Below are 114,344 nucleotides of genomic sequence, written 5' to 3'. Positions count from 1 at the left end.
GGTCGAGCACCGTCTCCCGGCCGCGGGGCAGCGGCGCCAGGTCCGCTCCCCACCGGCCGACCTCCTCGATCACGTCCGCCGCCCGCGCCACGAGGCGGGCGCCGGGCTCCTCCCGCAGCGCGAGGTGGCATCCGGTCGAGGTCGCCGCCGTGACCGGTCCGGGGACCGCCATCGCGACCCGGCCCAGCGCCGCCGCCCGGCGGAGGGTGGCGAGCGCGCCGCTGCGCGGGGACGCCTCCACCACCACGGTCCCGGCGGCGAGCGCCGCGATCACCCGGTTGCGTACTAAAAAGCGGTGTCTGTGGGGTGCGGCGCCCGGCGGCCACTCGCTGACCAGAAGGCCGGTGGCGAGGATCCGCTCGAACAGGGACGCGTTGCCTGAAGGGTAGGGCCGGTCCACCCCGCAGGCCAGCACGGCGACCGTGGCGCCACCGGCGGTGAGTGCGCCGCGGTGGGCTGCCGCGTCGATGCCGAACGCCCCGCCCGAGACGACCGTCCAGCCCCGTTCGGCGAGCCCGTACCCGAGGTCGGTGGCGACGTGGCTCCCGTACGGCGAGCAGGCGCGCGCGCCCACGACGGCGACGCCCGCGCCGCCCAGCAGCGTCCGCGGGGCCTCGCCGCGCACCCACAGCAGCAGCGGCGGGCGGGTGTTGCCGTCCCGCGCCGTCGACTCCAGGTGCCGCAGGTCGTCCAGGGCCGCGGGCCACGCGTCGTCACCGGGGGTCAGGACGTCCGCGCCCAGGCGCGCCGCGCCGGCGAGCGCCGCGTCGGCCACCCGGTCCGGGTCGGCGGCGCGCAGCCGGGCCGCGACGGATTCGCGCAGCCGGGGTTCGGGCAGGTCGCCCGCCCGCGCGAAATCGAGGACCGCGGTGGCGCTGTACCGCTCGACGAGGGAGTGGATGATCCGGTGGCCGGGCTCGACCAGCCAACTGAGCACGATCCGCGCCCGCAGATCGGCGGCGGGGTCGCCACCGGCCGCCGGTGCCGGCCGGCCTGCCGGCTGGGTCCCCGACGCCACGGAACACCGCGTCGGGGGTGTATCGGGGCGAGGGGCGCGGGTCATGTCAGGGCTCCAGTTCGGAGGGCGAGGGCCTCGGCGATGTCGTCGGCGGCGGGCCGGTCGCGCCCGTCGAGGTCGGCCACGGTCCAGGCGAGGCGCAGCGCCCGGTCGTATCCGCGCGCGGTGAGCACCCCGCGGTCGAGGCGGTCGCGTAGCTGGCGGGTGTCGGCCGGGCGCAGCGCGTACGGCGGGTGCCGCAGCACGGCGCCGCTGACCTCGGCATTGGTGGCGCAGCCCAGCGGCGCCCACCGGCGCGCGGCGACCGCGCGGGCCGCGGCCACCCGGGCGGCCACCGCCGCCGACCCTTCGCTCCCGGCGGAAGCGGTGAGGTCGGCCGCCCGGACCGGCAGCAGCGCGAGCTGGATGTCGATCCGGTCGCGCAGCGCACCCGAGAGCCGGCCGGTGTAACGGCGCTTGGCGATCGAGGTGCACGGGCACAGCCCGTCGGCGGCGACCTGGGCGCACGGGCACGGGTTGGCGGCCACCACGAGCTGTACGCGGGCCGGGTAGTCGGTGCCGCCGCCGGCCCGGCGGACGCGGATCCGGCCCGTCTCCAGCGGCTGGCGCAGGGCCTCCAGCGCCCGCCCGGAGAACTCCGGCGCCTCGTCCAGGAACAGCACGCCGCGGTGGGCCAGCGACAGCGCGCCGGGCCGCGCCATGCCGCTGCCGCCGCCGACGAGCGCGGGCAGCGTGCTGGTGTGGTGCGGCGCCTGGAAGGGCGGGTGCCGGACGAGTGCGCCCTCGCCGAGCACCCCGGCCAGGGAGTGCAGGGCGGTGACCTCCAGCGCGGCGGCGTCGTCCAGGGGCGGCAGGACCGTCGGCAGGCGCTCGGCGAGCATCGTCTTGCCGGCACCCGGCGGCCCGAGCAGCGCCAGGTGGTGCCCGCCCGCCGCGGCGACCTCCAGCGCGCGCCGGCCCAACTCCTGCCCGGCCACCTCGGCCAGGTCGAGGCGGTGCGGCGCCGGGGCGGGCGCCGGTACGGCGGTCCGGGCGAGCGGGCGGGTGCCCCGCAGGTGGCCGACCACCGCCGCCAGGTCGTCGGCCGGGTGGATCGCCAGGCCGGGGACGAGGGTGGCCTCGCCGGCGTTGCCGCTCGGCACGACGACCTCGGTGACGCCGGTCGCGGCGAGCGCGACGGCCATCGGCAGGACGCCGCGGACGGGCCGGACCCGGCCGTCGAGCCCCAGTTCGCCGATGAGGGCCCGGGTGGCCAGCGCCGCGGCGGGTACGGCGCCCCCGGCGGCCAGGACCGCGCAGGCCACGGGCAGGTCGAAGCCGGAGCCGTGCTTGGGCTGCGCGGCGGGCAGCAGGTTGACGGTGAGGCGGCGGTCCGGCCACGGAAGGCGGGAGTTGGTGATGGCGGCGCGGATGCGGTCGCCGGCCTCGTGGAGTGCCGCGTCCGGCAGCCCGGACATGCGCATGGTCGGCAGGCCGTTGGCGATGTCCGCCTCGATCTCCACCGGGCACCCGGCGACACCGACCACTCCGGCGCCCAGGGCGCGCGCGTACCCCACCTCAGAACGCCCCGGGCCGGTGGTCGATCCGCGCGGTGCCGTCGCCGGCGACGGTGATCGCCACGACATCGAAGCGGACCACGGGAGGGCGCAGCGCCGTCGCCGCCAGCCAGCGGGCGCCGAGCCGGCGGAGCCGGGCGGCCTTGCGGGGGTCCACGGCGGCCGCGGGGGTGCCGTAGCCGGTACCGCGGCGGGTCTTCACCTCGACGAAGGCCACCGCCGGGCCGTCCCGGGCGACCAGGTCGATCTCGCCCGCGGGACAGCGCCAGTTCCGGTCGAGGATGGTCATGCCGGCACGGGTCAGGTACGCGGCCGCCATGGCCTCGCCGGTGGCGCCCAGCGCCCGGGTGCTCGCCTTCGTCATGCCGGGAACCCTCGCGGCGGGTGAACCCGCCGGGCAACCGGACGGGCGGCGCTCCTGTGGACAGGCCGGGCGTTGTGGACGGGGCGCCGGTGGCCCGTCGAATCTGGTAGGTGCCGGTGGGGGAGGGCGCCCGGTCGGGGGTCGGCCCCGGCGTGACGCACCGGCGGCGGCGCGTACACTGGCCTACTGGCGACCGTCCATGGATGGTCGCCCGTCGGAGCGGCGTTCCGCCGCGTCACCGGCCGGGCACGGCCTGCCGGAGTCGTACGAATCGACCGTCCCGACGCAATTCGCGCGCCTTCCCCGTTGCTCGGCGACGGTGGCGGCGGCCTCCCTGGTCCGCGCACGCGCGGCCCGCGACGGCTGACGACCAGGCGCCAGGGCGGGGCCGACCGGTCCCGTACAACCAGGGATTCGAGGAGTTACCCCATGGCCGTCGTGACCATGCGTCAGCTACTGGAGAGCGGTGTGCACTTCGGGCACCAGACCCGGCGCTGGAACCCGAAGATGAAGCGCTTCATCTTCACGGAGCGTAATGGCATCTACATCATCGACCTGCGCCAGACGTTGGAGTACATCGAGAAGGCGTACGCGTTCATCCGCAACACCGTCGCCGACGGCGGGACCATCCTGTTCGTCGGTACGAAGAAGCAGGCGCAGGAGGCGATCGCCGAGCAGGCCGCGCGCGTCGGCATGCCCTACGTCAACCACCGCTGGCTCGGCGGGATGCTCACCAACTTCCAGACGGTCTACAAGCGGCTCCAGCGGATGAAGGAGCTGGAGGCCCTCGGCGACCTCTCCGGCACCGCCGCCGGCTACACCAAGAAGGAGACGCTCCAGCTCTCCCGCGAGAAGATCAAGCTGAGCCGCACGCTCGGCGGCCTGCGGGACATGCAGCGCACCCCCTCCGCCGTGTGGGTCGTCGACACGAAGAAGGAGCACATCGCCGTCGACGAGGCGCGGAAGCTGAACATCCCGGTCATCGCGGTACTCGACACCAACTGCGACCCCGACGAGGTCGACTTCCCGATCCCGGGCAACGACGACGCGATCCGCTCCGCCGAGCTGCTGACCAGGGTCGTCGCCGCCGCCGTGGCCGACGGTCTGATCGCGCGCTCCGGCAAGGGCGGCCGCGGCGGCCAGGAGAAGCCCGAGGCCGGCGCCGAGGAGCCGCTGCCCGAGTGGGAGCGCGACCTGCTGGAGAAGACCGCCGAGGCCGCCGCGACGGAGGCCCCCGCCGCGACGGAGGCCCCCGCCGCGACGGAGGCCCCCGCCGCGACGGAGGCCCCCGCCGCGACCGAGGCGCCCGCCGCCGCGGTCGCCGAGCCGGCCACGGCCAGCGCCAGCGCCGAATGAGTGTCGCCGGTGGGCGGCGCGGGTCGCCGCCCACCGGTCACCACCGACCTGACCCAGAAGTCTGACAAACCTGAGAAGAGAGTCATGGCTAACTTCACCGCCGCGGACGTCAAGAAGCTCCGCGAGCTGACCGGCGCCGGGATGATGGACTGCAAGAAGGCGCTGGACGAGGCCGCGGGCGACGTCGAGAAGGCCGTCGAGATCCTGCGGATCAAGGGTGCCAAGGACGTCGGCAAGCGGGCCGGCCGCACCGCGGCGAACGGCCTGGTCGCCCACTCGGGCGGCGCGCTGCTCGAACTGAACTGCGAGACCGACTTCGTCGCGAAGAACGACGAGTTCATCGCGCTCGCCGACCGCCTCGTCGCCCAGGGCGTCGAGAGCAAGGCCACCGACGCGGAGAGCCTGCTCGCCGCGCCGTTCGAGGGCGGTACCGTCGCCGACGCCGTGCAGGCGCTCTCGGCGAAGATCGGCGAGAAGCTGGTGGTGAACCGGTTCGGCCGGCTCGACGGCACGGTCGCCGTGTACATGCACCGCAAGAGCCAGGACCTGCCGCCGACCGTCGGCGTGCTGGTGGAGTACGCCGGCAGGACCGACGAGGCCGGTGACGCCGACGCCCGCGCGACGGCGATGCAGATCGCCGCGATGCGCCCGCGGTACCTGCGGCGCGAGGACGTCCCGGCCGAGGTCGTCGAGTCGGAGCGGCGGATCGCCGAGCAGACCGCCCGCGAGGAGGGCAAGCCCGAGGCCGCGCTCTCGAAGATCGTCGAGGGTCGCACCAACTCCTTCTTCAAGGACTTCGTCCTGCTGGAGCAGGCGTCGGTCGCCGACCAGAAGAAGTCGGTGAAGCAGGTGCTGGCCGACGCCGGCATCGAGGTCACCAACTTCCTGCGCTTCGAGGTCGGCCAGGCCTGACCCGGTCCTCGGGTCACACGTTCGAGGTGGGGCGGGGGTCGCGGGTGTACCGGATGGGCGCCGCGGCCCTCTCGTCACATATGGTCCTCCGGGGCGCCCCGGCGCCGCGCGGCGGGCCGACGGCGCGGGGTAGACAGGAAAGGCAGGTCAGATGGCGGTGACGGCGGAGGAGACGGCCCCCGCGGCGAGGCGGGTGGCGCAGCGGCGCAGCCCCGCGCGCCGCGTGGTCCTGAAGTTGTCCGGCGAGGTGTTCGGCGGCGGCCGGGTGGGTGTGGACCCCGACGTCGCGCAGGCCATCGCCCGCCAGATCGCCCTCGTGGCCCGCACCGGCATCCAGGTGTCGGCGGTGATCGGCGGCGGCAACTTCTTCCGCGGCGCCGAACTCCAGAAGCGCGGCATGGACCGCGCCCGCGCCGACTACATGGGGATGCTCGGCACCGTCATGAACTGCCTGGCCCTCCAGGACTTCCTGGAGAAGGAGGGCATCGAGACGCGGGTCCAGTCGGCGATCCACATGGCGCAGGTCGCCGAGCCGTACATCCCGCGGCGGGCGATCCGGCACCTGGAGAAGGGCCGCGTGGTGATCTTCGGTGCCGGCGCCGGGATGCCGTACTTCTCCACCGACACCGTCGCCGCCCAGCGCGCTCTGGAGATCCACGCCGACATCGTGCTGATGAGCAAGAACGGCGTCGACGGCGTGTACACCGCCGACCCCAGGACCGACCCGACGGCCCGTAAGCTCGACGCCGTCACCTTCGGTGAGGCCCTGCGGCGGGAACTGCGGGTCGCGGACGCCGCCGCGTTCAGTCTCTGCATGGACAACGGCCTGCCCATGCTGGTCTTCGGCGCCGAGGGCGAGGACACTATCGTCCGCGCCCTGCGTGGCGAGCAGATCGGCACCCTGATCACCGCGGCCTGAGGCCACGGACCCGCGCATCCCCCGACTGGTAGAAGGAGGCGAGACGAGCTGTGATCGACGAGACGCTGCTCGAAGCCGAGGAGAAGATGGACCGCGCCGTGGACTTCGCCAAGGAGGACTTCGCCTCGGTCCGCACCGGCCGTGCCACGCCTGCCATGTTCTCCAAGATCATGATTGACTACTACGGCGCCCCCACCCCGCTGCCGCAGATGGCCTCGGTGGGCATCCCCGAGCCGCGGATGGTGCTCATCAAGCCGTACGACGCCAGTCAGCTCGCGGCGATGGAGCGCGCGATCCGCGACTCCGACCTCGGCGTGAACCCGAACAACGAGGGCAGCCAGCTCCGGATCAACCTCCCTCCGATGACGGAGGAGCGGCGCCGCGAGATGACCAAGGTCGTCAAGCACAAGGGCGAGGACGCCAAGGTCTCCGTCCGCAACATCCGCCGCAAGGCCAAGGAGGAGCTCGACCGGATCGTCAAGGACGGCGAGGCGGGCGAGGACGACGGCCGGCGGGCGGAGAAGGAGCTGGACGACCTGACCCAGCGGTACGTCGCCACCATCGACGAGCTGATCAAGCACAAGGAAGCCGAACTGCTAGAGGTGTGACCTGATGTTCGCCGACCCCACCGACCCCGGCGGCGGCTCCGCGGTCGGGGGTCGGCGTTCCCGCCGCCGGGCCCGGCACGCCGCCGCCGAGCCGGACGACGTCCGACCCGCGGACGACTGGCCGGATCCGCTGCCGGATGCCGGCCGGGCCGAGCCGGCGTGGCCGGCGGACGCCGCGAGCGCCATCGACGCGGACCCGCCGACGGGGTACCCGCGCCGGCACCGCCGCGCCGCCGAACCGGACCCGTGGGCCGACGGTGACGCCGCCCCCCTCGACGTGGCTCAGGCGCCGGGCGCGGAGTCAGCCCGGGACGCGGAGTCGGCCTCAGACACCGAGTCGGGCTCAGACACGCGGCGGTCCGCGCGCACGGAGCCCGCCGCAGGCGCGCGGTCCGCGCCAGATGGTCAGCCGGCGCCCGAGGTCGACCGGGCGGGCGGCCGGCAGCGGCGCCCGGGCCGTGGGTCCGGCCGCAACCTGCCCGCGGCGATCGGCGTCGGCCTGCTGCTCGGCGCGCTGGTACTCGGCTCGCTCAGCCACCCGCTCCCCTTCGCCCTGGTCGTGGCGGCGGCGGCCGCCGCCGGGGTGTGGGAGATGGTCCGGGCGCTGGGCGTCGCCGGGCTGCGGCCGCCGCTGGTGCCGCTGCTGCTCGGGGCGGCGGTCATCCCGGTCCTGGGCTTCCTCGCCGGCTCCGACGGCCTGGCCGGCGGGCTGCTGGTCACCGTGCTCGCGGCGATGATCTGGCGGCTCGGCGACGGGCCGGAGGGGTACGAGAAGGATGTCGCCGCCGCGGCGCTCGTCGCCGTCTACGTACCGTTCCTGCTCGGCTTCGCCGCGCCGCTGGCCCACGCGCAGGACGGGATGCACCGGGTGCTGCTGACGCTGGCCGTGGTGGTCCTGTCCGACACCGGCGGCTACGCGGTGGGCGTCCGGTTCGGGCGGCGGCGGATGGCGCCGACGGTGAGCCCGAAGAAGTCCTGGGAGGGCTTCGGGGGCTCGCTGCTGGCCGCCGGTCTGGGCGGGGCGCTGCTGGCCTGGGCGCTGCTGGACCTGGCGCTGTGGCGGGGGTTCGTCTTCGGGGTGCTCATCGCGGTCGTCGCCGTGTTCGGCGACCTGGCCGAGTCGATGATCAAGCGCGATCTCAAGGTCAAGGACATGAGCAACCTGCTGCCCGGCCACGGCGGGCTGATGGACCGCCTGGACTCGATCATTTTCGCGGTGCCGACCGCGTACCTGCTGCTGACCGTCCTCGCGCCGGTCGCCGGCTGACCGCCCGGCCCGGGACGGCCGCCGCCTGCCGCGCCGCGGCGGACGTGCGAGACTGGTGAGACCATGACTGCGCAACCTCTGTCCGCGACAACCGTGCCTGCGACAACCCTGTCCGCAACAACCCTGTCCGCGGCGGGTCTGTCCGCGACAACCCTGTCCGCGACGGGCCTGTCGGGATCGGCCCGTACGTCCGACCCTGCGCGCGAGTCCGGCTCGTGTGGTTCCGCGGACGGCCGGGGCGTCGTCGTGCCCGGCCAGCCCACCGGCGCGGCCGCCGACGGCGCGGGAGTCGCCCCGCAGGCCCCCGAGACCCCGCACGCCCCCGAAGCCCCGGAGACCCCGGAGGTTCGGCGGGCCCTGCCGGTCGTCGACTTCGGCGCCGGCCGGCGCGGGCGGGCGGCCCTGCCGCCGGTCCACCTCGCGGACCTGGACCTGCCCGGCCGCCGCGAGGCCGTGGCCGCCCGCGGCCTGCCCGGGTTCCGGGCGAACCAGCTCTCCCAGCACTACTTCGCGCGGTACGTCCGGGATGTCGCCGAGATGACCGACCTGCCGCCCGCACTCCGTGCCGACCCCGCCGCCGCGCTGCTCCCGCCGCTGCTGACCGCGCTGCGGGAGCAGGTCTGCGACGGCGGCGCCACGCGCAAGACCGTGTGGCGGCTGCACGACGGGGCGCTGGTCGAGAGCGTGCTCATGGGGTACGCGGACCGGGTCACCGCCTGCGTGTCCAGCCAGGCCGGCTGCGGCATGGCCTGTCCGTTCTGCGCGACCGGCCAGGCGGGGCTGACCCGCAACCTGTCCGTTGCGGAGATCGTTGACCAGGTCGTCCACCTGGCCGCCGTGGCGGCGAGCGGGGCGGTGTCGGGCGCGCCCGCCCGGCTGTCCCGCGTGGTGTTCATGGGGATGGGTGAGCCGCTGGCCAACTACGCCCGCCTGGTCCAGGTGCTGCGCCGGCTGACGGCCCCGGCGCCCGAGGGCCTCGGGCTGTCCCAGCGGCACCTGACGGTGTCCACCGTCGGACTGGTGCCGGCGATGCGGAAACTGGCGCAGGAGGGCCTGGCGGTGACGCTCGCGGTCTCGCTGCACGCCCCGGACGACGCACTGCGCAACGAGCTGGTCCCGGTGAACCAGCGCTGGGCGGTCGCCGAGGTCCTCGACGCAGCCTGGGACTTTGCCGCCCAAACCGGCCGCCGGGTCTCCATCGAGTACGCAATGATCAAGGATGTGAACGATCAGCCGTGGCGCGCGGACCTGCTCGGCGCGCTCCTGGCCGGCCGGCTCGCCCACGTCAACCTGATCCCGCTCAACCCCACCCCGGGGAGCCGGTGGGACGCCAGTGCCCCGCACGTCGAGCGGGAGTTCGTCCGCCGGCTGCGGGCGGCCGGTGTGTCCACCACCGTCCGCGACACCCGCGGCCGGGAGATCGACGGCGCCTGCGGCCAGCTGGCCGCCGCTGAGACCACCGGTCGTGAACGAAAGGCGGCACAGTGACCAGTCAGGGGCAGCGGTTCCGCCGGCGGGCACTCCGCCGGGGGTACAAGGTCGACGAGGTCGACGGCTTCCTCGACCGCGTCGAGGCGACCCTCTCCGGCGCGGAGTCCGACGCCCCGGTGTCCGCCCAGGAGGTCCACGACGTGGTCTTCCGGGTCCGGTTCGGCGGGTACGACGAGTGGCAGGTCGACCTGCACCTGGACCGCGTCGAGCGGCAGCTCGCCGAGCGCGAGGAGTCCGGCGGGCGCGTGGTCTCCCGCGACACCGACCTCGGCCGGCCGGCCGGCCGCGGCGAGCCCCGGCGGGACCCGGAGCGGGCGGCCGCCGCCGCGCGCCCGGGGGAGGGCAACCGCGAGGCGTACGCCGGCCGCTACGACGGTCCGCCCGGCGCCGGCCGGGAGCCGGGCGCCTTCGCCGGGCGCGGCGGCGAGGACCGGGGGTACGGCGACCGCGACGAGCCCGGGTACCCGCCCAACCAGACGTTCCCCGGCCGGGGTCTCGGACGGCACGGCAAGGCCGAGATGACCAACGAGATGCACCGCCTGCCCGAGCGCGAGGACCCCCGCTACGGGGAGCCGCCGCCCGGCGCCCCGTACGGCGGCCCGGCCCGCCCGGAGCCCGCCGGCCCGCCGGTCGGGTACCGCGACCGGGAGCAGACCGGCCCGCCGCCGGGCTACGGCGACCGCGCGCCGGCCGGCCCGCCGCCCGGCTACGGAGACCGGGGCCGGGAACCGGCCGGCCCACCCCCGGGCTACGTCGAGCGCGACCGCGACCGCGGCCCCGCCGGACCGCCCGCGGGGTACGGCGACCGCGGTCCCGCGGGACCGCCGCCGGGGTACGGCGACCGGGACGCACCGCCGTCGCGCTACGGCGAGCGCCAGCCCGCCGGCCCGGGGCCCTACGGCGGCGGCGACCCGTCCGGCTACCCCGAGCGCCCGCCCGCCGGCCCGCCGCCGGGCTACGCCGAGCGCGACCCCGCCGGCCCGGGCCTGGGCCGGCCGCCCCGCGCCGAACCCGGTTACGGCCAGGACCCCCAGGAGCCCGGCGGCTACGGCCGCGGGCGCCCGGAACCCGGCTACCCCCCGCCGGGCGGCGGGTACGGCGGCCGTCCCGAGCCCGGCTACGGCGGTCCGGGGCCGGGCGGTCCGGGGCCGGGCGGCGGATTCGGCGGTGCCCCCTCGGCCGGCCCGCCGGGCGGGGGACTGCCCCCGGCCGCGCAGCGGGTCGACGCGCTGCGCCGGGGGTTCCAGCCGCGGCGGTTCGGCAGCGGGTACGACCCGGCCGAGGTGGACCGGCTGTTCGAGGGCATCATCTCGGCCCTGGCCGGCCGGGGGCCGATGCCGGCCAGCCCCGGGGAGCTGGAGCGCGCGCGGTTCGGCCTGGTGCCCGGCGGCTACTTCGAGGCGGAGGTCGAGTCGGCGCTGCGCGAGGTCGGCGACATCCTGCGCCGCTTCTGACCGGCCCGCCGGGCGCTGCCGGGCCGCACCCGGCACCCGCCCCACGGGGCGGGTGCCGCCGGGGTGCGCGTCGGCGGTCGGCGTGTGTCAGTCGCGCAGGCCGGCGCGGTGCATCGCGGCGTCGACGACGACGGCGAGGACCATCAGGCCGGCGATGACGTACGAGACGTAGTTCTCGACCCGGCCCTCGTGGTTGCCGAAGGCCGCCATGAGCACGATGATCGCCGCGGAGACGACGGCGCCGATCCGCAGCCACTTGCGGTTGGTCGGCTTGTGCTGGTCCGGTGCGGTCACGGGAGCGTTGCCAGCCACGGGCGTCCGGCCCTTCCACTCGTGCGCCGTCCCCGCTGCCGCCGGGCGGCGGGGCGCCGGGCGGGTGGGGCGCCTGGGGCGCGTACGTTCGGTCGCCGCCAAGTCTTCCATGCCCGTGCGGGGGACACGCCGGCAGTCCGGATCCGCCGCCCCGGCCGGCCGTGCCGGCGCCGCGGCCGGGTGGGATAGTCGTGCGGAGTACCCGCCACGGCCGAGGGAGAACAGACGGTGCGGATCACCGGAACCGGGCACGCCAGTCTGCGCATCGACACCCCCGCGGGGAGCATCCTGACCGACCCGTGGGTGAATCCCGCGTACTTCGCCTCGTGGTTCCCGTTCCCGGACAACGCGCAGCTCGACTGGGAAACCCTGGGCCAGGTCGACTACCTGTACGTCTCGCACCTGCACCGGGACCACTTCGACGCCGCGCACCTGCGCCGGTACGTCAGCAAGAAGGCCACGGTGCTGCTGCCGCAGTACCCGACCAGCCAGCTTGAGGACGAGCTGCGCGAGCTGGGCTTCACCCGGTTCCTGCGCACGGTCTCCGACGAGGTGCACGAGCTGGACGGCGGCCTGAAGGTCATGATCCAGGCGTTGATCAGCCCCACCGACGGGCCGATCGGCGACTCGTCGCTGTGGGTCGAGTACGACGGCGTCCGGGTCCTGAACCAGAACGACGCCCGCCCGACCGACCTGGTCCGGTTCGCCGAGCTGGGGCACGTGCACGCCCACCTGCTCCAGTTCTCGGGCGCGATCTGGTACCCGATGGTCTACGAGCTGCCGCAGGCGGCGAAGACGGCGTTCGGCAAGCAGAAGAAGGACCGGCAGTACGACCGGACCTGGCGGTACATCGACGACCTGAAGGCGTCGTGGGTGTTCCCGATCGCCGGCCCGCCCTGCTTCCTCGACGACGACCTGTGGCACCTCAACGACATCCACGGCGACGAGGGCAACATCTTCCCCGACCAGGCGGACTTCGTCCGGGAGTACGCCAAGGTCGGCGGCGACAACGCCGTGGTGCTGCTGCCCGGCACGGTCACCGAGCTGACCGCCGACACCTGCGGGACGACGCAGCCGGTGCCCTCCGTCGAGGGGTTCTTCGCCGACAAGAAGGCCGTGCTGGAGGAGATGCGCGACCGCAAGCGGCCGGTCATCGAGGCGGAGAAGGCGTCCTGGCGGCACCCCGAGATCGACGTCCTGGCGGCGCTCCGCAAGCGGATCGAGCCGCTGCTGGAGGAGTCGATCTACATGGCGAAGGGCGTGGGCGGCCCGGTCCGGTTCGACCTCACCGACGAGGCCGGCGAGGTGGTCGAGTCGATCGCCGTGGATTTCCCCGCCAAGGTGGTCCGGCCGGCGCAGCCGGGGGAGAAGGTGCGGTACCGGTTCAGGACGGGCCGGTCGCTCGTCGAGCACCTGATCCACGTCGACGAGGGGGACTGGGTCAACTCGCTGTTCCTCTCCGCCCGGTTCTCGGCGGCCCGGATCGGCCAGTACAACGAGTTCGTCTACTCCTTCTTCAAGTGTCTGTCCGAGGAGCGGCTCCAGTACGCCGAGGGCTGGTACGACGAGCACGAGCGCAGCACCGACGCGGAGGACATCACCCTCGACGGCTGGCGGGTGCAGCGCCGCTGCCCCCACCTGAAGGCCGACCTCACCCGCTTCGGCGTGGTCGACGGCGACGTGCTGACCTGTCAGCTACACGGGTGGCGGTTCGACCTGACCTCCGGCCGGTGCCTGACCAGCGTCGGCCACCGCATCCGGGCGGACCGCCAGGCGTAGCCCCGGGCCGCGGCGGGTGTCGCGGCGGCGCGCGGTCGCGCGCCTGATTAGCTGTGCGGTACCGCCGCGCGCTGCGGCTCGGTTTTCGATCGTGGGGGTGTCATGTTCGCCTGGTGGGGGCGCGTCGTGGTCCGGCTGCGGTGGCTGGTCCTGCTGGCCGGGCTCGGGGTGGCGGTGCTGGGCGGCACCTGGGGTGCGGGCCTGTTCGACCACCTGACCAGCGGCGGCTTCTTCGTCGCCGACAGCGAGGCCAACCGGGCGCGGGAGCGGATCACGGCCACGTTCGGCGACCAGGGCAGCGACCTCGTGGTCCTGTACCGCGACCCCGCGGCCACGGTGGACGCGCCGCCGTTCCGCCAGGGCGTCGCCGCCGCGGCCGCGCGGCTGCGCGCGCACCCGGACGTGCGGGAGGTCCGCAGCGCCGTCGAGGCGCCGCCGGGGAGCCCGGCCGCGGCCGCGGCGGCGCGCCTGGTCTCCCGGGACGGACACGCCACCATCGTCGTGGCGCAGCTCCGCGGTCCGGGGGAGGACGCGAAGCTGGCCGCGTACGCGCGGGTCCGGGCGCTCGCGGACGTGCCGGGGCTCCGGACGGACGTCGGCGGCCTGGTCGGCTTCCAGTACCAGACCAAGGAGCGCTCCACCCAGGACCTGACCCGCGCCGAGCTGTTCTCGGCGCCGGTACTGCTGGTCATGCTCCTGCTGATCTTCCGTGGGCTCGTGGCGGCGACCACCCCGCTGATCATCGGCACCCTGGCCGTGCTGGGCTCGTTCGCCATGGTGCGGGTGCTCGCCACCTTCACCGACGTGTCGATCTTTGCGATCAACGTGATCACGCTGCTCGGGCTCGGCATGGCGGTCGACTACGCCCTGTTCGTGGTCAGCCGGTTCCGCGACGAACTCGCCGCCGGCCGGGACGTGCCCGCCGCCGTGGCCCGCACCGTGGCCACCGCCGGCCGGACCGTGATGGTCTCCGGGCTCACGATCGCGCTGGCGCTGGCCAGCCTGTTGATCTTCCCGCAGTTCTTCCTCCGCTCGATGGGGCTGGGCGGGATGTCGGCGGTGCTGATCGCCATGTTCGGCGCCCTGACGGTCCTGCCCGCCCTGCTCGCCGTGCTCGGCCACCGGGTGAACGCCCTGCGCCTGCCGCTGGGCCGCCGCCGGGCCGCCCCGGCCGCGCCGGGCCTGGCCACGACCGGCGCCTGGGCCCGGATCGCCAGCAGCGTCATGCGCCGGCCGGTCTGGTACGCCGTCGGCGTCTCCGCGGTCCTGCTGGCGCTGGCCGCGCCGACGCTGCGGATGACCTGGGGCGGGTTCGACGAGCGGATCCTGCCGGTCGGCACCGAGGCCCGCACGGTCAGCGACACGCTGCGCCGCGACTTCCCCGACGGCGGCTCGGACAAGATCCAGGTGGTGCTGACCGGCGTGCCGCCGGCCGGGGCCGCGGCGACGGCCACGCGCCTCGCGGCGCTGCCCCCGGCCACCGACGCGCAGGTGGTGGCGGCCCGGGACGGCACGACGCTGGTCGCGGTCAGCTACCCCGGGGAGGCGACGGACCGGGACACCCAGCGGCTCGTCCGCGACCTGCGCGACCTGCCCCCGCCGGCCGGGGGGACCATGCTGGTCGGCGGCCGGACCGCCAACGACGTCGACGTCCTGGACGCCCTGCGGGAGCGACTGCCCTGGATGGCGGTGCTGATGGCCGCCGCGACGTACGTGCTGCTGTTCCTGGCGTTCGGCTCGCTGCTGCTGCCGCTCAAGGCGGTGCTGATGAACCTGATCTCCATCGGCGCCTCGTACGGCGTCATGGTGTGGGGCTTCCAGGACGGCCACCTGTCCGGCCTGCTCGACTTCACCTCGACCGGCTTCCTGGACCCGACGAACCTGATCATCATGCTCGCCGTGCTGTTCGGCCTGGCCACCGACTACGAGGTCTTCCTGCTCTCGCGCGTGCGCGAGGAGTGGGACGCCACCGGCGACAACACCCTGGCCGTGGCCCGCGGCGTCCAGCACACGGGCAAGATCATTACGGCGGCGGCGCTGCTGCTGATCCTCGTGGTGGGCGGCTTCGCGGCCGGCAGCATCACGATGATCAAAATGGTCGGGGTCGGCATGATCGTCGCGATCGTGCTGGACGCCACGCTGGTGCGGATGCTCCTGGTGCCGGCCACGATGCGGCTGCTCGGCCGCGGCAACTGGTGGGCTCCCGGCCCGCTGGCCCGCTTCTACGCCCGGTACGGCATCCGCGAGTCCTGAGCGGGTGCCGCCGGCTCCGCCCGCCTGCCGGGCGCCGACCGCGCGAGGCGCCGGGGTGCCGCCGGGAGCGATCGGCGAGAATGGCGCGGTGACACAGGATGCGCCGCGCCGGATCGTGCTGCTCGGGTCGACCGGCTCCATCGGCACCCAGGCCCTCGACATCGTCCGCCGCCACCCCGACCGGTTCCGCGTGGTCGCGCTCGGCGCCGGCGGCGGCAACGTCGGCGCGCTCGCCGCCCAGGCCCTGGAGCTGGGCGTCGAGGTGGTGGGCGTCGCCCGGGCCAGCGCCGCCCAGGACCTCCAGCTCGCCTTCTACGCCGAGGCCGCGCGCCGGGGGTACGCAACGGGTGCGTTCGCCGTACCGAAGATCGTCGCCGGGCCGGCGGCGATGACCGAGCTGGCCGGCTGGCCCGCCGACCTGGTGCTCAACGGCGTGGTCGGCTCCCTCGGCCTGGCGCCGACCCTGGCCGCCCTGCGCGCGGGTGCCACGCTGGCGCTGGCCAACAAGGAGTCGCTGGTGGCGGGCGGCCCGCTCGTGCGGGCGGCCCTGCGCCGGCCCGACCAGATCGTGCCGGTGGACTCCGAGCACAGCGCGCTGGCCCAGTGCCTGCGCGGCGGGCGGGCCGCCGAGGTCCGCCGGCTGGTGCTCACCGCCAGCGGGGGGCCGTTCCGGGGCCGCGGCCGGGCCGCGCTCGCGGACGTGACGGTGGCGCAGGCCCTGGCCCACCCCACCTGGGACATGGGACCGGTCGTCACGCTCAACAGCGCCACCCTGGTGAACAAGTCGCTGGAGGTCATCGAGGCGCACGAGCTGTTCGGCACCCCGTACGACGACATCGCGGTCGTGGTCCACCCGCAGTCGGTGGTGCACTCCATGGTCGAGTTCGCCGACGGGTCGACGCTGGCCCAGGCCAGCCCGCCGGACATGCGGCTGCCCATCGCGCTGGCCCTGGGCTGGCCGGACCGGGTGCCCGACGCCGCCGCGGCGGTGGACTGGACGGCCGCCCACACCTGGGAGTTCGCCCCGCTGGACGACGCCGCCTTCCCGGCGGTGCGGCTGGCGATGGCGGCCGGGCGGGAGGGCCGCTGCCGGCCGGCGATCTACAACGCCGCCAACGAGGAGTGCGTCGCCGCCTTCACGGCCGGACGGCTACCGTTCCTCGGCATCGTGGACACCATCGAGCGAACCCTCAGCCAGGCGCCCGACCTTGCCGAACCGAGTACCGTGGGCGATGTCCTCGCCGCCGAGGCCTGGGCCCGGAACCGGGCCAACGAGATCATCGCCGGCAAATGAGATCATCGACGCGATCGGTCCCGCCGGGTAGGTAGAGGGAGCTATGAAAGAGATCCTGGGCATTCTCGCCTTCGCGCTCCTCATCCTGGTGTCGGTGAGCCTGCACGAAGCCGGACACATGGCCACGGCGAAGATGTTCGGGATGAAGGTGACGCGGTTCTTCGTCGGCTTCGGCCCCACCCTGTGGTCGTTCCGCCGGGGCGAGACCGAGTACGGCGTCAAGGGCATCCCGCTCGGCGGCTTCGTCAAGATCGTCGGAATGACCGCCCAGGACGACGACGTCGAGCCGGGCGACGAGCGCCGCGCGATGTGGCGGTACCCGGTCTGGAAGCGGACGGTCGTCATGTCCGCGGGGTCGGCGGTGCACTTCCTGCTCGCCCTGGTGGCGACCTGGGCGATGGCGATGACCCTCGGCCTGCCCAACCGCGACCTGCCCGACGACCCGGCCGCGCTGCCGGCGTACGTGAAGATCTCCGAGTGCGTCGTGGTCGCCCACGACCCGGCCCGCTCCTGCCAGCCGGGCGACCCGGCCAGCCCGGCCGGCGCCGCCGGCCTGCGCGACAACGACCGGATCACCGCGATCGACGGCCGCCCGGTCGGCACCTTCGGCGACCTGCTCACCACCACCCGGACCGTCCCGCCGGGGCCGGTCACGATCTCGTTCGAGCGCGACGGGCAGCCGCGGACCGCGCGTGTGGACCTGGCCGCGGTCCAGCGCCCGCCGGCCGGGGACCCCGCGGGCGCCCCCCGCACCGTGTCGGCGATGGGGGTCGGCCTGACGCTGCCGCCGGGCACGAAGACCATGATCACGTACGGGCCGGGCGCCGCGGTCGGCGCGACGGGCGACTTCACCGGGTTCCTGGCGGGCAAGACCGTCGAGGCGATGAAGCGGTTCCCGGAGAAGATCCCGGCGCTGTGGACGTCCCTGACCGGCGGCGAGCGCGACGTGGACACCCCGATCAGCGTGGTCGGCGCCAGCCGGCTCGGCGGCGAGGCCGTGGCCCACGACGCGTGGGAGATGTTCCTGTTCCTGTTCATCTCGCTGAACTTCTTCGTCGGCCTGTTCAACCTGCTGCCGCTGCTCCCGCTGGACGGCGGGCACATCGCGATTAGCTGGTACGAGAAGCTGCGCAGCGTGGTGTACGCCCGGATCGGGCGACGGGACCCGGGGCGGGTCGACTACGCCAAGCTCATGCCCTTGACCTACGGTGTCATTCTGATCTTCGGGGCGTTCACGCTGCTGACCGTGGCGGCGGACATCGTCAACCCGATCACCATGTTCCGTTGAGGCACCAGTGAAGGTGGTTCCCCCCGTGAGCGCCGTCAACCTCGGCATCCCCCCTGTCCCGCCGCCGGCCCTGGCCCCCCGGCGGGCGACCCGGAAGATCATGGTCGGCCCGGTGGCGGTCGGCGGCGGCGCGCCGGTGAGCGTCCAGTCGATGACGACGACCCTGACCGCCGACATCAACGCCACCCTCCAGCAGATCGCCGCGTTGGCCACCGCCGGCTGCCAGATCGTCCGGGTGGCGGTGCCCTCGGCCGACGACGTGGAGGCGCTGCCGGCGATCGCCCGCAAGTCGCCGATCCCGGTGATCGCCGACATCCACTTCCAGCCGCGGTACGTGTTCGCGGCGATCGACGCCGGCTGCGCCGCCGTCCGGGTGAACCCGGGCAACATCAAGAAGTTCGACGACAAGGTCGGCGAGATCGCCCGGGCCGCCGCGGCCGCCGGTACCCCGATCCGCATCGGCGTCAACGCGGGCTCGCTGGACAGGCGCCTGCTGGACAAGTACGGCAAGCCCACCGCCGAGGCACTGGTCGAGTCGGCGCTGTGGGAGTGCTCGCTGTTCGAGGAGCACGGCTTCCACGACATCAAGATCTCGGTCAAGCACAACGACCCGGTCGTGATGATCCGCGCGTACCGGCAGCTCGCCGAGCAGTGCGACTACCCGCTGCACCTGGGCGTCACCGAGGCCGGGCCGGCGTTCCAGGGCACGGTGAAGTCCGCGGTGGCCTTCGGGGCGCTGCTGGCCGAGGGTATCGGCGACACCATCCGGGTCTCCCTGTCGGCGCCGCCGGTCGAGGAGGTCAAGGTCGGCCAGGCGATCCTGGAGTCGCTGGGCCTGCGCGAGCGGGGTCTGGAGATCGTCTCCTGCCCCTCCTGCGGGCGCGCCCAGGTCGACGTCTACACCCTTGCCGAGCAGGTGACGGCGGCCCTGGACGGCTTCCCGGTGCCGCTGCGGGTCGCCGTCATGGGCTGCGTCGTCAACGGCCCCGGCGAGGCCCGCGAGGCCGACCTCGGCGTGGCCTCCGGCAACGGCAAGGGCCAGATCTTCGTCAAGGGCGAGGTGATCAAGACGGTCCCCGAGTCGCAGATCGTGGAGACGCTGGTCGAGGAGGCGCTGCGGCTGGCCGACAGCATGGGCGCCGACCTGCCCGCCGACCTGCGCGACCTGGTGCCCGGCCCGCGGGTCACGGTCCACTGACCACGGGCGCGGCCGGCCGGTCCGCGGCGATCCGGGCGACTCCGGCCGACCGGCGCGATCTGTCGGACCAGGCGCATCCCCCGCCGGCCTCTGGCAGGCTGGACGGATGCTGACGGTACCGGTGCGCTCCCTCGGCGCGGGCGACCGCGCCGAGGCGTACGCGGTACTCGACCGGGACCCCCTCGGCGGCGCCCAGGTCGCCGAGCGGCTGACCCAGCGCGGCTGGCACCGCTGGCGCGCCGAGGGCCGCCTGCTCGGCTACGGCGGCCCGCGGCCCGAGGCGCTGTGCTGGGTCGGGTCCCACCTGATCCCCGTCTGCGCCGACGCCGCGGCGGTCGGCGCCTTCGGGGAGCTGCTGTCGGTACAGCCGCGCACCTGCGCCTCGGTCGTCGGCCGGGCGGACGCCGTCCTGGGCCTGTGGGAGCACCTGGCGCCCGCCTGGGGGCCGGCCCGCGAGGTCCGCGCCGACCAGCCGCTGCTGCTGCTGGACGGGCCGCCGGCCGTGGCGCCCGACCCGGAGGTCCGGCTGGTCCGCCGGGACGAGGCCGCCGTGCTGTTCCCGGCGGCGGTGGCCATGTACGAGGAGGAGATCGGTATGTCGCCGCTGGCCGACGACGGCGGCGCCGGCTACCGCTCCCGGCTGCTGGAGCTGATCCGCGCGCGGCGGGCGTACGCCCGGGTCGTCGACGGCGAGGTCGTCTTCAAGGCCGAACTGGCCGTCGTGACCGCCCGGACGGCGCAGATCCAGGGGGTCTGGGTGGCCCCGCCCTGGCGGGGCAAGGGCCTGGCCGCCCCGGCGATGGCCGCGGTCGTCGCCGACGCGCTGCACCGGGTCGCGCCCACCGTGAGCCTGTACGTCAACGGGTACAACACGGTCGCGCGGCGGGCGTACGAACGCTGCGGCTTCCGCACCGTGGGTACCTTCGCGACCGTCCTCTTCTGAGGGACGACCGTCCGGGGCGGCCGCTGCGCAGGCGCGCGGCCGCTCGTTACGTCCTGGGGCGATTGTGCGCGGTAGCGCGAAATCGGGTCCGCCGACCGGCCTGCGCCCGCGTCGCCGGCACACTGTCGGGACTGACGGCCGGCAACACCGACGAAGGCTCACACATGGCGATCCACCCGCACGCCGCGACCGATGCTCCACGGTCGGTCCGCGCCCGCAGGCCGGGCGACCCCGACGCGCTGCCGTCGGTCCCGTCGGGCCGCCCCGGCAGGTCGATCCGCCGTCCGCGGGGCGGGCGCCCGTGCCCGGGGTGATCAGCCGCCCGGCCCCGCGCGTGCGCGCCCGGACCCCGGTCGCCGCGACGGCCGCCCGCAGCGTGGACACCACCGTCCGCTTCGAGTCCTTCGGCGCGGTGGCCTACGTCGGCCGCCGCGACGACTTCTTCGCCCTGGACCGCGCGCACGCCGACCTGCTGCGCCGGCTGGCCGTCGGCGCCCGCCCGGTCCGCGCCGCCGAGGCGGCCCGGGTGCGGGCGCTGGCCGCGCTCGGGATCTGCGTCACGGACCCGCCGACGCCGCCGCGGCCGAACCAGGGCCGCTCGGTCCTCGGCCGGCTCGGCGAGCTGCCGCCGCTGACCCGGCCGCTGCTGGTCAACTGCTTCAGCACGGCCCACTGCCCGCTGCGCTGCGTCTACTGCCACGCCGACGACCTGATGATCCCGTACCGGGACACCGAGCGCGCCCGCGAGGTCGACGCCGTGGACCGCACCGCCACGCTGATCCCGGCCCTGGTCGCGGTCGTCACCGGCGGCGACCCGATCGTCGCGCCGGTCCGGGCGGCGCAGCTCATCGACCGGCTCAGCCGGCACAAGCGGGTGGTGCTGGACACCTCGGGGGCGGGGGACGTCGACCCGCTGCTGCCCGCCCTGCGCCGGGCGGGCGCGCACGTGCGGGTGTCGGTGGACAGCGCCGACCGCCGGGTGCACGACCGCGCGCGCCCGATCAACACCCGCTACCTGCCGCGCGGTACCAGCGCGTTCGACGCCGCCCACGCCACGCTGCGGCGGCTCGCCGAGGCGGACGTGCCGTGCAGCGTGCAGACGGTGGTCGGGCGGCACAACGAGGACGGCGACGCGCTGCGCCGGCTCCGCGACGACCTGCTGGACCGCGGCGTGCGGTACTGGGTGCTGCACGCCGCGGTCCCCGCCGGCAAGGCCGAGCGCCGGCCCGCCGTGCTGCCCGGGCCGGACGTCCTCGACCGGCTGCGCGAGCTGGTCGCCGAGTGTGTCGCCGCCGGCCTGCCGCTGGACATCCGGGTGACCGGTACCCACTCCGCCCCGCGGTCGGTCCTGCTGATCGACTCCCGCGGCCAGCTCTGCGTGCAGCGGGCCGACGGGCCGGGCAAGCAGGTGGTCTGGACCCCGGACCAGCGCCCCGACCCCGCCCGGATGCGCCAGCGGCTCGACGCCTGCGTCGACTGGCCGGGTCACGCCAGCCGCTACCTCAACGGCCCGCTCACCCCCGTGCCGGCGGGCTGACCGGTCTGGGCGCGCCCGGCCGGCCGGGTCAGGGGCAGGGGGTGGGCTCGCCGGGGCGCCGGTGCTGGAGCAGGCAGATGGCGTTGTCGGCCTGGCCCCTGGCCAGCCAGCGGTGGAACGCGAACCGGGCGTCATTGTCCTCGCCGGCCCGGTCCACCCGGATGTGCTCCAGGTACCAGCCGGGCTTCTTGCCGCGGTCGTCGTGCCGGATCCGCACCGTCAGCAGCCGGCCGAGCCGCACCGGCGTCCTGACCCGGAACCGGTCGGTCTGCCCGCGCTCGAAGTCGTCGTGGCCCTCGTTGTCGAGCCGGATCTCGGCGCTGCGGTCGTCGTCGCCGTAGAGGGTCAGGAACACGCCGGCACTGGTCCCGGCGTTCTCCCGGTCGCCCGTCCGGACGGTGACGTCGTAGGTGTAGGTGGGGCCGGCGAGCGCCGGCGCGGCCCCTCCGGCGAGGACGGCGGTGCCGGTGAGGACGGCGGTGCCGGCGGCGGCCAGCGCCGACCGGAGCGTGGTGTTCATCTGTCTCCCCTGGGGGTGTGTCGACCCGGCCGCGGGCAGCGGCCGTGCGGTCCACCCTCGTCGCCGGGGCGCGCACCGAACATCGGGGAAATCCCCACCCCGTGCCACCGGGCGGGGTCGTCGGCGGGAGGCGGTGCCGGTCCGGTCAGTCCCGGGTGTCGTGGGCGTGCCGGGTGGCGGCGTGCCGGATCTGGCCCAGGAGCCGCTCATGCCGGGCGTACCGCAGTAGCTGCGCCGGGCTGCGCCCGACGGTCTCGGTGGACACCTCGCGCAGCCACGCCTTCGCGTCGGTCGGGCGGTTGACGGCCGCGAAGATGTCGATCACCTCGACGGCGGTCTGCAGGCGCGCCAGCGCCTCCTTGCTGGCGGCGACCGCCGGCCCCGACTCGATCCAGCCGGACAGCTCGGCCGTGCCCGCCGCGCCGCTGACGTACGTCGCCAGCGGGGTGCCCAGCCACTCGCTGGTCTCGGCCAGCGCGGTGCCCAGGTCGTCGATGACCTCCACCGCGTGGTCGAACGCGACCGCCGAGGCGTGACCGTCGGTGACCGCCTCCTCGCCGGGGATGGGGTGCCGGCTGGTGTCGGGCTCGCGCACCCCGATGCCGTCCGGCGCGGCGCCGGGGAACGCCGGAACTTCCGCGCTGATCGTCATTGTCCGAGGTTAACCCCGCCGACCCCCGCAGCGGAACCCCTGTCGTCAGGGTCGCGCCGGCCCGTCGCCGGGCGAGGCGGGCAGGTACAGGCGCGAGACCCGCTCGGCCACGGTCCGTAGTGCCGCGGGGTCCTCGCGCACCGCCTCGCGCACCGACGCCCAGCAGTCCAGCCGGTGCTGCCCGATCGTCGGGGTCTGGTGGGCCGTCAGGTACAGCGGCAGCAGCACGGCGTGCTGGACCAGCCAGTGCAGGTACCCGCCGTGGGCGTCCCAGTCCGGCAGCGCGTGCGCCCGGGTGAGGTGGTCGGCCAGTTCGTCCGGTTCGGTCCAGCGCAGCATCAGCGAGTCGTTGCTGAGGCTCTCCGCCCGGGGATTGCACAACTGGTGCAGGTCGTAGTCGAACACCTCCCGCCACAACTGCCAGAACGGCCGCTCGTCCTGGCCACTGAGCGTGATCACCGCATGGCTCGGCCGGTCCAGGAGCAGGTGGTTCAGGTGCGCCCACACGGTCAGCGGGGTGAGCAGCCGGCGCGCGTTGGTGGCCAGCAGCGCCTGCACGACCGCCGGGCCGGCGTCGATCAGCCGCTCGACGGGGACGTCGGGCAGCACCTTGGTGGCGACCAGCACGCTGTACAGGGACGGGTTGCGCTCGCCGTACGCCTCCTGCGCCACCGCCCACGGCCGGACCGGGCGCAGCAGGGCGCTCGGGTCGGCGACGACGTCGTGCCGCTCCACGAAGTCCTGCAGCGACACGATCTGCGGGGGCGCCGCGTCGGGCACCAGGGCGAACCAGCGGCGCAGGTCGGCGGTGAACCGGTGGGTGTACCGGTAACGCTGGGTGACGCCGAAGTCGTCCAGGCACACCGTCACCGGCACCCCGCGCGCCGACAGCGCGGCGGCGGCGAGCGCCTGCACGGCGTGGATCAGCGACGCGCTCTCCCGCAGCCGGATCGGCCAGTACAGCAGCCCCGGCGCGACCGGCGGCGTGTCCGGCGGCTGGTGGAACTCCCAGCCGAAGCGGCGGTCCAACTGCTCCAGCAGGTCCCGGGCGCCGGCCGGCGGGGTGTTGGTCGGCTCGGAGACCAGCTCCCGCTCCCAGCCGCGCTGCCGGTACCGGCGCCGCGTCCGCGGGATCCGCGGCTGGGCCGGCACCCCGAGCCGGTCGGCGAGCGCGGGGAACAGCAGGTCGGCGGCGACGTCGCCGAACACCAGCGGGCTGCGGTGGTCGGTCAGCGCGGCGGTCAGCCGGTCGCGCTGCGCCTGCGCGAGCGCCGGGTCGGCCTCGTGCAGCGCCCACACCACGGTGGCCCGGTGGCTGACCTGGCGCAGCGCGCGCAGGAACGCGTCGTCCGCGCCGCCGTACCCGACCACGCAGACCGTGTCGCCGCGCAGCAGCCGGGCCAGCGCCGCCGAGTGGCCGGCGCCCGCCCCCCGCAGCCGGTGCGGGTCGTGCAGCATCCCGCGCCGCTCGGCCGGGCGGACGGGGCGCCAGTACCCGTGCAGGTGGAAGATCCGCACGGCGTCCGCGGCCAGCAGCGGCGTGGGCGCCGTCCCCTCCTCGGTCAGGGTCAGCGGGCTGGCCCGGCCGCCGGCCCGGCGGATGGCGATCTCCACCAGCGGGTCGAAGTTCGTGGTCAGCAGCCGGTTGCCGAACTGCGCGGGCCGCCGGGCGAGCAGCCGGCCGAGCGCGGCGACGCCGTCCGGGATCCGCCAGGCGTCCAGGTCGGCTTCCAGGCGCTCGCCGATGCGGTTGTCCAGCCGCTGCCAGACGCCGTGGGTGGCCAGGGCGGAGTGCGCGCGCACGCTGGGCTGGTAGGCGTGCAGGACGGCCTCCTGCGCCACCACGTCGAACTCGCTGCCGGCGATCCAGCTCGCGAAGGCCTGGTGGTACGCCCGGTACACCGCACCCGGGGCGTCGCCGGCCGCGCGGGCCTGGGCCAGCGCGCCGGTCAGCTCCTCCAGGTCGTCGCGGCCCTCGGCGTAGTCGTCGGCGAGGGCGAGCATGTCGGCGACGCCGGGGACGGCGGGCACGCTGATTCCCGCGCCCACGAGCAGCGTCAGGTGCTCGCCGCGCCGGACGGCGTGGGCGAGGTGGTCCACCAGCGCGTACGAGCCGGCTCCGGTCGGTGGGGTGCTCATGGGCTACGTCTGCAACTCGTGCCAGAGTTCGCCGGGCCGGGGGGAGAACGGGGCGTCGGGCGCCTCCTCGACGACGTGCAGCAGGCCCGACTCCAAGTCGGACTCCAGCTCGCCGGGTCCCCAGCCGAGGTAGCCGGCGCACAGCCGCAGGTCCCCGATGTAGCTGTCCATATCGCTGGGGTCGGCGGACAGCGCCAGCGTGCCGAGCCGCCCGGCGACCGGCGTGAACCGCGTCGGCGCGGCGGCGTCGGGCCGTAGCTGGGCCAGTGCCAGGTACCCGGGGGTGTGCACCGGGCCGCCGTCGAAGACGACCGGGGGGTCGCTGAGCAGGTGCTCCCAGTGGCCGGCCACGGCGGCGGCCGGCTGGGCGGTGGGCTGGTTGAGGCGGACGGCGACCGCGCCGCACTCGGGGTCGTAGCGCAGGATCAGCAGAACCGCCTCGCGCAGGTCCGGCCCGGTCACGTGGGGGGCGGCGACGAGCACCCGGCCGGCCAGGTCGTGGCTGTGCAGGGCGGCGTTGCGGACCAGCGGGATGTCGTCGCCGGAGTTGCGCGCGCGGACCTCCGGCCGGGGGTACCCGGCGTTGAGCAGCCGGTCGCGCAGTGTCTCCCAGATCGTCTTGACGTCCAGCAGCCGCGGTCCGCCGGGCAGCCCGGCGCGCAGCAGCCCGACGAGCGCGCCGGTGAACGCGGTGAACGGCTCGCCCGCCGGTGCCCGCGCCGCCTCGGTGGCGGCCGCGGCCACGAGCAGGCAGCTCTTGTCGATCCGGGCCTTGTCGGCGAGCATCGCCGACCCGGTGTGCGGCGCGGACATCTCGGCCCGGCCGGCGTAGCAGCAGTCCAGGATCACCACGCGGCGGTCGGCCGCGCTGCGGCGCACGTTGCGCCGGACCCAGTCGTAGGGCACCGCCGTGGCGTGCATCGCGGTCGGGACCGTGTCGCGCAGCGCCAGGAACAGGTCCCGACTGTCCACGTCGACCAGCCCGTGCCCGGCGAAGTACACCAGCAGCAGGCCGCCCGGCCGCACGGCCCCGGCGGCCTCGGACAGGGCGATGTCGACCTCGCGCGGGGTCACCGGGTCGAGCAGCAGCCGGCAGTTGTCGGCGGGCAGGCCCCACAGCAGCGGGTCGCGCAGCGCCCCGCCCACGCCGTCGAGGTTGCCGGCGACCGCGGGCAGGGCGGGGAGGTGGTCGTAGCGGGCGGTGCCGATGAGCACCGCCCGCGACGCGCTCGGATCGGCGAGCCGGGCCATCGGGTCAGGTGCCGCCCAGCTCGCGCACGGCGGCGGCGAGCGTGGCGGGGTCGTCGGACTCGACCGTCACGCTGGCGCCGTCGGGCCGCACCGCGGTGAGCCGGACCGTCGGCCGGACCGGCCGCGACTGCCGCCACTGGGCGACGGAGACCAGCAGCGCGCCGAGCGCGATGGCGTTGCCGACGGCGAACTGGAGGACGTCGGTGGTCGCGGACATGCTGCCGGGGGCGGGCGCCGCGGGCACCGGCGACGCCTCCGGCGGGACGCCGGGGTCGGCGGCGATCCAGTGGGCCAGGTCGAGGGCGGCGTCGATGCCGCCGTCGGTATGTACGTGGATGTCCATCCGGCGGTCCTCCCCGCGCTGGCCGGGTGCGGTGAGCGACTTTATCCGAGACTGCGCCCCGATGTCACCAGTGTCGGGTTCCCCTCGTAACGACGACATGACACGACGTGAGGCCCCGGCGCGACCGCGGCCCGCCCGCCGGCGCCGCGACGCTACGCTGGCGGGATGAGCGACCGCGCCCCGATCACCCCCGGCACCCAGACGCCGCCGCGCCCCGTACCCGGGCACATCGCCCGGCCCGAGTACGTCGGCCGGCCCGGGCCGCGGCGCTGGACCGGCTCCCACGTGCAGACGGCGGAGACCATCGAGAAGATGCGGGTGGCCGGCCGGGTCGCGGCGCAGGCCGTGCAGCTCGCCGGTGAGCACTGCAAGCCCGGCGTCACCACCGACGAGGTCGACCGGGTCGTGCACGAGTTCCTCTGCGATCACGGTGCCTACCCGTCGACCCTGGGCTACAAGGGTTTCCCGAAGTCCTGCTGCACCTCGCTCAACGAGGTCATCTGCCACGGCATCCCGGACTCCACGGTGATCCGCGACGGCGACATCGTCAACGTGGACGTCACCGCGTTCCTGCACGGCGTGCACGGCGACACCGACGCCACGTTCTGCGTCGGCGACGTGGCGGAGGAGGCCGCGCTGCTCGTCGCGCGCACCCGCGAGGCGATGATGCGCGGCATCCGCGCGGTCGCCCCGGGCCGGCAGCTCAACGCCGTCGGCCGGGTCATCTCGGCGTACGCGCGGCGGTTCGGCTACGGCGTCGTCCGGGACTTCACCGGCCACGGCATCGGCGAGGCGTTCCACAGTGGCCTGTACGTGCCCCACTACGACAACCCCCAGCTCGACGTCGTGATGGAGCCGGGGATGACCTTCACGATCGAGCCGATGATCACACTGGGCACCCACGAGTACGAGCTGTGGGACGACGGCTGGACGGTCGTCACCGCCGACCGCCGGTGGACCGCGCAGTTCGAGCACACCGTCGTCGTGACCGACGACGGCCACGAGATCCTGACCCTCCCGTAGGGATGCCCGGCCCCCTGCCCGCGGCCGCCCACCGGGACCACCACGCCGACGTCAGCGGCGGCTGGCTGCGCGCCGCGACCTTCGGCGCCATGGACGGCCTCGTGACGAACATCGCCCTCATCGCGGGCGTCGGCGGCGGCGGGGTCGCCGACCGCACCCTCGTCCTCACCGGCGTGGCCGGCCTGGTGGCCGGCGCCGTCTCCATGGGACTCGGCGAGTTCACCAGCGTCCGGGCGCAGAACGAGCAGATCGCCGCCGAGGTGGCCAAGGAGCGCCGCGAGCTGGAGCGGTTCCCCGACGCCGAGGCCGCCGAGATCGCGGGAGTCTGGATCGCCCGCGGCCTGCCCGCCGCGCTGGCCCACCAGGTCGCCGACGTCCTGAAGCGGAACCCCGCCGAGGCCCTGCGCGTGCACGTGCGGGAGGAGCTGGGCGTGGACCCCGACGCGCGGCCGAGCCCGTGGACGGCGGCGACATCCTCGTTCGCCTGCTTCTCGGTGGGCGCGCTGGTGCCGCTGCTGCCGTACCTGGTCGGGCTGCCGCACCTGTGGCTCGCACTCGCGGTCGGCGGTCTGGGTCTGTTCGCCGCCGGGGCGCTCGTCGCGCGGTTCACGGGGCGGTCGCCCTGGGGCTCCGGCGTGCGCCAGCTCGTCCTCGGGGCGGCGGCGGCCGGCGCGACGTACGCGATCGGGGCGTGGATCGGCGTCGGCGCCGCCTGAGCGGCCCGGCTCAGCCCGCCGGGCGACCCGGGAAGACGACCGTGGACGGCGCCTGGCCGCTGTACCGGCGCCAGCGGGCCGCCCACAGCGCCGACTCCGTCAGCCCCGTCAGCGCGAGCTGGCGGGCCGGCCCCTCCGTCACGCCGAGGGCGGCCCGCCACAGGCCGGCCGTGCGCTCCTCGACGTGGACGGCGAGGCGGCGGGCCGCGGCGGCGTCGGCCACGGCGAACGGCAGCGCGTACGCCGGCCGGGCGGCCGGCGGGTTGCCGCCGTCGGAGTCCAGGCGCAGCAGCAGGGCGTCGCGGCGGTCCCGGTGGGCGGCCTCCGCGCGCCGGGCGACCGCCGCCTGCGCCGCCGGCAGGCGGACCCCGAGCGCGCCGTACGCGTAGATGGCGGCGTGCTCGCCGGCCAGCGTCTCGGCGAGCCGCTGCTGGGGCAGGGGCGCCGTCACGGCAGGACCTCCAGGTGCGTGGCGCGGGCCGCGGCGATCTCGCCCAGCAGCGTCGCCCGGACCCCGTCGGCGCTCAGGCACGCCGCCGCGGCCGCCCGCTGGGCCGCCTGCTCGGCCCGCCGCAGCGCGGCGACGCCCGGCGCGGCCGCGCCGGCGTCCGGCGCGGGCGTCCCGGCGCCGGCCCCGATCGCCGCCCGCAGCGCGGCGGCGTGGGCGGTGTGGGCGGCGTGCACGGGCTCCAGGCGCGCGGCGAGGGCCGGCTGGGCCGCCATGGTCCGGCCGTACGCCGCGACCAGCGCGTCGGTCTCCGCCAGCAGCGGGGCGAGCGGGTGCGGCGGCGCCGGGTCGTCGCGGAACAGGCCGCAGCCGCCCACCCCGGCCAGGGCGGCCAGGCCCACCGCCCCGAGGACCGCCCGCCGCGGGGTGGCGCGCGGCGCCGTGGCCCGCGGCGCGCCGGTACGCGCCGGCGCCGCGGGTGGCAGCGCCGCGCAGCGCAGCGGCCCGGCGGGCAGCGGCTCCGCGGGTGGCAGCGTCGCGGGTGGCAGCGTCGCGGGTGGCAGCGTCGCGTGTGGTGAGCTGGCGCGCGGCGCCGCGGCGGCGGCACCGCGGGCGGGGAGGGCGGAGGCCGGCCGGGCGGCCGCCGGGGCGGTGCCGGGCGCGGCGGCGTGGTGGCGAGACATCGCTCTCCAGTGAACACCATCGGCCCCGCCGCACCGTGCCCGCGCCACCCCGGTGTGTGATGTCGGCGGAGTCCCGCTGGCTTGCCGTCCGCCGCTGGGGCGCGCGCGTTAGGCTCTGCGTGGCCGTCGGGGATGCCCCGGGGGCCGCGTCTCGCGTCGCCAGGCACGGGCGCGGATGCGGGTCGGGGCGGCGTCGGTGGACCGACGGGGCGGACAGTGCCGACGCCCGGCGAAGGGGAGTGCAGTCGTGATGTCACGCGGTCGGGCCGGCGGACGCCCCGCCGAGTCGCGCTCGGGTCGCTCGGGGGCGGCGCCCGGCCGGGCGGCCGGCGTCCGCGGCGAGGCGGCGGCGCGGGTACGCACCCAGCACGGCGGCGGCTCCGAGGCCACCCGGCGTGACCGGGTCCGCGCCGTGGTCGAACCGGTCGTCGTCGCCGCCGGCTGCGACCTGGAGGACCTGACGCTGTCCCGGGCCGGCCGCCGCAGCGTGCTGCGGGTGGTCGTCGACGCCGACGGCGGCGTCTCGCTCGACGACGTCGCCGAGGTGTCCCGGGCGGTCTCCCAGGCCCTGGACGCCGCCGAGGAGGCGGGCAGCCCGCTGTTCGACGGCGAGTACAGCCTGGAGGTGGGCTCGCCCGGCACCGACCGGCCGCTGCGCCTGCCCCGCCACTGGCGGCGCAGCGTCGGCCGGCTGGTGAAGGTGACCCGGCGCACCGACGACGGCGACACCGCGCTGACCGGCCGGGTGGTGGCCGCCGACGACGCGGCGGTCGTCCTGGACGTCGACGGGGAGCACCAGAGCTGTGCGTACGACCACCTGGGCCCGGGCCGGGTCCAGGTGGAGTTCCAGCGGATGGACGAGATCGCCGACGAGGACCTCGACCAGATCGCCGCCGACGAGGATGAGGAAGGTGACCTGAGGTGAACATCGACCTCGCGGCGCTGCGGGCGCTGGAGCGGGAGCGGGAGATCCCGTTCGAGACCATCCTCGGCGCGATCGAGACGGCGCTGCTGACCGCGTACCGGCACACCGAGGGCGCCCAGCCGCACGCCCGCATCGACATCGACCGCAAGACCGGCGCCGCCAGCGTGCTGGCCCAGGAGACGGACGCCGAGGGCGCCGTGGTGCGGGAGTACGACGACACCCCGCACGACTTCGGCCGGATCGCCGCCATGACCGCCAAGCAGGTGATCCTGCAGCGGCTGCGGGAGGCCACCGACGACGCCCACTTCGGCGAGTACGTCGGCCGCGACGGCGACCTGGTGACCGGGGTCGTCCAGGCGCACGAGGCGCGACTGGAGAAGGGCATCGTCTCGATCGACCTCGGCAAGCTGGAGGCGGTACTGCCCCAGGCTGAGCAGGTGCCGGGCGAGAAGTACCCGCACGGCCAGCGCATCCGCGCCGTCGTCGTCCACGTGACCCGCGGCTTCCGCGGCCCCCAGGTCACCGTGTCGCGGTCGCACCCGAGCCTGGTCAGGAAGCTGTTCGCGCTGGAGGTGCCCGAGATCGCCGACGGGACGGTGGAGATCGCCGCCATCGCCCGCGAGGCGGGGCACCGCACCAAGATCGCCGTGCGCTCGACGGTGTCCGGCGTCAACGCCAAGGGCGCCTGCATCGGGCCGATGGGGCAGCGGGTCCGCGCCGTGATGAGCGAGCTGCACGGCGAGAAGATCGACATCATCGACTGGTCGGACGACGCCGCCCAGTTCGTCGGTAACTCGCTGTCACCGGCCAAGGCGCTCAAGGTCGAGGTGGTGGACGCCGGTGCCCGGACGGCGCGGGTGACCGTCCCGGACTACCAGCTCTCGCTGGCGATCGGCCGGGAGGGGCAGAACGCGCGGCTCGCGGCCCGCCTGACGGGCTGGCGGATCGACATCCGCTCGGACGCCCCGCCGGCCGAGCCCGCCCCGGCCGAGGGCGCGGCGGGCGGCGACCGGGGTGCCGACCCGCACGCGCTCGCCGACGCAGAGTGAGGGACGGGCCGGGAGCGGACCGGCCGACACGATCACGGGGCGCGCGGGGTAGACTCCCACTGACGCGTGGCGCGCCGTCCGACGGCCTGCCATCTCGTGACGGCCCCTCTGACGGTTCGCCATCCTCTGGCCCGTCAGCCTCCGGTTCGCCCGTCCGCTCGACGGCGGGGCCCACCGGGGCGACGGAGAAGCCTGTCAGGATGTGTGTGGGGTGTCGGGAACGCGCCCCCGCGTCGCAACTCGTACGTGTCGTCGTCCGCGATACGGTCCCGGGCTGGTCCGTCCAGCCCGACCCGCGGCGGCGACTGTCGGGCCGAGGTGCGCACCTGCACCCCGACCCGGCCTGTCTCGCGCTGGCGGAGCGGCGCCGCGCCTTCGGGCGCGCGTTCCGCAGACCTGGGGTCCCCGACACCAGTCCGCTCGCCGAGCACCTCCGGGCGGTCAGCGCGCCGCCCGGAACCACAGACGGTGGCGGCCTTCACGGCGCACCTGAGACCAGCAAGGTAGGACGACCGACATGAGCACACGATGAAGTCGCTCAGATGACCAGGCTTCAAGTGCACGATTGAGGTCGCTGCGGGCTGTCCGCACGACCTCGCACAGTGAGGAGTGCAGTGGCAGGCAAGGCCCGCGTACACGAGCTCGCCAAAGAGCTCGGGGTCGAGAGTAAGACCGTTCTCGCCAAGCTCAAGGAGATGGGCGAGTTCGTCAAATCCGCATCCAGCACCGTCGAGGCCCCCGTTGCCCGACGGCTGCGCAACGCGTTCGTAGCCGGTTCGTCGCCCGCGACCCCCGCCCCGGCGGCCCCCGCGGCTCCCGTGGCTCCGGCGGCCGGGGCGGCTGCGTCCGCCGCCGCCCCGGCGGCGCCCGCGGCGCCGCAGGTGTCCGCGAGGCCGGCGCCCCCGCGTCCCGGCCCGAAGGCCGCGGCTCCCCGGCCCGGCCCCAAGGCCCCGGTGCCGGGTCCGCCCGCGCCGAAGGTCGTGACCCCGGCCCCGGCGGCGGCGAAGAGCGCGCACGACATCGAGGTCGAGGCCGCTGAGCAGCGCGCCGCGGCCCTCAAGAAGGAGCAGGAGGCGGCCGTCCGCGCCGCCAAGCAGCGGCAGGCCGAGGGCCGGCCCGGCGGGGAGTCCGGCGGTGCGGCGGGGACGTCGCCGCGGCCGGGCCCCGGCTCGATGCCGCCCCGGCCCGGCTCGCCGGCCGCCATGCCGCGGCCGAGTGGCCCGGGTGCGCCCGGCCAGCCGGGTGCCGGCGGCGGCGCCGGCCCGCGACCGGGTCCCGGCGGACGTCCGCCGGCCCGCAGCGGCGGCAACAACCCGTTCGGCATCACGCCGGGCAGCCCGCGGGCGGGCGGGGCACCGCCCCGTCCCGGCGGCGGCGCGCCCGGAATGCCCCCGCGGCCCAGCCCGGCCTCCATGCCGCCGCGGCCGAGCCCGGCGTCCATGCCGGCGCGGCAGCCGGGTCGGCCCGGCGGCGGCCCGGCCGGCGGCCGGGGTGGTCCCGGCGGCGGTCGCGGCGGTCCCGGTGGCGGCGGCGGTGGCTTCCGCGGCGGTCCCGGTGGCGGCGCCGGTGGTGCCGGTGGCGGCTACCGCGGCGGTCCGGGCGGCGGCGCCGGCGGCGGCGGTGGCTACCGCGGCGGTCCCGGCGGCGGTGGCGGCGGTGCGCCGGGTGCCGGCGGCGGCTTCCGCGGCGGTCCCGGTGGCGGCGGCCGGCCCGGTGGTGGCGGCCGCGGCCGCGGTGGCGGCGCCGCGGGTGCCTTCGGGCGTCCCGGCGGCAAGCCGGCGCGCGGGCGCAAGTCGAAGAAGCAGCGCAGACAGGAGTTCGACAACCTGTCGGCCCCGACGATGAGCTCGGGCGCCCCGCGCGGTCAGGGTCAGACGATCCGGCTGTCGCGCGGTGCCTCGCTGTCGGACTTCGCCGACAAGATCAACGCGAACCCGGGCTCGCTCGTCCAGGAGATGTTCAACCTGGGCGAGATGGTCACGGCGACGCAGTCGTGCTCGGATGACACGCTGCTGCTGATCGGCGAGCACCTCGGTTTCGACGTGCAGATCGTCAGCCCCGAGGACGAGGACCGCGAGCTGCTCGCGCAGTTCAACATCGACCTCGACGCCGCGGTGGCCGAGGACCGGCTGGTCAGCCGGGCGCCGGTGGTGACCGTCATGGGTCACGTCGACCACGGTAAGACCAAGCTGCTCGACGCGATCCGCAAGGCCGACGTCGTCGCGGGTGAGGCCGGTGGCATCACCCAGCACATCGGCGCGTACCAGGTGCACGTCATGCACGACGAGGTGGACCGGGCGATCACCCTGATCGACACCCCGGGTCACGAGGCGTTCACCGCCATGCGTGCCCGCGGCGCCCAGGTCACCGACATCGTGATCCTGGTCGTGGCGGCCGACGACGGCGTGATGCCGCAGACCATCGAGGCGCTCAACCACGCCCGGGCCGCCGAGGTTCCGATCGTGGTCGCGGTGAACAAGGTGGACAAGCCGGATGCCAACCCGGACAAGGTGCGCCAGCAGCTCACCGAGTACGGGCTGGTGGCCGAGGAGTACGGCGGCGACACCATGTTCGTCAACGTCGCGGCCAAGCCCGGCACCGGCATCGACGAGCTGCTCAACGCGGTACTCCTGACCGCCGACGCGTCGCTGGAGCTGACCGCTCCGATCGACGGCCCGGCGCAGGGCGTGGCCATCGAGGCGCACCTGGACAAGGGCCGCGGCGCCGTCGCGACCGTCCTGGTGCAGAAGGGCACGCTGAAGGCGGGCGACTCGATCGTCGCCGGTGGCGCGCACGGCCGCGTCCGGGCGATGCTCGACGACAACGGCCAGGCCGTCACCGAGGCGGGCCCGTCCCGGCCGGTGCTGGTCCTGGGTCTCACCTCGGTGCCGAGCGCGGGCGACACGTTCCTCGCGGCCTCGGACGACCGCACGGTGCGGCAGATCGCGGAGCAGCGGCAGGCGCGGCGGCGGGCGGCGAGCTTCGCCAACTCCCGCGGCCGGGCGACGCTGGAGAACTTCATGGATCAGATCAAGGAGGGCGAGAAGAGCTCGCTCACCCTGATCCTGAAGGGCGACGTCTCCGGTTCGGTCGAGGCCCTGGAGGACGCGCTGTTCAAGCTCGACATCCCGGAAGAGGTTCAGCTCAAGATCCTCGACCGCGGCGTCGGCGCGATCACCGAGAGCAACGTCATGCTGGCGTCGGCCTCGGACGCGATCATCGTGGGCTACAACGTCCGGGCGCAGGGCAAGGGCATCGAGACCCTGGCCGAGCGCGAGGGTGTGGAGATCCGGTACTACACGGTCATCTACCAGGCCCTGGAGGAGATCGAGGCGGCCCTGAAGGGTCTGCTCAAGCCGGAGTTCGAGCAGGTCGAGCTGGGCTCGGCGGAGGTCCGCGAGGTCTTCCGTTCGTCCAAGATCGGCAACATCGCCGGCTGTATGGTCCGCTCGGGGATCCTGCGCCGCAACGCCAAGGCCCGGCTCGTCCGGGACGGCGTCGTGGTGGCGGACAACCTCACGCTGTCCAGCCTCAAGCGGTTCAAGGACGACGCCACCGAGGTCCGCGAGGGCTTCGAGTGTGGTCTGACGCTGAGCAACTACAACAACATCCAGGTCGGCGACACCATCGAGACCTTCGAGATGCGGGAGAAGCCCCGCGCCTGACCCGGATGTGACGACGTACGAGGGCGGGTGCCGACCGGCACCCGCCCTCGGCGCGTCTGCCGTAGCGTGGGCCACCATGTACACGGCTACGGCGGAGTTCGACGTCCTGCTGCCCGACGACGCGCGGTCGCTGAAGGGCAAGCGCGGGTACGTGCGGCCGATCATCGCCGCCCTGCGCCGCTTCGAGGTGGCCGCCGCCGAGGTGGGGGAGCTGGACCTGTACGGGCGCGCGCGGATCGGGGTCGCCGCCGTGGCGGCCGGTCCGGGCCAGGTCACCCACGTGCTCGACACGTGCGAGCGGGCCGTCGCCGGGCGCCCGGAGATCACGCTGCTGTCGGTCCGGCGGCGGCTGTACGGCGCCGACGACTGACCGCCCGCGGCCCGGCCGGGACCGGGGTGTCGCCACGCAGCGCGCCGGCCGCCGCCGCCGGCCGCCGGGTAGGGTCGACGTAGCGGGAACCCCGGCCCGTGGGCCACTCCCGCCGGTAGGGCGTCCGTCCGCGCGGCACTGCACCCGCGGGTCCGGCGCCAGCGAGACGGAGACGGGCGTCAGCGAGAGTGGAGGTGGTCGCGGATGAGCGACCAGGCCAAGGTACGGCGGCACGCGGAGCGGGTGAAGGAGCTGGTGGCCTCGGTGGTCCGCACGCAGATCAAGGACCCGCGGCTGGGGATGCTGACGATCACCGACGCCCGGTTGACCGCCGACCTGCGCGAGGCCACCGTCTTCTACACGGTCCTCGGCGACAGCGCCGCCCAGGCCGGCACCGCCGCCGCGCTGGACAGCGCCAAGGGCATGGTCCGCAGTACCGTGGGCAAGGCGCTGGGCCTGCGCCACTCGCCGACGATCGCCTTCGTGCTGGACGAGGTGCACGACCACGTCCAGCACATCGACGAGCTGCTGGAGGCGGCCCGGGAGGCCGACGCCGAGGTCCAGCGCCGGGCGGCGGGGGCGCGCTTCGCGGGCGACACCCAGCCGTACCGACTAGAGTCCGATGTGGACTCCGACGACGGCGCGGACGCCGGGCCCGGCGCCGCCGACGCGGCGGAGAGCATGGAGGGTCGACGGTGACCGAGGACGAGGTGGCCCCGGCGTCCGGGATCGCGGCCCCGCGGTGGCGGGCGGCGGTGGATGCGGTCCGCGCGCTGCCGCCCGACGCCGCCGTCCTCCTGGTCTGCCACGTCAATCCGGACGGCGACGCGCTCGGCAGCATGCTCGGCGTCGGACTGGCGCTGCGGGCCGCCGGCTTCACCCGGCTCCAGGCGACCTTCCCGGGCCCGTCGACGCTGCCGGTCCCGTTCCGGCAGATTCCCGGTCTGGAGCTGCTCGTCGATGAGGACGACGCCGTCGCCGCGCCCGACCTGCTGATGTGCTTCGACGCCGCCAGCCCGGCCCGGCTGGGCAGGCTGGCCGGCCGGCTGGAGACCGCCGGGGTGTCGGTGGTGCTGGACCACCACGCGTCCAACGGCGGCTTCGGCACGCTGCCGCTGATCGACCCGCACGCCGCGGCCACCTCGGTGGTGGCGGCGGAGCTGCTGCGCCGGCTCGACTACCCGCTGGACGCCCGCATCGCCGAGTGCCTCTACATCGCGCTCGTGACCGACACCGGCTCGTTCAAGTTCGACCTCACCACGCCGGCCGTGCACGAGCTGGCGGCGCGGCTGCTGCGCACCGGGCTGCGGCCGGGGGAGATCTCGCAGCGGGTTCTGGACTCGCGGCCCTTCGGCGCGGTGCGGCTGTTCGGCGACGCGCTCAGCCGGGCGGAGCTGGAGCCGGCGGCGGCCGGCGGCGCCGGCCTGGTCTGGGCGTACGTCACGCTCGCCGACCTGGCCACCCACCGGCAGGAGCCGTACGTCATGGAGGCGCTGATCGACTCGGTCCGCGGCGCCGCGGAGGCCGATGTCGCCTGCGTCCTCAAGCAGCTCGGCGAGCGGGAGTGGTCGGTGTCCCTGCGCAGCAAGGGCGCGCGCGACGTCGCCGCGGTCGCGGTCGCGCTCGGCGGTGGCGGGCACCGCCTGGCCGCGGGCTTCACCGGACGCGGCACCCGGGACGAGGTGCTGGCGCGCCTGCGGGAGTCCCTCGCCACCGCCTCCTGAGCCGGCCGGCCACCGCCCTGCTGACCCTGCCGGCCGCGGTCTCCTGACCTAGCCGGCCGCGGCGACCGACGCCGCGATCCGTCAGGCCCGCGCGGAGCGCGGGCCTGTGGGTGCGGTAACGGGTCTCAGGGGTAGTCAAACCTTACGGCCCGGTGGGATATTGGCGCGGTGAGCGCCGCCGCCGGTCCGCCGGCCACCCCGTCTCCCGGCCTCGGCCGGCTCGTCCGGCTGGCGCTGCCGACCCTGGTGATCCTCGCCGCCGAGCCGCTGTACGTCCTGGTCGACAGCGCCGTCGTCGGCCACCTCGGCCGGGACGCCCTCGCGGCGCTGGCCCTGGGCGGCAGCGTGCTGACCGTGGCCGCCTGGTTCGGCACCATCCTGGCCTACGGGACCACCAGCCGGTCCGCCCGGCGGTTCGGCGCGGGGGACCGCGCCGGCGCCGTCGCCGAGGGGGTGCAGGCGACCTGGCTGGCGCTGGGCCTGGGGGTGGCGCTGGCCGTCGGCGCGATCTGGGCCGCCGGCCCGCTGGCCGCCGCGCTCGGCGGCGGCGACCCGGCCGTGGTCGAGGGCGCCGCGGACTGGCTGCGGATCGCCGCCTGGGGCGCGCCGGGAATCCTGCTGACGATGGCCGGCAACGGCTGGCTGCGCGGCGTGCAGGACACCCGGCGGCCGCTGCGGTACGCGCTGGGGGCCAACGCGCTGTCGGCGGCGGCGTGCCCGCTGCTGGTGTACCCGGCGGGGCTCGGGCTCGTCGGGTCGGCGTGGGCCAATGTCGGGGCGCAGAGCCTCGGCGGGCTGCTGTTCCTGCGCGCGCTGCTGGCCGAGCGGGTACCGCTGCGCCCACGGCCCGGCCTGCTGGCCGGCCAGCTCCGGCTGGGGCGGGACCTGCTCGTGCGCGGCGCGGCGATGCAGGGGTCGTTCCTGTGCGCCACGGCCGTCGTCGCCCGGTTCGGGTCGGCGCCGCTGGCCGCCCACCAGATCGCCATCCAGCTCTGGATGTTCTGCGCCTTCGTCCTGGACGCGGTGGCGATCGCCGCGCAGGCCCTGGTCGGCGAGGCGGTCGGCGCCGGCCGGCCGGGCGACGCCCGGGGCCTGGCCCGCCGCAGCGCGCTGCTGGGCCTCGGCACCGGCACCGCCGCCGCGGTCGTCCTCGCGGCGGTCGCCACGGTACTGCCCCGCGTGTTCACCCCCGACCCCGCGGTCTGGGCCGCGGCGCGCGAGGCGTGGCCCTGGTTCGTGGGGATGCAGCCGCTGGCCGGGGTCGTGTTCGCCCTGGACGGCGTGCTGATCGGCGCCGGGGACGCCGGCTACCTGCGGACCGTCACCGTGGTCAGCGGGGTCGGCGTGTTCGTCCCGGCCAGCCTCGCGGCGGCGTACGCCGACCTGGGGCTGGGCGGCGTGTGGGCGGGCCTGACCCTGTTCGTCGTCGCCCGGCTCGCCCTGCTCCTGCTGCGCGTCCGGCGCCCGGACTGGCCGCCGCCGCCCGAACCCCCGGACCGGCCTGCGCGGCGCCGCGGGGGCAGTGGCAGGCTGTCCCGGTGAGTGGGGACGGATTGGTCATCGTGGACAAGCCGGCGGGCTGGACGTCGCACGACGTCGTCGGCCGGATGCGCCGCCTGGCGCGCACGCGCAAGGTCGGCCACGGCGGCACCCTCGACCCGATGGCCACCGGGGTCCTCGTCGTCGCGGTCGGCCGCGCCACCCGGCTGCTGACGTACGTCGTCGGCGCCGACAAGTCCTACGCCGGGACGATCCGGCTCGGCGAGGCCACCGTCACCGACGACGCCGAGGGCGAAACCACCGCGCGGGCGGACGCCTCGGCGGTCACCGACGCCGGGATCGCGGCCGGCCTGGCCGCCCTGACCGGCGAGATCGACCAGGTGCCGAGCGCCGTCAGCGCGATCAAGGTGGACGGGGTGCGGGCGTACAAGCGGGTGCGCGAGGGCGAGGAGGTGGCGCTCGCCCCGCGCCGGGTCACCGTGCGCCGCCTGGCGGTCGACGCGGTGCGCCGGCCCGGCGCCGGGGTGGTGGACATCGACGTCGACGTGATCTGCTCCTCCGGCACGTACATCCGGGCCATCGCCCGGGACCTCGGCGCGGCCCTGGGCGTGGGCGGACACCTGACGGCGCTGCGGCGGACCGCCGTCGGCGGCTTCACGCTCGCCGAGGCGGCGACGCTGGAGGCACTCGCCGCCTCGGCCGGGGACGCGCCGGTGACCGGTACGCCGATGGCGGCCGCGGCGCGGCGCTTCCTGCCGGCCCGCGAGGTGACGGCGCAGGAGGCCCGGGTGCTGTCGCACGGCGGCCCGCTGGAGCCGGCCGAGGTGCCGGTCGACGGGCCGTACGCCGCCATCGGGCCGGACGGCGCGCTGCTCGCGGTCCTGCGCGACCGGCAGGGTCGCGCCCGCCCGGAGGTCGTGTTCGCGGCGGCGTAGCCCGGTGACGGCGGGGCGGCGGCCCGCCCGGTTCGTCGGCGCCGGTCACCCCGCCGGGCCGGTGACCCCCGGGAGGGTCAGCCCGCGGGGCGCTCGGCCCGGCGGCGCAGGTGGGTGGCGAGAATCTCCACGAGGTCGGCGGCCACGTACGGCTTGTCCAGGAAGCCGTCGCAGCCGGCCGCCATCGCCGCGGCCCGCTCGGCGGGCAGCACGCTGGCGGTCAGCGCCACCACCTCCGGCCGGGTGGCCTGGTCCTGGTCGGCCAGCTCCGTGGCCAGCGTCAGGCCGTTGCCGTCCGGCAGGTTGAGGTCCAGCAGGACCACGTCCGGCGGCGTCGAGACGAGGGCGGCGCGCGCCGTCGCCAGGGTCGCGACCTCCACCAGCTCGACGTCCCGGACATCCGGGTCGGCCGCGCGGGCGAGGCTCGCGCGGACGAGGACGCGGTTCAGTTCCTCGTCCTCGACCAGCAGGACCTGATGGGCGGTCATGATGCTCCTCCGGTGCTGTCGTGCGGTACGGCGAGCCGCTGCGGCACGCCGTCCGGTGCGTCGTCGGCGGCGCCGCCGACGAGGCCGGACGAGCGGCCCTGCCGGTCCGCGGCGTCGTGGTCCCGGCGGCGGGGCCGCAGGGCCGAGGCGTCGTTGAGCGGCCAGGCGGGGTTCGGGTGCGGTCGGGGGACGTGCCGGGCGAGCGCGGCGAGCAGTTCGCCTTGCTCCACCGGCTTGACAAAGTACTCGGCCGCCCCCATGGCCACGCCAGTGCGTCGCTCGTCCAGGACGGTCACCACCAGGACGGGCACGGTCGCCAGCCCCGGGTCGTTCTTGAACTGGCGCAGCACCTCCCAGCCGTTCATGCCGGGCAGTTGCAGGTCCAGCAGGACGGCGTGCGGGGCCTCGGCCCGGGCCATCTGCAGACCGGCCTCGCCGGTGCTGGCGAGCTGGATGTCGTAGCCGGCGGCGCTCAGGTACGTCCGCATCAGCTCCGCGGCCCGCAGGTCGTCCTCGATCAGCAGCACCCGGCCCAGGGCCGCGTCGCCGCGCCGGGCCGGCTCGGCCCGCTCCGCCGCCGTGGGCACCGCGGCCGGCAGGTACAGCGTGAACTGGCTGCCCCGGCCCGGCGCCGAGCGCATCCGGATGTCCCCGCCGTGCGCCTGGGCCAGCCGGCGGGTCAGCGCCAGGCCCAGGCCCGTCCCGGCCTGGCGCTGGGCGGCGTCGCCGACCTGCTGGAACTCCTCGAACACCTTGTGGTGGTCGGCCGGCTCGATGCCGACCCCGGTGTCGGTGACGCTGACGGTCACCTGGGGGCCGTCCGCGCCGCCGGTGAGGGTGATGTCCCCGCCCTCGGGCGTGAACTTGATGGCGTTGGACAGCAGGTTCTCCAGCATCTGCCGGTACCGGACCGGGTCCACGTGCGCCGTGAGCGCGGGCAGGTCGTTGCGCGCGCGCAGGTGCTTGGTGTCGATCAGCGGCCGCAGGGCGGTCAGCAGGTCGGCGGCGGCGGTGTCCAGCCGCAGCGGGACCGGCTGCAGGTCCAGGCGGCCGGCCTCGACCTTGGTCAGGTCGAGCACGTCGTTGATCAGTCCCAGCAGGTGCCGGCCGCTGGAGTGGATGTGGTCGACCCAGTCGGCCGGGACCAGCCGGTGGTCGCCCTGGGCCTGCTCGCCGCGCATCAGGTCCGAGAAGCCGATGATCGCGTTCAGCGGGGTGCGCAGCTCGTGGCTCATGCTGGCCAGGAAGTTCGACTTGGCCTGGCTGGCCACCGTCAGCGCCTGGACCGAGTCGGCGAGTTCGTCGGCGAGCCGGCCCCGTTCGGCGATGACCTCGCCGCGCTCGGCCAGGATGCCGGCCTGGCCGCCGAGGTCGGCGAGCATCCGCAGGTCGTCCTCCGCGAACAGGCCCCGGTGGGCGTCGAACACCAGCAGGGCGCCGGCCGTGGTGGGCGGGACCGTGAGCCGCACCGCGGTCAGGTACCGCCCGTGCAGCACCTGCCGGTAGTGCGCCGCGACGGGGTTCCCGGCGTCGCCGGCCAGGGGGGCCGGCCGGCTGGCGGCGAGCAGCCGTTCGAGGTCGGCGGGGGAGCCGGCGGGCGGCGCCATGGTGAAGCCGGCCGTCGCCGGCTGGACCAGCGTCCCGTCGGGACCGTGCAGGAGTACGGCGACCGCGTCGGAGCCGGCGACCTCGCGGACCGTGCGGGCGTACCGGTGCCAGATGCGGGCGCTGGTGTCGGTGGCCGGGGCGTTGAGGATGCGCTCGCCGATCGTGTACGCCGCCGCGGCCGACCACTGGCGGCGCAGCCAGGCCGGCGGGAAGAAGGCCAGCAGGTACCCGAGGGCGGCGAGCAGGCCGATCACCCGGGCGACCGTGGCCAGGCTCGGGGCGGCCACGCTGGCCCCGAGCGTCCCGCCGGCCGCCGCGAACAGCGCGGTCGCCACGGCGGTGATCAGCAGCCGGACAGCGCTGGCGCCGGTGCGCCGGCGGGCCTCGGCGAACAGGTACCCGGCGGCGATCCCCTCGGTGACCATGAACACCACGATGAAGCCGAGGGCCAGCCCCCAGGCCAGCGGTCGGGGCGCCGCCACCGCGGGTACCGCGGCGACGAGGTACGCGGCGATGGTCGTCCGGGTCAGCCACTGCGGGACGTGGTGCAGCCGGTGGGCCAGGCGCAGGGTCAGGTACGGCTGGAGCAGCAGCAGGCCCAGGGCGGCGGCCCACAGGGCCCGGTGCACGGGCTGGCCGAGGACCTGCACGAGGTCCAGGACGAACAGCGCGGCGGCCGCGGCGAACATGATCGTCACGTCGCGCTGCATGGGGTCGCGGCTGCGCAGGTAGCCCCACAGGGCGCGCAGGAAGACGACCGCGAGACACAGCTCGGCGATCATCGTCAACGGCTGGTTACTGTCCATCACCTTCCCCACGCAAACTGTAACCAGATCGCGTGACACGCGTACCGGCACTGTCGGATGATGGGCAACGTCCCGCGCGGCGGCCGCGGGCGCGCCGCCCAGGTCGGTGATCTGGGGCGGGAGGGGTGGCGGTGGACACGGCGGACGAGGCACAGCGACTGCGCACGGAGGTCGGGCGGCTCGCCCACGACCTGGCCAACGCCCTGGGGATCGTGCAGAACTACGTCGCGTTCCTCGCCGACGACCTGCCCGAGGACCCCGGCCACCCGGCCCGGGCGGACCTGCCGCCGCTGGAGACCGCGACGGCGCGCGCCGTCGCCCTCGTGCAGGACCTCCAGGAGGTCGCCACCGCCGGCACCTGACCCGGTCGGCGGGCCCCGCGCGGCCGCCGGCCCGTTTCCGGCGCGCCGCGGGGTGCGCGCCGGCCGGCCGCCCGCCGCCGCCTAGGCTCGCGGGATGCAGCGGTGGCGTGGACTCGGGGCGGTGCCGGCGGGCTGGGGCCGGTCGGTGGTCAGCATCGGCGTGTTCGACGGCGTGCACCGCGGGCACCAGGCGACGATCGGGCACGCTGTGGCCCAGGCCCGCGCCCGCGGGCTGCGCAGCGTCGTGGTGACCTTCGACCCGCACCCCGCCGAGGTCGTCCGGCCGGGCGCCCACCCGGCCGTGCTGACCGGCCCGGCCCGCAAGGCCGAACTGGTCGCGGGGCTGGGCGTCGACGCCCTCTGGGTGCTGCCGTTCACCCGCGAGTTCTCCCGGCTGCCCGCCGAGGAGTTCGCCCACGACATCCTCGTCGAGCGCCTGCACGCCGCCCTCGTCGTCGTGGGGCACAACTTCCGGTTCGGGTACCGGGCCCAGGGCGACGTGCCGCTGCTGGACCGGCTCGGCCGGACCTTCGGCTTCGCGGTCGACGGCGCGCCGCTGGTCGGCGGGGAGGCGGCCGAGGTCTTCTCCTCGACGTACATCCGCAGCGGCGTGGCGGCCGGCGAGGTCGCGGCCGCGGCGGCCGCGCTGGGCCGGCCGCACCGGATCGAGGGCGTCGTGGTCCGCGGCGACCAGCGCGGCCGGCAGCTCGGGTACCCCACCGCCAACCTGCTCTGCCCGCCGTTCACGGCGCTGCCGGCCGACGGGGTGTACGCCGCGTGGCTGGTCCGGCCCGACGGCGCGCCGGTGGCCCCGGACGGGCCGCCGCGGCTGCGGGCGGCGGTGTCGATCGGGACCAACCCGACGTTCCGGGGCGACGAGCGCCGGGTGGAGGCGTACGCGCTGGACTTCGCGGGCGACCTGTACGGGGAGCGGCTGGGCCTGGACTTCGTCGCCCGGCTGCGCGGGCAGCGCCGGTACGACCGGGTGGAGGACCTGGTGGCGCAGATCGACGCCGACGTGTCCGAGACCCGGGCGGCGCTGCGCCCGTGACCGGCGGCGTCCGCCGCGGCGGCCGGTACCCGGCCTGGTAGGGTGACCGCAGTGGCGGGTACTCCGTCACTGTGTCCGGCGATGTCACTGTGTCCGGCGATCCATCTGCGCTCCGGTGACCCGCCTGCGGCGGGTCCGGCCCGGTCCGGCGGAGCGGGTGCGCGCCGCACCAGCGGGACGAGTGCCGCCACGCGGCCCCCGCAGCGCCGCCGCCGGACACGGCTCCGCCACCTGCACGACGCCGCGGGAGCGGAGCGTCCACCACCCTTACCGAGAACAGGGAGAACATGGCGCTCGACCAGGCAGCCAAGGCCAAGATCCGCGAGGACTACGCCACCGTCGACGGCGACACCGGTTCGCCGGAGGTACAGGTCGCGGTCCTCACCAAGCGGATCGCCGACCTCACCGAGCACCTGAAGGTGCACAAGCACGACCACCACAGCCGGCGTGGTCTGCTCCTGCTGGTGGGCCGTCGGCGCCGCCTCCTGAACTACATCCAGAAGAAGGACATCAGCCGCTACCGGTCGCTCATCGAGCGCCTCGGCCTGCGACGCTGACGTGACGGGGTCCGGCGCCCGCGTCGGACCCCGCTCCACCACCACGGGGTGATGCGGACCAGAGCGATGGCGACCGGCCGACGCACCGGTCCTCGGTAGTGGCCCCCGGCGAGTCGACGCACAGGGTCGGCGCCCGCCGGGAGCTTCGATCGAAGACCGGCCGCGCGTGCGGTCTCCCCTCGGTTCGTGGCCCCACGACCGAAACGGAGTACACCGTTATATGACCGAGCACAACGCACTCGGCACCCAGCACAGCAAGGCGATCATCGACAACGGCAGCTTCGGCACCCGTGAGATCGTCTTCTCCACCGGCAGGCTGGCCCGGCAGGCCGCCGGGTCGGTGACCGCCCAGCTCGCCGACACCGTCGTGTTGGCGGCGACGTCCGCGGGCAAGACGCCCAAGGACCACTTCGACTTCTTCCCGCTGACGGTCGACGTCGAGGAGCGGATGTACGCGGCCGGCCGGATCCCCGGCTCGTTCTTCCGTCGCGAGGGCCGGCCGAGCGAGGACGCCGTCCTCACCTGCCGCCTGATCGACCGGCCGCTGCGCCCCAGCTTCGTCAAGGGGCTGCGCAACGAGGTCCAGGTCGTCTGCACCGTCCTGGCGCTCGACCCGGCGCACCCGTACGACGTCGTGGCGATGAACGCCGCCTCGCTGTCGACGAAGATCTCCGGCCTGCCGTTCTCGGGCCCGATCGGCTCGACCCGGATGGCCCACGTCGACGGCCAGTGGGTCGCGTTCCCGACCCAGGAGGAGCTGGGCCGCGCCACCTTCGACATGATCGTCGCGGGCCGCGCGCTCGACGACGGCGACGTCGCGATCATGATGGTCGAGGCGGAGTCGACCGAGCACACCCTCACGCTCGTCGCCGGTGGCGCCACCGCGCCGACCGAGGAGATCGTGGCCGGCGGCCTGGAGGCCGCGAAGGTGGCCATCCGCGAGCTGTGCCGGGCGCAGAGCGAGCTGGCGGCCGTGTCCGCGAAGCCGATCGCCGAGTTCCCCGTCTTCCTCGACTACCAGCCCGACGCCTACGAGGCCGTCGCCGGCCTGGTGCAGGGCGAGACCGCCGAGGCCCTCAGGATCGCCGGCAAGGCGGACCGCGAGGAGGCCCTGGACCGGATCAAGGCCAAGGTGCTCGACCAGCTCGCCCCCCGGTTCGAGGGGCGCGAGAAGGAGCTGTCGGCGGCGTTCCGGTCGCTGACCAAGTCCGAGGTGCGGGCCCGCGTCCTGCGCGAGCAGATCCGCATCGACGGCCGCGGCACCACCGACATCCGGGCGCTGACCGCCGAGGTGCAGATCCTGCCCCGGGTGCACGGCTCGGCGCTGTTCGAGCGCGGCGAGACCCAGATCATGGGCGTCACCACGCTGAACATGCTCCGCATGGAGCAGCAGCTCGACACGCTGTCGCCGGACAAGCACAAGCGCTACATGCACAACTACAACTTCCCGCCGTACTCGGTCGGCGAGACCGGCCGGGTCGGCGCGCCGAAGCGCCGCGAGATCGGCCACGGCGCGCTGGCGGAGCGGGCGATCGTGCCCGTGCTGCCGACGCGCGAGGAGTTCCCGTACGCGATCCGCCAGGTCTCCGAGGCGCTGAGCTCCAACGGCTCGACCTCGATGGGCTCGGTCTGCGCGTCCACGATGTCGCTGCTGAGTGCCGGCGTGCCGCTGAAGGCGCCGGTCGCGGGCATCGCGATGGGCCTGATCTCGGACGAGGTCGACGGCAAGACCCGGTACGTGACGCTGACCGACATCCTCGGTGCCGAGGACGCGTTCGGCGACATGGACTTCAAGGTCGCCGGTACGCCGGACTTCATCACGGCCCTCCAGCTCGACACCAAGCTCGACGGCATCCCCTCGGACGTCCTGGCCGGCGCGCTGGCCCAGGCGTACGAGGCGCGCCAGACGATCCTCGGCGTCATGCAGCGGGCGATCGAGTCCCCGGCCACCATGAGCGAGTACGCGCCGCGGGTCACCAGCGTGAAGATCCCGGTCGACAAGATCGGGATGGTCATCGGCCCGAAGGGCCAGACCATCAACGCGATCCAGGACGAGACCGGCGCCGAGATCTCCATCGAGGACGACGGCACGATCTACGTCGGCGCGACCAACGGCCCCAGCGCCGAGGCCGCGGTCGAGCGGATCAACGCGATCGCCAACCCGACCCTGCCGAAGGTGGGCGACAAGTTCCTGGGCACGGTCGTCAAGACGGCCGCGTTCGGTGCCTTCGTCTCGCTGCTGCCCGGCCGCGACGGCCTGCTGCACATCTCCAAGGTGGGCGACGGCAAGCGGGTCGACCGCGTCGAGGACTTCCTCAACGTGGGCGACAAGGTCGAGGTCCAGATCGCGGACATCGACGCCCGCGGCAAGGTCTACCTGGACAAGGTCCGCGCCGACGGCGAGGTGGCCCCGGCCGCCGAGTCCGGCGGCGACCGTCGCGGCGGTGGCGGCGACCGCCCGCGCCGCGAGGGCGGGGACCGCGGCCCGCGCCGCGACGGCGGCGACCGCGCCCCGCGCGCTGAGGGCGGCGACCGTGCCCCGCGCGCCGAGGGCGGCGACCGGGACCGCGCCCCCCGCGGCGACGGCGAGGACCGCGCTCCGCGCGCCGAGGACCGCGCTCCGCGCGCCGAGGGCGAGGGTGAGGGCGGCGAGCCGCGCCGTCGTCGGCAGCGTCGGGACTGACCTGCGTCCATGACAATCTCTCGTCACGAGGTTCCTGTCCGGGCCGGCCGCCGCGAGGCGCCGGCCCGGGCCGGTTCCGGGACCAGCCACGCGCACGCGGGCGGCGCCGCCGTCCTGGACGGGACGGTACGCCGCACCGTCCTGCCGCAGGGCCTGCGGATCGTCACCGAGGCCATCCCCGCCATGCGCAGCGCCTGCTTCGGCGTCTGGGTGGCCGCCGGCTCCCGGGACGAGGCGCCCGCGGACTCGGGCGTCTCGCACTTCCTGGAGCACCTGCTGTTCAAGGGCACCCGCACGCGGACCGCCCTGGAGATCTCCGCGCAGATTGAGGCCGTGGGCGGGGAGACCAACGCCTTCACCGCCAAGGAGTACACCTGCTTCTACGCGCGGGTCCTGGACGCGGACCTGCCGATGGCCATCGAGGTCATGTGCGACCTGGTCGCCGACTCGCTGCTCACCGCCGAGGACGTCGAGACCGAGCGGGGCGTGATCCTGGAGGAGATCGCCATGCACGACGACGAGCCCGGCGACGAGGTGCACGACCTGCTGGTGGGGGCGCTGTACGACGGGCACCCGCTGGGCCGGCTCATCTCGGGCACCGAGGAGAGCATCACGGCGATGACCCGCGGGCAGATCCTCGACTTCTACGCCCGCCACTACACGGCGCCGCAGATCGTCATCGCCGCCGCCGGGAGCCTGGACCACGACCGCGTCGTCGCCCAGGTGAGCGCCGCGCTGGCCGGTACCCCGCTGGGGGACGGCGCGGCTCCCGCGGCGCCGGCCGGACACCGCCCGCCCACGCCGGTCGTGGCCACCGCGGCGTCGTCGGTCGTGGTGCAGCGCAAGGACACCGAGCAGGCCCACCTCGTCCTCGGCGTGCCGGGAATCGGGCGGCTGGACGACCGGCGGTTCGCCCTCGGGGTGCTCAACAACGTGCTCGGCGGCGGGATGTCCAGCCGGCTGTTCCAGGAGATCCGGGAGCGGCGCGGCCTGGCGTACTCGGTGTACTCGTACGCGAGCCAGTTCGCCGACACCGGCTACTTCGCCGTCTACGCCGGCTGCGCGCCGGGCCGGGCCGCCGAGGTCCGGGCGCTGATCGCCGCGGAGCTGGACCGGGTCCGCGCCGAGGGGATCACCGACGACGAGCTGACCCGCGGCAAGGGGATGCTCAAGGGCACGCTGGTGCTGGGCCTGGAGGACACCGGATCGCGGATGACCCGGCTGGCCAAGGGTGAACTACTGTACGACGAACAACTGTCGGTGGACGACCTCCTGGCCAGGGTGGACACCGTGACCTCCGCCCAGGTCACGGCGGTCGCGGGCGAGCTGCTGCGGCAGCCGGCGTCCCTGGCCGTGGTGGGTCCGTTCGCCGACGGGGACTTCGCGCCCCGGCCGTGACACCGCGCGGCCGGTACACAGAATGAGGTGGGACATGGCGGAGCGGACGAACCCGATCGCGGTCGGGGTCATCGGTGCGCAGGGCAAGATGGGCGCCCAGGTCTGCAAGGCGGTGGACGGCGCCCCCGACATGGAGCTGGTGGCCATGGTCGACACCGGCGACGGGCTGTTCAGCGCCGCGGACGCGGGCGCCGAGGTCGTCGTCGACTTCACCAACCCCGACGTGGTCATGGACAACGTCCACTGGTGCGTCGAGCAGGGCATGAACGTCGTCGTCGGGACCAGCGGCTTCACCCCGCAGCGCATCGAGCGGGTCCGCGGCTGGCTGGCGCACCGGCCGCAGCAGGGCGTCGTCATCGCCCCGAACTTCGCCGTCGGCGCGGTCCTGATGATGGAGTTCGCCGCCCGCGCGGCCCGGTACTTCGAGTCGGTCGAGATCGTCGAGCAGCACCACCCGGCGAAGTTGGACGCCCCCAGCGGTACCGCCCTGGCGACCGCCGCGGCCATCTCCGCCGCCCGCGCGGACGCCGGACTCGGCGACGTGCCGGACGCGACGAAGGAGGAGCTGGACGGGGCGCGCGGCGCGAGTGTCGAGGGTGTCCGGGTGCACTCGGTCCGCGCCCGCGGCCTGGTCGCCCACCAGGAGGTCATCTTCGGCGCGCTCGGCGAGACCCTCACGCTGCGGCACGACTCCTACGACCGGGTGTCCTTCATGCCGGGCGTGCTGCTGTCGATCCGCCAGGTCCTCGCCCGGCCCGGTCTGACCGTCGGCCTGAACGACCTGCTCGTCTGAGGGCCGCCGCGCCGCCGACCCGCGCACCGGCGGCCCGGACCGGGCCGCCGGCCGCGCCGCGCTCCCGGCGCCGGCCGCGCGCCGCGGATCGGGCCGTGCTCAGGCGGCGGTCAGGTCGGTGTGCAGGCGGAGCTGGTTGACCAGCAGGTCGTCGACGTCGAGCGCGCGGGCCGCGCCGTCCGGCTCCCACCCCGCGCCCCGCAGGAACGACCGGGTGGCCGGGTCCTGTTCGTACGCCCACGCGACGGCCCGACCGAAGCCGTCCGCCCGCCACAGGTCCACGGCCGCGGCCAGCAGGCGGCTGCCGTGGCCGCGCCGGCCCCACCGGGGCTCGACCAGCAGGTCGGTCACCGCGGCGGCGTCCGCCGGCAGCGCGGGCTCGTCCGGGGCCAGCGCCTGCGCGTCGGCCGGTCCGGCCGCGACGAAGCCGACCACGGTGGACTCCCCGGCCTGCTCGACCGCGACCAGCACGCGGTGCCGGGCGCTGGGCGGTGCGGTGATCGCCGCCGTCCACGCCGCGGCGAGCCGGTCGGCGTCCAGGTCGGCGAGCACGTGCCGCGGCAGCATCCGCGCGTAGGCCACCCGCCAGGTGGTGAGCTGGATCCGCGCGATCTCGGCCGCCTCGGCGGGCCGCGCGGGGCGGACGTAACCCTGGGACATGGCGCCAGCGTACGGCGCGGACCGCCCGGTGGCGGCGGCAGGTTAGGATCGCGCCCATGCCCCGGTCCCACCCGATCGGCTGGATCGTGGCCGGCGCCGTCGCCCCGCTGTACGCGGCGATTTCGCTGCTGCGGCACGCCCAGCTCCAGAGCACCGGCTTCGACCTCGGGATCTTCACCCAGGCGGTCCGGGGGTACGCGGAGCTGCGCGCCCCGGTCGCCGAGCTGAAGGGTCCCGGGTACCACCTGCTCGGCGACCACTTCCACCCCGTCCTGGCCGTCCTGGCCCCGTTCTACCGGCTGTTCCCCGATCCGCGGACCCTGCTGGTCGCCCAGGCGCTGCTGCTGGCGCTCTCGGTGGTACCGGTGACGCGGTGGGCCGTCGACCGGCTCGGGGCCGGCCCCGGGGCCGCGGTCGGCGCGGCGTACGGGCTGTCGTTCGGGCTCCAGCAGGCGGTCCGGTTCGACTTCCACGAGATCGCGTTCGCGGTGCCGCTGATCGCGGCGAGCGTGACGGCGCTGGCCCGGCGGCGGTGGCGGGCGGCGGCGTGGTGGGCGCTGCCGCTGCTGCTGGTAAAGGAGGACCAGGCCCTGATCGTGCTGGGGATCGGCGCGTACATCTGCTGGAAGGGCAGCCGCCGGCTCGGCGCGGCCGTGATGGCGGCGGCGGTGCTGGCCGGCGCCGTGATCGTGCTGCTGGTCATCCCGGCCTTCAACGCCGCGGGCGGGTACGACTACCTCGGCTCGGCCGCCGCGTCCGGCGACCCGGTGACGCGGCTGCTCGCGCCGGTGGCCAAGTGGAAGCTCGTCGGGCTGCTGCTGGCCGTCACCGGGCTGCTGGCGCTGCGCTCGCCGCTGACGCTGCTGGTGGTGCTGCCGCTGGCCGCCCGGTTCTGGGCGGACCGGTGGACGTACTGGGAGCGGGGCTTCCACTACAACGCGGTACTGATGCCGATCCTGTTCGCCGCGGCCGTCGACGGCGCCGACCGGCTGCGCGCCGACCGGTGGTGCCGTGCGCTGCGCGACCGCCTGCCCCCGCTCCGGCTGCCCGGCCGGGACCTCCGCGTGCCGGGCGGCACCGCGGTGGCCGCGCTGCTGGTGGCGGTCGCCCTGCTGGTGGGCGTCGGGCAGCCCGCCGCCGCGCTGCTGCACGCCCGGGCGTGGCGCGTCCCGCCCGAGGTCGCGGCCGCCCGGGCGGTGCTGGCCCAGGTGCCCGACGGCGCCGTGGTGGCCGCCGACAACAACCTGTCGCCGCAGCTCGTGGCGCGCTGCCGGGTGTTCGCCTTCCCGCAGGCGCAGGTCGACCGCGGGCTGCGCACGCCGTGGGTGGCCACCCGTGACGCCCCCGGCCGGTGGAACGGCACCCCCGAGGAGTACCGGCGGCTCGTCGCCGCCCTGCCCGCCGAGGGGTACGCGCAGGTCGCCCAGGGCGGCGGCGTGCGGCTGTTCGTGGCCCGCGGCACCCCCGGCGCCCCGCCGGCCGGCGCCGACAGTAGCCTCGGTGCCCGATGAGCAGTACGCAGGCCGGCCGCTGGACCGGCGCACTGACCCGCCTCTCGCGGCGCCCCGTCGCCTCCGTCGTCACCCTGGCGGCGGTCCTCGCCGTATTCCTCGCGCTGACCCTGTGGTGGCACGACTGGTTCGACCTCACCGTGTACCGCGGCGCCATGCGCTACTGGCTGGTCGAGGACGGCGAGCTGTACGACTTCCTGACGCCGCGCAGCAAGTACGGCTTCACGTACCCGCCCTTCGGCGCCTACGTCATGGCGCCGATGGCGTTCCTGCCGTTCCCGGTCGTCGTCGTGGTCTCGGTGCTGGCGTCCCTCGGCGCGCTGGTCGCCGTCCTGTACTGGCTGACCGGCACCCTGGCCGCCCGCGCCGGCCGTCCGCTGTGGTGGGTGCTCACCGTCGTGGCGCTGCTGGCCCTGGCCCTGGAGCCCGTCCGCGAGACGATCACGTTCGGCCAGGTCAACCTGCTGCTGCTCGCCGTCGTCGCCGCCGACCTGCTCCTGCTCGTGGGCCGGGACAGCCGCTGGGCGGGCCTGGGGATCGGCCTGGCCACCGCGGTGAAGCTGACCCCGGGGGTGTTCCTGATCTACCTGCTCGCCACCCGGCGGTGGCGGGCGGCCGGGACGGCCGTCTTCGCGGCGGGCCTGGCCACGCTGGTCCCGGGGGTGCTGACCCCGGACACCGCCCGCGGCTTCTGGACCGACGCGATCTGGAACACCGACCGCGTCGGCACCCTCAGCTACGCCTCGAACCAGAGCCTGGAGGGCGTGGTCGCCCGGCTGAACCCGGCGCACCCCAGCGGCGCGCTGTGGGCGCTGCTGGTGCTGGCCGTGGTCGGCATCTGGCTCTGGCGGATCACCCGGCCGGGCTGCGACGCGGCCGCCGGCCTCGCGCTGACCGGCGTCGTCGGCTGCCTCATCAGCCCCGTCACCTGGGTCCACCACCTGGTCTGGCTGCTGCCGGCGCTGGTGCTGTGCGCCGGGCACGCGCTGGCGCTGCCCACCGGGGACCCCCGGCGCCGCCGCTGGCTGGTCGGGGTGGGTCTGGCGTACGCCGTCCTGTGCAGCCGGCTGGTGTGGGCCTGGGAGCGGGACTTCGGCGGGGTCGACGGGTTCCTCGGCGGCAACGCGTACGTCTGGGTCAGCCTCGCGCTGCTGGTCTGCGTGCCGTCGCGCACGGTGTGGCGGTCGCCCACGGCGCCCGCGGCACCGGCGGCCGCGCGGCCGGTGGGGGACGTCGTACCGGCCCGCTAGCCTGCGGCCATGACCACCGTCCGGGACAGCCTCTCGCTCGCCCAGGCGCGGCGGGTCGCGCTCGCCGCCCAGGGGTTCGCCGACCGGCCACCCGCCGGCGAGCCCGACATCCGGCACCTGCGCCGCGTCCTCGGGCGCGTCGCCCTGCTCCAGATCGACTCGGTCAACGTCCTGCAGCGCGCCCACTACCTGCCGATGTTCAGCCGCCTCGGCGCCTACCCGACCGCCCTGCTGGACCGGGCGGCCTACCGGCGCCCGGCGGAGCTGTTCGAGTACTGGGGCCACGAGGCGTCCCTCGTCCCGGTCGGCCTCCAGCCGGCGCTGCGCTGGCGGATGGCCGCCGCCCACACCCACGCGTGGGGCGGGATGCGCCAGGTGGCCCGGGACTCGCCGGAGCTGGTCGACTGGGTCCGCCAGGAGGTCTACGACCGGGGCCCGCTGACCGCCGCCGAGATCGAGCACGACGTCCCGCGGGCCAGCGGCAACTGGGGGTGGAACTGGTCGGCGGTGAAGCGGGCGCTGGAGTGGCTTTTCTGGTCCGGGGAGGTCTGCGCCGCCGACCGGACCCCGGGCTTCGCCCGCCGGTACGCCGCGCCGCACCGGGTGCTGCCGGCGGCGGTCCTGGCGGCGCCGACGCCGGAGCCCGCGGCGGCCCACCGCACGCTGGTCGAGGTCGCCGCCCGGGCGCTGGGCGTCGCGGCGGCGCGGGAGCTGCGCGACTACTTCCGCCAGCCGCCGCTGCCCGCTCGGGCGGCGATCGCCGCGCTGGTCGAGGAGGGCGTCCTGACGCCGGTGGCGGTGCAGGGCTGGCGGCAGCCGGCCTACCTGCACCGCGACGCGCGGCTGCCGCGGTCGGTGCGGGCCGGGGCGCTGCTGAGCCCGTTCGACCCGCTGGTCTGGGAGCGGGACCGGGCGGCCCGGCTGTTCGACTTCCGGTACCGCATCGAGATCTACGTGCCGGCGGCCAAGCGGGTGCACGGGTACTACGTGCTGCCGTTCCTGCACCGCGAGCGCCTGGTCGCCCGGGTGGACCTGAAGGCGGACCGGCGGGCCGCCGTGCTGCGGGTGCCGGCGGCCTGGCGGGAGCCCGACGCGGCGCCGGGGCCGACGGCGGAGGCACTGGCCGCGCACCTGTACCGGCTGGCGGAGTGGCTGGGGCTGGGCACGGTGCTGGCCCCGGAGGGCGGGGACCTCGCGGCGCCGCTGGCCGCCGCGCTGCGGGTGTACCGTGGTGGCGATGCCTGAGCAGGTCGCCCGCCCGGGGCCGCCGCCCGGCTTTCCCTGCCGCCCAGCGATGGAGTGCCGCCCCGCGATGGAGTCCGGTCCGGCGATGGAGTCCCACCCGGCGTTGAGGTCCCCCACGATGAGGGATCCCCGGCCGGCGGTGGGCCCCGTGTCGTACCCCGGCCCGTACGCCGCGCCCGCGGGGCAGCCGGCGCACCTGACCGACGTGGCCGCCGGCCACTACGCCCACCCCGCGCCCGTCGGCGGCCGGTTCGACCGCTGGCTGGACCGGTGGCGGGCGCGGATCCCGCGGTGGACGGCGCCGCTGGCCGTCCTGTCCTGCCTCGCCGCCGCCGCCGGCTACGTGCTCGCCGCCGACCCGACCGACGGCCGCGCCGACGCCGTGCCGAGCTGCCTGCTCAAGTACACGACCGGCCTCGACTGCCCCGGCTGCGGCGGCACCCGGGCGTTCTTCTACCTCCTGCACGGCCAGCTCGGCCCGGCGGCCCGGCACCACCTGCTGTTCGTGCTGGCGGCGCCGCTGCTGGTCTACGTGTACGCCGCCTGGGCGCTGCGCCTGACCACCGGGCGGCAGTTGCCGCGGGTCCGGTTCGCCCCGTGGGGGGTCAGCGTGCTGCTCGGCGTCGCCCTGGTGTTCTCGGTGGCCCGGAATCTGCCGTGGGCGCCGTTCACCTGGCTGTACGTCTGATCTTTCGGGGTTCGTCACCCGTTGGCGCGGCCGCCCGCCCCGGCGGCTGCCCGCCCCGCACGCTAGGGTCGCGGGCGACGGAAGGAGCGGCGCGTGCCCGAAGATCCCCCCTCGCCGAAGGTCGTCCCCCCGCAGGTGCGGCTGATCGCGTGGACCCAGTTCGAGGCCCCCGCGGAGGTGCCCTGGTCCACGGACGCCGACGGCGGCCAGGCGCTGGCCGAGTTCGCCGGCCGCGCCTGCTACCAGTCCTGGACGAAGCCGAACCCGGCCACGGCCACCAACGCCGGCTACCTCCGGCACATCCTGGAGGTCGGGCACCTGTCGGTGCTGGAGCACGGCACGGTGAGCTTCTACTTCACCGGCGTCTCCCGCTCGTTCACCCACGAGCTGATCCGGCACCGGCACTTCTCGTACTCCCAGCTCTCCCAGCGGTACGTGCCCGAGCGGGACGCGGCGATGGTCGAGCCCGCCGCCATCGCCGAGGACCCGGAACTGCACGCCGCGTTCCTGGCCGCCGCCGAGGCGAGCGTGGCCGCGTACAACGCGCTGCTGGCCGGCCTGGAGGCGAAGTTCGCCGACGTGGCCAACCCGACGCTGCGCCGCAAGCAGGCCCGGCAGGCCGCCCGCGCGATCCTGCCCAACGCCACCGAGACCCGCATCGTGGTGACCGGCAACTACCGCGCGTGGCGGCACTTCGTCGCCATGCGGGCTACGGAGCACGCCGACGTGGAGATCCGCGAGCTGGCCGTGGAGTGCCTGCGGCAGCTCCAGAAGGTCGCCCCGGCGGTCTTCGGCGACTTCGCCATCTCGACGCTGGCCGACGGGTCGGAGATCGCCGCCAGCCCGTACGCCTGGGAGTCCTGACCGCTCTCGCGCCCGTCGATCGGCCGGCCGGGCGGAAACGACCGCTGCGCGGCGTTCCCGCCCTGGCCGGCCGGCCCACGGCGCCCGCGACGGACGGCGTGTTTCCCCCGTCGCTGGCGGGGCGATAAGTTAGCCACCATGACGCATGCGCAGCAGGGCCCCGGCGGTGGCCGCTCGGAGCCATCCGCCCGACCGACGCCGTTCGGTCGCCTGATCACCGCGATGGTCACGCCGATGACCGACGATCGAGAGGTCGACCTCGACGGCGTGTCCCGCCTGGCCGGCTACCTGGTCGACGAGCAGGGCCACGACGCGCTGGTGGTCAACGGCACGACCGGCGAGTCGCCGACCACGACCGACGCGGAGAAGTCCGCGATCATCCGGGCGGTGGCCGAGGCCGTCGGCGACCGGGCGCGGATCCTGGCCGGGGTGGGCACCCCGAGCACCGCCCACACCGTCGCGCTGGCCCGCGAGGCCGCCGCGGCCGGCGCCCACGGCCTGCTCGTGGTCACCCCCTACTACAACAAGCCGCCGCAGGCCGGCCTGGTGGCGCACTTCGCGGCCGTCGCCGACGCCACCGAGCTGCCGATCATGGTGTACGACATCCCGCACCGCAGCGGCGTGCCGCTGGAGACCGAGAGCCTGGTGCGGATCGCCGCCCACGAGCGGATCGTCGCGGTCAAGGACGCCAAGGGCGACCTGCTCGCCAGCGCCTGGGTGATGCGGCGCACCGACCTGGCCTACTACTCCGGCGAGGACGCGCTGACCCTGCCGCTGCTGAGCATCGGCGCCGTCGGGGTGGTCGGCACCTCGACGCACCTGTGCGGCCCCCAGACCAGGGAGCTGATCGCGGCGTACGTCGCCGGCGACGCCGGCCTGGCCGCGCGCCTGCACCACCAGCTCCTGCCGCTGCACACCGGCATCTTCCGCACCCAGGGGCCGATCCTGGTCAAGGCGGGCCTGCGCGGGCTCGGCCTGCCCGCCGGGCCGGTCCGGCCGCCGCTGGTCGAGGCCACGGCGGAGCAGTACGCCACGCTCGTCGCCGACTGCGTCGCGGCGGGCGTGAAGCTGCCCGAGGAGGCCGCGTGACGGAGCCGCACCGCGACCTCGCCGCCCCGCCGCCGCTGCCCGAGGGCGGCCTGCGGATCATCCCGCTCGGCGGCCTGGGCGCGATCGGGCGCAACATGACCGTCTTCGAGTACGACGGCCGGCTGCTGGTGGTCGACTGCGGCGTGCTGTTCCCCGACGTGGACCAGCCCGGCGTCGACCTGATCCTGCCGGACTTCGCCCCGATCCTGGACCGGCTCGACGACGTGCAGGCGATCGTCCTCACGCACGGCCACGAGGATCACATCGGCGCGGTGCCCTACCTGCTCGCGCACAAGCCGGACATCCCGCTGGTCGGCTCGCAGTTCACGCTGGCGCTGGTGGAGGCCAAGCTGGCGGAGCGGCGGATGCAGCCGTACACCCTGACGGTCACCGAGGGCCAGCGGGAGCAGCTCGGGCCGTTCGGCTGCGAGTTCTTCGCCGTCAACCACTCCATCCCCGACGCGATGGCCGTCGCCATCCGCACCCCGGCCGGCCTCGTGCTGCACACGGGCGACTTCAAGATGGACCAGGTGCCGCTGGACGGCCGGCTGACCGACCTCGCCGGCTTCGCCCGCCTGGGCGCCGAGGGCGTCGACCTGCTGCTGTCGGACTCCACCAACGCCGAGGTGCCGGGGTTCGTCACGCCCGAGCGCGAGATCGGCCCCGTCCTGGACTCGATCTTCGCCAAGGCCACCGGCCGGATCATCGTGGCCTCGTTCGCCTCGCACGTGCACCGGGTCCAGCAGGTGTTCGACGCCGCCGCGGCGCACGGCCGCAAGGTCGCGCTGATCGGCCGGTCGATGGTCCGCAACATGGGCATCGCCCGCGACCTGGGCCGGCTGACCATCCCGCCGGGCCTGGTGGTCGGGATCGACGAGGTGAAGAACCTGCCGCCGGAGCGGGTCGTGCTCATGTCCACCGGTTCGCAGGGCGAGCCGATGAGCGCCCTGGGCCGGATGGCCAACGGCGACCACCGGCACGTGACGCTGGAGCCGCACGACACGGTGGTGCTGGCCAGCTCGCTGGTTCCCGGCAACGAGACCGCCGTGTACCGGGTGATCAACCTGCTCTCCCGCGGCGGCGCGACGGTCATCCACAAGGACGTCGCGCGGGTGCACGTGTCGGGCCACGCGCCGGCCGGCGAACTGCGGTACCTGCTCAACATCGTCCGGCCGAGCAACCTCATGCCGGTGCACGGCGAGTGGCGGCACCTGCGGGCGCACGGGCGCCTGGGGGTGGAGACCGGGATCGACCCGGACAGCGTGGTGCTGTGCGAGGACGGCGACGTGGTGGACCTGGTCGACGGGCACGCCCGCCAGGTCGGGCACGTGCGCAGCCGGTACGTCTACGTCGACGGCCTGGCCGTCGGCGACGTCAGCGAGTCGCTGCTGACCGAGCGCAAGATCCTCGGCGACGGCGGGTTCATCGCCACGACCGTCGTGATCGACTCGGTGAACGGCAAGGTCGTCGGCGGCCCGACGATCTCCGCGAAGGGCTTCTCCGAGGACCCGGCGGCCTTCGACCCGGTGCTGCCGCTGATCACCGAGGCGCTGGACCGGGCCGCCGCCGACGGCGTGACCGACCCGCACCAGTTGCAGCAGGTGGTCCGCCGCCTGGTGGGCCGGTGGGTGAACGAGAAGTACCGCCGCCGGCCGATGATCGTCCCGACGGTCCTGGAGGTCTGAGCCGCCCGGCGGGACGGGCCGCCCGGCCGGCACGCGCCGGCCGGGCGGCCCGTCCTCGTCCCGGATCCGGGCCTGGCGGTGCTCCAGATCCGGGTCCGGCGGCGCCTCAGGTCCGGGCCTGGCGGTGGCGCGTCGCCGTCGCCCGCAGGTCGGGCAGGTACCGGTCGAGGGCGTACGCGCCCGGCCCGATGGCGGCGATCAGCAGGAAGATCCAGCAGTACAGGGCCGCCGTCTCCCCGCGGTTCTGCATGGGCAGCAGCGCCGCCGGCTGGTGGACGACGAAGTAGGCGTACGCCATCGTGCCGGAGGCGAGGATCGCCGCGGGCCGGGTGAACAGGCCGACCAGCACCAGCAGGCCGGTGACCAGCTCGATCAGTCCGGCCCACCAGCCCGGCCAGTGCCCGAGCTGCGCGGTCTTGCTGCCGAACAGGCCGAACAGCTTCGCCGCGCCGTGGAACGCGAACAGCAGGCCGATGACGACGCGGAACAGCGAGTGGATGACGTCGGTCAGGCGGGAGTGCGCCATGTGGATCTCTCCTCGGTCCAGGGTGGGGGGCGCCGCCGGGGGCGCCCGCCCCCGGCCAGCGATCGATCCCGGGCGGGCAGCATATCGTCAAACATCTATCCTCGACGGTCGTCGCGAATGCCCGAAGTCGCACGGGTCGCGGCGTGTCGCGCGGCCGCGCACCGGCGCGGCGTCCGACGCGGGGTTGCCGGCCACGGGTTACCGTGTGGGCATGGCGGGTCGTACCACCTCGACTGGCCGCGGTCGGAGCACGGCATCGACGCGCGGCACCAAGGCGCGCGCCGCCAAGCCGGTCCGGCAGCGCGCCCGCCCGGCCCCGGCGCGCGCGACGGCCGCCCGGCGGCAGGGCTCCGGCGGCATGGGCCGGGCCGTCGGCGGGCTCTGGTCGGGTGCCGCCCGCGGGGTCGGCCAGCTCATCCGCGGCGGCGCCCGCGACGACGGGCGCGGCCTGGCGCCCGAGCACCGCCGCGACGGCGCCGGCCTGCTGCTGCTGGGCCTGGCCATCCTCACCGGACTGGCGGTGTGGTTCGACGCCGCCGGGCCGGTCGGCCGCACGATCAACGACGCGGTGCGCCTGTTCCTCGGCGTCATCGCCGCGGCGCTGCCGCTGCTGTTCGCGTACGGCGCCGTGCGGGTCCTGCGCGAGCCCGCCGAGACCGAGCCGCGCGGCCGGGGCGCGGTCGGCTGGTTCTCGCTGATCGCCGCCACGGCGGCCCTGCTGCACCTGGGCCGGGACGCCCGTACCCCGCCCGAGCTGGACGCCGCGGGCGGCCTGCTCGGCTGGGGGGTCGGCGACGCCCTGCGCGCCGCGGTCACCGCCTGGGCCGCCGTGCCGCTGCTGGTCCTGCTGTTCCTGTTCGGGCTGCTGGTGGTGACGGCGACGCCGGTGAACAAGGTGCCGGCCCGGCTCGGCGGCCTGCGCGACTGGGCGCTGGGCCGCGACGGCGCCTACGCCATCGACGACGAGGCGGAGGTCGGGGAGGAGCCCGACCGCCGTCCGGCCCGCCGCCGGCCCCCGCGCGCGACGCTGCCGCCCGCGGCGCCGGTCGGGGACGACGTCGAGGAGCCGATCGTGCACGACACGGTCGCCGTGCCCCGCGGCAAGCGGCAGGCCCGCCCCGTGCCGGCGAGCCGCCCGGCCGCCCCGCCGCCGGCCCACTCGCCCGCGCCCACCCAGATGGAGCAGCTCACCATCTCGACCGCGGCGGGCGACTACCGGCTGCCGCCGCCGCACCTGCTGGGCAGGGGCGCGCCGGCCAAGTCCCGGAGCAAGGCCAACGACGAGGTGATCGCCGCCCTGCGCGGGGTGTTCGACCAGTTCGACGTGGACGCCGACGTGACCGGCTTCACCCGCGGCCCGACCGTCACCCGGTACGAGGTGGAGGTCGGCCACGGGGTCAAGGTGGAGCGGATCACCCAGCTCTCCCGCAACATCGCCTATGCGGTGAAGTCGCCGGACGTGCGGATCCTGTCGCCGATCCCCGGCAAGAGCGCCGTCGGCGTGGAGATCCCCAACACCGACCGGGAGGACGTGTCGCTCGGCGACGTCCTGCGGGCCCAGGCGACCGGCGACCCGCACCCGATGGTGGTCGGCCTCGGCAAGGACATCGAGGGCGGCTACATCGCCGCGAACCTCGCGAAGATGCCGCACATCCTCATCGCCGGGGCGACCGGCGCCGGCAAGTCCTCCTGCCTGAACTCGCTGCTCGTCTCGGTCCTGTCCCGGGCCACGCCGGACCAGGTGCGGCTGCTGCTGATCGACCCCAAGCGGGTCGAGATGACCGCGTACGAGGGCATCCCGCACCTGGTCACGCCGATCGTCACCAACCCCAAGAAGGCGGCCGACGCCCTCGACTGGGTCGTCCGCGAGATGGACATGCGGTACGACGACCTCGCGGCGGCCGGCGTCCGGCACGTCGACGACTACAACCGCAAGGTGCTGGCGGGCGAGGTGGTGCCCCCGCCGGGCAGCGAGCGGGAGATCCGCCCGTACCCGTACCTGTTGGTGATCGTGGACGAGCTCGCCGACCTGATGATGGTGGCCCCGCGCGACGTGGAGGACGCCGTCGTCCGCATCACCCAGCTCGCCCGCGCCGCGGGCATCCACCTCGTCCTGGCCACCCAGCGCCCCTCGGTGGACGTGGTGACCGGCCTGATCAAGGCGAACGTACCGTCCCGGCTGGCCTTCGCGACCTCGTCGCTGGCCGACTCCCGGGTCATCCTCGACCAGCCGGGCGCCGAGAAGCTGATCGGCCGCGGCGACGGCCTGTTCCTGCCGATGGGCGCCTCCAAGCCGCAGCGCATCCAGGGTGCGTGGGTCTCGGAGAAGGAGATCGACGCCGTCGTCGGGCACTGCAAGCGGCAGCGCGAGGCGCAGTTCGAGGCGAAGGTGTTCGCGGCGGCCGACGGCGGCCGGAAGAAGGTCGACGAGGAGATCGGCGACGACCTGGAGCTGCTGGTACAGGCGATCGAGCTGGTGGTGACGTCGCAGTTCGGCTCGACGTCGATGCTCCAGCGCAAGCTGCGGGTCGGCTTCGCCAAGGCGGGGCGGCTGATGGACCTGATGGAGTCCCGGGGGATCGTCGGACCCTCGGAGGGCTCGAAGGCGCGCGACGTCCTCGTCAAACCGGACGAGTTGGAATCAGCGCTCGCCGAGGTACAAGTGGCGAATTCCTGACTGGCGCCAACTCGGGGTCCGCTCTGGTGGGATCGCAGTGGATTCATTAGGATCTATATTGACGGTTGCGCAGTCCTGGCCGGTCCCCGCCGGTCGTCTTCGGTCTGCCGCAGCACCGCCATGCCGTCCCACCCCTGCACCGGAGTCGGCTCCACCCCCATAGTCCCTTATGGCTGCCGGCTCCCTTCAGTCAAAGGAAGTGACGACTTGTCCCGTCGACTCCTGGCCAGCGCCGCCACCCTCGCCGCTGTTGCCTCGGCATTCACCATCGCCCCCGCGTCCGCGCAGCCGGCGGCGCCCGGCACCGTCCTGTCCGGGTACGACGCCGCGCTGACCCGCGACCTGGGCCTGGACGCGGCGGGGGCGTCCGCCCGCTGGGCCGCGCAGGAGCGGGCCAGTGAACTGGGCCGGACCATCGGCGCCCGGCTCGGCGAGCGCTTCGGCGGCGCCTGGATCGACGGCGACGTGCTCCGCGTCGCCGTCACCGACCCGCGTGCCCTGGGCACGGCGCGGTCCGCGGGCGCCGAGTCGCACGTCGTCGCGCGCAGCGCGGCCGCGCTGGACCGCATGATGAGCCGCCTGAACGGCGCGGCGCCCCCGGCCGCCGTGACCGGCTGGCACGTCGACCTGCCGACCAACCAGCTCGTCGTGACCACCACCGACGAGGCCGCCGGCCGCGCCTTCGCCGCCTCGGCGGCGGGCGTGGACCCCGCGGCGGTGCGGGTCGAGCTGACCACCGAGATGCCGCGGACCCTGGCCTCCGTGGTCGGCGGCAACGCCTACCACATGGGCAGCGGCGGCCGCTGCTCCGTCGGCTTCCCGGTCGACCGGGGCTTCGCGACGGCCGGCCACTGCGGCACCCGCGGCACCTCCACCACCGGCCCGACCGGCCGCTTCGACGGCTCCAGCTTCCCGGGCAACGACTACGCCTGGGTCACCGTCACCGGAGGCGACCGGCCGGTGGGCGCGGTCAACAACTACAAGGGCGGCACCGTGCCCGTCGCCGGGGCGAGCCCGGCCTCGACCGGCGCGACGGTGTGCCGGTCCGGGTCGACCACCGGCTGGCACTGCGGCCGGATCCACTCGTTCAACGCGACCGTGAGCTACAAGGAGGGTTCGGTCACCGGCCTCATCAAGACCGACGTGTGCGCCGAGCCCGGCGACTCCGGCGGCTCGCTGATCGCCGGCTCCCAGGCCCAGGGCGTGACCTCCGGCGGCTCCGGCAACTGCCGCTCCGGCGGGACCACCTACTTCCAGCCCATCGGCGAGATCCTGCAGGCCGGGCGCCTGCGACTGCTGACCGGCGGCCGGATCGGCTGAGTCCCGCGCGTACACGGGCCGCGTCGGTCGCCGGGTTTCCGGCGGCCGGCGCGGTTTCGTCTGTCGGGGTGGCTCCTCTGCCGGGCGCCGGAGCCCCTCCGCGCGGGCGCCCCGGACTCAGCGGACCGGTCGGAAGTCCTGCGCGCACACGGCGTGCCGGAGACGGGCGGGGCTACCGGTACCCTCGGAGGGTGCACGTACCGACTTCCCCAGACCACCCCGCGGGAGCGCACCGACGGGTCGCGCTGCTCACTCTCGGCTGTGCCCGTAATGAGGTGGATTCCGAGGAGTTGGCGGCGCGCCTGCACGCCGACGGGTGGCAGCTCAGCGAGGGCGCCGACGGCGCGGACGTCGTCGTCGTCAACACCTGCGGCTTCGTCGAGAAGGCCAAGCAGGACTCGATCGAGACCCTGCTCGCCGCGGCCGAGGGCGGCGCCCGGGTCGTCGCCGCCGGCTGCATGGCCGAGCGGTACGGCCGCGAACTCGCCCAGAGCCTCCCCGAGGCCGCCGCGGTCCTCAGCTTCGACGACTACCCCGACATCGCCGACCGGCTGCGCGGGGTGCTGGCCGGCGAGACCCACGCCGCGCACGTACCCCGGGACCGGCGCGCGCTGCTGCCGCTGACCCCCGTGGACCGCCGCGACCACGCCGTCGCGCTGCCCGGCCACGGCGACCGGCCGACGGTCGACGCCGCGACCCCCGCCCACCTGCGGCCGATCCTGCGCCACCGGCTCGACGGCGGGCCGGTGGCGTCGCTGAAGCTGGCCTCCGGCTGCGACCGGCGGTGCGCGTTCTGCGCGATCCCGTCGTTCCGCGGCGCCTTCGTCTCCCGGACGCCCGACGAACTGCTGGCCGAGGCGCACTGGCTGGCCGGCACCGGGGTCCGCGAGCTGGTCCTGGTCAGCGAGAATTCGACCTCCTACGGCAAGGACCTCGGCGACCCCCGGGCCCTGGAGAAGCTGCTGCCGCAGCTCGCGGCAATCGAGGGCATCGTCCGGGTGCGCGCCTCGTACCTCCAGCCCGCCGAGACCCGCCCCGGCCTGGTCGAGGCGATCGCCACCACGCCGGGCGTCGCCGCGTACTTCGACCTGTCGTTCCAGCACTCGGCCGAGCCGGTGCTGCGGCGGATGCGCCGCTTCGGCTCGACGGACCGCTTCCTGGAGCTGCTGGCCGGCGTCCGCGAGCTGGCGCCGGAGGCGGGGGCGCGGAGCAACTTCATCGTCGGCTTCCCCGGCGAGACCCGGGCCGATGTGGCCGAGCTGACCCGCTTCCTCACCCACGCGCGGCTCGACGCAATCGGCGTCTTCGACTACAGCGACGAGGACGGCACCGAGGCCGCCGGCCTGGACGGCAAGCTGAGCGCGGCGACGGTGCGGCGGCGGTACGGCAGGCTGCTGGGCCTGGCCGAGGAGCTGTGCGCGCAGCGGGCCGAGGAGCGGGTCGGCGGCACGGTCGAGGTCCTGGTGGACACCGTCGGCGGCGAGGTCGAGGGGCGGGCGGCGCACCAGGCGCCGGAGGTCGACGGCTCGACCACGCTGGTCGCCGGGGACGGCGGGGTCGACCTCGCGGCCCTGCGCCCGGGCGACCTGGTCCGCGCGACCGTGACCGGCAGCTACGGCGTGGACCTGGTGGCCGTCCCCGCGGAGATGGTGTCCGCGGCGGTGCGGCCGTGAGCGCCGGCACCTCGGTCGGCTCCGCGGACCAGGTGCCGCTGCGCAACCCCGCGAACGCGTTGACGGTCCTGCGGCTCGGGCTCGTCCCGGTGTTCGTCGCGCTGGTCGTCGCCTCCGACTTCACCGCCCCCGGTTGGCGGATGGCCGCCTGCGCCACGTTCGCCGCGGCCTCGTTCACCGACGTGGCCGACGGCTGGATCGCCCGCCGGTACGGGCTGGTCACCTCGTTCGGGAAGGTGGCCGACCCGATCGCGGACAAGGCGCTGACCGGCGCGGCGCTGGTGCTGCTGTCGGCGTACGGGGCGCTGCCGTGGTGGGCGACCGTCCTGATCCTCGTCCGCGAGTGGGGGGTGACCCTGCTGCGGTTCTGGGTGATCCGGCTCGGCGTCATCCCCGCCAGCCGCGGCGGCAAGGTCAAGACCGCGCTCCAGATCGTGGCGATCACCTGGTACCTGTGGCCGGTGCCGGACGCCGCGGCCTGGGTGGGGCCGTGGCTGATGGGCGCGGCCGTCGTGGCGACGGTGGCGACGGGCCTGGACTACGTGGTGCGCGTCGTGCGGCTGCGGACGGGCCGGTGAGCCCCGCCGGTGCCGCCGCCGTGGCGGCGCTGCGCGCGGCGGGCGCGACCGTGGCGGTCGCGGAGTCGCTGACGGGCGGCCGGCTCGCCGACGCGTTCGTCTCGGTGCCGGGGGCCAGCGCCGTCTTCCGCGGCGGGCTGGTGGCCTACGCCACGGACCTCAAGACCGGCCTGCTCGACGTACCCGCGGGCCTGCTCGCCGACCGGGGGCCGGTGGACCCGGACGTCGCCCGGGCGATGGCCGCGGGCGCCCGGGCGCGCTGCGCCGCCGACTGGGCGGTGGCCACGACGGGCGTGGCGGGACCGCTCGCACAGGGCGACCGGCCCGTCGGGCTGGTCCACATCGCCGTCGCGGGACCCGACGGCGCGACCCATCGGACGTGCCGGTTCGAGGGCGACCGGGACGCAATCCGAAACGCCGCGGTTGATGCCGCTTTAGTGCTTTTTCTGTCCCGGCTCTCCGCGCCCGCCGCGTGACACCCCGCCCCGCCACGCGCCAGGAAGGGTGTCGATGCGCACCCCAGGCGGTACGGTTGACCCCTGCCCGGTCGGCGGACCGGGCCTGCGCTTCACCCGGGAGGTGCGCATGGTCCTGCTGCGACGCGTGATCGGGGACGCCCTGCGCTCCCGCCGCCAGGAGCAGCAGCGCACCCTGCGCGAGGTGTCCACCGCGGCGAACGTCAGCCTCGGCTACCTGTCCGAGATCGAGCGTGGCCAGAAGGAGGCGTCCAGCGAGCTGCTGGCGTCCATCTGCGACGCCCTCGGCGCCCAGCTCTCCGAGGTCCTGCGCGAGGTGTCCGACACGGTGGCGCTCGCCGAGCGGATGCAGGGGGTGCTCGTGCCCGTGGGCGCCGATGCGCCGGCCGCCCGGCCCGCCCGCCGGACCAGAGTCACCGACGGCCAGGTGTCGGTCGCGGTCCGCCAGGAGACGCCGCTGAAGGCGACCCTGCGCACCACCCGCAACGTGCGGTCGACCCGGCCCGGCCGCGAGGTCGTCCGCGCCGCCTGATCAGCTCCCCGCCGGCGGCTGGCAGCGGGGACACCAGTAACTGACCCGGTCGCCGTGTGCGCCCTGCCGGACCGGCGTACCGCAGCGGTGGCAGGGCCGGCCGCGGCGGCCGTACACGAAGGTCAGCTCGTCCGGGCGGCGCGACCCCGTGGTGCTGCGCCGCCGGTCCCGGTTCGCCAGCAGCAGCCGGCGGGCGTCCGCGACGAGGGCGGGCAGGTCGGGTACCGCGGTCAGTGGCGCGTCCGGCGGCACCCCGTGCAGGAACAGCAGCTCCGCCGCGTACACGTTGCCGATCCCGGCCAGGTTGCGCTGGTCCCGCAGCGCGTCCACGGCCAGCGCCCCCGGCGCCGCCCGCAGCCGGCGCAGCGCCTCGGCCGCGTCGAAGTCGACGGCCAGCAGGTCGGGGCCGAGGTGGCCGACGAGGGTGTCCTCCCGCGCCGTCGGCACCAGCGCCACGTCGTGCAGGTGGTACCCGACCGCGACCGCGGACGCCCCGTGCAGCACGACGCGGATCTGGTGCGCCGGTCCGCCGGTCCACCGCTGGCCGGGCCGGTAGAGCCGCCAGGCGCCGTCCATCCGCAGGTGGGAGTGGAGGCTGTAGCCACCCTCGGTGCCCTCGGCTCCCGTGCCCTCCGCGCTCTCGGCCGCCGGTGGGTGCAGGCGCAGCAGCAGGTGCTTGCCGCGGCTGACCGCCCCGGCGACCCGCCAGCCGGCGAGGCGGTCGGTGGCGAGCTGCGGCACCCGGAAGTCCGCGCGCGCCAGCGGCCGCCCGGCCAGCGCCTCGTCCAGGCGCCGGGCGGTCTGCCACACGGTGTCGCCTTCGGGCATCCCGCCAGTGTGCCCCACCGGCCCCGGACCCGCCCGGCGTCGCCGCGGCCCGGCCGCGCCGCGGCCCCCGTGCCGGCGGTCAGTACCGGTGCGTCCGGCGGGACCGCGGGGATGTCAGAGGCCGGCCGGGTCTCAGGCGCGCAGGCGCAGGCCGCGGGGGGTGACCCGGAAGCCGGCCGCGGTCAGCGCCGTGGCCAGGGCGGTGCTGTGGATGGTGGCGCCGTCGGCCCGCTCCACCGACAGGGCGCCCAGCGCGCCGGAGCGCACGGCGTCGGCGAGGGCGGCGGCGGCCGCGGCGAGCAGGTCCGGCTCGGCGGAGAAGGACAGCAGCGTGCGCCCGCCGCGCTCGACGTACAGCGCCAGCACACCGTCCACGCAGACCACGAGCGCCCCGGCCTTGCGGCCGGCCCGGTGACCCGATCGCCCACCCCCGCCGTCGGTACCGTCGGCGGACTCGACGGCGCGCTCGGGCCAGGGCAGCGCCGCGCCGTACGGGTTGGCCGGGTCCGTCGCGGCCAGCACCCGCGCGGCGCCCCGGGCGGGCCGGTCGGCGCGCAGCCGGTCGACCGCCCCCGGCAGCGCGAACTGCGCCGCCCCCAGACCCTCCACGAAGTACCCCCGCCGCGCCGCGCCGCGCTCCTCCAGCGCCGCCAGCACCGGGTACACCGCGCCGAACCCGCCCGGCCCGCCCTCGGCCACCACGGCGCCCCGGGTGACGACGCCGTACCGCTCCAGCAGCGCGTCGGCGTAGGCGGCCGCGCGCCGGGTCGGGTCGGTCTCGCGCGGCGGGGTGCGGGACCAGCGCCCGGACATCGAGGGCGGCCCGGCCCGGCTGGGCAGCGCCACCCGGCCGGGCCGCCGGTACCGGCTCCGGCCCGGCGCGGGACGGGCGCGGTGGGCGCCGCCGGCACCGAGGGCGGCGCGCAGCGGGGCCAGGGTGTCGTTGGTGAGGTGGCCGGCCCAGACCAGGTCCCAGACGGCCGCGGCCAGCGCCGCGTCGTCGGCGGCCAGCCCGGCCCGCGCCACCCGGTCGGCGAGGTCGCGGAAGAACAGGGCGCCGTCGAGGGCGTCCAGGACCGCGTCGTGCAGCGGCGTGCGCGCCAGGGTGTCGTCCGGCGGCGGCAGCAGCGTGGCGGCGGTGTCGGCGTAGGCCAGGGCGATCCGGCCGTCGCCCCCGGCCAGCGCCCCCGCGCCGACCCAGAGCACCTCGCCGCCCGCGGTGAGGGTGTCGAGGTGGCCGGGGGAGTAGTCGGGCACGCGGGCGGGCAGGACCAGCCGCTCCAGCGCCGACGCCGGTACCGCCAGGCCCTGGAGCTGCTCGACGGCGGCCGCCACCGCCTCGACGCCGCGCCCCCGGCCGAGCTGCTGCCACGCGGGCAGGAACGTCGCCAGCGCGCGCGGCGGTACCGGCTCGATCTCCTTGCGCAGCGCGGCCAGGCTGCGGCGGCGCAGCATCCGCAGCACTTCGGCGTCGCACCACTCGGCGCCGCCCGCGTCGCTGAACTCGCCGGCCACCACCCGCCCGCGGGCGGCCAGCAGGCGCAGCCCGTGCTCGACGACCGAGACGCCGAGGCCGAAGCGCGCGGCCGCCGCGGCGGCCGCGAACGGCCCGTGGGTGCGCGCGTACCGCGCCAGCAGGTCGCCCAGGGGGTCGGCCACCGGCTCCAGGTAGGCCTGCGGCACCCCGACCGGCAGCGCCGCGCCGAGCGCGTCGCGGACCCGGGCGGCGTCCTCGACGGCCAGCCAGCGGTCCTCGCCCGCGATCCGCACCCGCAGCGCGCGGCGGGCCGCGTGCAGCGCCGCGACCCACTCCGGCGGCGCGCCCCGGGCCGCCAGTTCGGCGTCGGTGAGGTCGCCGAGGACCCGCAGCAGCTCGGCGACGTCCTCCGGGCCGCGGGGGCGGCGGCTCTCGTGCAGCCAGGCGACCTCGGCACCCGCCGCGGCGACCACCGCCGGGTCGAGCAGCTCGCGCAGCTCCACCCGACCGAGCAGCTCGCCGAGCAGGGTGGAGTCCAGGGCCAGGGCGGCGGCGCGCCGCTCGGCCAGGGGCGCGTCGCCCTCGTAGACGAAGGCGCCGAGGTACCCGAACAGCAGCGACCGGGCGAACGGCGACGGCTTCGGCGTCTCCACCTCGACCAGCCGCGTCCCGCGCCCGCCGAGCCGGCGCATGAGGCCGACCAGCTCCGGCAGGTCGAACGAGTCCTGGAGGCACTCGCGGGCCGCCTCCAGGGTGACGGGGAACTCGGGGTACTCCCGGGCGACCTCCAGCAGTTGGGCGGCGCGCTGGCGCAGTTGCCACAGCGGCTGGCGGCGGCGCGGGTCGCGGCGGGGCAGCAGCAGGGCGCGGGCGGCGCACTCCCGGAACCGGGCCGCGAACATCGCCGAAGCGCCCACCGCCTCGTGGACGACGGCCTCGATCTCGTCGGGGTCGAACACGACCAGGTCGGCGCCCGGGGGCTCGTCGGTGGTGTCGGGCAGGCGGACCACGATGCCGTCGTCGGCGGGCAGCACCTGCGCGTCCACCCCGTACCGCTCCCGCAGGCGCGCGCCGACCGCCAGCGCCCAGGGCGCGTTGACCTTGGCGCCGAGGACGCAGTGGACGGCCAGCCGCCAGTCGCCCAGCTCGTCCCGGAACCGCTCGACCACGACCGTCCGGTCGTCGGGCAGGTGCCGGACGGCCGCGCGCTGGTCCCGCAGGTAGGCCAGGAGGTTGTCGGCGGCCCAGGCGTCGAGACCCGCGGCGCGCAGGGAGTCCGCCGCCTCGGTGTCCGACGCGCGGGACAGGGCCCGGATCCGGGCGCCGATCGCCGTGCCCAGCTCGACGGGCCGGCCCGGGCTGTCGCCCTTCCAGAAGGGCATCCGCGCGGCCTGGCCGGGCGCGGGCGAGACCAGGACCCGGTCGGGCGTGATGTCCTCGATCCGCCACGAGGAGGAGCCGAGCAGGAAGACGTCCCCGACGCGGGACTCGTAGACCATCTCCTCGTCCAGCTCGCCGACCCGGGCGGCCCGCTCGGCGCCGGCCAGGAACACGCCGAACAGTCCCCGGTCGGGGATCGTGCCGCCGGAGGTGACGGCCAGCCGCTGCGCCCCCGGCCGGCCGGTCACCCGGTCGGTGGCGCGGTCCCAGACCAGGCGCGGCCGCAGCTCGGCGAAGGCCGTCGAGGGGTACCGGCCGGCGAGCATGTCCAGGACGGCGTGCAGCGCCGAGTCGGGCAGGGCGGCGTACGGGGCGGCCCGGCGGACCAGCGCGGCCAGGTCGTCGACGGACCACTCGTCCAGCGCGACCATCGCCACGATCTGCTGGGCGAGGACGTCCAGCGGGTTGCGGGGGTACCGCAGCTCCTCGATCCGGCCGGCGACCATCCGGTCGGCGACCACCGCGCACGAGACCAGGTCGCCCCGGTGCTTGGGGAAGACCACGCCGCGCGAGACCGCGCCCACCTGGTGGCCGGCGCGGCCGACCCGCTGCAGGCCGGCGGCGACGCTCGGCGGCGCCTCGATCTGGACCACCAGGTCGACCGCGCCCATGTCGATGCCCAGCTCCAGGCTGGACGTGGCGACGACCGCCGGCAGGAGGCCGGCCTTGAGGGACTCCTCGATCTGCTTGCGCTCCTCGCGCGAGACGCTGCCGTGGTGGGCGCGGGCGACGGCGGCCGGCGCGCCGGCCGCCACCCCGGACTGCGCGAGGATCTCCGCGGGCATCCCACCCGACCGGCCGGCCGCGGCCTCCTCTGGCGGCGGGGCCGCCCGCCCGTCGGCCGGGGCCGGCTGCCCTTCGGGCGGGGCCGGCGGCCCCTCGGGCGGGGCCGCCCGCTCGGCGGCGATCTCGTTGAGCCGGGCGCACAGGCGCTCGGCGCCGCGGCGCGAGTTGGCGAACACGATGGTCGACCGGTGCGCCTGGATCAGGTCCAGCACCCGTTCCTCGATGGCCGGCCAGATGGACGCGCGGCGGGGTCCGGTGTCGTCGTCGGCGGCGTCGAGGGCGGTCAGGTCCTCGACCGGCACCTGTACGGACAGGTCGAACGTCTTGGCCGCGGGCGGCTGCACGACGGTCACCGGCGCGGCGCCGCCGAGGAAGCGCGCTACCTCCTCGATCGGCCGTACCGTCGCCGACAGCCCGATCCGCTGGGCCGGCCGCGGCAGCAGCGCGTCCAGCCGCTCCAGCGTCACCGCCAGGTGGGCGCCGCGCTTGGTGGCAGCCACGGCGTGGACCTCGTCGACGATGACCGTCTCGACGCCGGCCAGCGCCTCCCGGGCGGAGGAGGTCAGCAGCAGGAACAGCGACTCGGGAGTGGTGATGAGGATGTCCGGCGGCGCCTTGGCGAACCCCCGCCGCTCCTCGGCCGGGGTGTCGCCGGTGCGCATCCCGACGGTGATGTCCGGCGGCGCGGTGCCGAGGCGGGCGGCCGCCTGGCGGATGCCGGCCAGCGGCCCGCGCAGGTTGCGCTCGACATCGACCGCCAGCGCCTTGAGCGGGCTGACGTACAGCACCCGGCAGCGCGCGGTCGGCGCGGCCGGCACGGGCGTGTGCGCCAGCCGGTCCAGCGACCACAGGAACGCCGCCAGGGTCTTGCCGGAGCCGGTGGGCGCGACGACCAGCGCGTGCCGGCCGGCGGCGATCGCCGCCCACGCCCCGGTCTGCGCGGGGGTGGGCGCGGCGAAGGCGCCGTCGAACCACGCCCGCGTGGCGGCCCCGAACCGCCCGCCGTCGAATCCCCCGACAGCGGCGCCCGCGGCGCCCCCGGACCCGGCATCCCCCGCGTCGCGCCCCTCGGCGCCCGACCGTCCCCGCACTCCCGTCACCCGACCCATCCTGCCCGGTACCCCCGACACCCGCCCGCGCCTGGCGCGCGACCGCGGGGCACGACGCCCGGGAAGCAGGCCGGATTCCGGGCGGCGCGGCGGGGGATCAGCTCGGCAGGTAGGCGGGTGCCGGCGCGGCGGTCCCGGCGTCCGGGACCGGGGTGCCCGGGGTCAGGCGCAGCGGCACCACGCCGGCCCAGTGCGGCAGGTCGAGGTCCTCCGGGTCGTCGGCGGGGGCGCCCGCGCGGGACTTGAGCGAGACCTCGGTGAGCTCCAGCCGCAGCAGCGCGGTCTGGGCGTGCTCCCGGGGGCTGACGCCGCGGGAGTCCGCCGCCCGTCCCGGGCCGAGCTTGTCGACCAGCGCGGCGAACGCCCGGTCCCGCTCGGCCGCCTCGGTCACCGGCGCGGCGGTGCCGTGCGCGACCACGCAGCGGAAGTTGGCGCTGTGGTGGAACTGCGAGCGCGCGTACACCAGCCCGTCCAGCAGCGTCACCGCCAGGCACACCCGCAGGCCGCCCGCGGCGCGGGCGGCGAGCATCGGCCCGCTGCCGGTGGAGCCGTGCAGGTAGACGGTCTCGCCCAGGCGTACGTGCATGGTCGGCAACTGGGCCGGCGCGCCGTCGGCGACGAAGGCGAGGTGGCAGTACCACGCCTCGTCCAGGACCGCGTGGACGGCCGCGCGGTCGTAGCCGACCCGGTCCCGGAGCCGGTGCGGGGTCGTGGCGGCGGTGACGGGGTAGGTCATGACGGTCCCTTCCGCGGAGACAGGCCGGCCGCATCCGTCGAGGAGCAAGCGGTGCTGCCAGCAATTTTGTTCTGGTACAATCTGGCAACTGTGGCAGAACAATATCAGTTCACCGGTGACAGCGCATCCACCGTCGCGGCCGGCATCGAGGCCGGCGTGCGCCGCGGCGACCTGCCGCCCGGCACCGCGCTGCCCCCGGTCCGGGCGCTGGCCGGACAGCTCGGCCTCGCCGCCGGCACGGTCGCCAGGGCGTATGCCGACCTGCGGCAGCGCGGCATCGTCGAGACCGCCGGCCGGCACGGGACCCGGATCCGCCCCCGGCCGCCGATCGCCGCCGCCCCCGTCGCCACGCCGACCCCCGCGGGCCTGCGCGACCACGCCGCCGGGGAGCCCGACCCCGCGCTGCTGCCCGACCTCGGCCCCGCGCTGCGCGCCCTGGCCGCCGCCCCCGCCCCCGCCAACTACGCGCAGGGCGGCCCGCTGCCCGCACTGTGCGCCGCCGCCCGCGCGCGGCTCGCCGCCGACGGCGTACCCGCCGACCACCTCGCCGTCACCGCCGGGGCGCTGGACGCGATCGACCGGCTGCTCTCCGCCCACCTGCGGCCCGGCGACCGGGTCGCCGTCGAGGACCCGGGCTGGGGCCGGTTCCACGACCTCATCGCGGCCCTCGGCCTCGTCGCCGTGCCGCTGCCCGTGGACGACGACGGCCCCACCGTCGCGGGCCTGCGCCGCGCCCTCGCCGAGCGGCCGTCCTGCGTCCTGGTGACCAGCCGCGCCCACAACCCCACCGGGGCCGCCCTCACCGCCGCCCGCGCCGCCGCCCTCCAGGCGCTGCTGCGCCCGCACCCGCACATCCTCACCATCGACGACGACCACTCGGCCGAGCTGGCCACCACACCCCTGTGCCTGCTCGGGGGCGGGGACGGCGCGTGGGCGTACGTCCGGTCCACCGCCAAGCCGTACGGCCCCGACCTGCGGCTGGCGGTCGTGGCCGGCGACGCCGCCACCGTCGCCCGCGTGGCCGGCCGGATGAACCTGGGCTCGGGGTGGGTGTCGACGCTGCTGCAGCGGATCGTCCTGCACCTGTGGCAGGACCCCGCGGCCGCCGCCGCGGTGGACCGCGCCCGCGCCGCGTACGCCGACCGCCGTCGGCTCCTGCACGACGCCCTCGCCGTCCACGGCGTGGCCGCCCACGGCCGCACCGGCCTGAACCTGTGGATCCCCGTCGCCGACGAGGCGCACGCCGTCACCGTCCTGCGCGACCGCGGGTACCAGGTCTCGGCGGGCTCCCGGTACCGGCTCGGCGCCCCGCCCGGGATCCGGGTCACGATCAGCACCCTCACGGCGGCCGACGCGCCCGCGCTCGCCGCCGCCGTGGCCGCCGCGGCGGCCCGCCCGCGGGCCTCCGGCGTGTGACCCCGCCCCCGCCCGGATACGATCGCGCGCCGGACCACAGCGAGAGGCCCCGCATGACCACGGACGCACTCCACCGGCGCACCATGCGCCTGCTTTTCTGCACCCAGATCCTCGGTGCCGTGGGCGTCGCCATCGGCATCTCCGTCGGCGCGCTGCTCACCTCGCAGATCGCCGGGACCCGGCTGTCCGGCCTCGCGCAGAGCGGCGCCGTCGTCGGCGGCGCCCTGCTCGCGATCCCGGTCACCCGCGTGACCGCCGCCCGCGGCCGCCGGCCGGGCCTGGTCCTGGCCTACGCGGTGGGCGCGGTGGGGGCGCTGCTCACGGTGGCCGGCGCCACCCTCGTGTCGGTACCGCTGCTGTTCGGCGGCCTGGTCCTGTTCGGCGGCGGCACGACCGCCAACCTCCAGGCCCGGTACGCCGCCGTGGACCTCGCCCCCGCCGACCGCCGCGGGCGGCACCTCTCGCTGATCGTGTGGGCGACCACGCTCGGCGCGGTCGCCGCGCCGCTGCTGGCGCCGCTGGCCGACCGGCTGGTCGGCGGGCTGAGCCTGGCTCCCCTCAGCGGCCCCTTCGTGGTCAGCGCGGTCGCCTTCGTCGTCGGCGGGTCGACCCTGTTCGTCCTGCTGCGCCCCGACCCGCTCCTGGCCGCGCGCGCCGCGGCCGCAACGGAGGCGGCCGCGCCGACCGCGCCGACCGGCACGCCTGCGGTGGCTGGCACGCCCACGGTGGCCGCCGTGTCCGGGGGGCCCGCCGTTTCGGTCGCTTCCCCGCCGGCCGGGCGGGCCGTCGCGCCCGCGGGGTGCGGCACGGCCGCGGAGTCCGGGGCGCCAGCGGAGACCGCGGCGGCGCCCCGGATCGGTATGCGGGCGGCGTTCGCGGTCGTGGTGGCCGAGCCGTACGCCCGCCTCGGGATCGGTGCCGTCGCGCTCGGCCACCTCGTGATGGTCGGGGTCATGGCCATGACCCCGGTCCACCTCGGCGCCCACCACCACCCCGACGACGTCCTCGCGGTCGTCGGCGTCGTGCTGTCGCTGCACATCGCCGGCATGTACGCGCTGTCCCCGCTGGTCGGCCTGCTCGCCGACCGGATCGGCCGCTGCCCCGTCGTCGGCCTCGGCGCCGTGGTCCTCGCCGCCGCCTGCCTCGCCGCGGCCACCGCCGGCCACGACACCACCCGGCTCGCCGTGGCCCTCACCCTGCTGGGGTTCGGCTGGTCGGGCACGATGGTGGCCGGCTCGACGATGCTGACCGAACACGTGCCGCTCGCCGTGCGGCCGGCCGCGCAGGGCCTGTCCGACCTGATCATGGGTCTGGCCGGCGCCGGCGCCGGCGCGGTCAGCGGCTTCGTCGTCGCGGGCTGGGACTACCGGGCGCTGGCCCTGGCCGCGGCGCTGGCCACGGTGCCGCTGGCGCTGTGGACGCTGCGCCCGGGCCGGGTGCGGACCTGACCGTCGACGGCGAGGAGGAGGCACGGGTGCGGCTCACGGACTTCTGGCAGCGGCTGGACGAGGTGTTCGGGCCGGGGTACGCCGCCAGCGTCGCGGCGGACCAGGTCCTGCTGCAGCTCGGCGGCCGGACCGTCGTCCAGGCCCTCGACGAGGGGGTGCCGACGGTCACCGTGTGGCGGGCCGTGTGCGCCGCCTACCCCGACCGGGTGCCGCCGAAGCTGCGTTGACCTGCGCTTTTGTGGACTCCCGCGGGTTTCGCTTACGATCGAACACATGTTCGGTTACTGTCCACACCAGGACGTGTGTCCACAGGTACCCGCCGGCCGCCCGTCATTTCGTCGGACCCACCGCCTAGCGTGGCCCGCGTGACGAAACGACCGGCGAAATCGGCGACCTCAGGGGTGGCAGGCATGACGGCAGGCCCGGACCGGGCACGGGCGCTGGATCTCGCGCTCGCCCAGATCGACAAGCAGTTCGGCAAGGGTTCGGTGATGCGGCTGGGGGAGCGGCCCGTCGTCCAGACCTCGGTGATCCCCACCGGCTCCATCGCGCTGGACGTCGCCCTCGGCGTCGGCGGCCTGCCCCGCGGCCGGGTGGTGGAGGTGTACGGCCCGGAGAGCAGCGGCAAGACCACGGTGGCGCTGCACGCCGTGGCCAACGCGCAGAAGGCGGGCGGGATCGCGGCGTTCATCGACGCCGAGCACGCGCTCGACCCCGACTACGCCAAGGCGCTCGGCGTCGACACCGACGCGATGCTCGTGGCTGGAGATCACGGACATGTTGATCCGCTCCGGCGCCATCGACATCATCGTCATCGACTCGGTGGCGGCGCTGGTGCCGCGCGCCGAGATCGAGGGCGAGATGGGCGACAGCCATGTCGGCCTCCAGGCCCGCCTGATGAGCCAGGCGCTGCGGAAGATCACCGGTGTGCTCAGCAACACCGGCACCACGGCGATCTTCATCAACCAGCTCCGCGAGAAGATCGGCGTGATGTTCGGCTCGCCGGAGACGACCACCGGCGGCCGCGCGCTGAAGTTCTACTCCTCGGTGCGGCTGGACGTGCGCCGGATCGAGGCGCTCAAGGACGGCACCGACGTCGTCGGCAACCGCACCCGCGTCAAGGTCGTGAAGAACAAGGTCGCGGCGCCGTTCAAGCAGGCGGAGTTCGACATCCTCTACGGCAAGGGGATCTCGCGGGAGGGCTCGCTGATCGATGTCGGCGTGGAGCAGAGCATCATCCGCAAGTCGGGTGCCTGGTACACGTACGAGGGCGACCAGCTCGGCCAGGGCAAGGAGAACTCCCGCAACTTCCTGAAGGAGAACCCCGACATCGCCGCCGAGATCGAGAAGAAGATCTTCGAGAAGCTCGGGGTCGGTACGGCCACCGACGAGGCCGGCGGCCCGGACGCCCCGGTCGACTTCTGAAACTCCGCCGAGGACCACATGACCCGGCAGGCCCACAATCCGGCAGCAACGCGCAACCGGGCAGCAACGCGCGACCAGGCAGTGACGTGGTCGGACGGTGACGTGGTCCGACAGCTACCCGACCGGGCGGTGACGTGACCGGGCGGGCACGCGGCGCCCGCCGAGGGCGCGGCTGGGACGCCGCCCCGCCGTCGGCGGCCGCTGCCCCGCCGTCCGACCCGGCCCCCGGGCAGGACCGCGCCCGGGGGCGCGCCGCCGGCCGCGCGGGCGGGAGCGACCGCGCGGGCGGGGGCGGCGACCGTCCCTCGCTGGAGCGGGATCCGGCGGAGTTCGCCCGCGACATCTGTCTGCGCCAGCTCGCGGCACGGCCGCGGACCCGCGCCGAACTGGCGCGGGCGCTGCGGGGCAAGGGCGTGCCCGACGACGTCGCGGAGCCGATCCTGGAGCGGTACGCCGAGGTCGGCATGATCGACGACGCGGCGTTCGCCCAGGCGTGGGTGACCAGCCGCCACCAGGGTCGGGGGCTGGCGCGGCGGGCGCTGGTGCAGGAGCTGCGGCAGCGGGGCGTCTCCACCGACGACGCCGCCGAGGCACTGTCCGGGCTGGACACCGAGACCGAGACCACCACCGCCCGCGCGCTGGTCCGGCGGCGCCTGCGCGCCGTGGCCCGGCTGGAGTACCAGGCCGCGTTCCGGCGCCTGGTCTCCATGCTGGCCCGCAAGGGGTATCCGGCCGGCATCGCCGTGGCGGTGGTCCGGGAGGAGCTGGCTGCCGTCGCCGACGAGGCCGGGGCGTGGGACGGCGTCGAGGCACCCGACGACGACGCCTGGGACCCGGCGGCGGGGTAGCGCGCGACGGCGACGCGAGCTCGCCCGCGGCGGCACGGCGACCACCGGCCGTGTGGACGACGGACCGGCGCCACCGCCGGGGCAGCGCCACTGCCTCACCGGAACCAGACCCGCCGCCATGCGGTTCCGGTGATGGCGACCAGCCGTCGCGCCCACCCGCGTCCGCGCCGCCGCCGAAATCACGCCTTCTTGACCGGCTCCCGTTCGGGTCCTAGTCTCGCGTTACCACGCTGTACCCCGACCGATCCGCGTCACCCCCAGGCCCGCCACCGCCGCCAGGATCCGCGCGGCCGCCAGCGTGGACAGTCCTCCGTGCACGCGCCCGGACCCGGCCGCCACCGGCGGCCCGCGCCGCGCTCGGCCGTGGGCTGCCGCCACCGAAGCTGCGCCCGCCCCGGGCCGCAGACACCTGCCGGAGGGGGAGCGGATGCCGGACCGCGAATGGGCCCTCGTCGGCGCGTTGGTCCTCGTGGTGATCCTGGGGCTGAGCGGCCTGGTGGTGGCACTGCGGCTCATCCGCGGCCTGACCGTGCGCGCGACGTCGGCGGCCGAGGGCGAGCTGATGGCCGCCCGGGTGGACGCGCACCGCATCCTCGACGCCGCCCGCGTCGAGGCCAAGGCCGTCCGGGACCAGACCGGCGAACTGGCCCGCCGGGCCGAGCGGCTCGAACGCCAGGAGCACCTGCACAGCCAGGCGGCCCAGCGACTCGCCGCCCGCGAGCAGCGACTTGTCGGGGTGGAGGAGTCACTGGCCGAGCGGCGGGCGCAGGTGACGGTCCGCGACGCCGCCCTCGGCGACGCGGAAGGCCGGCTGCGCCGCGAGTTGGAGCGCGTGGCCGGGCTCACGGCCGTCGCCGCGCGCGCCGAGCTGATGGGGACGATCACCCGGCAGGCCCGCCGCGACGGCGCGGTACTGGCCCGGCAGATCGAGGAGGAGGCGCGGGCGTCCGCCGAGACGCGGGCGCGGCAGGTCGTCGTGGAGGCCATCCAGCGGGTGGCCAGCGAGCAGACGGCGGAGAGCGTCGTCAGCGTGCTGCACCTGCCCGGCGACGAGATGAAGGGCCGGATCATCGGGCGGGAGGGCCGCAACATCCGGGCGTTCGAGACGGTCACGGGCGTGAATCTGATCATCGACGACACCCCGGAGGCCGTGCTGCTGTCCTGCTTCGACCCGGTCCGCCGCGAGGTCGGCCGGGTCACGCTGGAGAAGCTGGTCGCCGACGGCCGGATCCACCCGCACCGGATCGAGGAGGTGTGTGCCCAGGCCCGCCACGAGGTGGACCGCCGGTGCGTGCAGGCCGCCGAGGACGCGCTCGTCGCGGTCGGCATCACCGACCTGCACCCGGAGCTGGTGACCCTGCTGGGTCGGCTGCGGTACCGGACCAGCTACGGGCAGAACGTCCTCAAGCATCTCGTGGAGTCCGCGCACATCGCCGGCGTCATGGCCGCCGAGCTGGGGCTGGCACCGGCGTTGGTCAAGCGGTGCGCGTTCCTGCACGACATCGGCAAGGCGCTGACCCACGAGGTGGAGGGCAGCCACGCGATCGTCGGGGCCGAGGTCGCGCGCCGGTTCGGGGAGGCGCCGGAGGTGGTCCACGCGATCGAGGCGCACCACGACGAGGTCCTGCCGCGGACCGTGGAGGCGGTCCTGACGCAGGCCAGCGACGCCTGCTCCGGCGGGCGGCCCGGCGCGCGCCGGGAGAGCCTGGAGGCGTACGTGCAGCGGCTCGCCCGGATCGAGGAGATCGCCGGGGCCAGGGCGGGCGTGGACAAGGTGTTCGCCATGCAGGCCGGCCGCGAGGTGCGGGTGATGGTGCGGCCGGAGGATGTCGACGACGCCAGCGCCCACCTGCTCGCGCGCGACGTGGCCCGGCAGATCGAGGAGGAGCTGACCTACCCGGGCCAGATCCGGGTCACGGTCATCCGCGAGTCCCGGGTCACCGAGATCGCCCGCTGACCGCCTGCCACTCAGGGCTGGACCGCACCCGAAGGACTACTCGAACCTGTCCACCCGGTTCTGGCCGGGCGTCGGCTGCTGCGCGGGTCAGTGGCGTCGGGGAGTCAGGCGGCGGCGGTGCCCAGGTCCTGGACCGGGGCGATCCGGACGGTCGTCCTGCCCGTGCGGGTCGTGCGCCGGTCCAGCCAGCCCGCGAACCACGTCAGCACGCTGTTGATGGCGATGTAGATGGCCGCCACGACGATCGCCGCCTGCATCACGTTGCCGTAGTTGGCCGACAGGACGTTGACGCCCTGCTGGAGCAGTTCGGGGTAGGCGATGATGTAGCCGAGCGCGGTGTCCTTGAGTAGGACGACGAGCTGGCTGACGATCACCGGCAGCATCGACCGGGCCGCCTGCGGCACCAGGATGTGCGTCATCACCTGGGACTTGCGCAGCCCCAGGGCGTACCCGGCCTCGGACTGGCCCGCCGGTACCGCCCGGATCCCGGCCCGGAAGGCCTCGGCGAGCACCGATCCGTTGTAGAGGGTCAGGCCGATGACGACTGCCCAGAAGGCGGGGAACGGGGCTCCGGTGATGAACGGCACGCCGTACGAGAGGAAGAAGATCATCAGGAGGAGCGGGACGGCGCGGCAGAACTCGACCACGACGCCGGCCGGCACGCTGACGGCGGCATGGGCGGACAGCCGCCCGACGGAGAAGATCACGCCGAAGGCGAGCGCCAGCACCATCGCCACGGCCGCCGCGCTGATCGTGCCCCACAGTCCGGGCAGGATGAAGTCGATCCAGGTGGCGCTCTTGAGGAACGGCTTCCACAGGGCCGGCGCCCACTGGCCCTTCTCGTCGAACTGCACGTAGACGTACCAGAGCAGGGCCGCGGTCAGGAGGCTGAAACCGACCGTCAGCAGCCGGTTGCGGATCCGGGCGCGCGGGCCGGGGTGGTCGTAGAGCATGGTGCTGGTGGCGCTCATCGCGTCGACTCCCGGTCTGCGCTGGTGGCGGGGGATCGGGTCATCGGCGCACCGCCAGGCGGTTGCCGAGCCAGTTGAACAGGTAGCCGGTGGGCACGAGCAGGGCCACGAAGATGCCGGCGAAGACCAGGAAGATCGGGATCACGACGTTGCCGTTGTCGTTGATGAGCTGCTTCATCGCGTTGGCGGACTCGGCGAGGCCGATCGTGCCGACGATGGTGGCGTTCTTGGTGAGGGCGATGAGGATGCTGCCCAGCGGCGCGACGACGGCGCGGCCCGCCTGCGGCAGGATGACCAGCCGCAGCGTCTGGCCGAACGTGAGCCCGATGGCGCGGGCGGCCTCGGCCTGGCCGGGGGGCACGGTGTTGATGCCGGACCGGATCGCCTCGCAGACGAACGCCGCCGTGTACGCCGACAGGCCGAGGACGCCCAGCCAGAAGACGTTGAGGTCCAGGTCGGAGGACAGCTCGACGCTGAGCGTGGTGTAGAGGCCGAAGTAGCAGAAGAAGACGACCAGCGTGAGCGGCGTGTTGCGGAAGGTGTTGACCCACGTGGTGCCGATTCCGCGCAGGACCGGTACGGGCGACACCCGCATACCCGCGAGGAGCACGCCCAGCACCAGCGCGAGTACGCCGGACGCGCCGGTCAGCTTGAGGATCCAGGCGAAGCCCGTGAGGACGGCCTGCTGCACATCCGGTTGGCTGAAGATGTCCATCCATGCTCCTCGCGGGTCTTGCGGAGGTGGGCCGGCCGCGCCGGCCGGCCCACCGTCTGGTCGGTCAGCCGCAGTTGGTCAGCTTGCTCGTGTCCAGGGTCGGGGCGGCCTTGCCGCTCTTGCCGAGGCTGGTGTCCCAGGCGGCCTTGTAGCTGCCGTCGGTGGCGGCGGTCTTCAGAATCTCGTTGATCTTCTCGCAGCCGGCCTTGTCGTCCTTCTTCAGGCCGATGCCGTAGGGCTCGCTGCTGAAGGTCTTGCCGACGACCTTGAACTTGCCGGCGTACTGCTCCTGCGCCGCGTAGCCGGCGAGGATGATGTCGTCGGTGGTGACAGCCTCGACCGTCTTGCCGGTCAGCGCGTTGATGCACTTGGAGTAGCTGTCGAACTCGACCAACTGAATCTGCTTGTAGTCGGTCTTGATCCGCTTGGCGGGCGTGGAGTTCGTCGCCGAGCACACCCGCTTGCCGCTCAGTGCCTCCGGCCCGGTGACGGTCGACGCGGCGGCCACCAGCAGGTCCTGGCCGGCCACGTAGTAGGGCCCGGCGAAGTTGACCTTCTGCTTGCGCTCGTCGTTGATGGTGTACGTGGCGACGACGAGGTCGACCTGGCCCTGCTGGATGAACGGCTCCCGGTTGAGGCTGACGGTGGTCTTCCACTCGATGCCGCCGGGCTCGACGCCCAGGCCCTTGGCGATGATCTTCGCGATCTCGATGTCGAAGCCCTCGTACGTCGCGCCGGTCTGGAGGCCGAGGCCGGGCTGGTCGGCCTTGACGCCGATGACGAGCTTCTTGTCCTTGCTGGCCTTGTTCACGATGCCGGCGGCGGCAGCGCCCCCGTCGTTGCTCTCGCCGCACGCGGCGAGGCCGCCGAGAGTCAGCGTGGCCGCCGCGGCGAGCGCGACGATCCGGGTGATACGCATGGTTTCTCCTTCGTGGTGGTTGCCCGCTGTCGGCGCGGGTCACCGCTCCCCAGGGTGGTGATGCCTCAGTGCGTGAGAATCTTGGACAGGAAGTCTTTGGCGCGGTCGCTGCGCGGGTTGGCGAAGAACTCGCTCGGCGCGGCCTCCTCGACGAGCTGCCCGTCGGCCATGAACACGACCCGGTGCGCGGCGTGCCGGGCGAAGCCCATCTCATGGGTGACGACGACCATGGTCATGCCGTCGCGGGCGAGCGCGGTCATGACGTCGAGCACCTCGCCGACCATCTCCGGGTCCAGCGCGCTGGTCGGCTCGTCGAACAGCATGGCCTTGGGGTTCATCGCCAGCGCGCGGGCGATGGCGGCGCGCTGCTGCTGGCCGCCGGAGAGCTGCGCGGGGTACTTGTCGGCCTGGTTGGCGATGCCCACCCGCTCCAGCAGCTCCAGCGCGTGCGTGCGGGCCTTGTCCGGCGACTCCCGGCGGACCCGCAGCGGGCCCAGGGTCACGTTGTCCAGGATGGTCCTGTGCGCGAAGAGGTTGAACGACTGGAAGACCATGCCGACCTCGCTGCGCAGCCGGGCCAGGGCCTTGCCCTCGGCCGGCAGCGGCACGCCGTCGAACCGGATCTCGCCGCCGTTGATCGTCTCCAGCCGGTTGATCGCCCGGCAGAGCGTCGACTTGCCGGAGCCCGACGGGCCGATGACGACGATGACCTCGCCGCGGGCGATGGAGAGGTGGACGTCGCGGAGGACGTGCAGCTCGCCGAACCACTTGTTCACGCCGTCGAGAACGATCAACGGCGCCGTGTCCGTAGCCATGCCCTGCCTCCCTGGTCGCCCGGCCCGTGCGGTCCGTGCGGTACTTGGAGGTCACTTTAGGCGGGGCTGGCCACGGAAGCGCCGCCTGGCGGGTCACGGGCCGGTAACGCCCAGCCTGTCCCCAGTGGTGACCCTCCGTGGCGGCGGAAACCCGGCTACGCGGCGGGGTCGGCGGTCCGCCCCCGGACGACCAGGGAGTCCAGTAGCTGGTGCGTCGCCGCGGTCACGGCCGCGACCGCGGCGTCGAACGCCGCCTGGTTGTGCGGCGCGGGCGCCCGGAAACCGGAGATCTTCCGCACGTACTGGAGGGCCGCGGCCCGCATGTCCGCTTCGGTGACGGCGGGCGTGAACGGCTCCCGCAGCGTCTTGATCGATCGGCACATGGGCGCCTCCCTGTTCGTGATCCCGCCCGGATATCGTGGTCTGCTGTCATGACTACCCTGCCTGCTTCCCCCAGCGCCAGCCTTTCCGCCGCCGCCGCCGCTGCCGACGACGCCGCCGACGCGATCACCGACGCCGGTGCCGCCGGCCACGCCGCCGACGCCGCGCCGCGCACCTACGAGGTCCGCACCTACGGCTGCCAGATGAACATGCACGACACCGAGCGCATCGCCGGGCTGCTGGAGGGCGCCGGGTACGCGCGCGCCGCCGGTGCCGACCCCGACGTGGTGGTGTTCAACACGTGCGCGGTGCGGGAGAACGCCGACAACCGGCTGTACGGCAATCTCGGGCACCTGCGCCCGGCCAAGACCCGGCGCCCGGACATGCAGATCGCCGTCGGCGGCTGCCTGGCGCAGAAGGACCGCGGCGACATCGTCCGCCGGGCGCCGTGGGTGGACGTGGTGTTCGGCACCCACAACATCGGCTCCCTGCCGGCGCTGCTGGAGCGCGCGCGGCACAACGCCGAGGCCGAGGTGGAGATCCTGGAGGCGCTGGAGACGTTCCCCTCCGCGCTGCCCACCCGCCGCGAGTCGACGTACGCCGGCTGGGTCTCGGTCTCGGTCGGCTGCAACAACACCTGCACCTTCTGCATCGTGCCCAGCCTGCGCGGCAAGGAGCGCGACCGGCGGCCGGGCGACGTGCTGGCCGAGGTGCGCGCGCTGGTCGCCGAGGGGGTGCTGGAGGTCACCCTGCTGGGCCAGAACGTCAACTCGTACGGGGCGGAGTTCGGCGACCGGTACGCGTTCGGCAAGCTCCTGCGGGCCTGCGGCGGCGTCGAGGGACTGGAGCGGGTGCGGTTCACCAGCCCGCACCCCAGGGACTTCACCGACGACGTCATCGCGGCGATGGCCGAGACGCCCAACGTGTGCCACCAGCTCCACATGCCGCTGCAGTCGGGCTCGGACGCGGTCCTGAAGGCGATGCGCCGCAGCTACCGCAGCGACCGGTACCTGGGCATCATCGACAAGGTCCGGGCGGCGATGCCGGACGCCGCGATCACCACCGACATCATCGTCGGGTTCCCGGGCGAGACCGACGCCGACTTCGAGGCGACGCTCGACGTGGTGCGCGCGGCCCGGTTCAGCACGGCCTTCACCTTCCAGTACTCCCCGCGCCCCGGGACGCCCGCGGCCACGATGCCCCACCAGGTGCCACCGGACGTCGTCGGCGAGCGGTACCGGCGCCTCGTGGACACGCTGGAGGAGATCACCTGGGCGGAGAACCGCCAGCTCGTCGGCCGGACCGTGGAGGTCCTGGTCGCGGTGGGCGAGGGCCGCAAGGACGGGGCGACCGGCCGGCTGTCGGGCCGGGCGCGCGACGGCCGGCTCGTGCACTTCCAGGCCGGAGCGCTGGCCGGGGCGGTCCGGCCGGGGGACATCGTGGACACGACGGTGACGTACGCGGCGCCGCACCACCTCAACTGCGACGGCGAGCCGGTGGCCCACCGGCGCACCCGGGCCGGCGACGCCTACGCCGCGGGCCGCGCCCCGAAGCTGCCCGGTGTCGCGCTGGGGATGCCGACGATCGGCCGCCCCCCGACACCCCCACCCGCCGCCGGGTGCTCGGCCCCGTCCGCCGGCTGAGCCGGCGGACGGGGCCGGTGGCCCAGGTCCGCGGTCAGTCGGCCTTCTCGGCGAGGGCGAGGAACTGGCGCTTGCCCGCCAGGGCCTTCTCGGCCTCCTTGACGCGCCTGGCGTCGCCGGCCGCGCGCGCCCGCTCCAGCCGCTGCTCGGCCTCCGTGACCTGTTCGCGCATCTGGCGCAGCAGCGGGTTGTCCGACGGGTCGACCCGGCGCCACGCGGAGTCCATCGCCTGCCGGATCCGCTCGTCGACCGCGCGCAGCCGGCGGTCCAGGCCCGTCATCGCCTCCCGCGGCACCCGGCCGACCTCGTGCCACTGGCCCTGGATCTCCCGGAGCTGCTTCTGGGCCAGCGCCGGGTCGGCGTCCACGTCCAGCGCCTCGGCGCGGGTCAGCAGCTCCTGCTTCGCCGTCAGGTTGGCCTTCTGCTCGCTGTCGCGGGCCGAGAACACCTCGCTGCGGCGGCTGAAGAACGCGTCCTGGGCCGCCCGGAACCGCTCCCAGAGCTTCTGCTCGGCCTCCTTCGACGCCCGCGGCGCGGCCTTCCACTCCGTCATCAGCTCCTTGAGCCGCGCGGCGGTGGGACCCCAGTCCTCGCTCGCGGACAGCGTCTCGGCCTCGGCGACGAGGACGTCCTTGGCGCCCTGGGCCTCCTTGCGCTGGGAGTCGAGGCTGGCGAAGTGGGCGCCGCGGCGCCGGGTGAAGCCGTCGCGCGCGGCGGCGAACCGCTTCCACAGCTCGCCGTCGGTGCGCTTGTCGATGCCGCGGATGGACTTCCACTCGTCCAGAATGGTCTTGAGCCGGTCACCGGCGGCCTTCCACCCCGTGGACTCGGCGGCCAGCTTCTCGGCCTCCTCGACCAGGGCGGTCTTGCGGGCCACGGCCTCGGCGCGGGCCGCCTCCCGGGCGGCCTTCGCCTCGCCGGCCTTGGTCTCGGCGTCGGCGGCCAGCTTGTCCAGGCGCGCGGCGAGGCCGTCGATGTCGCCGACGACAGCGGCGTCGGCGAGGGAGGCGCGTAGCCGCTTCACGGTGGCCAGGGACTGCTGGGCGTCGGCCGCCCCGGCGCCCAGCCGGGCGGCGACGAGGTCCACCTCGGTGACGAGGTCGGCGAACCGGCGCGCGTAGTGGGCGAGGCCCTCCTCGGGGGTACCGGCCTGCCAGGAACCGACAGCGCGTTCGCCGTCGCCGGCCTTGACGTAGACGGTGCCGTCAGCGTCGATGCGGCCGAAGCTCGTCCAGTCGTTCATCTGCCTGTCCTCGTCTCTCCGGCGGGTCGCGGCCGGGTGGACATCCGCGAAGGTGGCCCACGGTGCGCGGCGCGACGGCCGCCGCCAATGCACGGCTGTCGTACGCATTGTCACAGGTCCCCCCGGGGCTTCCGAAAGCCCCCACCGGCTACCGTGACCAATAAGTGTCTTGCCCCGAAACGGGGCGTTCCCACCTGACGTGCCCTGGTGCACACCAGGTCGATACGGTGGTGGGCATGCCTGTCGTCTCGGTCGCGGTGTGCCCGCACCCGCCGCTGCTCGTCCCCGGGGTGGCCGGGGCGGCGGCGGGGGAGCTGACCGCGCTGCGCGACGCCTGCGCGGAGGCCGTCGGCGTGCTGCGCGGCTGCGACCGCGTCGTCCTCGTCGGCGGCGCCCCCCGGACGGGCTGGTGGCCCGCCGCGGCCCGGCCCACCCTGGCGCCGTACGGGTGGGAGTCGCCGCTGCCGTCCGCGCGGGTCCTCGCGCCGCCGGCGCCGGTCGACGACGACACGCTGCCGCTGGTCGACGACGGCACGCTGCCGCTGAGCCTGACCGTCGGCGCCTGGCTGCTGGGCCGGTCCGACCCGGCCGCCCGGTGCCACGCCGCGGGAGTCGCGCCCGGCGGCGGCGCGGGCGCCGGCCGCGCGATCGGCGCGCTCGCGGGCGCCGTGGGGCTGCTGGTGCTCGGCGACGGATCGGCGTGCCGGGGGGAGAAGGCGCCCGGGTACGCCGACCCGCGGGCCGAGGCGTACGACGCCCACCTGGCCGCGCTGCTGGGCGGTGCCGACACCGCCGGCATCGCCGCCCTGGACCCGGAACTGGCGGCGGCGCTCCTGGTCGCCGGGCACGCGCCGTGGCAGGCACTCGCCGCGGCGGCACCCGGGCCGTGGCAGGGCACCCTGCACCACCACGCGGCCCCGTACGGCGTCGCGTACCTCGTCGCGTCCTGGCGGCCCGCGTGAACCCGGCACCCCGCCCCGGCCCTCCGCCGGGGACCGTCGTGGCCGTCGTCGGCCCGACCGCCGCGGGCAAGACCGCCCTCAGCCTCGACCTGGCCGAGGCGCTGGACGCCGAGGTGGTCAACGCCGACTCGATGCAGCTCTACCGCGGGATGGACATCGGGACCGCGAAGGTGCCGGTCGGGGCCCGCCGCGGCGTGCCGCACCACGTGCTCGACGTCTGGGACGTGGCGGCGCCGGCCAGCGTGGCCGAGTACCAGCGACTGGCCCGCGCCGCGATCGACGACATCCACGCCCGCGGGCGGACGGCCCTGCTGGTCGGCGGGTCCGGGCTGTACGTGCGGGCGGCGCTGGAGGAGTTCGCGTTCCCGGGGACCGACCCGGCGGCCCGCGCGGACCTGGAGGCCGAGCTGGCCGAGGTGGGGCCGGCCGTCCTGCACGCCCGGCTCGCCGCCCTGGACCCCGCCGCCGCGCTGGCCATCCTGCCGGGCAACGGCCGCCGGATCGTCCGCGCGCTGGAGGTGATCGGGCTGACGGGGCAGCCGTTCACCGCGGCGCTGCCCACCCGGCGGCCCCACTACCCGCACGTCAGCCTCGGCGTGGACCGGGCGGTCGAGGAGCTGGACGACCGGATCGCGGTCCGGGTGACCCGGATGTGGGCGGACGGCCTGCTGGAGGAGGTGGCCGCGCTGGCCGACCGGGGCCTGCGCGAGGGCCGGACGGCCGGCCGGGCGCTGGGGTACCAGCAGGCGCTCGCGCAGCTCGACGGTGCCTGCGACGCCGCGGCGGCCCGGGCGGGGACGGTCCAGGCGACGCGCCGGTTCGTCCGCCGGCAGCGCACCTGGTTCCGTCGGGACCCCGCGGTCGTCTGGCTCGACGGGGCGCGCGCCGACCTGGGCGAAGCGGCCGTGGCGGCCGTCGCGGCGGCATCCCGGGCGGCGCCCGGCGGCGGTGCGTCATGATTGCCCGATGACGCGCGCGCACGCTCCCGCGGTTCCGCCGGTGCCCTTCGCCAAGGGCCACGGGACCGGCAACGACTTCGTCATCCTGCCCGACCCCGACGGCGCGCTGCCCCTGACGCCCGCCGCCGTCGCCGCGCTGTGCGACCGGCGGTTCGGCATCGGCGGGGACGGGCTGCTGCGCGTGGTCCGCAGCGCGGCGCACCCGGACGCCGCCGGGCACGCCGCGGCGGCACCGTGGTTCATGGACTACTGGAACGCCGACGGCTCGCACGGCGAGACCTGCGGCAACGGGGTACGCACCTTCGTCCGCTACCTGCTGGACTCCGGCCTGGCCGGCTGGCCGGCCGACGGCCCGCTCCCGGTCGCCACCCGCGCGGGTGTCGTGGCCGTCCGCGCCGACGGCCCGGACATCGCCGTGGACATGGGCCGCCCGCGCCACCTCGGCCCGGCCGTCGCCACGGTCCCGGGCCACACGCTGGCCGGTACCGTCGTCGATGTCGGCAACCCGCACCTGGTCTGCCCGCTGCCGCCCGAGGTGCCGCTGGCGGACCTCGACCTGCGGCCGCTGCCCGGCTACGACCCGGCGGTGTTCCCGCGCGGGGCCAACGTCGAGTTCCTGGCACCCGCCGCCCCCGTCCCCGGCGCCGACGTGGCGGTGCGGATGCGGGTGTACGAGCGCGGTGTCGGCGAGACCCTGTCCTGCGGCTCCGGCGCCTGCGCGGTCGCGTCGGTGGCCCTGGCCGGCGCCGGCCGGACCGACGGCGTCGTCGCGGTCGACCTGCCGGGCGGCCGGCTGACGATGACGCTGGCGGACGGGAGCTGCTGGATGTCGGGCCCCGCCGTCATCGTCGCCACCGGCACCGTCCCCCTGCCGGCCGCGCCCCTGCCCGCCTGACGACTCCCGCCCGGCGGCGCCGCTCAGGTGCGGGCGGCGGCGCGGACGGCCTTGGCGACCGCGGGGGCGACGCGCGCGTCGAACACGCTCGGCACGATGACCGACGGGTTGAGCTTGCCCGGGTCCACCACGTCGGCGATGGCCTTGGCCGCCGCCAGCGCCATGTCGTCGGTGAACTCCTCGGCGCTGGCGTCGAGCATTCCGCGGAACACCCCGGGGAAGGCCAGCACGTTGTTGATCTGGTTCGGCTGGTCGGAGCGGCCGGTGGCCACGACGGCGGCGTGCTGCCGGGCCTCCCGTGGGTCGACCTCCGGGTCCGGGTTGGCCAGGGCGAACACGATCGAGTCCTTGGCCATGGCGGCGACGTGGTCGCCGGTGAGCAGGTTGGGCGCGCTCACCCCGATGAACACGTCCGCGCCGACGAGGGCGCCGGGCAGGTCGCCTGCGTACCCGTCCCGGTTGGTGTTGTCGGCGAGCCACTGCCAGGACGGCGACAGGCCCTCCATCTTGCGGTGCAGCGCGCCCGGGCGGTCGTAGGCGACGATGTCGCCGACGCCCTGGCGCAGCAGCAGCTTCATGATCGCCGTACCGGCGGCGCCCGCCCCGGACACCACCACCCGGACGTCGGGCAGCTCCTTGCCCACGACCCGCAGGGCGTTGCGCAGCGCCGCGAGGACGCAGATCGCCGTGCCGTGCTGGTCGTCGTGGAACACCGGGATGTCGAGCAGGTCGCGCAGCCGCTCCTCGATCTCGAAGCAGCGCGGCGCGGCGATGTCCTCCAGGTTGATCCCGCCGTACGCCGGGGCGATCGCCCGGACGATCTCCACGATCTGGTCGCTGTCCTGGGTGTCGAGCACCACCGGCCAGGCGTCCACGCCGCCGAACCGCTTGAACAGCGCCGCCTTGCCCTCCATCACCGGCAGGGCGGCGGCCGGCCCGATGTTGCCGAGCCCGAGCACCGCCGAGCCGTCGGTCACCACGGCGACGGTGTTCCGCTTGATCGTCAGCCGGCGGGCGTCCGCCGGGTTCTCCGCGATCGCCAGGCAGACCCGCGCCACGCCCGGGGTGTACGCCCGGGACAGCTCGTCGCGGTTGCGCAGCGGGATTTTGGACTGCACCTCGATCTTGCCGCCGAGGTGCAGCAGGAACGTCCGGTCGGACACCTTGCGGACCTCGACGTCGTCCAGCGCGGTGATCGCCGCGACCACCTGGTCGGCGTGCGTGGAGTCGGCGGTGTCGCAGGTGATGTCGACGACCACCCGGACGTGGTCGGAGTCCACCACGTCGAGCGCGGTCACGACGCCCCCGGCCTCCCCGGCCTGCGTGGTGAGGCGGCCGATCGCGGAGCTGTCGGAGGGCACGCTGACCCGGATGGTGATCGAGAACCCGGCACTGGGCAGACGGCTGGTCATAGCCCTCATTTGTACCCGCCCACCACCGGCGGACCGGGCACCGGGCCGCCACCGGCGCCCCCACCGGGTGGACCCGATCGACCACCGGCGATGGACCCCCGATAAACGAGGTGTCGGCGCGCCCACCGGCGTGCCACCATTGAGCAGCGGCGGAGCCCCGTCGCGGCGGACTACCCCAGGAGTGCATTCTTGCGCAGCCACACTGACGTCGCACCGGAGTTCGACCAGCACCCCGAGCTGACCGGCGGCGACCTCGAACTGGCCGAGCGGCACGCCCTGCGCCGGGTGGCCGGTCTGTCCACCGAACTCACCGACGTCACCGAAGTCGAGTACCGGCAGCTCCGGCTGGAGCGGGTGGTCCTCGTGGGCGTCTGGACCGAAGGCGGCGCCACCGACGCCGACAACTCGCTCGCCGAGCTGGCGCAGCTCGCCGAGACCGCCGGGTCCCAGGTCCTCGACGGCGTGATCCAGCGGCGCAGCCGGCCGGACCCGGCGACCTTCGTCGGCCGCGGCAAGGTCGAGGAGCTGCGCGGGATCGTCTCCTCCGTCGGCGCCGACACCGTCATCTGCGACGGCGAACTGTCGCCCTCGCAGCTGCGCAACCTGGAGCAGCAGATCAAGATCAAGGTGATCGACCGGACCGCGCTGATCCTCGACATCTTCGCCCAGCACGCCAAGAGCCGCGAGGGCAAGGCGCAGGTCGAGCTGGCCCAGCTTGAGTACCTCCTGCCACGCCTGCGCGGCTGGGGCGAGGCGCTGTCGCGGCAGAGCGGCGGGGCGGGCGGCGGTTCCGGGGGCGGCGTCGGCCTGCGCGGCCCCGGCGAGACCAAGCTGGAGACCGACCGGCGGCGGATCAACTCGCGGATCGCCCGGCTGCGCCGGGAGATCAAGCACATGAAGACCGCGCGGGACACGAAGCGGGCCAACCGCGCCCGCGGCGCCGTGCCGCACGTGGCGATCGCCGGCTACACCAACGCCGGCAAGTCCAGCCTGCTCAACCGGCTGACCGGCGCCGGGGTCCTGGTGGAGAACGCGCTGTTCGCCACGCTGGACCCGACCACCCGGCGGGCGCAGACCCCCGACGGCCGGCAGTACGTGCTCTCGGACACGGTCGGCTTCGTCCGGCACCTGCCGCACCAGATCGTCGAGGCGTTCCGCTCGACGCTGGAGGAGGTCGCCGCCGCGGACCTGGTGGTCCACGTGGTCGACGGCGCCCACCCGGATCCGCAGGAGCAGGTCCGCGCGGTGCGCGAGGTGCTGGCGGAGGTCGGCGCCGACGCGCTGCCCGAGCTGCTGGTGGTCAACAAGTCCGACGCCGCCGACGCCGAGACGGTGCTGCGACTCAAGGGGCTGTGGCCGGACGCGGTGTTCGCCTCGGCCCGCAGCGGGACCGGGATCGCGGAGGTCCGGTCGGCCGTGGAGGCCCGGCTGCCGCGGCCGCCGGTGGAGCTGGAGCTGACGGTGCCGTACGAGTCGGGCGGGCTGGTCCACCAGATCCGCACGCACGGCGAGGTGCTGGAGAGCCGGCACACCGAGGACGGCACCTGGCTGCGGGTCCGGGTCGACGAGGCGCTAGCCGCCACGCTGCGCGCCGGGACCTGACCGGACACGCGGCACGCCGGCACCGGACCGGCCGACCACCCGCCGGGCCGCGGCGCCGCCCCCCGGCGGTCGCCCGGCCCGCCCGCGCGGCCGGCCCACGACAGGCCGCGCGGCCGTCCGGCCGGCCGGACCCGGCGTGCGACACTAGTCACATGTGGTTGTGGAGCCTCCGGGCGCACGCGGCCGCACCCTTCGGGGTGCCGGCCGCCGCGTCGGTACGGGCCGGTGCCCTGGGCGCCGCCGTGCTCGTCGTCCTCGCGTCGGCGCTCGGCGCGGCCCCGGCCGCGGCGGCCGTCGGCACCCGGGTGTGCACTGCCGGCGACGACCGCCTCGTCGAGTTGTCCGGTCTGGTCGCCGCCGGCAAAGGCTACGTGGTGGTCAACGACAGCAGCGACCAGGAGGCGCGCAAGCGCGTCTTCTATCTGGACGCCAGGTGCAAGGTGACGAAGGCGCTCGCGTTCCCGAGCAGCCCGCGCGACCCGGAGGACCTGGCGCTGAGCCCCGACGGCCGGACGCTGTGGGTGGCCGACACCGGCGACGTCGACGGGCGGCGGGACACGATCGCCCTCTGGCGGATGCCCGTCGACGGCGCCCGGGCGCCCGAGCTGTTCCGGTTGACCTACCCCGACGGCCCCAAGGACGCCGAGGCGCTGCTCGTCGGCCGCGACGGCGTGCCGGTGGTGGTCACCAAGGGCGCGAAGGCGCTGGTGTACGTGCCGGCGGCGCCACTGCGCAAGGGTGGGCAGGGCACCCTCCAGCGCGTCGGCGAGGTGACGATCCCGCGGACCACCACGAGTACGCCGCTGGGCGCGCTCGGCCGGCTGTACGTGACCGGCGGGGCGACCGCCCCCGGCGCCACCAGGGTGGCGCTGCGCACGTACGCCGACGCCTTCGAGTGGGACGCCCCCGACGGCGACCTGGTGAAGGCGATCACCTCCGGGCGGCCCCGGGCGACCGCGCTGCCGGACGAGCCGTGGGGCGAGTCGCTGGCGTACACGGCGGACGGCACCCGGTTCCTCACGGTGTCCGAGACGGCCCAGAACCCGGACCTCAAGCCGACGATCCTCAGCTACGAGCGGGCGACGGTGGCGGCCGCGGCCCCGGCGGCGGCCGCCGACACCGGGAGGAAGTCGTCCTTCCTCGACACCCTCAGCCTGGCCGACATCACGAAGCTGGTCGCGGGGGTCGGCGTCCTCGGCCTGCTGCTGGTCGTGGCCGGAATCATCGGCATCACCCGGTTCCGTCGTGCCCGCGCCGCCGAGGCCGGGGACGACGAGGGCGCCCGCCCCGCGCAGGAGACGCCCGGACAGCCGGTGCCGGTCGCCGCGCCGGTGCCCGCCGCGGCGGGCAAGGCCAGCGTGCCGGTCGCCGCGGCGGCGCCGACGGGCCGCGCCGCGGCCGCGGTGGCCGCGGGCCGCGACGGGGCCGCGGAGGGCGCGCCGGGCCGTGGTGACGGCCGCGCGCCGGCAGCGCCGGCGCGGGACCGCCAGGCGCGGGAGCCCGGGCCGGCGCGCCCGCAGAGCCGCCCGCCGAGCCCGGTGGCCGCGCCCGTCGGCTACCCCGGGCCGATCCCGCAGCCGCCGCCGGGCACCACGTCCGGCGCGATCTACGGCGGGCGGCGCACCCCGCAGCCCGACGACCAGAGCCGCCGCTGACCGCAGCGGGGCGCCGCCGCCCTCAGACCCGGCGCAGGACGGCCACGACCCGGCCGAGGATCGACGCGTGGTCGGCGGCGATCGGGTCGTAGGCCGGGTTGGCCGGCAGCAGCCAGGGCCGGCCGTCGCGCTGCCGGTACGTTTTGACGGTCGCCTCGTTGTCGATCATCGCGGCGACGATCTGGCCCGGGTCGGCGGTCTGCTGCCGCCGGACCACCACCCAGTCGCCGTCGCAGATCGCCGCCTCCACCATGGAGTCGCCGCGGACCTGGAGCACGAAGTGCTCCCCTTCGCCGACGAACTCCCGCGGCAGCGGGAACACCTCCTCCACGGACTGCTCGGCCAGGATCGGGGCGCCGGCCGCGATCTGCCCGAGCAGCGGGACGTAGGCGGGCGTGGGTCGGCCGCCGACGGCGTCCCCGGCGGCCGGGGCGCGGACGTCCACGGCGCGCGGCCGGTGCGGGTCGCGCCGGAGCAGGCCCTTGCGCTCCAACTCCTTCAGTTGGTAGGCCACGCTCGAAGGGGACACCAGGCCGACGGCCTCGCCGATCTCGCGGACGCTCGGCGGGTACCCGTGGGCCGCCACCCAGTCGCGGATGACGGTTAGGATGCGGCGCTGCCGGTCGGTCAGCCCCGCGGCGTCGGCGGCCGGGTCGGGCGGTACCGCGCGCAGCGCCCGCGCGGTGCGCGGGCGGCCCCGGGTGGGGGCGGCGCCGGCCGGCGCCGACTCGACCGGTCCGACCTCGACCGGTCCGACGCGCCCCGTCCGTCCCGTGCTCCCCACTGCACCCTCATCCCGTGTCGTGACGCGTGTCCGTTGCTCCGCCGGGTCGGATGGTTCCGGGTGCCGGCCGGCGGCCCGCGCGGCACGCGGGTACGAACGGCCCAGCAACGGGTATTGACCATCGGATCCGACAAACCTGTCGGTCCGACCGTAGTGGCCCGGCCCGCGTTTTTCAAACATCTGTACGACCGGCCGCCTCCGGCCGCCGGGTGCCACCCGGCCCTCGTCGGTGGCGCCCGCTTGCGGCGACGTAGGCTGTGCGAATAACGTCGTACCCCACATGTAGTAGTTACAGCGGTGTAGCTTGCCAACAAGTTGGGGTTTCACGGTCAGAGAGGGTTCACGGTGCGCTGTCCGTACTGCCGGTTCGCCGACTCCCGGGTGGTCGACTCCCGCGAGGCGGACGACGGCCAGCTCATCCGCCGCCGCCGCTCCTGCCCGGAGTGCGGCAAGCGGTTCACCACGGTCGAGGAGGCCGTGCTCGCGGTGGTGAAGCGCAGCGGCGTCACCGAGCCGTTCAGCCGCCCCAAGATCATCGGTGGGGTGCGCAAGGCGTGCCAGGGCCGGCCCGTCGACGCCGACGCCCTGGCCCTGCTCGCCCAGAAGGTCGAGGAGACCGTCCGCGCCCGGGGCGCCGCCGAGATTCCGAGCCACGAGGTCGGCCTGGCGATCCTCGGGCCGCTGCGCGAGCTGGACGAGGTCGCCTATCTGCGCTTCGCCAGCGTGTACCGCTCCTTCGAGTCGCTGACCGACTTCGAGGCCGAGATCTCCGCCCTCCGCGAGGACGCCGCCGCCCGGGCCAGGCCCGGGGCGTCCGAGGCGGCGGCCACCACCTGAGCGGCCGGCGCGACCGCGCCCGCCGCGTCCGAGGAGGACGACGTCGTGAGCACCCGCAGCAAGGCGACCGACGACACCGCGGCCCCGACCCGGGGCCTGCGCGTCGACCGGGTGTGGACCACCGCGGGCGTGCACCCCTACGACGAGGTGGAGTGGGAGCGCCGCGACGTCGTGGTGACCAACTGGCGCGACGGCACCGTCAACTTCGCGCAGTCCGGCGTCGAGTTCCCCGCCGACTGGTCGGTCAACGCCGGCAACATCGTCACCACCAAGTACTTCCGCGGAGCCGTCGGCACCCCGCGGCGCGAGTCGTCGCTGCGCCAGCTCATCGACCGGGTCGTCGGCGCGTACCGGGCGACGGGGGAGCGGGAGGGCTACTTCGCCGGCCCGCAGGACGCCGAGATCTTCGCCCACGAGCTGACCTGGATGCTGCTGCACCAGGTGTTCAGCTTCAACTCGCCGGTCTGGTTCAACGTCGGCACCGCGTCGCCGCAGTTCGTCTCGGCCTGCTTCATCCTCAGCGTCGACGACTCGATGGACTCGATCCTGGACTGGTACCGCGAGGAGGGCCTGATCTTCAAGGGCGGCTCGGGCGCCGGCGTCAACCTCTCCCGGATCCGGTCCTCGAAGGAGCTGCTGTCCTCCGGCGGCACCGCCTCCGGCCCGATCAGCTTCATGCGCGGCGCCGACGCCTCGGCCGGCACGATCAAGTCGGGCGGGGCGACCCGCCGGGCGGCGAAGATGGTCGTCCTGGACGTGGACCACCCCGACATCGCGGAGTTCGTCGCGCTGAAGGCCCGCGAGGAGCACAAGATCCGGGCGCTGCGCGACGCCGGCTTCGACATGGACCTCGGCGGGGCGGACATCGCCAGCGTGCAGTACCAGAACGCCAACAACTCGGTGCGGGTCTCGGACGAGTTCATGCGGGCCGTCGAGGACGGCGGCACGTTCGACCTGCGCGGGCGGCTCAACGGCGAGGTGCTGGAGACCGTCGACGCGCGGGCCCTGTTCGACCAGATCGCCCGGGCCGCGTGGGAGTGCGCCGACCCCGGGCTCCAGTACGACGACACGATCAACGCCTGGCACACCAACCCGGAGTCGGGCCGGATCACGGCGTCGAACCCCTGCTCGGAGTACCTGAGCCTGGACAACTCCTCCTGCAACCTCGCCTCGCTCAACCTGATGCGCTTCCTGGACGACGACGGCGCGTTCGCGGTCGACCGGTTCGTCGACTCGGTGGCCCTGGTGACCACGGCCATGGACATCTCCATCTGCTTCGCGGACTTCCCGACGGAGACCATCGCCGAGGTCACCCGCGCGTACCGCCAGCTCGGCGTCGGCTACACCAACCTCGGCGCGCTGCTGATGGCCAGCGGCCTGCCGTACGACTCGGCGGCCGGGCGCTCGCTGGCGGCGGCCGTCACGTCGCTGATGACGGCCGTCGCGTACCGCCGCTCGGCCGAGCTGGCCGGCGTGGTCGGCCCGTACGAGGGGTACGCGCGCAACGCGGATGCCCACCAGCGGGTCCTGCGCCGGCACGCCGGGGCCAGCGACGCGGTCGAGGCGGCCGGCCCGGTCGCGGCGGCGATCCTGCGCGCGGCGGCCACGCAGTGGCGCGAGGGCAACGCGCGGGGCGCCGTGAGCGGCTGGCGCAACGCCCAGGCGAGCCTGCTGGCCCCCACCGGAACGATCAGCTTCATGCTCGACTGCGACACCACCGGCATCGAACCGGACCTGGCGCTGGTCAAGCACAAGAAGCTCGTCGGCGGCGGGTCGATGCAGATCGTCAACCGGACGGTGCCCCGGGCGCTGCGGACCCTCGGCTACTCCGCGGCCCAGGTCGAGGCCGTCGTGGCGCACGTCGCCGCGCACGGCGACGTGGTGGACGCCCCGGGCCTGCAGCCCGCGCACCAGGCGGTGTTCGACTGCGCGATGGGCGCGCGGGCGATCGCGCCGATGGGCCACGTGCGGATGATGGCCGCCGTCCAGCCCCTGCTCAGCGGCGCGATCAGCAAGACCGTCAACATGCCCGAGTCGGCCACGGTGGCCGACGTCCGGGAGATCTACTTCGAGGGCTGGCGGAGCGGCCTGAAGGCGCTGGCGATCTACCGGGACAACTGCAAGGTGGGCCAGCCGCTGTCCGCGGGCGGCCGGGCGGCCGCCGCGGCGACGGCGCCGAACGCCGCGGCCGCGCCGGGCACCGCCGAGCCCGCGCACCGGCCCGTCCGCCGGCGGCTGCCCAAGCGCCGGCCCTCGCAGACCACCTCGTTCGCCGTCGGTGGCGCCGAGGGCTACCTGACGGCGTCGTCGTACCCCGACGACGGGCTCGGCGAGCTGTTCCTCAAGATGTCCAAGCAGGGCTCGACGCTGGCCGGCGTCATGGACGCCTTCTCGGTGGCCATCTCCATCGGGCTGCAGTACGGCGTGCCGCTGGAGACCTTCGTCGCCAAGTTCACCAACATGCGCTTCGAGCCGGCCGGACTCACCGACGACCCGGACGTCCGGATGGCCGCCTCGGTCGTCGACTACATCTTCCGCCGGCTGGCGCTGGACCACCTGCCGTACGACACGCGCGCCGACCTGGGCATCCTCAGCGCGGCCGAGCGCACGGCCCAGGCGCGCGCCGAGGCCGGCGAGGACCTGGACCTGCCGGGCATGGCCGCCTCCGCGCCCGTCGCGTCCGCGCCGCCCGGGCCGGTCGGCACGACCGCGCCCGACACCGCCGCTGCGCCCGACACCGCCGCGCCGACCGCGGACGGCCGGACGGGCCACCCGGCCGCACCGGCCCCGCGTCCCGCGCCGGACCGGGCGGCGGACGCACCGCTGTGCTTCACGTGCGGCATCCCGATGCGCCCGGCCGGCTCCTGCTACGTGTGCGAGGGCTGCGGCGCCACCTCCGGCTGCTCCTGACGGCGGGGCGCCGCTGCCCCGACGGGCAGACTCAGCGGACGTCCAGCAGGTCGACCACGAAGATCAGCGTCTCATCCGGTTTGATGGCGCCAGCCGCGCCGCGGCTGCCGTACCCCAGGTGCGGCGGGATCTCCAGCCGGCGGCGGCCGCCGACCCGCATCCCGGTGACACCGGTGTCCCAGCCCGCGATGACCTGGCCGGCGCCGACAGGGAAGCTGAACGGCTCGTGCCGGTCCCAGCTCGCGTCGAACTGCTCGCCCGTGCTGTGCGCGACGCCGACGTAGTGCACGGTGGCCGTCTGGCCGGCGGTGACCTCGGCGCCGTCGCCGACGGTCAGGTCGGTCACGACGAGGTCGGCGGGGGCGTCTCCGGTGATCGGCGCGACGGTGGGCTTGCTCATCTGTCCTCCACGGGCAGTCGGCCGGCGCGGCCCGGGTACCGGGCGCCGCACGCCGGGGGTCGACACTGGCGCGACCCGCGGGCGACCCTACCGCTGCGCGAGTCGGACTGCGCAGTACCGCGCCCTTATTGACCGGATCCGCCAGCACGAACGCCGCAGACGCGCAAGGATCAGGCCATGGGGAGTCTTCCGCGCAGCGGCGAACACCGGACCAGCCTGGTCCCCGCGGACGTCCTAGCCGTGCATGTGGGCGGACCGGCGTCGGCGGCGTGGCGCGAGGACGCGCTGTGCCGCATCGCCGAGACCGAGGCGTTACGTCGCCGTTGCATAGCGGAGATCACGGCGCGCGAGCACGTACCGGGCGGCTACCCCGACCCCGCCGAGATCGCGGTGGCCCAGGCCGTCGACGAGGCGGCCAGCGGACACCTGGCCGCCGCGCGCGAGAGCGCCGACAGCACCGGCGCGCCGACGCTGTGGCGCCTGTGGGGCGCGCTGACCGGTACCGACGCCGTCCGCACCTGGGCCAACGTGCACGCGGCCGAGGCGCAGGTGCTGCGGATCGCGCCCTCCGACGTGCTGCGCGGCGCGCTGCCCGGACTGGTCACCCACCTGCGGCGGTTCCTGCCGCCGGACGACCTGCGGCGGGTGCAGGTGGAGGCGCTGGCCCAGCAGTACGGCCCGCTCGACCGGCAGTTGCGCGAGTCGCTCGCGTACGCGGTGGCCGCGGGGCACGCGGCGCAGCGCGCCGCGCGTTCGCGGGTGGTGCGCCTCCGGCAGATCGTGTACGCGACCGGTGCGGTCCTCACCGCCATCCTGGTCAGCCTGCTGGTCGTCGGCGTGTGGCACCCCTCCGCGCTGTCGCTGTGCTTCCCGCTCGGCTTCGACCAGGCGGCCTGCCCCACCGGCGTGCGCGCCGTCACCGGACCGGGCGCGGCGCTGGCGGGCGGGGCGGCGACCGGCGGCGACATCGCCGTGGTGGCCCTGCTCGGCGTCGTGGCGGCCGCGCTGTGCGCGGCGGCGACCGCCCGGCTCGGCCGCCTCGACCTCCCCGAACCGGGACTGTCGTCGGCGCTGCTGCTGGTCAAGCTGCCGTGGGGCGGGCTGACCGCGCTGCTCGCGGTGCTCGTGCTCGGCGCGGGCGTCGTCCCGTTCACCCCCCGCAGCGCCGGTGAGATCCTGGGCGTCGCACTGCTGGGCGGGATCCTCCAGCAACTGTTCAGCCGGCGGATGGACCGGCGCGCGGCGACGGTGGTGGCCGCCGCGGCGGGCAAGCAGTCGCCGGGCGGCCGCATCGGCCGCGGCCGGCGCGCGCGGCACGCGGCGGCGGCGACGGAGACACCCGTCATCGTGCCGACGGCCCCGACCCGCGCCTGACCCCACCGATGCCTGGCCGACCCGCGCCTGGCCGACGCCGCGCGGCCGACGCTAGGCTCGCCCGATGGACGCCCCGTCGCCGCGCGCGGCACCGCTGGCGGCGCGGCCGCTCACCGTCCCGCACCCGGACCGGCTGGCCCCCGACGCGCCGGGCAGGGACGCCGTCCTGGCCGCGCACGCGGCGGCGTTGGCCGACGGCGCGGCCGGCTACCCGGACCCGGTCTCCGGCCTGTTCGTCCTGACGGCCGGGTTCCTCGCCGCCCGCGGCACCTGCTGCGGCCGGGGCTGCCGGCACTGCCCGTACGTGACCTGAGCCCCGCCCGTGCCGGGCCGTCGGCCGGCCGGTCAGCGGACCGTGACGAACACCCGGGACGCCACCTCGCGCGGCAGCCGGACCTGCGAGCCCGCCCGGTCGACCAGCACCCCGTCGCGCTCCTGCGCCACCGTCACCACCGCGCCCGGGTCGACCCCGGCGGCGTGGAGCTGGTGCAGGACGTCCACGTCGGTCTGCACGCTCTCGCAGATCCGCGCGACGACGACTTGGCCCGCCAGTCCCGGGAAGGCGAGGTTCCGCTCGCCGTCGCCCGTCGGGTCGGACACCGCCCGGTCGCCGTCGAACTCGTCGAGCCCGGGGATCGGGTTGCCGTACGGCGAGCGCGTCGGCCGGTGCAGCAGGTCGTACACCCGCCGCTCGACGGCGTCGCTCATCACGTGCTCCCAGCGGCACGCCTCCTCGTGGGCGTCCTCGTACGGCAGCCCGATGACGTTGACGAGCAGCAGCTCGGCGAGCCGGTGCTTGCGCATGACGGCGACGGCGTGGGCGCGGCCGAGGTCGGTCAGCGCCAGGTGCCGGTCGCCCTCCACCGTGAGCAGGCCGTCGCGTTCCATCCGGGCCACGGTCTGGCTCACCGTCGGGCCGCTCTGGTGGAGTCGCTCGGCGATCCGCGCGCGCAGCGGCGGGACGCCCTCCTCCTCCAGCTCCAGCACGGTGCGCAGGTACATCTCGGTGGTGTCCACGAGGTGCTTCACGGCACCCTCCCGACGGTGTCGTTGCTGGTGGCTTTCCGGTGGCGCCCGCGACTGCCGCCCGGACCGCCCGCGAGGTCGGGCGGCGGACCCGGGTGCGGCCGCCCACGCGCAGGGGGCGGCGACCCGGCGGTCCCGGCGCCGGTGACCTCCGGCGGTCGATGCTACCCGCCGTGACGGCCGCCGGGGCGCGGCGGCACTGCGGACATCTCCGGCACCGCGCCCGGTGCCGGGCCGGGGGCGCCAGGCCCGGTGCCGCTGGTGTTCACTGGGACCATGACTGCGGTCCTCGTCGACGTCGACACCCTCGCGGCGGAGCTGGCGGCGCCCGCCCCGCCCGCCGTCCTGGACACCCGCTGGCGGCTGCTCGGCCCGCCGGCCGCCGACGACTACCGGGCCGGGCACCTGCCGGGCGCGGTGTTCGTGGACCTGGACGCCGTCTGGTCCGGGCCGCCCGGGCCGGCGGGCCGGCACCCGCTGCCCGCGCCCGCGCCGCTGCAGGCGGCGCTGCGGGCGGCCGGGGTCCGGGCGGGCACGCCGGTGGTGGTGTACGACGACGGGGACGGCGCCGGCGCCGCCCGCGCCTGGTGGACGCTGCGCTGGGCCGGCCACGGCGACGTGCGTGTGCTGGCCGGGGGCTTCGCCGCCTGGACGGCCGCGGGCGCGCCGGTCACCGGGTCCGTGCCGGCGCCGCCCGCGGGCGACTTCGTGGTCGCGGCGGGCGGGCTGCCGGTCCTCGACGCGGCCGCCGCGGCGGCGCTGGCCACCGGACCCGAGGGCGTCCTGCTGGACGTGCGGGCGGCGGCGCGGTACCGCGGCGAGGTCGAGCCGATCGACCCCGTCGCCGGCCACGTCCCGGGCGCGGTGAACCTGCCGGTACCGGCGCTGGCCGGCGCGGCGCTCGCGGACCCGGCCGGGCTGCGCGCGGCGTTCGCGCGGGCGGGCGTGCGCGACGGGGTGCCCGTGGGGGCGTACTGCGGCTCGGGAGTGGCAGCCGCGCAGGCGGTCCTAGCGCTGCACGTGGCCGGCCGGCCCGACGCCGCCCTGTACGTGGGCTCGTGGAGCAACTGGGTCGCCGACCCCGCCCGCCCGGTGGCGACAGGGCCGACACCCTGACCGGTGCCTTCTCCTCAGGCGACCAGGATCGGCCGGCGCAGCTTGGTCAGGGTCCCGCGCTCGATCTGCCGCACCCGCTCGCGCGACAGGCCGAACTCCCGGCCCACCTCGTCCAGCGTGCGGTGCCGGCCGTCGTCCAGCCCGTACCGCAGCCGGATCACCGCCTGCTCGCGGCTGGACAGCCCGGCCAGCATCTCCTCCACCTCGGACCGCAGTCCGGGGTCGTGCTGCGGCCCGTGCACCACCGGCGTCACGAAGTCGGCCAGGACGCTCTCGCCGTCCTCGCCGACGCTCTGGTCGAGGCTGACCGGTTCCCGGTCGTAGGACAGCAGCTCCAGGACGGCCACCTCGGTCACGTCGAGCGCGTCGGCGAGGTCGGCCACCAGCGGCTCGCGGCCGAGGGTCAGGGTCAGCTCGCGGCGGACCCGGGCCAGCCGGCTGACCTGCTCGGCCATGTGGACGGGCAGCCGGATCGTCCGCGCCTGGTCGGCCATCGCCCGGGAGATCGCCTGGCGGATCCACCAGGTCGCGTACGTGGAGAACTTGTAGCCCTTGGCGTAGTCGAACTTCTCCACCGCCCGGATCAGCCCGACGTTGCCCTCCTGGATCAGGTCGAGGAAGGCCATGCCCCGACCGGCGTACCGCTTAGCGATGCTCACCACGAGGCGCAGGTTGGCCTCCAGGAGCTGGTTCTTGGCGGCGCCCCCCTCGCGGGCGACGAGCCGCAGGTCGGCGGCGAGCGCCGGGTCGGCGACCCCGTCGGCGAGCTTCTGCGCCGCGTACAGGCCGGCCTCGACCCGGCGGGACAGCTCGACCTCCTGCGCGGCGCTCAGCAGCGCGGTGCGGCCGATCCCGTTCAGGTACACCCGGACGAGGTCGGCGGAGACGCCGCGCTCGTCGCACGCGTCCAGGTCGGGCTCCGGCCGGATCGCTGTCCCGGCGCCGTCCCTCGTGATCAGGTGCAGGCCCATGGTCCTCTCCTTCGCCCCGTCGGTGTACGCCGCGGGTGAGGGGCCACCGCGCGGTGTGGGGGTCAGCTTTGCTGACGCTCCGTGAAACGTCCGTGAGTCGCGCGCGTGATCCGGGTGAGGTGCGGCGCGGCCGGGGTAACTTCGGGCGGACACCCAGGCAGCGGCCGGCGGCGTGCCGGCCCGGTGTGAGCGGATGGAGCGTGTCTTGGTCTTCAAGCGGATGATGCAGGCGTTCGGGGTGGGCGGGCCGTCGGTCGACACCGTCCTGACGGATCCGCGCTGCCGGCCGGGCGGGCACCTGGAGGGCCAGGTCCACATCGTCGGCGGCGACCACGAGGTCGCCATCGAGCACGTCGCCCTCGGCCTGGTCACCGAGGTCGAGGTCGAGTCCGGGGACAGCGAGTTCCACTCCACCCAGGAGTTCCAGCGGCTGCTCGTGGCGGGGTCGTTCGCGCTCGCGCCGGGGGCGAAGCAGAGCATCCCGTTCCGCCTGGACGTGCCGTGGGAGACGCCGATCACGGAGGTGTACGGCCAGCGGCTGACCGGGATGACCATGGGCGTGCGCACGGAGCTGTCCGTGGCCCGGGCGGTCGACAAGGGCGACCTGGACCAGGTGGCGGTACACCCGCTGCCGGCCCAGGAGCGGCTGCTGGAGGCGCTGGTCCAGCTCGGTTTCCGGTTCAGCCGGGCGGACAACGAGAAGGGCCGGCTGTACGGCGTCCAGCAGGAGCTGCCGTTCTACCAGGAGATCGAGTTCCACCCGTCCCCGCAGTACGCGGGGATGATCAACCAGTTGGAGCTGACCTTCGTGGCCACGCCGCACCAGCTCCAGGTCGTCCTGGAGGTGGACAAGCGGGGCGGGCTGTTCACCGAGGGCAGCGACGCGTTCGGCCGCTTCACGGTCGACTACGCCACGGTGGACCAGATCGACTGGTCGGCGCACCTGGACGGCTGGCTGCGGCAGTCCTGCCAGCGGCGCGGCCTGTTCTCCTGACACCGGCCGGCCCGCGGGGCGGCCGCGGCGTGGTCGGTGCCGGCCCCGCAGGGCGGGTCACACGTCGAGGATGATCGTGCGCGGCCCGTCGTTGGTGCTGCTGACCTGCATGTGGGCGCCGAACCGGCCGGTGGCCACCTCGGCGCCGCGGGCGCGCAGGGCCGCCGCGCACGCCTCGACCAGCGGCGCGGCGGCCGCCGCGGGCGCGGCGGCGGCCCAGCTCGGACGCCGTCCGCGGCGCGCGTCGCCGTAGAGCGTGAACTGGCTGACCAGCAGCACCGGCAGGCCCAGCTCGGCGGCCGACCGGTCGTCCCACAGCCGCAGCTCGTGGATCTTGCGGGCCATCGTCGCGGCCGTCGCCGCGGTGTCGTCGTGGGTCACGCCCAGCAGGACGAGCAGGCCGCGGCCGACCGCGCCCACCTCGGCGCCCTCGACGGTGACCCGGGCCCCCGTCACCGTCTGGATCACCGCCCGCATCGCGCCCCGCCACCGCGGCCGCCCGGACGGCCCGCGGGCCGTCCGGGCGGGGCGGCCTCACGCCGCGCCGACAACGTCGCCCTCCACCGGTACGAGTACGCCCCGCTCGACGAGCCGGGCGAGCACCGGCCCCGCCACCCCGGCCAGCGCCGCCGCCGGTACGTCGTAGGCGGCGGCGAGGACGGCGAGCTGGTCGGCGACCGTCGCGGTACCGTCGCACCCGCCCACGAGCGCGACCAGCACCGGGTCGACCTCCTCCCGCCGGCCCAGCCCCCCGTGCAGGGCCAGGAGCTGGCGGTCCACGGCCCAGCCGTCGGCCCCCCGGGCGGCGGACTGCTCCAGCCGCAGCTCCGGCGCCGTGCGGTACCGCGTGCGCAGCAGCCCCTCGGCGTCCCGCCCGCGCAGCCAGTCCTGCCGGGCCCACCACGCCGCGACGTGGTCCCCCCACCGGCCCTCGACGGGCTGGCGCAGGTCCTCGACCCGGACGACCGGCGCGGCGTCGGTGCGCCGCAGGTTCACCAGCCCGAACCCCACCGCCTCGATCCTGTGTGCGTCGTACCAGTCCAGCCACGCCGCCAGCAGGTGCGGGTCGTGCTCCTGGCCGGCGTCGGCCAGCCAGAGCCGGGCGTAGGAGAGAGGGTCGGAGACCTCCCGCTGGACCACCCACGCGTCCAGGCCGGCGCCCTCGACCCAGCCGGCCACCCGGTCGGCCCAGTCCTCGCCGCGCACGTGCGCCCAGTTGGCCAGGAACTGCATCGTGCCGCCCTCGGTGAGCAGTCCGGGTGCGGCGGCGGCGAGCTGGGCGCACACCGCGTCGCCGGCGCGGCCGGAGTCGCGGTAGGCGTGGGTGCCGGCGCCCGGCCCGACCACGAACGGCGGATTGCTGACCACGAGGTCGAACCGGCGCCCGGCCACCGGCCGGGCGAGGTCGCCGGGCAGCAGCTCCCAGGACTGGCCGGACAGCGCGGCGGTCGTCGCGGCGAACCGCAGGGCGCGGGCGCTGACGTCGGTCGCCGTGACGCGGGCGGCGTGCCGGGCGAGGTCGAGGGCCTGGATGCCGCAGCCGGTGCCGAGGTCCAGCGCGCTGGCCACCGGGTGCCGGACGGTCGCCGCGCCCAGCATCCGGGAGGCGCCGCCGACGCCGAGGACGTGGTCGGCCGGCAGCGCGGTCCCGGCGCCGCGCGGCCGGGCGGCCGCCGGCAGGTCCGCGACGACCCAGCACCCGTCGCCGTACGGCTCCAGGTCGACCCCGGCGCGCACCGCCCCGCCGTCGGCGACGAGCAGCCCGCCGGCCAGCAGGGGGGCGACCGGCACCGCCGCCCCGGCGGCGTCCGCCGGCACGGCCTGCCCGCAGACGTACAGCCGCACGAGCGTGTCCAGCGGGGTGCCGCCCGCGGTCGCGCGTAGCGCGGCCCGGTGGTCGCCGCGGTTCACCGCCGCCGCGGCCTCGGGCCCGATCCGGGCGGCGACGCCGGTGGCGGTGAAGTCGGCCGCGGACAGCGCCGCCCGCAGGCGGGCCAGATCGTCCCCGGGCAGCAGTGCGGTAGTCCCAGTCACCCCGGCATCCTCCCGCGCCCCGGCGGTCCCTCGGGCGGCGGCCCCGGCGGCCGGCCGAAAATTCTCCCGATCGCTTTGATCCGTACGGCGGACGCCCCCGTATCTCCATGCGTCCAGCACCGTCAGCACCGGAGGTAGCCGATGTTGTCGTCCGCGCACGCGAATATCGCCGCGGCGCATGCGGTCAGTCGCGACGCCCCGATCGCGGACCGTTGGCGGGTGCTCGACGCCGGGTCACCGAGAGGTAATGATGTTGCGGTGACACCCAGACCTGGAACCCGGCGGGGGGATCCGTCCTCGGGTGCCGAACGCCACGAGGACGAGCTGCTCCGCCTGCTGTACGAGCAGCACGCCGGCCCGCTGCTGATGTTCGTCTCCCGGCTCACCGGGGGCGACATGCAGCGCGCCGAGGACATCGTGCAGGAGACCCTGCTGCGTGCCTGGCGCAACGCCCACAAGCTGGGCATCAACGGCGAGACGTCGCTGCGCCCCTGGCTGGTGACGGTGGCCCGGCGGATCGCCATCGACGAGTTCCGCAGCGAGAGCGCGCGCGTGAGCGAGACCTACGACCGGGACCTCGAAGCGTTCCCGACCACCGACGAGACTGACCGGGTTCTTGGCATGATGACGGTGGTGGACGCCCTCCGCGCCCTGTCGGACGCGCACCGGGAGATTCTGGTCGAAACCTACTTCCGCGGACGGAGTGTGCCGGAGGCGGCGCAGGCGCTGGGCCTGCCGCTGGGCACCGCGAAGTCCCGGGTCTACTACGCTCTGCGCGCGCTGCGCACGGCTCTGGAGGAGCGGGGGGTGACCCGATGAACCGGTCGGAGGCACAGCACTACGACGTGGCTTCCTACGCGCTGGGTCTGCTGGACGGGCCGGACGCCGCCGTCTTCGAGGACCACCTGGTCGCGTGCGACCGCTGCGCGGCGGAGCTGGAGAGTTTCCTGCCGGTGGCCTCGCTGCTCGCCGACGTCGACGGCGAGGCGTTCCTGGACGCCGAGGCGGCCGTCGCCGAGGGCGACATGCTGGACAAGATGATCAACACGGTCACCTACGAGCGCAGCCGCACGAAGGTGCGCCGCACCTTCTCCCTGGCCGCGGGCGTGGTCGCGCTGGCCGCGGCCGTGGGCGCCGGCCTGCTGGCCGGCAACATCGGCGGTACCGGGGGGCGGACCCCCCAGGCGCAGCCGTCGGCCAGCATCCTGACCGACACCGACAGCGGCGTGCTGGCATCCGTGCCGGCCATCCGGTCCACCGACCCGGCCACCAAGGTGCAGGCGAGCGTGCGGCTGGCGGAGAAGCCCTGGGGCACCGCGCTGGCGCTGGAGCTGCGCAATGTGCGCGGTCCGCTGAAGTGCCAGCTCGTCGCGGTCGGCTCCGACGGTTACGGAGAGGTGCTGAGCACCTGGACCGTGGACCAGATCGGGTACGGCAACGCGGACAACGGCAAGTCGTTGCAGCTCGCCGCCTCCACCGCTCTCAAGCGCGCGGACATCGACCGCATCGAAGTGCAGTCGGTGAACGAGGGAGCCCGTCCGGGCCGCCTCGTGTCCGTCGACGTCTGAGCGATTTTCGTCGATATCCCGGACCTTCCCGGAGTTCGGTCCCGCGGAGGTCCACAATGGTCTTCAATTCATCGAAAAATCTCCAGATCCGTTAATCCGCAGGCCCCGGGGCCGCGTACTCCTAGGTGAACGGGCACCGCGAAGCCTTACGGCGGAATCGACCGCCGGGAACACCAGGAGGATCTGTGAAGGTCAAGACCCGAAACGCGATCGCCGGCAGCGCGCTCGCCGTCATCGCCGCGTTGTCGATGTCGGCCTGCGCTCCGGTGGGTGGCGACGGCGTCAACCAGCAGCCGGTGGCCAACCAGGCAGCCGCTCCCGACGGGTCAGGGGCCGCGGACAGCGGCGCCGACGAGGACGCGACGGACGAGGGCGACTCCGCCGGTGGCGACACCGGCGACAGCGGCGACGCCGGTGATGCCGGCGACAGCGGCGGCGACGCCGACAACCGGAACGGGGAGAGCCAGGACCTGACCGAGCGTCTCATCGCCAAGAGCGTCAAGCAGATGGGCGAGGTGGTCACGGACGAGAAGGGCTGGGTGATGTACCGGTTCGACAAGGACACCCCCGACCCCGCCAAGAGCAACTGCAACGGCGACTGCGAGAAGGTGTGGCCCCCGGCGTACACCGACGGCAATCCCAAGCTGCAGGGCATCGACGCCGAGAAGGTCGGCTCGGTCACCCGCGCGGACGGGACCAAGCAGATCACCCTGAACGGCTGGCCCCTGTACCGGTACATCGGTGACAAGGAGCCCGGCCAGTGGAAGGGCCAGGGCGTCGGCGGGGTGTGGTTCGTCGTCGCACCCGACGGCAAGAAGAACACGAGCTGCATGCCCGAGGGCACGCCGAGCGCCGTACCGCCGCCGGGCAACGACAAGGGCGGCAACAACGACAAGGGCGGCGGCGGCCAGTACGGGAACGGCGGCAACAAGAAGAACGACAAGAGCGGCGGCTACGGCGACAGCGGTGGCGGCGGCGACTACAACTGACGGTGCTGCGGCCCGGCGCTCCGATCTCCCGGAAGCGTGCGGCGGACGCCGGGCCGCACCGTCGACCACAATATCGAACAACGTCGAAATGGATGTCCGACATTGCTCGGCGCCACTCGAATCACACTTGAATTCCTTGTCGGCCATTCTGTGTCACGGGTGACCGCTCGGCCTCTGCGGCCGACTGTTCGGCCACTGCGCAGAATGAGTGTGGATTGGCCGTTCGGTTGACTGGACAGATGGACTCGCGGTTCGTTCGCGGGCTGCTCGTACCAATTGCAAAGCTATTCCTTGACGCTTTATTGACGAACCCCATACGGTCCCTGTCAGTGGAGTGGAGAAGTATTCCGGTGAGTAAAGTTGGAGGTGCGTATGTGGTCTCGTCCTAAGCGGTTCACCGCGCTCCTCGCGTCACTGGCGGTGACCACGCTGGGGGTGCTCTGGTTCGGCGGTACGACGCCCGCGGCGGCGGCGCCGGACATCCCGGGCTCCATGCCCGGCGGGTGGGTCTCCACCCAGTGGGGCCCCCTCGGACCGGCCGACCGGGACCTTCTGATCAAGGTCCGGCAGGCGGGCCTGTGGGAGATGGCGGCGGGCGAACTGGCCCAGGACCGGGCGGCCAGCGCCCGGGTCAAGGAGGTCGGGCGGATCATCGCCGACCAGCACGCCGACCTCGACCGCCAGACGCTGCAGGCGGCGGCCCGACTGGGGGTGGGCCTGCCCGCCGACCCGAACGCCGACCAGAAGGGGTTCCTGGCCACGCTGGGCCAGCTCCGCGGCGACGCGTTCGACCGGGCGTACGCCCAGCTCCTGCGGGACGCGCACGGCAAGGTCTTCACCGTCATCGCGGGCGTCCGCGCCGGCACCCGCAACGAGATGATGCGCGCGTTCGCCGAGGTCGGCAACGGGTTCGTCATGACCCACATGCGTCTGCTGGAGAGCACGACGTTCGTCAACTACGACGCGCTGCCCGAAGCGCCACCGCCCCCGCCGGGGGCGGCCGCCATGGCAGCCGCGGCCCAGGCCGCCGGCCTACCTGGTCTCCCGGCCAGCCCCGCCCTCGACCCTGCGGTGCTCTGGGTGGTCCTGGCTGTCGCGGTGATCGCCGCGCTAGCCACATCTGTCCGAGTTTTCCGCCGACGCTAGATCCTCCCGGGCGGTGCCCCGCCGTCCGCAAAGAAAGGTGACCAGACGTGAACAGGTCAGCGAAGCGCAGGTATGCGAGCGCCCCGACCGGGCGCGGTAGGCGGCTGTTCGCCGCAGGCGCGGTTCTCGCGGTTCTCGGTGCGACGGTTGCCGTCACCCAGATCTCCTCAGCCGCCGAGCGCCGGCAGTCCTCCCAGCAGGTGGGCGGTGCCTTTGCCGGCGGCGCCCGCGGCGGGGGCGGGGCAGGCGGCCGCACGGGGGCAGGAGCGGGGGCAGGAGCCGGGGCGGGAGCCGGGGCAGGTGACAACCGCACCAAGGTCGTCATCAACGGGCTCAACGTGCTCAGCCGGAGTTGCAACGGCAGCCGACTACAGCCCCACGACGGCTTCCAGGCCGGGCTGCGCTGCGTCAACACGCAGTTCGGCGAAGTCAGCGCGGCGGGCCAGAACCCGTCCCTGCTGATCACCGGCGCGCCCCGCGCGGTGCGCCGCGGGCAGGCGTTCAACCTGGTGGTGAGCAGTCGCAACCTGGTCCGCGACCGGTTCCTCGGCGCGGCCGACGGCGGCTACTACCTGGAGGCGTCCCTGCTCAACGGCCAGGGCCTGCAGCGCGGCCACATCCACACCGCCTGCCGGATGCTGGGCAACCAGCAGGTCGCCCAGAACCCGGCCCCGGACCCCGCCTTCTTCGAGGCGACCGAGGACGGCCGGGGCGGCGCGCAGCCGGACCAGGTGCAGATCCGCGTCGACGGGATGCCGACGGCCGGTACCGCCCAGTGCGCGGTCTGGGCCGGCGACGGCTCGCACCGCCTGCCGATGATGGAGCGGGCCAACCAGACGCCGGCCTTCGACGTGGTCCGCGTCGCCGTCGTCAACTAGCGAGTGAACGTCACCCTCCCCGGTGGCCGCCCGGCCGGTGTCTCCCCACACCGCCTCGGCGGCCACCGTCATGCCACCCGCCGGCCGGACCGGTCCACCCGAAGCTCGGACCGGTAGACGGATCAAATACGGGACTCGTTGATCCAGCCGGTGCCGTGCCGGCACCATGTACCTCATGACGCTCTCGCTGCCGATCGCCCCCGAGGCCAACGACCTGCTGCGACGCAGCCCGCTGGCCCTCCTCGTCGGCATGGTGCTCGACCAGCAGATCCCGCTCGAACGGGCGTTCGCCTCGCCGTACGACCTGGCCCGGCGGCTGGGCCACGAGCCCACGGCGCAGGAGCTGGCCGACTACGACCCGGACGCCCTGATCGCCGTCTTCGCGCAGCGGCCGGCCCTGCACCGCTTCCCGAAGGCGATGGCGGTCCGGGTCCGGGACGTGTGCCGCATCCTGGTCGAGCGGTACGGCGGGGACGCCGGTGCGGTGTGGGCCGGCGTCGCCACCGGCCAGGAGCTGGTCACCCGGGTCGGCGAGTTGCCGGGCTTCGGCACGCAGAAGGCGCAGATCTTCGCCGCCCTGCTCGGCAAGCAGTTCGGCGTGCGGCCGCAGGGTTGGCGGGAGGCGTGCGGCCGGTACGGCGAGGAGGGCGCGTTCCGCTCCGTGGCCGACATCGTCGATGGTGCTTCGCTGCTCCGGGTGCGCGAGTACAAGCAGCAGGCGAAGGCGGCGGCGAAGGCCGGAGAATCCTGAGGCGGAGCGCGGCCGCGCGGGGGCGTACCGTTCAGTGGCGGACATCGTTCGACGGGCACGGCCTGACGCGGGTCCGCGGGTTCGAGCAGGAGAGGAAGGCCGCCGCGCGGGCGGCCGAGGCCGACACCTAGCGGGCGCCCCGGGTCCCCCGGCGACCGCGGGCGGGAGGGCACCGTGGCCCGAGAGGCGCCGCAACTGATCACCGACGCGCAGCCGAGTGCGGACGCGCAGCTACGCTCGCGGCAGCGCCGGTACCTGACGATGATGTCCGTCCGGGTGGCGTGCCTGATCCTGGGTGCGGTGCTGGCCAGCGCCGAGGTGCCGCTGCTGTGGCTGTGGCTGACGATCTGCGCGGTGGCGATGGTGCTGCTGCCCTGGCTGGCCGTGCTGATCGCCAACGACCGGCCCGCCAAGCCGCAGCACCGGCTGCGCGCCCCGGCCCCGGCCCCGGGGGCTCCCGCCCGCACCCTGGACAGCCGCCGCGCCGCGACGGTGATCGACGCCGACGACTGAACCGGCCGCGCCGGCCCGCCGGGCGGCGGGCGGGACCGGCCGACGGGCTGTTGGGCGCCGGTGCCCGCGCCTGGCAGAATGGCCGCCGTGACGATTCGAGTGACGGGCGCCCCGGGCGCGGCGACGGCCCCGAAGGTGACGACGGCCCGCGAGGTGACGACGGGTCCGGCGATGGTGGCGACGCACCGCGGGACGCTGGAGCCGCAGGGCGGCGGCACGACGCTCGACGAGCGGATCGAGGCGCCCCTGGAGCAGGGGGACCACGAGCGGTTCTCGCACTACGCCGAAGCCGACAAGATCACCGAGGCGATGGTCCTGGGTACGCCGGTCAAGGCCCTGTGCGGCAAGGTCTGGGTGCCCTCCCGCGACCCGAGCAAGTTCCCGGTCTGCCCGGAGTGCAAGGAGATCTACGAGGACGAGGAGAAGCTGGCGAACTGGACGTGAGCCGGCCCGCCGCGCCGCCGCGGCGATGACCACCGTGCGCCACCCGACCGGTGGTGCGCCCGCCGCGCCCGCAGCGGGCCGTGTCGCCCCCGTCCCCCTGCGGAAGGATCCGTCGTGCCCGTAGCGCTGCCTGACCGCGAGGCGTTTCCGCCGCTGCGGGCGTGGCAGCGGCGCGCGCTGGTCGAGTACCTGCGCCGCCGCGCCAGCGACTTCCTCGCCGTCGCGACGCCCGGCGCCGGCAAGACGACATTCGCGCTGCGGATCGCCGCCGAGTGCCTGATCGACGGGACGGTCGAGGCGGTCACCGTCGTCGCGCCGACCGAGCACCTCAAGACGCAGTGGGCCGAGGCGGCCGCCCGGGTCGGCATCCAGCTCGACGCCGCGTTCCGCAACGCCGACGTGCACTCCTCGGCCGACTTCCACGGCGCGGTCGTCACGTACGCGCAGATCGGCATGGCGCCCGCGGTACACCGGCGCCGCACCATGACGCGGCGCACGATGGTGATCCTCGACGAGATCCACCACGCGGGGGACTCCCGCACCTGGGGGGAGGGCGTCGTCGCCGCCTTCGCGCCCGCCGTGCGGCGGCTGATGCTGACCGGTACGCCGTTCCGGTCCGACGACAACCCGATCCCGTTCGTCACCTACGAGGCCGGCGGCGACGGCCTGGCCCGCTCCCGCGCCGACTCGACCTACGGGTACGCCGACGCGCTCGCCGACGGCGTGGTCCGACCGGTGATCTTCCTGGCGTATTCGGGCGAGACCCGCTGGCGGACCAGCGCCGGCGACGAGCTGGCCTGCCGGCTCGGCGAGCCGATGACCCAGGACCTCGTCGCCCAGGCCTGGCGGACCGCGCTGGACCCGGTGGGCCAGTGGATGCCGCAGGTCCTGCGCGCCGCCGACGCCCGGCTCCAGGTGCTGCGCGACGCGGGCATGTCGGACGCGGGCGGGCTGGTCATCGCCAGCGACCAGCAGTCCGCCCGGGCGTACGCCCGGCTGCTGCGCGACATCACCGGCCAGGCCGCCGTCGTCGTGCTCTCCGACGACGTCGGCGCCTCGGCGCGGATCGCCGCGTTCGCGTCCTCGGCGGACCGCTGGCTGGTGGCCGTGCGGATGGTCTCCGAGGGGGTGGACATCCCGCGGCTGGCCGTCGGGGTGTACGCCACCAGCGCGTCGACGCCGCTGTTCTTCGCCCAGGCGATCGGCCGGTTCGTCCGCGCCCGGCGGACGGGCGAGACGGCGTCGGTGTTCCTGCCCTCGGTGCCCCACCTGCTCGGGCTGGCCAGCGAACTGGAGGCCCAGCGCGACCACGTGCTGGGCGGTCCGAAGCGGGAGGGCTGGGAGGACGAGCTGCTGGAGCGCGCCCAGCAGGCCGACCGGGCCTCGGGGGAGCTGGAGAACCGGTTCGAGGCGCTGTCGGCGACCGCCGAGCTGGATCAGGTGATCTTCGACGGGGCGACCTTCGGCGCGCCGGTGGGCGCCGGTACGCCCGAGGAGGAGGAGTACCTCGGGCTGCCCGGCCTGCTCACCGCCGACCAGGTCTCGGTCCTGCTGAGCAAGCGGCAGGCCGACCAGCTCGCGGCGCAGCGGCGCGAGCGGCGGGTCGGGGACACCGCGCCCCAGCAGGCCGGCGAGCGGGCGGCGGCGCCGGCCTCGGCCGCGCAGCGGCGGGTGGCGCTGCGCCGGCAGCTCAACACGCTCGTGGCGGCCCACCACCACCGCACCGAGACCCCGCACGGCCGGATCCACGCGGAGCTGCGGCGCCGCTGCGGCGGCCCGCCCAGCGCCCAGGCGACCATCGAGCAGTTGGAGGAGCGCATCGCCGCCTGCGCCGACCTCTGAGAGGGCGTCTGGTTCACGTAGTTTGTGATATTTCTGGGTCGTAGGGGTCTCGCCAGGTCGGGGTGGTTTCGTCGGTGACTCTTCTGGCGAGGTTGTCGATCATGGCTATGTGG

The 114,344-nt window shown here is 75.3% G+C and carries 101 protein-coding genes and 2 pseudogenes (1 of these 103 running past the window's edge); 72 read left to right on the top strand and 31 right to left on the bottom strand.

What is annotated here, in order from left to right; translation table 11 throughout:
• The 3 genes in view from dprA to IEY75_RS10280 are tightly spaced (at most 41 nt apart) and all read right to left on the bottom strand, a layout consistent with a single transcriptional unit that may run on beyond the window.
• Window positions 1-1,018: the 5' portion of a DNA-processing protein DprA gene (gene dprA / locus IEY75_RS10290; protein WP_229789517.1), read on the bottom strand. The gene continues 188 nt to the left of window position 1, outside the view; the window shows 1,018 of its 1,206 coding nt (coding positions 1-1,018); its start codon is at window positions 1,016-1,018; its stop codon lies beyond the left edge, outside the window.
• Window positions 1,019-1,059: 41 nt separating this feature from the next.
• Window positions 1,060-2,574, bottom strand: a complete 1,515-nt coding sequence (locus IEY75_RS10285; RefSeq protein WP_229789516.1) for a YifB family Mg chelatase-like AAA ATPase — start codon at window positions 2,572-2,574, stop codon at window positions 1,060-1,062.
• 1 nt (window position 2,575) lies between these two features.
• The gene (locus IEY75_RS10280; RefSeq protein ID WP_189114043.1) at window positions 2,576-2,938 is read right to left on the bottom strand and encodes a YraN family protein; all 363 of its coding nucleotides are present in this window, start codon (window positions 2,936-2,938) and stop codon (window positions 2,576-2,578) included.
• A gap of 429 nt (window positions 2,939-3,367) precedes the next feature.
• On the opposite strand from IEY75_RS10280, the gene rpsB reads away from it, so the two are divergent.
• The 7 genes from rpsB to IEY75_RS10245 all read left to right on the top strand — a co-directional run bounded on the left by rpsB (window position 3,368) and on the right by IEY75_RS10245 (window position 10,945).
• Entirely contained in the window at window positions 3,368-4,294 is a 927-nt protein-coding gene (gene rpsB, locus IEY75_RS10275) for a 30S ribosomal protein S2 (RefSeq protein WP_189114042.1), read from the top strand.
• 84 nt (window positions 4,295-4,378) lie between these two features.
• Window positions 4,379-5,206 (top strand): translation elongation factor Ts, encoded by an 828-nt coding sequence (tsf, locus tag IEY75_RS10270; protein ID WP_189114041.1) that lies wholly within the window; start codon window positions 4,379-4,381, stop codon window positions 5,204-5,206.
• A gap of 223 nt (window positions 5,207-5,429) precedes the next feature.
• Complete coding sequence (gene pyrH, locus IEY75_RS10265) at window positions 5,430-6,125, top strand: UMP kinase (RefSeq protein ID WP_229789555.1); 696 nt, start codon at window positions 5,430-5,432, stop codon at window positions 6,123-6,125.
• A gap of 50 nt (window positions 6,126-6,175) precedes the next feature.
• The gene (gene frr / locus IEY75_RS10260; RefSeq protein ID WP_189114039.1) at window positions 6,176-6,733 is read left to right on the top strand and encodes a ribosome recycling factor; all 558 of its coding nucleotides are present in this window, start codon (window positions 6,176-6,178) and stop codon (window positions 6,731-6,733) included.
• Window positions 6,734-6,737: 4 nt separating this feature from the next.
• A complete protein-coding gene (locus IEY75_RS10255; protein WP_189114038.1) occupies window positions 6,738-8,000 on the top strand; it encodes a phosphatidate cytidylyltransferase in 1,263 nt (420 codons plus the stop codon).
• Window positions 8,001-8,357: 357 nt separating this feature from the next.
• Window positions 8,358-9,488 (top strand): dual-specificity RNA methyltransferase RlmN, encoded by a 1,131-nt coding sequence (gene rlmN, locus IEY75_RS10250; protein ID WP_189114210.1) that lies wholly within the window; start codon window positions 8,358-8,360, stop codon window positions 9,486-9,488.
• A complete protein-coding gene (locus IEY75_RS10245; protein WP_189114037.1) occupies window positions 9,485-10,945 on the top strand; it encodes a DivIVA domain-containing protein in 1,461 nt (486 codons plus the stop codon). Before rlmN ends, IEY75_RS10245 begins: the two co-directional genes overlap by 4 nt.
• Window positions 10,946-11,032: 87 nt before the next feature.
• On the opposite strand, the gene IEY75_RS10240 is transcribed toward IEY75_RS10245, so the two are convergent.
• Window positions 11,033-11,239: a DUF2631 domain-containing protein gene (locus IEY75_RS10240; RefSeq protein ID WP_229789512.1), complete on the bottom strand. Its 207-nt coding sequence runs from the start codon at window positions 11,237-11,239 to the stop codon at window positions 11,033-11,035.
• A 246-nt stretch (window positions 11,240-11,485) separates the two neighbouring features.
• Here IEY75_RS10240 and IEY75_RS10235 point away from each other — a divergent pair, with 246 nt between their 5' ends.
• The 7 genes from IEY75_RS10235 (at window position 11,486) to IEY75_RS10205 (ending at window position 21,549) form a co-directional block, all read left to right on the top strand.
• Window positions 11,486-13,036: a Rieske 2Fe-2S domain-containing protein gene (locus IEY75_RS10235; RefSeq protein WP_189114035.1), complete on the top strand. Its 1,551-nt coding sequence runs from the start codon at window positions 11,486-11,488 to the stop codon at window positions 13,034-13,036.
• A 102-nt stretch (window positions 13,037-13,138) separates the two neighbouring features.
• On the top strand, window positions 13,139-15,289 hold the full coding sequence (locus IEY75_RS10230) for an MMPL family transporter (protein ID WP_189114034.1): 2,151 nt from the start codon (window positions 13,139-13,141) through the stop codon (window positions 15,287-15,289).
• 115 nt (window positions 15,290-15,404) lie between these two features.
• Window positions 15,405-16,583, top strand: a complete 1,179-nt coding sequence (gene dxr, locus IEY75_RS10225; protein WP_229789553.1) for a 1-deoxy-D-xylulose-5-phosphate reductoisomerase — start codon at window positions 15,405-15,407, stop codon at window positions 16,581-16,583.
• A gap of 43 nt (window positions 16,584-16,626) precedes the next feature.
• Entirely contained in the window at window positions 16,627-17,871 is a 1,245-nt protein-coding gene (locus IEY75_RS10220; protein ID WP_189114032.1) for a M50 family metallopeptidase, read from the top strand.
• Window positions 17,872-17,896: 25 nt separating this feature from the next.
• Window positions 17,897-19,069 carry a flavodoxin-dependent (E)-4-hydroxy-3-methylbut-2-enyl-diphosphate synthase gene (gene ispG / locus IEY75_RS10215; RefSeq protein WP_189114031.1) on the top strand — a complete coding sequence of 391 codons (1,173 nt, stop codon included), beginning with the start codon at window positions 17,897-17,899 and terminating at the stop codon, window positions 19,067-19,069.
• 106 nt (window positions 19,070-19,175) lie between these two features.
• The gene (locus IEY75_RS10210; protein ID WP_189114030.1) at window positions 19,176-20,012 is read left to right on the top strand and encodes a GNAT family N-acetyltransferase; all 837 of its coding nucleotides are present in this window, start codon (window positions 19,176-19,178) and stop codon (window positions 20,010-20,012) included.
• 310 nt (window positions 20,013-20,322) lie between these two features.
• Complete coding sequence (locus IEY75_RS10205; RefSeq protein ID WP_229789511.1) at window positions 20,323-21,549, top strand: radical SAM protein; 1,227 nt, start codon at window positions 20,323-20,325, stop codon at window positions 21,547-21,549.
• 28 nt (window positions 21,550-21,577) lie between these two features.
• Here the strand turns inward: IEY75_RS10205 and IEY75_RS10200 are convergent, their stop codons facing one another.
• From IEY75_RS10200 to IEY75_RS10180, 5 genes are all read right to left on the bottom strand, one after another.
• Window positions 21,578-22,069 (bottom strand): PLAT/LH2 domain-containing protein, encoded by a 492-nt coding sequence (locus tag IEY75_RS10200; RefSeq protein ID WP_189114028.1) that lies wholly within the window; start codon window positions 22,067-22,069, stop codon window positions 21,578-21,580.
• Between the two features lie 145 nt (window positions 22,070-22,214).
• Window positions 22,215-22,721 carry a hypothetical protein gene (locus IEY75_RS10195; protein ID WP_189114027.1) on the bottom strand — a complete coding sequence of 169 codons (507 nt, stop codon included), beginning with the start codon at window positions 22,719-22,721 and terminating at the stop codon, window positions 22,215-22,217.
• Between the two features lie 45 nt (window positions 22,722-22,766).
• The gene (locus tag IEY75_RS10190; protein WP_189114026.1) at window positions 22,767-24,860 is read right to left on the bottom strand and encodes an SIR2 family protein; all 2,094 of its coding nucleotides are present in this window, start codon (window positions 24,858-24,860) and stop codon (window positions 22,767-22,769) included.
• A gap of 3 nt (window positions 24,861-24,863) precedes the next feature.
• Window positions 24,864-26,111, bottom strand: coding sequence for a YqgE/AlgH family protein (locus IEY75_RS10185; protein WP_189114025.1), 1,248 nt, complete (start codon window positions 26,109-26,111; stop codon window positions 24,864-24,866).
• A 4-nt stretch (window positions 26,112-26,115) separates the two neighbouring features.
• A complete protein-coding gene (locus IEY75_RS10180; protein ID WP_189114024.1) occupies window positions 26,116-26,454 on the bottom strand; it encodes an effector-associated constant component EACC1 in 339 nt (112 codons plus the stop codon).
• 165 nt (window positions 26,455-26,619) lie between these two features.
• Between IEY75_RS10180 and map the strand changes: the two genes are divergently transcribed.
• The gene (gene map / locus IEY75_RS10175) at window positions 26,620-27,477 is read left to right on the top strand and encodes a type I methionyl aminopeptidase (RefSeq protein ID WP_189114023.1); all 858 of its coding nucleotides are present in this window, start codon (window positions 26,620-26,622) and stop codon (window positions 27,475-27,477) included.
• 2 nt (window positions 27,478-27,479) lie between these two features.
• Entirely contained in the window at window positions 27,480-28,193 is a 714-nt protein-coding gene (locus IEY75_RS10170) for a VIT1/CCC1 transporter family protein (RefSeq protein WP_189114022.1), read from the top strand.
• Window positions 28,194-28,203: 10 nt separating this feature from the next.
• On the opposite strand, the gene IEY75_RS10165 is transcribed toward IEY75_RS10170, so the two are convergent.
• A complete protein-coding gene (locus tag IEY75_RS10165; RefSeq protein ID WP_189114021.1) occupies window positions 28,204-28,644 on the bottom strand; it encodes a ferritin-like domain-containing protein in 441 nt (146 codons plus the stop codon).
• Window positions 28,641-29,324: a hypothetical protein gene (locus IEY75_RS21470; protein WP_373290250.1), complete on the bottom strand. Its 684-nt coding sequence runs from the start codon at window positions 29,322-29,324 to the stop codon at window positions 28,641-28,643. Before IEY75_RS21470 ends, IEY75_RS10165 begins: the two co-directional genes overlap by 4 nt.
• A gap of 250 nt (window positions 29,325-29,574) precedes the next feature.
• Between IEY75_RS21470 and rimP the strand changes: the two genes are divergently transcribed.
• The 10 genes and pseudogenes from rimP (at window position 29,575) to truB (ending at window position 39,492) form a co-directional block, all read left to right on the top strand.
• On the top strand, window positions 29,575-30,249 hold the full coding sequence (rimP, locus tag IEY75_RS10155; protein WP_189114020.1) for a ribosome maturation factor RimP: 675 nt from the start codon (window positions 29,575-29,577) through the stop codon (window positions 30,247-30,249).
• Window positions 30,246-31,298, top strand: a complete 1,053-nt coding sequence (nusA, locus tag IEY75_RS10150; protein WP_189114019.1) for a transcription termination factor NusA — start codon at window positions 30,246-30,248, stop codon at window positions 31,296-31,298. The genes rimP and nusA overlap by 4 nt, the downstream gene beginning before the upstream one ends.
• A gap of 200 nt (window positions 31,299-31,498) precedes the next feature.
• Window positions 31,499-31,819, top strand: a complete 321-nt coding sequence (locus IEY75_RS10145) for a YlxR family protein (RefSeq protein ID WP_189114018.1) — start codon at window positions 31,499-31,501, stop codon at window positions 31,817-31,819.
• 93 nt (window positions 31,820-31,912) lie between these two features.
• Window positions 31,913-32,117: pseudogene (locus tag IEY75_RS21550) on the top strand (translation initiation factor IF-2 N-terminal domain-containing protein); the annotation flags it as partial.
• Window positions 32,117-34,963 carry a translation initiation factor IF-2 gene (gene infB, locus IEY75_RS10140; RefSeq protein WP_444544007.1) on the top strand — a complete coding sequence of 949 codons (2,847 nt, stop codon included), beginning with the start codon at window positions 32,117-32,119 and terminating at the stop codon, window positions 34,961-34,963. The pseudogene IEY75_RS21550 and the gene infB, both read left to right, overlap by 1 nt.
• A gap of 76 nt (window positions 34,964-35,039) precedes the next feature.
• On the top strand, window positions 35,040-35,333 hold the full coding sequence (locus IEY75_RS10135; RefSeq protein ID WP_189114016.1) for a DUF503 domain-containing protein: 294 nt from the start codon (window positions 35,040-35,042) through the stop codon (window positions 35,331-35,333).
• A gap of 204 nt (window positions 35,334-35,537) precedes the next feature.
• The gene (rbfA, locus tag IEY75_RS10130; RefSeq protein ID WP_189114015.1) at window positions 35,538-36,032 is read left to right on the top strand and encodes a 30S ribosome-binding factor RbfA; all 495 of its coding nucleotides are present in this window, start codon (window positions 35,538-35,540) and stop codon (window positions 36,030-36,032) included.
• Window positions 36,029-37,057, top strand: coding sequence for a DHH family phosphoesterase (locus IEY75_RS10125; protein ID WP_189114014.1), 1,029 nt, complete (start codon window positions 36,029-36,031; stop codon window positions 37,055-37,057). The genes rbfA and IEY75_RS10125 overlap by 4 nt, the downstream gene beginning before the upstream one ends.
• Before the next feature lie 168 nt (window positions 37,058-37,225).
• The gene (locus IEY75_RS10120; protein WP_229789508.1) at window positions 37,226-38,599 is read left to right on the top strand and encodes an MATE family efflux transporter; all 1,374 of its coding nucleotides are present in this window, start codon (window positions 37,226-37,228) and stop codon (window positions 38,597-38,599) included.
• Complete coding sequence (truB, locus tag IEY75_RS10115; protein WP_189114013.1) at window positions 38,596-39,492, top strand: tRNA pseudouridine(55) synthase TruB; 897 nt, start codon at window positions 38,596-38,598, stop codon at window positions 39,490-39,492. Before IEY75_RS10120 ends, truB begins: the two co-directional genes overlap by 4 nt.
• Window positions 39,493-39,569: 77 nt before the next feature.
• On the opposite strand, the gene IEY75_RS10110 is transcribed toward truB, so the two are convergent.
• Both IEY75_RS10110 and IEY75_RS10105 read right to left on the bottom strand, forming a co-directional pair.
• Entirely contained in the window at window positions 39,570-39,980 is a 411-nt protein-coding gene (locus IEY75_RS10110; protein WP_189114012.1) for a response regulator, read from the bottom strand.
• Complete coding sequence (locus IEY75_RS10105; RefSeq protein WP_229789507.1) at window positions 39,977-42,394, bottom strand: hybrid sensor histidine kinase/response regulator; 2,418 nt, start codon at window positions 42,392-42,394, stop codon at window positions 39,977-39,979. Before IEY75_RS10105 ends, IEY75_RS10110 begins: the two co-directional genes overlap by 4 nt.
• A 131-nt stretch (window positions 42,395-42,525) precedes the next feature.
• Here IEY75_RS10105 and IEY75_RS10100 point away from each other — a divergent pair, with 131 nt between their 5' ends.
• From IEY75_RS10100 to dapB, 6 genes are all read left to right on the top strand, one after another.
• Window positions 42,526-42,756, top strand: a complete 231-nt coding sequence (locus IEY75_RS10100; protein ID WP_189114010.1) for a hypothetical protein — start codon at window positions 42,526-42,528, stop codon at window positions 42,754-42,756.
• Window positions 42,757-42,850: 94 nt separating this feature from the next.
• Window positions 42,851-43,807, top strand: coding sequence for a bifunctional riboflavin kinase/FAD synthetase (locus tag IEY75_RS10095; RefSeq protein WP_189114009.1), 957 nt, complete (start codon window positions 42,851-42,853; stop codon window positions 43,805-43,807).
• Between the two features lie 287 nt (window positions 43,808-44,094).
• Entirely contained in the window at window positions 44,095-44,364 is a 270-nt protein-coding gene (gene rpsO / locus IEY75_RS10090) for a 30S ribosomal protein S15 (RefSeq protein ID WP_189114008.1), read from the top strand.
• Between the two features lie 220 nt (window positions 44,365-44,584).
• A complete protein-coding gene (locus IEY75_RS10085; protein ID WP_189114007.1) occupies window positions 44,585-47,047 on the top strand; it encodes a polyribonucleotide nucleotidyltransferase in 2,463 nt (820 codons plus the stop codon).
• A gap of 9 nt (window positions 47,048-47,056) precedes the next feature.
• The gene (locus tag IEY75_RS10080) at window positions 47,057-48,445 is read left to right on the top strand and encodes a M16 family metallopeptidase (protein WP_189114006.1); all 1,389 of its coding nucleotides are present in this window, start codon (window positions 47,057-47,059) and stop codon (window positions 48,443-48,445) included.
• A gap of 34 nt (window positions 48,446-48,479) precedes the next feature.
• Window positions 48,480-49,238, top strand: coding sequence for a 4-hydroxy-tetrahydrodipicolinate reductase (gene dapB, locus IEY75_RS10075; RefSeq protein WP_189114005.1), 759 nt, complete (start codon window positions 48,480-48,482; stop codon window positions 49,236-49,238).
• Between the two features lie 99 nt (window positions 49,239-49,337).
• Here dapB and IEY75_RS10070 read toward each other — a convergent pair whose 3' ends face one another.
• Window positions 49,338-49,898 carry a GNAT family N-acetyltransferase gene (locus tag IEY75_RS10070; RefSeq protein WP_189114004.1) on the bottom strand — a complete coding sequence of 187 codons (561 nt, stop codon included), beginning with the start codon at window positions 49,896-49,898 and terminating at the stop codon, window positions 49,338-49,340.
• 56 nt (window positions 49,899-49,954) lie between these two features.
• On the opposite strand from IEY75_RS10070, the gene IEY75_RS10065 reads away from it, so the two are divergent.
• From IEY75_RS10065 to IEY75_RS10035, 7 genes are all read left to right on the top strand, one after another.
• Window positions 49,955-51,409: a DUF2079 domain-containing protein gene (locus IEY75_RS10065; RefSeq protein ID WP_189114003.1), complete on the top strand. Its 1,455-nt coding sequence runs from the start codon at window positions 49,955-49,957 to the stop codon at window positions 51,407-51,409.
• Window positions 51,406-52,659: a glycosyltransferase 87 family protein gene (locus tag IEY75_RS10060; RefSeq protein WP_189114002.1), complete on the top strand. Its 1,254-nt coding sequence runs from the start codon at window positions 51,406-51,408 to the stop codon at window positions 52,657-52,659. The genes IEY75_RS10065 and IEY75_RS10060 overlap by 4 nt, the downstream gene beginning before the upstream one ends.
• 9 nt (window positions 52,660-52,668) lie before the next feature.
• The gene (locus tag IEY75_RS10055) at window positions 52,669-53,904 is read left to right on the top strand and encodes a winged helix-turn-helix domain-containing protein (RefSeq protein WP_189114001.1); all 1,236 of its coding nucleotides are present in this window, start codon (window positions 52,669-52,671) and stop codon (window positions 53,902-53,904) included.
• Window positions 53,897-54,592, top strand: coding sequence for a DUF2752 domain-containing protein (locus IEY75_RS10050; RefSeq protein WP_229789506.1), 696 nt, complete (start codon window positions 53,897-53,899; stop codon window positions 54,590-54,592). Before IEY75_RS10055 ends, IEY75_RS10050 begins: the two co-directional genes overlap by 8 nt.
• 93 nt (window positions 54,593-54,685) lie before the next feature.
• Complete coding sequence (gene thyX, locus IEY75_RS10045) at window positions 54,686-55,456, top strand: FAD-dependent thymidylate synthase (protein ID WP_189114000.1); 771 nt, start codon at window positions 54,686-54,688, stop codon at window positions 55,454-55,456.
• A gap of 138 nt (window positions 55,457-55,594) precedes the next feature.
• Entirely contained in the window at window positions 55,595-56,545 is a 951-nt protein-coding gene (gene dapA, locus IEY75_RS10040; protein ID WP_189113999.1) for a 4-hydroxy-tetrahydrodipicolinate synthase, read from the top strand.
• The gene (locus IEY75_RS10035; RefSeq protein ID WP_189113998.1) at window positions 56,542-58,230 is read left to right on the top strand and encodes a ribonuclease J; all 1,689 of its coding nucleotides are present in this window, start codon (window positions 56,542-56,544) and stop codon (window positions 58,228-58,230) included. Before dapA ends, IEY75_RS10035 begins: the two co-directional genes overlap by 4 nt.
• A gap of 106 nt (window positions 58,231-58,336) precedes the next feature.
• Here IEY75_RS10035 and IEY75_RS10030 read toward each other — a convergent pair whose 3' ends face one another.
• Complete coding sequence (locus IEY75_RS10030) at window positions 58,337-58,756, bottom strand: DoxX family protein (protein ID WP_189113997.1); 420 nt, start codon at window positions 58,754-58,756, stop codon at window positions 58,337-58,339.
• Window positions 58,757-58,967: 211 nt separating this feature from the next.
• Between IEY75_RS10030 and IEY75_RS10025 the strand changes: the two genes are divergently transcribed.
• The 6 genes from IEY75_RS10025 (at window position 58,968) to IEY75_RS10000 (ending at window position 66,012) form a co-directional block, all read left to right on the top strand.
• Window positions 58,968-61,433, top strand: coding sequence for an FtsK/SpoIIIE family DNA translocase (locus tag IEY75_RS10025; RefSeq protein WP_189113996.1), 2,466 nt, complete (start codon window positions 58,968-58,970; stop codon window positions 61,431-61,433).
• Window positions 61,434-61,640: 207 nt separating this feature from the next.
• Window positions 61,641-62,753, top strand: coding sequence for a S1 family peptidase (locus tag IEY75_RS10020; protein WP_229789505.1), 1,113 nt, complete (start codon window positions 61,641-61,643; stop codon window positions 62,751-62,753).
• Between the two features lie 191 nt (window positions 62,754-62,944).
• Window positions 62,945-64,426: a 30S ribosomal protein S12 methylthiotransferase RimO gene (gene rimO, locus IEY75_RS10015; RefSeq protein WP_189113994.1), complete on the top strand. Its 1,482-nt coding sequence runs from the start codon at window positions 62,945-62,947 to the stop codon at window positions 64,424-64,426.
• Window positions 64,423-65,004, top strand: a complete 582-nt coding sequence (gene pgsA / locus IEY75_RS10010) for a CDP-diacylglycerol--glycerol-3-phosphate 3-phosphatidyltransferase (protein ID WP_189113993.1) — start codon at window positions 64,423-64,425, stop codon at window positions 65,002-65,004. Before rimO ends, pgsA begins: the two co-directional genes overlap by 4 nt.
• Window positions 65,001-65,480: a CinA family protein gene (locus IEY75_RS10005; RefSeq protein WP_189113992.1), complete on the top strand. Its 480-nt coding sequence runs from the start codon at window positions 65,001-65,003 to the stop codon at window positions 65,478-65,480. The genes pgsA and IEY75_RS10005 overlap by 4 nt, the downstream gene beginning before the upstream one ends.
• 109 nt (window positions 65,481-65,589) lie before the next feature.
• Entirely contained in the window at window positions 65,590-66,012 is a 423-nt protein-coding gene (locus IEY75_RS10000; RefSeq protein WP_189114206.1) for a helix-turn-helix domain-containing protein, read from the top strand.
• On the opposite strand, the gene IEY75_RS09995 is transcribed toward IEY75_RS10000, so the two are convergent.
• The 3 genes from IEY75_RS09995 to IEY75_RS09985 all read right to left on the bottom strand — a co-directional run bounded on the left by IEY75_RS09995 (window position 66,013) and on the right by IEY75_RS09985 (window position 72,388).
• Window positions 66,013-66,840: a DNA-formamidopyrimidine glycosylase family protein gene (locus tag IEY75_RS09995; RefSeq protein WP_189113991.1), complete on the bottom strand. Its 828-nt coding sequence runs from the start codon at window positions 66,838-66,840 to the stop codon at window positions 66,013-66,015.
• Window positions 66,841-66,972: 132 nt separating this feature from the next.
• On the bottom strand, window positions 66,973-71,643 hold the full coding sequence (locus IEY75_RS09990; protein WP_229789504.1) for an ATP-dependent helicase: 4,671 nt from the start codon (window positions 71,641-71,643) through the stop codon (window positions 66,973-66,975).
• 106 nt (window positions 71,644-71,749) lie between these two features.
• The gene (locus tag IEY75_RS09985; RefSeq protein WP_189113989.1) at window positions 71,750-72,388 is read right to left on the bottom strand and encodes a pyridoxamine 5'-phosphate oxidase family protein; all 639 of its coding nucleotides are present in this window, start codon (window positions 72,386-72,388) and stop codon (window positions 71,750-71,752) included.
• 90 nt (window positions 72,389-72,478) lie between these two features.
• Between IEY75_RS09985 and IEY75_RS09980 the strand changes: the two genes are divergently transcribed.
• The 6 genes and pseudogenes from IEY75_RS09980 (at window position 72,479) to rny (ending at window position 79,482) form a co-directional block, all read left to right on the top strand.
• The gene (locus tag IEY75_RS09980) at window positions 72,479-73,804 is read left to right on the top strand and encodes an aminotransferase class I/II-fold pyridoxal phosphate-dependent enzyme (RefSeq protein WP_189113988.1); all 1,326 of its coding nucleotides are present in this window, start codon (window positions 72,479-72,481) and stop codon (window positions 73,802-73,804) included.
• 53 nt (window positions 73,805-73,857) lie between these two features.
• Complete coding sequence (locus tag IEY75_RS09975; protein ID WP_189113987.1) at window positions 73,858-75,252, top strand: MFS transporter; 1,395 nt, start codon at window positions 73,858-73,860, stop codon at window positions 75,250-75,252.
• Window positions 75,253-75,278: 26 nt separating this feature from the next.
• Window positions 75,279-75,479 carry a DUF3046 domain-containing protein gene (locus IEY75_RS09970; RefSeq protein WP_189114205.1) on the top strand — a complete coding sequence of 67 codons (201 nt, stop codon included), beginning with the start codon at window positions 75,279-75,281 and terminating at the stop codon, window positions 75,477-75,479.
• Between the two features lie 183 nt (window positions 75,480-75,662).
• Window positions 75,663-76,677: pseudogene (gene recA / locus IEY75_RS09965) on the top strand (recombinase RecA).
• 134 nt (window positions 76,678-76,811) lie between these two features.
• The gene (locus IEY75_RS09960; RefSeq protein ID WP_189113986.1) at window positions 76,812-77,525 is read left to right on the top strand and encodes a regulatory protein RecX; all 714 of its coding nucleotides are present in this window, start codon (window positions 76,812-76,814) and stop codon (window positions 77,523-77,525) included.
• Between the two features lie 427 nt (window positions 77,526-77,952).
• Window positions 77,953-79,482 carry a ribonuclease Y gene (rny, locus tag IEY75_RS09955; protein ID WP_189113985.1) on the top strand — a complete coding sequence of 510 codons (1,530 nt, stop codon included), beginning with the start codon at window positions 77,953-77,955 and terminating at the stop codon, window positions 79,480-79,482.
• A 104-nt stretch (window positions 79,483-79,586) separates the two neighbouring features.
• On the opposite strand, the gene IEY75_RS09950 is transcribed toward rny, so the two are convergent.
• The 5 genes from IEY75_RS09950 to IEY75_RS09930 form a co-directional block, all read right to left on the bottom strand.
• Window positions 79,587-80,453, bottom strand: coding sequence for an amino acid ABC transporter permease (locus tag IEY75_RS09950; protein WP_189113984.1), 867 nt, complete (start codon window positions 80,451-80,453; stop codon window positions 79,587-79,589).
• A gap of 40 nt (window positions 80,454-80,493) precedes the next feature.
• Window positions 80,494-81,168, bottom strand: a complete 675-nt coding sequence (locus tag IEY75_RS09945) for an amino acid ABC transporter permease (RefSeq protein WP_189113983.1) — start codon at window positions 81,166-81,168, stop codon at window positions 80,494-80,496.
• Between the two features lie 64 nt (window positions 81,169-81,232).
• A complete protein-coding gene (locus IEY75_RS09940) occupies window positions 81,233-82,087 on the bottom strand; it encodes a glutamate ABC transporter substrate-binding protein (protein ID WP_189113982.1) in 855 nt (284 codons plus the stop codon).
• Window positions 82,088-82,152: 65 nt separating this feature from the next.
• Window positions 82,153-82,902, bottom strand: coding sequence for an amino acid ABC transporter ATP-binding protein (locus tag IEY75_RS09935; RefSeq protein WP_189113981.1), 750 nt, complete (start codon window positions 82,900-82,902; stop codon window positions 82,153-82,155).
• 155 nt (window positions 82,903-83,057) lie between these two features.
• Window positions 83,058-83,285 carry a DUF2277 family protein gene (locus IEY75_RS09930; protein ID WP_189113980.1) on the bottom strand — a complete coding sequence of 76 codons (228 nt, stop codon included), beginning with the start codon at window positions 83,283-83,285 and terminating at the stop codon, window positions 83,058-83,060.
• A gap of 48 nt (window positions 83,286-83,333) precedes the next feature.
• Here IEY75_RS09930 and miaB point away from each other — a divergent pair, with 48 nt between their 5' ends.
• Window positions 83,334-84,926, top strand: a complete 1,593-nt coding sequence (gene miaB, locus IEY75_RS09925; protein ID WP_189113979.1) for a tRNA (N6-isopentenyl adenosine(37)-C2)-methylthiotransferase MiaB — start codon at window positions 83,334-83,336, stop codon at window positions 84,924-84,926.
• A 34-nt stretch (window positions 84,927-84,960) separates the two neighbouring features.
• On the opposite strand, the gene IEY75_RS09920 is transcribed toward miaB, so the two are convergent.
• A complete protein-coding gene (locus IEY75_RS09920; protein ID WP_189113978.1) occupies window positions 84,961-86,169 on the bottom strand; it encodes a DUF349 domain-containing protein in 1,209 nt (402 codons plus the stop codon).
• Between the two features lie 236 nt (window positions 86,170-86,405).
• Here IEY75_RS09920 and IEY75_RS09915 point away from each other — a divergent pair, with 236 nt between their 5' ends.
• From IEY75_RS09915 to dapF, 3 genes are read left to right on the top strand one after another with little or no spacing between them, the layout of a single operon-like run.
• Window positions 86,406-87,131 carry a class III extradiol ring-cleavage dioxygenase family protein gene (locus tag IEY75_RS09915; protein WP_373290248.1) on the top strand — a complete coding sequence of 242 codons (726 nt, stop codon included), beginning with the start codon at window positions 86,406-86,408 and terminating at the stop codon, window positions 87,129-87,131.
• Window positions 87,128-88,090 (top strand): tRNA (adenosine(37)-N6)-dimethylallyltransferase MiaA, encoded by a 963-nt coding sequence (gene miaA, locus IEY75_RS09910; protein WP_229789503.1) that lies wholly within the window; start codon window positions 87,128-87,130, stop codon window positions 88,088-88,090. The genes IEY75_RS09915 and miaA overlap by 4 nt, the downstream gene beginning before the upstream one ends.
• 40 nt (window positions 88,091-88,130) lie before the next feature.
• A complete protein-coding gene (dapF, locus tag IEY75_RS09905) occupies window positions 88,131-88,985 on the top strand; it encodes a diaminopimelate epimerase (protein WP_189114204.1) in 855 nt (284 codons plus the stop codon).
• A 23-nt stretch (window positions 88,986-89,008) separates the two neighbouring features.
• On the opposite strand, the gene IEY75_RS09900 is transcribed toward dapF, so the two are convergent.
• Window positions 89,009-90,397: an NAD-dependent malic enzyme gene (locus IEY75_RS09900; RefSeq protein WP_189113975.1), complete on the bottom strand. Its 1,389-nt coding sequence runs from the start codon at window positions 90,395-90,397 to the stop codon at window positions 89,009-89,011.
• 189 nt (window positions 90,398-90,586) lie between these two features.
• Here IEY75_RS09900 and hflX point away from each other — a divergent pair, with 189 nt between their 5' ends.
• Both hflX and IEY75_RS09890 read left to right on the top strand, forming a co-directional pair.
• Window positions 90,587-91,999: a GTPase HflX gene (gene hflX / locus IEY75_RS09895; RefSeq protein WP_189113974.1), complete on the top strand. Its 1,413-nt coding sequence runs from the start codon at window positions 90,587-90,589 to the stop codon at window positions 91,997-91,999.
• Between the two features lie 152 nt (window positions 92,000-92,151).
• Window positions 92,152-93,654 carry an SMP-30/gluconolactonase/LRE family protein gene (locus tag IEY75_RS09890; RefSeq protein ID WP_189113973.1) on the top strand — a complete coding sequence of 501 codons (1,503 nt, stop codon included), beginning with the start codon at window positions 92,152-92,154 and terminating at the stop codon, window positions 93,652-93,654.
• A 22-nt stretch (window positions 93,655-93,676) separates the two neighbouring features.
• On the opposite strand, the gene lexA is transcribed toward IEY75_RS09890, so the two are convergent.
• A complete protein-coding gene (lexA, locus tag IEY75_RS09885) occupies window positions 93,677-94,438 on the bottom strand; it encodes a transcriptional repressor LexA (protein WP_373290247.1) in 762 nt (253 codons plus the stop codon).
• 345 nt (window positions 94,439-94,783) lie between these two features.
• Here lexA and nrdR point away from each other — a divergent pair, with 345 nt between their 5' ends.
• On the top strand, window positions 94,784-95,275 hold the full coding sequence (gene nrdR / locus IEY75_RS09880; RefSeq protein WP_189113971.1) for a transcriptional regulator NrdR: 492 nt from the start codon (window positions 94,784-94,786) through the stop codon (window positions 95,273-95,275).
• 45 nt (window positions 95,276-95,320) lie between these two features.
• Window positions 95,321-98,185 (top strand): vitamin B12-dependent ribonucleotide reductase, encoded by a 2,865-nt coding sequence (locus tag IEY75_RS09875; protein WP_189113970.1) that lies wholly within the window; start codon window positions 95,321-95,323, stop codon window positions 98,183-98,185.
• Window positions 98,186-98,216: 31 nt separating this feature from the next.
• Here the strand turns inward: IEY75_RS09875 and IEY75_RS09870 are convergent, their stop codons facing one another.
• Entirely contained in the window at window positions 98,217-98,585 is a 369-nt protein-coding gene (locus IEY75_RS09870) for an FKBP-type peptidyl-prolyl cis-trans isomerase (protein WP_189113969.1), read from the bottom strand.
• A gap of 177 nt (window positions 98,586-98,762) precedes the next feature.
• Between IEY75_RS09870 and IEY75_RS09865 the strand changes: the two genes are divergently transcribed.
• Together IEY75_RS09865 and IEY75_RS09860 are read left to right on the top strand one after the other, a co-directional pair.
• Window positions 98,763-99,959 carry a hypothetical protein gene (locus IEY75_RS09865; RefSeq protein ID WP_189113968.1) on the top strand — a complete coding sequence of 399 codons (1,197 nt, stop codon included), beginning with the start codon at window positions 98,763-98,765 and terminating at the stop codon, window positions 99,957-99,959.
• A gap of 64 nt (window positions 99,960-100,023) precedes the next feature.
• Complete coding sequence (locus IEY75_RS09860) at window positions 100,024-100,272, top strand: DUF5522 domain-containing protein (protein WP_189113967.1); 249 nt, start codon at window positions 100,024-100,026, stop codon at window positions 100,270-100,272.
• 32 nt (window positions 100,273-100,304) lie between these two features.
• Here IEY75_RS09860 and IEY75_RS09855 read toward each other — a convergent pair whose 3' ends face one another.
• Window positions 100,305-100,988: an iron-dependent transcriptional repressor DtxR gene (locus IEY75_RS09855; protein ID WP_189113966.1), complete on the bottom strand. Its 684-nt coding sequence runs from the start codon at window positions 100,986-100,988 to the stop codon at window positions 100,305-100,307.
• Between the two features lie 273 nt (window positions 100,989-101,261).
• Between IEY75_RS09855 and IEY75_RS09850 the strand changes: the two genes are divergently transcribed.
• Window positions 101,262-102,101 (top strand): sulfurtransferase, encoded by an 840-nt coding sequence (locus IEY75_RS09850; RefSeq protein ID WP_189113965.1) that lies wholly within the window; start codon window positions 101,262-101,264, stop codon window positions 102,099-102,101.
• 14 nt (window positions 102,102-102,115) lie between these two features.
• Here the strand turns inward: IEY75_RS09850 and IEY75_RS09845 are convergent, their stop codons facing one another.
• Complete coding sequence (locus IEY75_RS09845) at window positions 102,116-103,072, bottom strand: sigma-70 family RNA polymerase sigma factor (protein ID WP_189113964.1); 957 nt, start codon at window positions 103,070-103,072, stop codon at window positions 102,116-102,118.
• A gap of 205 nt (window positions 103,073-103,277) precedes the next feature.
• Here IEY75_RS09845 and IEY75_RS09840 point away from each other — a divergent pair, with 205 nt between their 5' ends.
• Window positions 103,278-104,066: a sporulation protein gene (locus IEY75_RS09840; RefSeq protein WP_189114203.1), complete on the top strand. Its 789-nt coding sequence runs from the start codon at window positions 103,278-103,280 to the stop codon at window positions 104,064-104,066.
• 57 nt (window positions 104,067-104,123) lie between these two features.
• Here IEY75_RS09840 and dtd read toward each other — a convergent pair whose 3' ends face one another.
• Window positions 104,124-104,543 carry a D-aminoacyl-tRNA deacylase gene (gene dtd, locus IEY75_RS09835; RefSeq protein ID WP_189113963.1) on the bottom strand — a complete coding sequence of 140 codons (420 nt, stop codon included), beginning with the start codon at window positions 104,541-104,543 and terminating at the stop codon, window positions 104,124-104,126.
• A 57-nt stretch (window positions 104,544-104,600) separates the two neighbouring features.
• Complete coding sequence (locus IEY75_RS09830) at window positions 104,601-106,100, bottom strand: DUF7782 domain-containing protein (RefSeq protein ID WP_229789502.1); 1,500 nt, start codon at window positions 106,098-106,100, stop codon at window positions 104,601-104,603.
• Between the two features lie 201 nt (window positions 106,101-106,301).
• Between IEY75_RS09830 and IEY75_RS09825 the strand changes: the two genes are divergently transcribed.
• From IEY75_RS09825 to IEY75_RS09785, 9 genes are all read left to right on the top strand, one after another.
• Window positions 106,302-106,919: a sigma-70 family RNA polymerase sigma factor gene (locus tag IEY75_RS09825; protein ID WP_373290253.1), complete on the top strand. Its 618-nt coding sequence runs from the start codon at window positions 106,302-106,304 to the stop codon at window positions 106,917-106,919.
• Complete coding sequence (locus IEY75_RS09820) at window positions 106,916-107,668, top strand: hypothetical protein (RefSeq protein ID WP_189113960.1); 753 nt, start codon at window positions 106,916-106,918, stop codon at window positions 107,666-107,668. The genes IEY75_RS09825 and IEY75_RS09820 overlap by 4 nt, the downstream gene beginning before the upstream one ends.
• Window positions 107,669-107,853: 185 nt before the next feature.
• The gene (locus IEY75_RS09815) at window positions 107,854-108,657 is read left to right on the top strand and encodes a hypothetical protein (protein ID WP_229789499.1); all 804 of its coding nucleotides are present in this window, start codon (window positions 107,854-107,856) and stop codon (window positions 108,655-108,657) included.
• A 372-nt stretch (window positions 108,658-109,029) separates the two neighbouring features.
• Window positions 109,030-109,803, top strand: coding sequence for a DUF4142 domain-containing protein (locus IEY75_RS09810; protein WP_189113959.1), 774 nt, complete (start codon window positions 109,030-109,032; stop codon window positions 109,801-109,803).
• Window positions 109,804-109,850: 47 nt separating this feature from the next.
• A complete protein-coding gene (locus tag IEY75_RS09805) occupies window positions 109,851-110,681 on the top strand; it encodes a Pecanex-like protein 1 (RefSeq protein ID WP_189113958.1) in 831 nt (276 codons plus the stop codon).
• A gap of 175 nt (window positions 110,682-110,856) precedes the next feature.
• Window positions 110,857-111,432 carry an HhH-GPD-type base excision DNA repair protein gene (locus IEY75_RS09800; protein WP_189113957.1) on the top strand — a complete coding sequence of 192 codons (576 nt, stop codon included), beginning with the start codon at window positions 110,857-110,859 and terminating at the stop codon, window positions 111,430-111,432.
• Window positions 111,433-111,606: 174 nt separating this feature from the next.
• Window positions 111,607-111,945 carry a DUF3099 domain-containing protein gene (locus tag IEY75_RS09795; RefSeq protein WP_189113956.1) on the top strand — a complete coding sequence of 113 codons (339 nt, stop codon included), beginning with the start codon at window positions 111,607-111,609 and terminating at the stop codon, window positions 111,943-111,945.
• An 87-nt stretch (window positions 111,946-112,032) separates the two neighbouring features.
• Entirely contained in the window at window positions 112,033-112,389 is a 357-nt protein-coding gene (locus IEY75_RS09790; protein ID WP_229789498.1) for a DUF3039 domain-containing protein, read from the top strand.
• Between the two features lie 114 nt (window positions 112,390-112,503).
• Window positions 112,504-114,231 (top strand): DEAD/DEAH box helicase, encoded by a 1,728-nt coding sequence (locus IEY75_RS09785; protein WP_189113955.1) that lies wholly within the window; start codon window positions 112,504-112,506, stop codon window positions 114,229-114,231.
• Window positions 114,232-114,344 lie beyond the last annotated feature (113 nt).

The organism is Pilimelia terevasa (assembly GCF_014647915.1).
Classification (GTDB): Bacteria; Actinomycetota; Actinomycetes; order Mycobacteriales; family Micromonosporaceae; genus Pilimelia; species Pilimelia terevasa.
Note: the sequence above shows the minus strand (reverse complement) of the source record. Positions and strands in the feature narration are given on the sequence as shown.

Bases quoted from the DNA above. Each gene is read 5' to 3' on its own strand.
- IEY75_RS10280 (WP_189114043.1), bottom strand. From the start codon at position 2,938: ATGACGAAGGCGAGCACCCGGGCGCTGGGCGCCACCGGCGAGGCCATG.
- rpsB (WP_189114042.1), top strand. From the start codon at position 3,368: ATGGCCGTCGTGACCATGCGTCAGCTACTGGAGAGCGGTGTGCACTTC.
- tsf (WP_189114041.1), top strand. From the start codon at position 4,379: ATGGCTAACTTCACCGCCGCGGACGTCAAGAAGCTCCGCGAGCTGACC.
- IEY75_RS10255 (WP_189114038.1), top strand. From the start codon at position 6,738: ATGTTCGCCGACCCCACCGACCCCGGCGGCGGCTCCGCGGTCGGGGGT.
- IEY75_RS10230 (WP_189114034.1), top strand. From the start codon at position 13,139: ATGTTCGCCTGGTGGGGGCGCGTCGTGGTCCGGCTGCGGTGGCTGGTC.
- IEY75_RS10220 (WP_189114032.1), top strand. From the start codon at position 16,627: ATGAAAGAGATCCTGGGCATTCTCGCCTTCGCGCTCCTCATCCTGGTG.
- IEY75_RS10210 (WP_189114030.1), top strand. From the start codon at position 19,176: ATGCTGACGGTACCGGTGCGCTCCCTCGGCGCGGGCGACCGCGCCGAG.
- IEY75_RS10200 (WP_189114028.1), bottom strand. From the start codon at position 22,069: ATGAACACCACGCTCCGGTCGGCGCTGGCCGCCGCCGGCACCGCCGTC.
- IEY75_RS10195 (WP_189114027.1), bottom strand. From the start codon at position 22,721: ATGACGATCAGCGCGGAAGTTCCGGCGTTCCCCGGCGCCGCGCCGGAC.
- IEY75_RS10190 (WP_189114026.1), bottom strand. From the start codon at position 24,860: ATGAGCACCCCACCGACCGGAGCCGGCTCGTACGCGCTGGTGGACCAC.
- IEY75_RS10185 (WP_189114025.1), bottom strand. From the start codon at position 26,111: ATGGCCCGGCTCGCCGATCCGAGCGCGTCGCGGGCGGTGCTCATCGGC.
- IEY75_RS10180 (WP_189114024.1), bottom strand. From the start codon at position 26,454: ATGGACATCCACGTACATACCGACGGCGGCATCGACGCCGCCCTCGAC.
- map (WP_189114023.1), top strand. From the start codon at position 26,620: ATGAGCGACCGCGCCCCGATCACCCCCGGCACCCAGACGCCGCCGCGC.
- IEY75_RS10170 (WP_189114022.1), top strand. From the start codon at position 27,480: ATGCCCGGCCCCCTGCCCGCGGCCGCCCACCGGGACCACCACGCCGAC.
- IEY75_RS21470 (WP_373290250.1), bottom strand. From the start codon at position 29,324: ATGTCTCGCCACCACGCCGCCGCGCCCGGCACCGCCCCGGCGGCCGCC.
- rimP (WP_189114020.1), top strand. From the start codon at position 29,575: ATGTCACGCGGTCGGGCCGGCGGACGCCCCGCCGAGTCGCGCTCGGGT.
- IEY75_RS10145 (WP_189114018.1), top strand. From the start codon at position 31,499: ATGTGTGTGGGGTGTCGGGAACGCGCCCCCGCGTCGCAACTCGTACGT.
- IEY75_RS10135 (WP_189114016.1), top strand. From the start codon at position 35,040: ATGTACACGGCTACGGCGGAGTTCGACGTCCTGCTGCCCGACGACGCG.
- rbfA (WP_189114015.1), top strand. From the start codon at position 35,538: ATGAGCGACCAGGCCAAGGTACGGCGGCACGCGGAGCGGGTGAAGGAG.
- IEY75_RS10110 (WP_189114012.1), bottom strand. From the start codon at position 39,980: ATGACCGCCCATCAGGTCCTGCTGGTCGAGGACGAGGAACTGAACCGC.
- IEY75_RS10105 (WP_229789507.1), bottom strand. From the start codon at position 42,394: ATGGACAGTAACCAGCCGTTGACGATGATCGCCGAGCTGTGTCTCGCG.
- IEY75_RS10095 (WP_189114009.1), top strand. From the start codon at position 42,851: ATGCAGCGGTGGCGTGGACTCGGGGCGGTGCCGGCGGGCTGGGGCCGG.
- rpsO (WP_189114008.1), top strand. From the start codon at position 44,095: ATGGCGCTCGACCAGGCAGCCAAGGCCAAGATCCGCGAGGACTACGCC.
- IEY75_RS10085 (WP_189114007.1), top strand. From the start codon at position 44,585: ATGACCGAGCACAACGCACTCGGCACCCAGCACAGCAAGGCGATCATC.
- IEY75_RS10080 (WP_189114006.1), top strand. From the start codon at position 47,057: ATGACAATCTCTCGTCACGAGGTTCCTGTCCGGGCCGGCCGCCGCGAG.
- dapB (WP_189114005.1), top strand. From the start codon at position 48,480: ATGGCGGAGCGGACGAACCCGATCGCGGTCGGGGTCATCGGTGCGCAG.
- IEY75_RS10070 (WP_189114004.1), bottom strand. From the start codon at position 49,898: ATGTCCCAGGGTTACGTCCGCCCCGCGCGGCCCGCCGAGGCGGCCGAG.
- IEY75_RS10065 (WP_189114003.1), top strand. From the start codon at position 49,955: ATGCCCCGGTCCCACCCGATCGGCTGGATCGTGGCCGGCGCCGTCGCC.
- IEY75_RS10060 (WP_189114002.1), top strand. From the start codon at position 51,406: ATGAGCAGTACGCAGGCCGGCCGCTGGACCGGCGCACTGACCCGCCTC.
- IEY75_RS10055 (WP_189114001.1), top strand. From the start codon at position 52,669: ATGACCACCGTCCGGGACAGCCTCTCGCTCGCCCAGGCGCGGCGGGTC.
- IEY75_RS10050 (WP_229789506.1), top strand. From the start codon at position 53,897: ATGCCTGAGCAGGTCGCCCGCCCGGGGCCGCCGCCCGGCTTTCCCTGC.
- dapA (WP_189113999.1), top strand. From the start codon at position 55,595: ATGACGCATGCGCAGCAGGGCCCCGGCGGTGGCCGCTCGGAGCCATCC.
- IEY75_RS10030 (WP_189113997.1), bottom strand. From the start codon at position 58,756: ATGGCGCACTCCCGCCTGACCGACGTCATCCACTCGCTGTTCCGCGTC.
- IEY75_RS10025 (WP_189113996.1), top strand. From the start codon at position 58,968: ATGGCGGGTCGTACCACCTCGACTGGCCGCGGTCGGAGCACGGCATCG.
- IEY75_RS10000 (WP_189114206.1), top strand. From the start codon at position 65,590: ATGGTCCTGCTGCGACGCGTGATCGGGGACGCCCTGCGCTCCCGCCGC.
- IEY75_RS09995 (WP_189113991.1), bottom strand. From the start codon at position 66,840: ATGCCCGAAGGCGACACCGTGTGGCAGACCGCCCGGCGCCTGGACGAG.
- IEY75_RS09985 (WP_189113989.1), bottom strand. From the start codon at position 72,388: ATGACCTACCCCGTCACCGCCGCCACGACCCCGCACCGGCTCCGGGAC.
- IEY75_RS09975 (WP_189113987.1), top strand. From the start codon at position 73,858: ATGACCACGGACGCACTCCACCGGCGCACCATGCGCCTGCTTTTCTGC.
- rny (WP_189113985.1), top strand. From the start codon at position 77,953: ATGCCGGACCGCGAATGGGCCCTCGTCGGCGCGTTGGTCCTCGTGGTG.
- IEY75_RS09950 (WP_189113984.1), bottom strand. From the start codon at position 80,453: ATGAGCGCCACCAGCACCATGCTCTACGACCACCCCGGCCCGCGCGCC.
- IEY75_RS09945 (WP_189113983.1), bottom strand. From the start codon at position 81,168: ATGGACATCTTCAGCCAACCGGATGTGCAGCAGGCCGTCCTCACGGGC.
- IEY75_RS09940 (WP_189113982.1), bottom strand. From the start codon at position 82,087: ATGCGTATCACCCGGATCGTCGCGCTCGCCGCGGCGGCCACGCTGACT.
- IEY75_RS09935 (WP_189113981.1), bottom strand. From the start codon at position 82,902: ATGGCTACGGACACGGCGCCGTTGATCGTTCTCGACGGCGTGAACAAG.
- IEY75_RS09930 (WP_189113980.1), bottom strand. From the start codon at position 83,285: ATGTGCCGATCGATCAAGACGCTGCGGGAGCCGTTCACGCCCGCCGTC.
- miaB (WP_189113979.1), top strand. From the start codon at position 83,334: ATGACTACCCTGCCTGCTTCCCCCAGCGCCAGCCTTTCCGCCGCCGCC.
- IEY75_RS09920 (WP_189113978.1), bottom strand. From the start codon at position 86,169: ATGAACGACTGGACGAGCTTCGGCCGCATCGACGCTGACGGCACCGTC.
- IEY75_RS09915 (WP_373290248.1), top strand. From the start codon at position 86,406: ATGCCTGTCGTCTCGGTCGCGGTGTGCCCGCACCCGCCGCTGCTCGTC.
- IEY75_RS09900 (WP_189113975.1), bottom strand. From the start codon at position 90,397: ATGACCAGCCGTCTGCCCAGTGCCGGGTTCTCGATCACCATCCGGGTC.
- IEY75_RS09890 (WP_189113973.1), top strand. From the start codon at position 92,152: ATGTGGTTGTGGAGCCTCCGGGCGCACGCGGCCGCACCCTTCGGGGTG.
- IEY75_RS09870 (WP_189113969.1), bottom strand. From the start codon at position 98,585: ATGAGCAAGCCCACCGTCGCGCCGATCACCGGAGACGCCCCCGCCGAC.
- IEY75_RS09865 (WP_189113968.1), top strand. From the start codon at position 98,763: ATGGGGAGTCTTCCGCGCAGCGGCGAACACCGGACCAGCCTGGTCCCC.
- IEY75_RS09860 (WP_189113967.1), top strand. From the start codon at position 100,024: ATGGACGCCCCGTCGCCGCGCGCGGCACCGCTGGCGGCGCGGCCGCTC.
- IEY75_RS09850 (WP_189113965.1), top strand. From the start codon at position 101,262: ATGACTGCGGTCCTCGTCGACGTCGACACCCTCGCGGCGGAGCTGGCG.
- IEY75_RS09845 (WP_189113964.1), bottom strand. From the start codon at position 103,072: ATGGGCCTGCACCTGATCACGAGGGACGGCGCCGGGACAGCGATCCGG.
- dtd (WP_189113963.1), bottom strand. From the start codon at position 104,543: ATGCGGGCGGTGATCCAGACGGTGACGGGGGCCCGGGTCACCGTCGAG.
- IEY75_RS09820 (WP_189113960.1), top strand. From the start codon at position 106,916: ATGAACCGGTCGGAGGCACAGCACTACGACGTGGCTTCCTACGCGCTG.
- IEY75_RS09810 (WP_189113959.1), top strand. From the start codon at position 109,030: ATGTGGTCTCGTCCTAAGCGGTTCACCGCGCTCCTCGCGTCACTGGCG.
- IEY75_RS09800 (WP_189113957.1), top strand. From the start codon at position 110,857: ATGACGCTCTCGCTGCCGATCGCCCCCGAGGCCAACGACCTGCTGCGA.